Consider the following 110,632-nt stretch of genomic DNA (forward strand, 5'->3'; position numbering starts at 1 on the left):
TCGGGTAGCCTCTGGATACGCAAACCCGTGGGAGCGGCCTTGCCGGGGCGCCGGACCGGCCGCGATGGGCCGCAAAGCGGCCCCATGTAACCAGCTCCACGACAGGCTGCACAAACTGCTGCGGCGCCTCTGCTACGGCCCACCGTCCAACCCTCTGCTTCAGGTCAAACCCGGAACCGGCTGACCAGCATTTGCAACTCACCCCCAAGCCGCGCCAGCTCAACGCTCGACGCCGCCGTCTCGTCGCTGGCCGAGGCCGTCTGCTCCGACACATCGCGCACATTCAGGATGCTGCGGCTGATCTCTTCAGCCACCGCGCTCTGCTGCTCGGCCGCAGCGGCAATCTGCTGGTTCATCGACTGGATGCTCGACACGGTGCCTGTGATGTTCTCCAGCGACTCACCCGCCTTGCGCGCCAGTTCGACGCTGCTGTCGGTCAAGGCGCGGCTGCCCTGCATGGCATTGGCCACCTGCTGGGTGCCATGCTGCAGGCTGGCGATCAGCTCTTCGATTTCCTCGGTCGACTTCTGCGTACGCTGAGCCAGCCCGCGCACTTCGTCTGCCACCACGGCAAAACCGCGCCCGGCTTCACCCGCACGCGCCGCCTCGATGGCCGCGTTGAGGGCCAGCAGGTTGGTCTGCTCGGCCACCGACTTGATCACGTCCATGACGCTGCCGATTTTCTGGCTTTCCTGCTGCAACGCGGTCATGGCCTCGGTGGAGCGGTGCATGTCCTGCGCCAGGCGCTCGATCTGGCAGATTGCCTCGCCCACCACCCGATCCCCGGCCCGCGCTTCGCCATCGGCACCTGTGGCCGCCTGCGAAGCCTGTTCGGCATTGCGCGCCACTTCCTGAACCGTGGCGGCCATCTCGTGCATCGCCGTAGCCACTTGGTCGGTTTCGACTTTCTGGCTGTTGGCACCGGCACTGGTCTGTTCGGTCACGGCTGACAGCTCCTCGGCAGCGCTGGCGATCTGGGTCACGCCATCGCGAATGCCGCCGATCAGCTCGCGCAGGGTCGTGCCCATGCGGGCAATGCCTTGCTGCAGCACCCCCAGCTCGTCGCGGCGGGTGACATGCAACTGCTGGGTCAGGTCACCGCTGGCGATTTTCTCAACCGCGGCCAGGGTGTCCTGCAACGGCCGGGTGATCTGCCGGGTGATCAGGACGGCTGCCACGATGCCCACCAGCAATGCCAGCAGGGTGGCGATGGTCTGCAAGGTGCGCGCCTGGCTGCTTTCGACGTCGCGACGCTCCAGCTGGATCTTGTACAGCGCATCGCTGTGCTTGACGATGTCCGCGCCCTGAACCGTCATCTCGGCGCGCGCACTGGTAATGGTGGCCACGGCATCGCGGAATTGACGCGTAGCTTCACGGTAGTCGGTGACTGCGCGCTCGAGCTGTTGCACCCGCTCGCTTGGGCCGGACAGCTCACGCTTGAGACTATCGACCACCGCAAGCGCCGCATCGAGCTGGCGCAGAGCCGCTTGTTCATTGTCCGCCGTGTTGTCGGCGATGTAGCCGCGTACATCGATACGCACCTGCATCAGTTGCTGGCGGGCCTTGCTGATCAGCTGGTACTGCGCAAGGCGCACGCTGTCGGCCTCTGGGCGAGCCATGACTTCATGGCTCAATGCCTCCATGGCTTGGTCAGCCTGGTTACCGGCGCGGGTCATGGCGGCGCGGGCGGCACGGCTGGCGTCATAGCCCTGGCGCATCTTGGACAGCGATACCTTGTAGGCGCTGATGATGTCGCCCAGTTCGCCCAGCAACTTGACGTTTTCAGGGCTCTTGAACGTGTGCTCCAGGTAAGCCTGCTGCTTGCTGAAGGTGTCGAGCTTGGCCAAGGTGTTGGCAGCAGCGGCGTCATCGCCGTTGGCGATCATGTATTGCAGGCGGGCGATACGCAGGTCGGTAAGGTCCTTGTTCAACTGGCCGATGTCGCTCATCCAGTTGCTGCGGTCGATGAGACCGCCCAGGCTCGTCCAGCCCACCAGGGCCAGCAGGCCGGTCAGGATCAGCACCAGGCCGAAGCCCAGGCCGAGTTTGAGGTTGACGCTGATATTGGCAAACCAGCTGTTCATGCACGCACTCCAGAAGTTGTTTTCGCTCTCTTGATCTCCGATCGCAAGGCGTTGTTATTCTGGATGCCCGCTCAATCGTGCTGGAGTTATCGGCCGTTGGCGAGGAAGCTGAAACGCTTTTTCAGCCGTAAGGGCGATACGGCGCGTTTCAGCGACCACAGGTGCTGTAATAGTCGAATCAATCAGGTGCAACGCTGAACATGTTCAGAGATTACGCGCGCTGAAGGTGTCGCAGCTGTCGACGTCGCCTTGAGCGAACCCGGCCTTGAACCAGCGTACGCGTTGCGCCGAGGTGCCGTGGGTGAACGAGTCGGGCACCACGCGCCCTTGACCTTGTTGCTGCAGCCGGTCGTCACCGATGGCATTGGCGGCATTGAGCGCTTCCTCCACATCGCCAGGTTCCAACCAGTTCAGGCGTTTTTGTGCCTGGTAGGCCCACACGCCAGCAAAACAGTCAGCTTGCAGTTCCTGGCGCACCAGCAGGCCATTGCTGCCTTCCATGCGCTGGCCGCTGCGTCTTGCCGCATCCACCTTGGCCGAGACGCCAAGCAGGGTCTGCACGTGGTGGCCGATTTCATGGGCGATCACGTACGCCTGGGCGAAGTCGCCGGCAGCCGAGAAGCGTGTTTCCATTTCCCGGAAGAACGACATGTCCAGGTACACCTGCTGATCCGCCGGGCAGTAGAACGGCCCGACCGCCGCGGTGGCAAAGCCGCAGGCAGAATTCACCTGACCACTGAACAGCACCAGCTTGGGGTCCCTGTACTGTTTGCCGGACTGGGCGAACAGGGCTTGCCAGGTGTCTTCGGTGTCGCCCAATACGGAGGCGACGAATTCTGCCTGCTGGTCATTGGCCGGTGGCGCCTTGCCATCGGTCACGGCAGGCGCTTGCTGCTGCATCTGGCCAGTCAGTTGACCGAGGATCTGCAAGGGATCCTGGCCCGTCAGCCAGCCGATCCCGACAATCAGCAAGATGGCGCCAAGCCCCAATCCTTTGCCACCGCCAAAGCGCATGCCACCGCCACCTGCGCCCCGTGCATCGACCACATTGTCGCTACGCCGGCCTTTTCGCCATTCCATGAGTGCTCTCCAGAGCGTGAAACAAGAAGACAAATATTAGTTCAACACAGCCTCAGGTGTCAGAGCACCGGCAGCTGTCTAGCGCATTGGAGATTGCCGGGGCGGCTGAATTCAATTTCATCGGCCCCGACCTGCACAGGGTCCAGGCTCAGCGCCGCACCAGCAGCACACCGCTTTCCATGTGGTGGGTGTAGGGGAACTGATCGAACAACGCGCAACGCTCGATCCGGTGGGTATCGTGGAGCTGGGCAATGTTCGCCGCGAGTGTTTCCGGGTTGCACGAAATGTACAGGATCCGCTCGAAGCGCCGGGTCAGCTCGCAGGTGTCCGGGTCCATGCCGGCGCGCGGCGGATCGACGAAGACCGTGCCGAATGCGTAGCTTTTCAGATCGATGCCTTCCAGGCGGCGGAACGGGCGCACCTCGTTCAGCGCCTGGGTCAGTTCTTCAGCCGACAAGCGCACCAGCCGCACGTTATCCACAGCGTTTTCGGCCAGGTTGCTCAGTGCAGCATTGACCGAGGTCTTGCTGATCTCCGTGGCCAGCACCTGGCGCACCCGGGTGGCCAGCGGCAAGGTGAAGTTGCCGTTGCCGCAGTACAGCTCGAGCAGGTCGTCATCGCGCTCGCCAATGGCCTCGAAGGCCCAGCTCAGCATCTTTTGGTTCACGGCGCCGTTAGGCTGGGTGAATGCACCTTCAGGCTGGCGATAGCTGAACACACGGCCGGCCACGTCGAGCTTTTCAACCGCATAGTCACGGCCGATGACCAGGCGCTTGCCCTTGGAGCGGCCGACAAGGCTCACTCCCAGGTCTTCAGCCAGTTGCCGCGCAGCCACTTCCCACGCTTCGTCCAGCGGGCGGTGGTAGCACAGGGTGACCATCGCATCACCGGCCAGGGTGGTGAGGAATTCCACCTGGAACAGGCGATTGCTCAATGCCTCGCTGGCCTGCCAGGCCGCCTTCAGGCGCGGCATCAGGTCGTTGATGCGCTCGCTGGCAATCGGAAAATCGTCGATCAGGATAGCCTTGTGCTTCTCGCCAGGGGCGAACATCGCATAGTGGCGCTGGCCGTCCTCGCGCCACAGGCGGAACTCCGCACGCAGACGATAGTGCGCGCGCGGCGAGTCGAACACGGCAGGCTCTGGCGCACCAAAGGGGGCCAGCAGCGCACGCAAGCGGGCGGCCTTATCCTGCAGTTGCGCGTCGTAGGCGCTAGGGTCGAATGCAGCACTCATGCGTTGAACCAACCCAATTTGATGACGAACAGGATGGAAAGAATCACCAGGGCCGCGTTCAGGTCATGGCGACGCCCGGAAATAAGCTTCACGGCGGTCCAGGCGATGAAGCCGAAGGCAATGCCGTTGGCAATCGAATAGGTCAGCGGCATGGCCAGCGCGGTAACCACCACCGGGGCGGCTTCGGTGACATCGTCCCAGTTGATTTCCGCCAGGCCCGAGGCCATCAGCACGGCAACGAACAGCAACGCTGGCGCAGTGGCGAATGCCGGTACGCTGCCGGCCAGCGGCGCGAAGAACAGGGCCAGCAGGAACAGCACGGCGACCACGATGGCCGTTAGGCCCGTACGGCCCCCGGCGCTTACGCCAGCCGCAGACTCGATGTAGCTGGTGGTGGTCGAGGTGCCCAGCAGCGAGCCGGCCATGGCCGCGGTGCTGTCGGCAATCAGGGCGCGGCCCATCTTCGGCATGTGGCCGTCCTTGCCCATCAGCCCGGCGCGCTTGGCTACGCCAATCAGGGTGCCGGAGTTATCGAACAGGTCGACGAACAGGAAAGCGAAGATGACGCTCACCAGGCCCACATCCAGCGCCCCGGCAATGTCCAGTTGCAGGAAGGTCGGCGCCAGCGAAGGCGGCATGGACACGATGCCCCCGAATGGCGTCACGCCCATGGCAATGGCGGCCACAGTCACGGCCAGAATGCCGATCAACACGGCGCCGCGCACCTTCAGCGCTTCCAGGCCTACGATCAGGAAGAAGCCCAGGGTGGCCAGGATCGGTGCCGGCTGGCGCAGGTCACCCAGGCCAACCAAAGTCGCAGGGTTATCCACGACGATGCCCGCGTTGTGCAGCGCGATCAACGCCAGGAACAACCCGATACCCGCCGCAATGGCCGAGCGCAGGGGCAGGGGAATGCTGTTCACGATCCATTCCCGGATCCGGAAGATCGACAGCAGGAAGAACATCACCGCCGACAGGAATACCGCGCCCAGGGCCACCTGCCAGGTGTGCCCCATGTGCAGCACCACGGTGTAGGTGAAGAATGCGTTCAGGCCCATGCCCGGCGCCAAGGCGATCGGGTAGTTGGCGATCAGGCCCATGGTGGTCGAGCCAATGGCCGCCGCCAGGCAGGTCGCGACGAACAGCGCACCCTTGTCCATGCCCGTCTCGCCGAGGATGCTCGGGTTGACGAAGAGAATGTAGGCCATGGCCAGGAAGGTGGTGACGCCCGCCAGTATCTCGGTGCGCACATTGGTGTTGTGTGCTTTTAGTTGAAACAGCCTTTCCAGCATGCCCGCTCCCCGAGGCGCCCCCGGCGCCATGAATATGTCGACCCCATCAGCAAAGCACAGACCGTACCGGCTGCCGTGATTTCTATGGGGCAGAAAAAAGCCGCGCATCATACCAGCATGCCGTGCAGGGGCCTATGGCCGTCTGGGAATAGGCCGGCCCCGCCCGGTGCGCATGGCATGCAGGGCCGCTGGGGTGGCTTTTCAGCCTTCGTGCAAACGGTCCCGGTTGGCCAAGGTGGGGAACAGTTTTATCCACACCCCCGTCACCACCAGGGTCCCCACCCCACCCATGACGACGGCCGGGACCGTACCAAACCAGTGCGCGGTGACCCCCGATTCGAATTCGCCGAGCTGATTGGAGGCACCGATGAACAGCCCGTTGACCGCGCTGACGCGCCCGCGCATTTCATCCGGGGTATGCAACTGCACGAAGGCGCCTCGAATGACCATGCTGATCATGTCGGCAGCGCCTAGCACCACCAGGACCGCCAGGGAAAACCAGAAGGACGTCGACAGGCCGAACGCAACAGTGGCCACGCCAAAGACGCCCACTGCCGTGAACATGGTTCGGCCCACCTTGCGCTCGAAGGGAAAGCGCGCCAACCACACCGACATCAGCAACGCGCCCACGGCGGGTGCCGAACGTAGTAGCCCGAGGCCCAGCGGGCCTGTCAGCAGGATGTCCTTGGCAAATACCGGCAGCAGCGCCGTGGCCCCGCCCAGCAGCACGGCGAACAGGTCCAGCGAGATGGCGCCCAGAATGTCCGGTCGGCTGCGAATGAAACGAATGCCGGCCAGCAGCGACTCGACGGTGGCACGGCCGCGTTGAACGACCTGTCCTCGCGCGTGCAGGCTCAGGGTCAGCCCACAGGCTATGGCATACAGCACCACGGTCGGGCCGTAGACCCAGCCGCTGCCGAAGGCATACAGGAACCCGCCCACGGCGGGGGCCACGATGGTGGCCGACTGAGTCGCAGAGGCCGAAGCGGCGACCGCCCGTGGAAACAGGCCCGCGGGCACGACGTTGGGCAACAGTGCCTGGGTCGCCGGCATCTCGAACGAACGGGTGGCGCCGAGCAGAAACGCCAGCACGAAAATCAACTCGCGGCTGACCTGGTCCGTGGCGCTGCCCAGCGCCAGGGCCAGTGCGATCAGCCCTTGCAGGCATTGGCACAGGGCGGCGACCTTGCGCCGGTCATAGCGGTCGGCCACATGCCCGGTATGCAGCATGAACAGCACACGGGGTGCAAATTCCACCAGCCCCACAAGCCCCAGGTCCAGCACGTTGCCGGTCAGCTGATACAGGTGCCAGCCAATCGCCACGGTCAACATCTGGAATCCGCTGGCGGTGAAGACCCGTGCCAGCCAGAACGCCAGAAAAGGGCGATGATGACGCAACAGCAGCGGTTCAGTCTCGGACATCGGACACCTGTGACCTCGATGCAAGGGAAGCTCCGCAGCCTATCATCTGTATGTAACAAATAGTTGCTGTTTACCGTGTTCGACACAGTTTCCGTGCCGCTGAACAGGGGGTGGGGCAACCGGTCACGCGGCAAACAACCACACCTCGCACCGGGCTGTTCGGGGCTATGCTTGACTCATATCGTTGACCTGGATCAATCGTTACGTTTGCAACGATCCCCGACGATTTCGGCCTTTGGCCGCAATCCCTGCACATCGAACAGAACAATTCCAACACGCCGTACTCGACTATGTGGGGGCAGTGGGCGAAAGGGCCGAGTGCCCGACCGCCGGATTATCTGATGAGGTAGCACCTATGTTCGGTCTGGAGGCACTGGATCTTGCCCGGATCCAGTTCGCGTTTACCGTATCCTTCCATATCCTGTTTCCTGCCATCACCATCGGCCTGGCCAGTTACCTGGCGGTGCTCGAAGGGCTGTGGCTGAAGACAGACAGGCAGGTCTATCGAGACCTGTACCACTTCTGGTCGAAAATCTTCGCAGTCAACTTCGGCATGGGCGTGGTCTCGGGCCTGGTCATGGCCTATCAGTTCGGCACCAACTGGAGCCGTTTCTCCGAGTTTGCAGGTTCGGTCACCGGGCCCTTGTTGACCTACGAAGTGCTGACCGCCTTCTTCCTCGAAGCAGGTTTCTTGGGAGTGATGCTCTTTGGCTGGAACCGCGTGGGCCGTGGGCTGCATTTCTTCGCTACCTGCATGGTGGCGCTCGGAACGCTGGTTTCCACGTTCTGGATCCTGGCCTCGAACAGCTGGATGCATACCCCGCAAGGTCACGAAATCATCGACGGTCGCGTGATTCCGGTCGACTGGTTCGCTGTCATTTTCAACCCTTCGTTCCCGTTCCGCTTGATGCACATGGCCACGGCGGCGTTCGTCGCCACCGCCTTCTTCGTGGGCGCGTCGGCCGCCTGGCACCTGCTGCGGGGGCGCGACAACCCTTCAGTGCGCAAGATGCTCTCCATGGCCATGTGGATGGCGTTGATCGTCGCGCCGATCCAGGCAGTGATCGGCGACTTCCACGGCCTCAATACCCTCAAGCATCAACCGGCGAAGATCGCCGCTATCGAGGGGCATTGGGAGAACCGCCCCGGCGAGCCTACTCCGTTGATCCTCTTCGGCATCCCGGACATGCAAGCTGAAACGACACGGTTCAAGATCGAGATCCCGGTGCTCGGTAGCCTCATCCTCACCCACAGCCTTGACAAGCAGGTGCCGGCCTTGAAGGAGTTCCCGCCTGAAGACCGGCCCAACTCCACCATCATCTTCTGGTCCTTCCGCATCATGGTGGCGCTGGGCATGCTGATGATCGCCGCTGGCGTGTGGAGCCTTGTATTGCGCAAGGGCGGCAAGCTGTACACCTCGCGGCCGTTCCTGCACTTCGTGACCTGGATGGGGCCTTCCGGGTTGCTGGCAATCCTCGCCGGCTGGTTCACCACCGAAATCGGCCGCCAGCCCTGGGTGGTCTACGGGCTGATGCGCACAGCCGACGGCGTTTCCAACCACAGCTATACCCAGCTGGGGTTCACCCTGGTGGCGTTCGTGGTGGTGTACTTCGCGCTGTTCGGCACCGGGTTCGCCTACATGATGCGCCTGGTGCGCAAGGGCCCGCATACCGGCGAAGGCGATCAGCAGCGTCCGGGCGGTCCTGGCCGCAAACGCACGCCGGCGCGGCCATTGTCCGCCGCCGACGAAGGCAGCGATGCCACCACTGCAGACCTGAGCAAGGGGAACTGAGCCATGGGTATCGATCTTCCACTGATCTGGGCCGTCATTATCATCTTCGGCGTCATGATGTACGTGGTGATGGACGGTTTCGACCTGGGCATCGGCATGCTCTTCCCCTTCGTCAAACAAGAGCGTGACCGGGACGTGATGATGAACACAGTCGCACCGGTCTGGGATGGCAACGAGACCTGGCTCGTGCTGGGTGGCGCGGGGCTGTTCGGCGCGTTCCCGATGGCTTACGCGGTCGTGCTCGAAGCGCTCTATCTACCGCTGATCCTGATGCTGATCGGCCTGATCTTCCGTGGCGTGGCCTTCGAATTTCGCTTCAAGGCCACCGATGCTGGCCGCCATCTATGGGACAAGGCGTTCATCTGGGGTTCTCTGGTGGCGACGTTCTTCCAAGGCGTAGCGCTGGGCGCCTTCATCGAAGGCTTCAAGGTGGTGGATCGGCATTACGCCGGCGGCTCGCTGGACTGGCTGACACCCTTCAGCATGTTCTGCGGCCTGGGGCTGATCGTGGCCTATGCACTGCTGGGGTGTACCTGGCTGATCATGAAGACCGAAGGGCCGCTTCAGGAGCAGATGCACAAGCTGGGGCGGCCGCTGGCGCTCGTGTTGCTGGCCGTCATGGGTGTCGTCAGCCTGTGGACGCCAATCGCCTATCCGCAGATTGCCGACCGCTGGTTCAGCATGCCCAACCTTGTGTGGTTCATGCCGGTGCCGATCCTGGTGCTGTTGACCTTCTACAACCTGTTCAAGGCAGTAGCCCGCAGCGCGAACTACACACCGTTTCTGTTGACGCTGGGGCTGATCTTCCTGGGTTACAGTGGCTTGGGCATCAGTCTGTGGCCCAATATCATCCCGCCATCGATCTCGATCTGGGAGGCTGCCGCGCCACCGCAAAGCCAGGGCTTCATGTTGGTGGGAACGCTGTTCATTCTACCGCTGATCCTGGGTTATACCTTCTGGAGCTACTACGTGTTCCGCGGCAAGGTCACCCATGACCAAGGCTATCACTAGGAGACTGCACCATGACCCGTGATCAGGACGTGGCAAGCAAGAAACCGCTGTGGCAGCGCCTGGGCTGGCTGGTGCTGATCTGGGCGTTGAGTGTGGCCGCGCTGGGTGTGGCGGCATGGTTGATGCGCCTGTTCATGAGCGCAGCCGGCTTGACCACCCACTGAACCCCGGCATCAGCCGGTAGTACGCCGAACGCGCCTGCTCACCCAGGCGCCGTACGCTGTTCCACCTAGTCGACAGTTACTTGCGCGCCTTGAGCACCACGAATTTGGGCGTTGCCGCCACCTGCTCCACGCCCCGGAACAGGCGGGCAAGCTTGCTGTGATAGCCCAGGTGGCGGTTGCCCACGATGTACAAGGCGCCGCCGACCACCAGCGCCTCGCGGGCCTGCTGGAACATACGCCAGGCCAGCACGTCACCCACCACTTGCTGCTGGTGGAAGGGCGGATTGCACAGCACTACATCCAATGACTGTTTTTCGATGCCGGCCAGGCCGTCTGCGGCCAGGAAGTCGGCTGGCCGATCACCCAGCGCACGCTGCCAGTTTTCCCGTGCCGATTGCACGGCCATATACGACTCGTCCACCAAGGTGTACTGGGCGTCTGGATTTTTTAGAGCGCTGGCGATGGCCAGCACGCCATTGCCGCAACCCAGGTCCGCGACCCGGGCGTTGCCCAGGTTATCCGGCAGATGCGGAAGAAATGCCCGTGTGCCAATGTCCAGGCCTTCACGACAGAAGACATTGGCATGGTTGAGCAACTCCAGCGCTGGCGATTCGAGGCGATAGCGGCTGGGGTAGGGCGATGTAAAGGCAGGGCGCGCATCCACCGTGGCGGTCAGTAGCCGGGCTTTTTTACGTGCCAGCGAGGCTTGCACAGGGCCGACATACTTTTCCAGCAAGTCGCCGGCAGCACGGGGAAGATGCTTGATCATGGCCCCGGCAATCACCTGCGCCTGCGGCGCCAGATGCCCTTGCAGCCGAATGAGTTGCTCTTCGAGCAAGGCAAGCGTCTTGGGCACCCTGAGTACTACCCGATCGAAGGGGCCTTGCCAGGTGTGACAGGCAGGCACGAACGAAACGCTGTCGGCAGGCAGGCCGTTACGTGCCAGGTTCTTGGCCAGCGCGAGTTGAGCAAGGTAGGAGTCGCCGCTGCTGGTCACCTGCAGGTGCCTGGCAAGGCTTGCCGCCAGCGCTCCGAAACTGTCGTTGAGCACTAGCACACGGCTGCCGGCTGGCAACGCCTGGGCATGCAATTGTTCGAGCAGGTACTCATCGGCGGCGTCAAAGGCCTGCAAGGGATCGTTGGCCTGGTCCGGCTGGCGGATCAGATCGAGTTCGGCGAAGGGCGTGGTCAACAGGGGCATGGCAATCTGGCTCGGGTACAAAGCTGCCCGCAACCGTTCGCTGCGGGCCTAGTCGAGCGATTCTACAGGGCTTTGGCTGGGCTCGCAGGTCCGGGATCCGATCCAGCCGCGCAACGCGGCGATGGCGACAGCGCCCGCTTTGTTGGCGGCGTTGGTCTTGGCAATCACGCTGCGAATGTGAAAATTCACCGTACTCTGCGACAGTGACAGGATGCAGGCGACATCGGAAGCAGTCTTGCCTGCCGCCGACCACTTCAGCACTTCCAACTCGCGTTCGCTCATTTTGGGCTGGGAGGGGCACAGTGCATCGAGGTGATGCGCGCTCAGCACCGCATGTAAGGTATGGCACAACCACTGGATGGCCCCGGCTTTTTCGAACAGCTCGGCGGTCTCGACGGTGCGCAGCGGCCTGGACACGCTCATCTGGCTTTCGTTGTGCTGCAGATCATGCAAGGTCTGGGTCCAGCCATGACGCAGGCCATGCTCGCAGGCTGCCTCGCGAAAATGCGGTGCCTCGCGGTAGACCTCATCGCTCCATACCACAGGATTGGTCGAGCGGTGGCTGAGCGCAGCCGCTGCGTCCTGCTTGTAGAATTCTTCGCGCTGGTAGCGCTCGATCCATGCGCTGGGGTAATTGCTGTACAAGTAATGCCGTGGTGTCTGGGTAGCAATCTGAATGCGAAGCTTAAGTCCCACATACTCGAAACCCAGATCCTGAACCAGATGCACCGCGATGTCGAACAGCTTCCGAGGATTACGCTCACTCACCAGGGCGTGTAGGTGCTCGGGGTTCCAGTGAAACATGTGAGTCTCCAAGGGCGACACGGCCCAGTCCGTATGGGTTCGAAGGCAGTGTAGATAGCTCCAAATCGGTGTGTCCGTCTTTTTCGCTATAACTGTGCTGTGCTTCTGTATATCTTTGTACAACTTTCGAAGCCGCAAAAACCCAGTGGTTTTTATCGCGGGCGCTTTGCGCGACACTGTAGGGCCCCAAGATATGGAGCCCGACATGACCGCCAGCGACGAAAAATTCACCCGCCAGACCTTGCTCGAGGTTCAGCCGCTCACGCCGAACCTCTTCAGCCTGCGGGTCACCCGTGATGCGGGTTTTCGCTTTCGCTCCGGTCAGTTTGCTCGCCTGGGCGTGACCAAGGCTGATGGCAGTGTGGTTTGGCGCGCCTACTCCATGGTCAGTGCACCCCACGACGAATACCTTGAGTTCTTTTCAATCGTAGTGCCGGGTGGCGAATTCACCAGTGAGCTTAGCCGACTGGGTGAGGGCGATTCGCTCCTGGTGGAGCGGCAAGCCTTTGGCTTTCTCACCCTCGACCGTTTTGTCGACGGACGCGACCTGTGGTTGCTGGCCACGGGTACAGGCATCGCGCCGTTCATGTCGATTTTGCAGGACTTCGAAGCCTGGGAACGCTTCGACAACATCAAGCTGGTGTATTCGGTGCGTGAGGCCAAAGAGTTGGCCTATCTGGACGAGATTGCTGGCTTGGAGCAGCGTGAGTACCTGGCCGAGCATGCCGGCAAGTTGCAGTTCATCCCGGTCGTGACACGTGAGCGACATCCAGGCGCCCTGAATCAGCGCATCACCACCTTGATCGAAAGCGGCGAGTTGGAAAGGGCGGCAGGGCTTGAGCTGTCACCGGAACATTCGCGAATCATGCTGTGCGGCAACCCTGAAATGATCGATGAAACGCGCAAGGTGCTCAAGGCCCGTGATCTGCAATTGAGCCTTAGCAAACGGCCGGGCCAGGTGGCCGTCGAGACGTACTGGTAGCCGGCGTGCCGCTACAGGCTACAGGGGCGCAGCGGTGCATGAAGCTTTGCCGCTTCCTGCAGCCTGTAACGGTGCACTTCAGGGCCGGTTCTGAGCCTTGAGCAGGTCGCGAATCTCGGTAAGCAGGGTCTGCTCGGGGGACGGCGCGGGCGGTACGCTTGGCGCCACGGCCTCTTCGCGCTTGAGCCGGTTGATGGCCTTGACGCCCATGAAGATCGCAAAGGCGATGATCACGAAATCGATTACGGTCTGGATGAACTTGCCATAGGCCAGCACCACGGCCGGGACGTCGCCTTGCGCCGCCTTCAAGGTGATGGCCAGGTCGCTGAAGTCAACGCCGCCGATCAGCAGGCCCAACGGTGGCATGACCACGTCGCCGACGAAGGACGAGACGATCTTGCCGAAGGCCGCGCCGATGATGATACCTACCGCCATGTCGACGACATTGCCTTTGACCGCGAAGGCCTTGAACTCACTGATCATGCCCATGTTTCGATTCCTTTGTAACAAATGGTGAGGTAAACGCAGTGTAAGCCACTTAAACGCTTCATGCGCTGCATTCAGGGGTAGTGACTTCCGTCGCACCGAATAGTTTTGTCGCATGCCAAGGCATTCGGGGCACGGCCAGCCTCGGGTATCATGCAGGTTTTGCCCGGAGGCACCCACCCATGGCCAAGGCCAAGCGCTTGTATGGCTGCACCGAGTGCGGCGCGACTTTTCCGAAATGGGCTGGCCAGTGCGGCGAGTGTGGCGCCTGGAACACGCTGGTCGAAACCATGATCGAGAGCGGCGGCGCCGCAGCACCCAGCACGGGCCGCGCCGGCTGGACGGGGCAACAGGCGCAGATCAAGACCCTGGCTGAGGTCAGCGTCGAGGAGATCCCGCGCTTCACCACCAGCAGCACCGAGCTCGACCGTGTGCTGGGCGGTGGCCTGGTTGATGGCTCTGTGGTGTTGATCGGTGGCGACCCTGGTATCGGCAAATCGACGATCCTGCTGCAGACCCTGTGCAACATCGCCGTCGGCATGCCGGCGCTGTACGTCACCGGCGAGGAATCCCAGCAGCAGGTGGCCATGCGCTCCAGGCGTCTGGGCCTTCCCCAGGACCAGCTCAAGGTGATGACCGAAACCTGCATCGAGACCATCATCGCCACCGCCCGTCAGGAAAAACCACGGGTAATGGTGATCGACTCCATCCAGACCATTTTCACCGAACAGTTGCAATCGGCCCCAGGCGGGGTCGCGCAGGTGCGTGAAAGTACGGCGCTGCTCGTGCGTTATGCCAAGCAAAGTGGCACGGCGATCTTCCTGGTGGGCCACGTGACCAAGGAAGGCTCGCTGGCAGGCCCGCGGGTACTGGAGCACATGGTCGATACCGTGTTGTATTTCGAAGGCGAATCCGACGGTCGCCTGCGGCTGCTGCGGGCGGTGAAGAACCGCTTCGGCGCGGTCAACGAGTTGGGCGTGTTCGGCATGACCGACCGAGGTTTGAAAGAAGTCTCCAACCCCTCGGCGATCTTTCTCAATCGCACCCAGGAAGAAGTCCCCGGCAGTGTCGTGATGGCCACATGGGAAGGCACTCGGCCAATGCTGGTCGAGGTCCAGGCACTGGTCGATGACAGCCACCTGGCCAACCCGCGCCGCGTGACCCTGGGCCTGGATCAGAACCGCCTGGCCATGCTGCTGGCCGTTCTGCACCGGCACGGGGGCATCCCGACCCACGATCAGGATGTGTTCCTGAACGTGGTGGGCGGTGTGAAAGTACTGGAAACGGCTTCGGACCTGGCATTGCTCGCCGCCGTCATGTCCAGCCTGCGCAATCGGCCGCTGGCCCATGGCCTGCTGGTGTTCGGGGAAATCGGCCTGTCGGGTGAGGTGCGGCCTGTGCCCAGTGGCCAGGAGCGGCTCAAGGAGGCTGCCAAGCACGGCTTCAAGCGCGCCATCGTGCCCAAGGGCAATGCACCCAAAGAGGCGCCTGCAGGGTTGGAGGTGATCGCCGTGACGCGTCTAGAGCAGGCGCTGGATGCCTTGTTCGAATAATTCACTGGCAAAAAAAAGGGCCGACGATGCGCATCGGCCCTGTACAACACCCACCTGATGGATCAGTGCTCGGTGACCGCCGCGCGCTTGGCCGGCTCGCTGCCGTGCTCGTCCTGGCCCCTCATCGGCACCTCGTGGCCTTCGGCATCGAACAGCCTGCCATCCTTGAAATAGTCCCCGTCGCGTAGTGCGGAGATATCCGAGTAGCGAATGGTGCGTTCGTAGCCGGCAGCGAACACTGACTGCTGGTCCGAGTTGCCTGCCGTGAAATGGTTGAAGATCAGGTTCAGCAGGATGGCCATGATCGCCGCCGAGCTGATGCCTGAGTGGAAGATGGTTTCGAACCAGTTGGGGAACTGATGGTAGAAGGCCGGTGCGGCGATCGGGATCATGCCAAAGCCCAGGGAAGCGGCGACGATGATCAGGTTGACGTTGTTCTGGTAGCTGACCTTGGACAAGGTGCGAATGCCGCTGGCTGCCACCGTGCCGAACAACACGATGCCCGCGCCGCCCAGCACGGGGGTAGGCACCGCAGCGATGATGCGCCCCATGATCGGTAGCAGGCCCAGTACCACCAGAATCACACCGCCGGTGGCCACCACGTAGCGGCTGCGCACGCCGGTGACCGCCACCAGGCCGACGTTCTGGGCGAATGCACTTTGCGTGAATGAGCCGAACACCGGCGCGAGGATGCTCGAGGCCATGTCGGCACGCAGGCCATTGCCCAGGCGCTTGGAGTCGACCTTGGTACCGATGATCTCACCCACGGCCAGGATGTCGGCCGAGGTTTCGACCAGCGTCACCATGATGACGATACACATCGACAGGATGGCGGCGATGTGGAATTCCGGCATGCCGAAGTGAAAGGGCGTGGGGAAGGCGAAAACAGGGCCTTCGGTAACCTTGCTGAAGTCGGTCATGCCCAGTGCCCAGGCGATCAGCGTACCGACCACCATCGCCAGCAGGATGGACAACCGGGATATAGTCGCGCTGCCCAGTTTGCTCAACAGCAGCACGATGGCGAAAGTGAGGGCGGCCAGGCCAATGTTGGCCATGCTGCCGAAGTCAGGTGAGGCGCTGTTGCCACCCATCACCCAGCGCGCGGCCACCGGCATCAGCGTCAGGCCGATGGTGGTGATCACGATGCCGGTGACCAGCGGTGGGAAGAACTTGGTGATGCGTGAGAATACCGGGGTGATCAGCAGCCCTATCAGCGAGGCGGCCATCACCGCGCCCAGCACCCCCGGCAGCCCGCCCCCACTCTCACTGCTGAGGATGGCGCCCATGGTGGCGACGCCGGCAAACGACACCCCTTGTACCAGGGGTAGTTGGCAGCCGAAGAACGGCAGGCCGAGGGTTTGCAACAAGGTCGCCAAGCCACCTGCAAACAGCGAAGCGGCGATGAGCATACCGATTTCTGCGCCATTGAGGCCTGCGGCCTGCCCCAGGATCAGGGGTACGGCAACGATTCCCCCATACATGGTCAACACGTGCTGCAGGCCATAGGCCAGATTGGCACCCAGGCCGAGGTTTTCGTCCTCTGGCCGCTGGGCGGGAGACGTGTTTGTGGACGTAGTCATGGCGCAGGCTCTCTGTTTATTGTTGTGGAGCTACTGTAGTCAGTTATTGCCTACAGGTACTACACAAATTGTATACAATTTTTTGATCCAAGCGCCGTCATGGGCAGCCTTGGGGCGTACGCGACCTTGTTGCAGGAGGCATACCAACCCAAAGCGCTTGTACGAGAGGGTGTATACAACGGTGCCTGAGACAGGCAGGAAGCTGTCTAGATGGACAGGAAAGGGGCGGTGGTCAGGCAGTTAGCCAGCTAATAGATCCTGTTATTCGATCAATTCACGCAGCTCACGCATCATTTCGGTGCTGTCGGCAATGTTCAGTTCCACAAGACGGTGCAGGTGGCTCATGGAGTCGATGTCGATGTACAGGCAAACGAAGCCCAGCCGCGTGAGTTCTTCATGGCGCAGTTCGACTTGCATCTTCACCCAGGTATCGGCGTCAAGTTGGATGACCGCCTCGTAGTTCTGGGTTGGGTCTGGGTTCCAGTCGGTCGGGCGCTCGACCAGAAGACCTTTTAGGGATAGATCGATGAGCCTGGCAGGCCAGCGCTGCTCGCCTTGGCGAAGTTCGGCAGGTGCGTCGAAATCGATGCGTTGGAAGCGGCGGCGCTCGGAATGTGGCGGGGTCATGGCGAGTCCTCATCTGATGTTCAGACTATAGACCAGCCATATGTACGTCATTGTTTGCCACCCAGGCTATTTGAAGAAGTCCAGGCCCACTGCCTGATGAAAAGCTTTATCGGTTCAAGCAATTTTCCAGAGGCCAAGTAGCACATGGTAGCCTTCGCGCTCCGGCAGTTGCAGGTTATGAACCATAGAATTACCACGCCACATCTCTGCCAGGAGCGCCAGTTGCCAAACCCAGCTGTAGGTTGAAGGGGCGCTGGCACCCGAGGATGAGCCCCGCACTAGAGCGGGTTCTGGCCTGTGGCATCTGGCGTAATTGGAGATGGTAAAGCCGGCAGGCAGGCCCTAGACTCAAAGGGCCATCCATTCCAACCTCTCAGCTGGAAGCCAACTATGAACAATAACAACAGCCTGCTACGCCACCTCCCGTGGCTGGTGCTGGCAGTCCTGGGAGCCTGCGCGCTGGGTGTCGTCGCCCTGCGCCGTGGCGAAGCGATCAATGCCTTGTGGATCGTGGTCGCGGCAGTGGCCATTTATCTGGTCGCCTACCGCTATTACAGTCTGTTCATCGCCACCAAAGTGATGCAACTCGATCCGCGCCGCGCCACCCCTGCGGTGCTCAACAATGACGGTCTGGACTATGTTCCAACCAACAAGCACATCCTCTTCGGCCACCACTTCGCGGCCATCGCTGGCGCAGGCCCCTTGGTCGGCCCGGTACTGGCGGCGCAGATGGGCTATCTGCCCGGCACCCTGTGGCTGATTGCCGGTGTGGTACTGGCCGGTGCCGTCCAGGACTTCATGGTCCTGTTCTTGTCCACACGCCGCAACGGCCGCTCGCTGGGCGACATGGTGCGCGAAGAGATGGGCCGCATTCCGGGCACCATCGCCCTGTTCGGCTGTTTCCTGATCATGATCATCATCCTCGCGGTGCTGGCGCTGATCGTGGTCAAGGCCCTGGCCGAGAGCCCCTGGGGCATGTTCACGGTGATGGCGACCATCCCGATCGCCATGTTCATGGGCGTCTACATGCGCTACATCCGCCCTGGCCGCATTGGTGAGATTTCCCTCATCGGCGTGGTGCTGCTGCTGGCTTCCATCTGGTTGGGTGGTCAGATTGCCGCGGATCCGGTTTGGGGCCCAGCCTTCACCTTCACCGGTGTTCAAATCACTTGGATGCTGGTGGGCTACGGCTTCGTCGCAGCCGTGCTGCCGGTCTGGCTGGTGTTGGCCCCGCGTGACTACCTGTCCACCTTCCTCAAGATCGGCACCATCGTGGGCCTTGCCATCGGCATCCTGATCATCGCCCCTGAGCTCAAGATGCCAGCGCTGACCCAGTTCACTGATGGCACCGGCCCGGTCTGGAAAGGCACGCTGTTCCCGTTCCTGTTCATCACCATCGCCTGTGGCGCGGTCTCTGGGTTCCATGCCCTGATCTCGTCGGGCACCACGCCCAAGCTGCTGGACAACGAAACCAACGCCCGCTACATCGGCTACGGCGGCATGCTGATGGAATCGTTCGTGGCGATCATGGCCATGGTCGCGGCCTCGGTGATCGAGCCGGGCGTGTATTTCGCCATGAACAGCCCGGCTGCCGTGGTCGGTGCAGACGCGGTTTCGGTGGCGCAGACGGTCAGCAGCTGGGGCTTCTTGATCACGCCCGAGCAGCTTGAGGCGGTTGCCCGTGACATCGGCGAGCACACCATTCTGGCCCGCGCCGGCGGTGCGCCGACATTGGCCGTGGGTATCGCGCAGATTCTTCACCAAGTGCTGCCTGGCGAGAACACCATGGCGTTCTGGTATCACTTCGCCATTTTGTTCGAGGCCTTGTTCATCCTCACCGCCGTGGACGCCGGTACCCGTGCCGGGCGCTTCATGCTGCAGGACCTGCTGGGCAGTTTCGTGCCGGCGCTCAAGCGCACCGAATCGTGGGGCGCGAACCTGCTGGCCACCGCAGGTTGCGTCGCCATGTGGGGCTACTTGCTCTACCAAGGCGTGATCGATCCGCTCGGGGGTATCAACACGCTGTGGCCGCTGTTCGGCATCTCCAACCAGATGCTGGCCGGTATTGCGTTGATGCTGGGCACCGTGGTGCTGATCAAGATGAAGCGCCAGCGCTACATCTGGGTCACGCTGCTGCCAGCCACCTGGTTGCTGATCTGCACCACGGCGGCCGGCCTGATCAAGCTGTTCGATCCCAACCCGGCCGTGGGCTTCCTGGCCTTGGCCAAGAAATACAGCACCGCACTGGACGCTGGTCAGGTGCTGGCACCGGCCAAGGACATCGGGCAGATGCAGCACGTGATCTACAACGCCTACACCAACGCCGGGCTGACCATCCTGTTCCTGCTGGTGGTATTCAGCATTCTGTTCTTCGCGATCAAGGTGGGTTACGCCGCCTGGGGTCGCAAAGAGCGGACCGACAAGGAAACCCCGTTCCAGGCTCTGCCTGACGCTTGAGAGGACTGCTGCGATGTTCAATGACCTGGGTCGGCTGGGCAAATACCTGGGGCAGGCTGCACGCCTGATGGTGGGCATGCCTGACTACGACAATTACGTCGAACACATGAACAAGACGCATCCGGACAAACCGGTCATGACGTACGAAGCGTTCTTCCGAGAGCGCCAGGAAGCACGTTATGGTGGCAAGTCCGGGCCAAAGTGCTGTTAAGCCCAAAGCGTTAAGCTGTACCGGCCCCATCGTCGGCAGCCTGTGGTCATCGACAAGCCCGCTCCTCTTGGGGGCAGGTGCTGGTGATGAGCGCAGGCCTGTCGCGGTGGGGCCTGTGTTTTTTCCGAACAGGAGATGTTCTGCGTGCAGACCCCGATTCCCGTAACCGTACTGACCGGCTTTCTCGGTGCCGGCAAGACCACGCTGCTCAAGCACATGCTCAAGGCCGAGCACGGCCTGCGGCTGGCCGTGATCGAAAACGAGTTCAGCGAAGCAGGCATCGACAGCCAGTTGCTCGGCGACGAGCCGGTGCAGGTCATGACCCTGGCCAACGGCTGTGTGTGCTGCAGCATCCATGGCGACCTTACCCGTGCGCTGTTCCTGCTGCTGGAGCGGCTCGATGCTGGCGAAATTGCCTTTGATCGGCTGGTGATCGAGTGCACAGGGCTGGCCGACCCCGCGCCTGTGGCTCAAACGTTCTTCATCGACGAAGAGCTGCGCGAGCGGTACATCCTGGACGGCATCATCACCCTGGTCGACGCCGCTCACGCCGACGTCCACCTGACCCAGACCATCGCCCAGGCCCAGGTGGGCTTTGCCGATCGCCTGCTGCTGAGCAAGACCGACCTGGTGGAACCGGCCACCGTGCAAGCCTTGCGCGAGCGCCTGGCCCGCATCAATGGGCGGGCCGCCATGCATGTGGTCGAACAAGGCCGCATCGACTTGGGTGCACTGCTCGATGTACGCGGCTTCAACCTCAACCCGGACCTGGGCGCCAACCTCAAACCCACCCTGCGTCCAGTACTCAAAGCCGCCACCCCGGACCGTATCGCCACCTTGGTGTTGCGCACCGACAAGGCGCTGGACATCGACCGCCTCAGCGACTTCATGAATGGCCTGTTGGAAACCCATGGCACGCAACTGTTGCGTTACAAGGGCGTGCTCAATATCGCGGGCGAGGATCGCAAGCTGGTGTTTCAGGGCGTGCTCAAGCTCTACGGGTTCGACTGGGACGCTGAATGGGCTGAGGCCGAACCGCGCGAGAGCGTCATGGTGTTCATTGCCGATGATCTTCCCGAGGCTACGATTCGCGCCGGCTTCGAGGCGCTGACGGCCGAGTGACGGGCTGAACCTTTCCACCGAACCAACCCGGCCAGGAGCTTCGATGGCGGTTGTGCTGCTCCACGCAAGGGATCAAGCGCTGGGCCAGCACATCGGTTTGCCGCACCGCCTTGGCCGTGCGGTACTTGGCACTGTGGATGCACTCACGATCGCCAAACTCGCACCGGTTCAAGGTGGTACCGCCGCAGGGGCCGTTCGCCAGGCCCTTGGGGCAGGTCTCGGGGCAGGTGTACAGGGTGTCTTCCAGGCGGCAACGACCGCAGGTGTCGCAGCCAAGCAGTGGTCGCTTCACGGCCCGCTCCACGCTGTGCAGCACCTGGGCGCCCAGGCCTGTCGCCCACATCGGCTGGCGAACCGCCCACCCGAACAACTGACTCACCGGGTTGCGACGACTGAATAACAGGCCATGCATGCCATGCATGGCGTGGTAGCGGGCTTTCTGGGCAAACGAAGCCACGACACGCGACTCTCCCTCGCGCCATGCCGCCTGCGGTGGGTGAAACGTCACTGCCGGTAGGCTAGGCATTTGCCAGCTGGCCTGCCAGGCAGGCGCCCATTGCTCCAGCGTGGCCACTTGCGTCTGCCAGTGCGCAAGGCGTGCCTCCAAGGCAAGCAGCTGGCTGGGCTCATGGATGCCCGACAGATGCACGCCGGCGTAGCCCATCAGCTTAACCCCAATGACCTGCAGGGCCAGGCGGTCGATGCTGCGAGCCTGGGCAAAGGCCTTGGATTGCGCCGCCTCGGCTTCCAGCATTTGCCGCATCGACGGGGTGACGGTCACGCCTGCGACATGATCGAGCATGCCCGCACGGCCTTGGGTAAGGCTCATAAGACAAGCCAGCATAGGTTTAGGTGCGCGCTGGCGGCGCATCCAGTGCATGGCTTCCTGGTGCTTGGCAGCATCGAAACCTAGCTGCAGGATGAAAAAGTCGGCACCGGCTGCCAATTTCTTTTCAGCCTTCAGGTACTGAGCGGCGCCTTCTTCTTCACGGTATTTGAACGGGTTGAGCGCTGCGCCCAGCCACCAGTGCGGATAGGTTTGCCGGGCGATCTGCAGCGCTGCCACCGATTCCAGGTAGCGCACCGGGCGCTTGCCTGGGGTATGGCCTGGCAGGCGGTCCCCTGTCAGCATCAGCAACTGGTGCTGGCCCGCAGCATCCATGCGCCGCATCTGGGCGAGCAGGTGATGGCGCTCCCGGTCCTTGCCGGAAAAGTGGGGCAGGGCAGGTACCGGATGCTCAAAACAGGCCAAGGCATCCAGGGGTGACATGTCCAGCGGGCTGCTCACCCGGTCGCCAATGGCGAGTGTCATCGGCCAGCCACACAGCTGCCTGCGGGCCATTATGGCGTCCATCGCCGCAAAACGCTCTGCTGACGGCTTGGGGACGAACTCCATGACGCAAGCGAATTGCTGTTGTTGCAGGGCAGTTTTGAGCACGCTCATGACGGAACACCGAGTGTGGGCAGGCTGGCATTGTGCGCCAGCCCTGTGAATGGGTCATGCCCGGTTGCGCAGCGCATTGATCTGATCAAGACACGGCTAGGCGTCACGGGTGCGCCAGCGCGAGTAACATGAGGGAAACTTGAGTTGATCTCAAATTTATTGAGTTTGTTTCAAACGCTCATCGATCTGAAAATGCCCCCATCATTTCTGCACATTGGGGACATACACATGGCACTGGCGCATAACCTGGGCTTTCCACGCACTGGCAACGACCATGCGCTTCGCGCACGTCATTGGCAGATGCAGAAAGACGCCGGTATCGAGCTATTGCCTGTAGGCGATGTGGACTGGCAGGGCGGCGCAGCGCGCGACCCTCAGGCACCTGTGACGCGGCATTTCACCCTGCTTGCCGATCAGCTGCTACAGGAAGTGGCCCAGGCCAGCGCGCTGGGCCACACCGTCAAACCTGTTCTCGTCGGCCCCCTGACCTATTTGTGGCAAAGCGCGGCGCAAGACGGGCACAGCCTGGCGCTGGAATGTGTCGACGAACTGCTTCCGCACTATGACGCCGTCCTCAATCGCCTGGCCGAACAAGGCGTGCAGTGGGTGCAGATCGATGAGCCGATCCTTGCCCAGGCGCTGCCGCAGGACTGGAAGAACGCCTACGAGCGGGTTTACAACATCCTGCAGCGCGCTCCGTTGAAGAAGCTGATCGCGACGTGGGCTGGTGGCTTGCAGGGCAACCTTGGCCTGGCCGCGCACCTGCCGGTGGACGGCTTGCACATCGATCTGGTGAGCGACCCTGAGCAGTTGACGACCACCCTGGACCGCCTGCCTGCCTACAAAGTGCTGTCGTTGGGCCTGGTCGACCCAGAAAACGATGCCCAGCATGCCCTGGACAGCAAGTGGCACTGGCTGTGTGAAGCCAATGAGCGTCTGGGGGAGCGACTGTGGATCGGTACGGCGTGCTCACTGCTGCACAGCCCGCTGGGCGTCGCCGTGCAGGCCTGTGAGGAAGTGGTCCGGCTGGTCAGGGCGCTCAATGATCCGATCAAGGCCACGCCACCTGCGTTCCACGCCCTGCAGGTAGCCAACGCCTGATTGTGCATGGCAGATGCCGCCGCTAGGGCGTGCACGGCGGCGTCCAAATGCCCATGGCTCGGTTGATCAGCGCTCGATCGCCAGGGCCACGCCTTGCCCACCCCCGATACACAGCGTTGCCAGGCCTTTCTTGGCATCGCGCTTGATCATCTCGTGCAGCAGGGTGACCAGCACGCGGCACCCGGATGCACCGATGGGATGACCCAACGCAATCGCCCCGCCGTTCACGTTGACCCGCGAAGCATCCCACGCCAGCGCCTTGCCAACGGCCAGCGCCTGGGCCGCGAACGCCTCGTTGGCTTCGATCAGGTCCAGGTCGGCCAGTTGCCAGCCTGCTTTGCCCAGGCAGCGTTCAGTCGCCGAGACAGGGGCGATCCCCATCACGGCGGGGTCGACCCCAGCGCTGGCATAGGCCGCGATCCTGGCCAGCACGGGCAAGCCCAATGCCTGGGCCTTTGCAGCGTTCATCAGCAGCACTGCCGCGGCCCCATCGTTGAGCCCGGAGGCATTGCCTGCCGTCACACTGCCGTCCTTCTTGAAGGCAGGGCGCAGTTTGGCAAGGGATTGAGCCGTGGTGTCCGAACGTGGCTGTTCGTCCTGGGCGAAAACCTTGGGCTCGCCTTTTTTCTGTGGCAGCACGATCGGGGTGATTTCGGCCTCAAAGCGGCCAGCGGCGATGGCTGCCACCGCCTTGCGCTGCGACTCGGCCGCGAAGGCGTCCTGCTGTTCACGGCTCAGCGCGTACTCCTGCACCAGATTTTCAGCCGTGATGCCCATGTGGTAGTCGTTGAACGCGTCCCATAGGCCGTCGCTGATCATGCTGTCGATCAGCTGGCCATGGCCCATGCGCTGGCCGGTGCGGGCAGATGGCATTACATAAGGGGCAAGACTCATGTTTTCCTGACCGCCGGCGATCACCACCTCAGCGTCGCCGCAGCGAATAGCCTGGGCGCCCAGGTGCAGTGCCTTGAGACCGGAGCCGCAGACCTTGTTCAGGGTCAGGGCAGGCACGCTGAACGGCAGGCCTGCCTTGATCGCTGCCTGACGTGCAGGGTTTTGCCCGGCGCCGGCCGTGAGCACCTGGCCCATGATCACCTCGTCGACCTGAGCCGGCTCCAACCCGGTCTGCTCCAATAGACGCTTGATCACGGCTGCCCCCAGGTCGACGGCCGGGACGCCCGCCAGGGCGCCCTGGAAGCTACCGATGGCGGTGCGGGTCGCGGCGACGATCACCACTTCGTTCATGTTGTTGTTCTCCGTCTGAAGGTGAGGGCAACCAGCATCGGCGCATTTTGCTCATTTGTTAAGTTTGTTTTTATTGCCCATTGATAGGAAAACCGAATCAATACCTCGGCGCGGCAAGGGTGCGTCCGGGCCGCGTGCCGTGTCGCCAACCGGCCACCGATTTTGCATCGCTGCGCTCAACCCTTAAGATGTGTCGCCTAACCTGCGGGGTGAGTCTTACCCCTCAGTCCACTCTGAAAGCGCCCTGTGTGGCGTTTTCGTGCATAAACCAGACGAGGTACAGACATTGGCCATCATTCATCCTAAGGTCCGCGGTTTCATCTGCACCACGACTCACCCCAAGGGCTGCGAGCTCAACGTCCGTGACCAGATCGAAGCCACCCGCAAACTGGGCGTGCGCGAGGATGGTCCGAAGAAGGTGTTGGTCATCGGTGCTTCCAGTGGCTACGGCCTGGCCGCGCGCATCACTGCGGCCTTCGGTTTCAAGGCCGACACCCTGGGCGTGTTCTTCGAGAAGCCAGGCACCGAAACCAAGGCCGGCACCGCAGGCTGGTACAACGCGGCGGCGTTCGACAAGTTCGCCAAGGCCGAGGGCCTGTACAGCAAGTCGATCAACGGTGACGCTTTCTCCGACGAAGCGCGGGCCAAGGTTATCGAGCTGATCAAGAACGACATGGGCGGCAAGGTCGACCTGGTCATCTATTCGCTGGCCTCGCCGGTGCGCAAGCTGCCACAGACGGGCGAACTGGTGCGCTCGGCGCTCAAGCCCATCGGCCAGCCGTACAAGTCGACGGCCATCGACACCAACAAGGACGCCATCATCGAGGCCAGCATCGAGCCGGCCACCGAGCAGGAAATCGCCGACACCGTGACCGTCATGGGTGGCCAGGACTGGCAGCTGTGGATCGACGCCCTGGCCGGTGCCGATGTGCTGGCCGAAGGCGCTCGCACCGTCGCCTTCAGCTACATTGGCACCGAAATCACCTGGCCCATCTACTGGCACGGCGCCCTGGGCAAGGCCAAGCAGGACCTGGACGACACTGCCCTGCGCCTGGACCAGAAGCTGGCAGCTGAGGTCAAGGGCGGCGCCAATGTGGCCGTGCTCAAGTCGGTGGTGACCCAGGCCAGTTCGGCCATCCCGGTCATGCCGCTGTACCTGTCGATGGTGTTCAAGATCATGCAGGAGAAGGGTGTCCACGAAGGTACCCAGGATCAGCTCGATCGCATGTTCCGTGACCGTATGTATCGCACCGACGGCGCCCCGGCGCAGGTCGACGAAAAAGGCCGCCTGCGCCTGGACGACTGGGAACTGCGTGATGATGTGCAGGATGCCTGCAAGGCCATGTGGCCACAGGTGACCACCGAGAACCTGTTCGAGCTGACCGACTATGCCGGTTACAAGAAGCAGTTCCTGAACCTGTTCGGCTTCGAGCGCACGGACGTCGACTACGACGAAGATGTGGCGACCGACGTGCAGTTCGATTGCGTGCAGCTGTAACGCTCTGAGGTCAGGTTACTGGGGCTGCCAAGCAGCCCCAGTCTTCATGCTGCCGTGCGCGACTCCAGGGCGCAGACCGCTGGATGGACAACCCCCATCAAGCCTTGCGCGACAGTGGTAATGCCTCGAACTTGACGCCTGCCAGGCCGTACGCGATCAGCGCACGGATATTCCCATGGTCGTGGCCCTCGGGTGTGGCCTGCACATCTCGATAATGCTCGCCAAAGGCCAGCAGCGCCTCACGATCAGTCAATCCCTCTAGCAACGCCAGGCCCAAGGTCTTGCATGAACCTTCGTTCTGCCCGGCCGCGTTTTCGACGCCACCGTTGCTGAAGGCCTGGGGCTGATAGGCATAGTGTTCGGCAATGAATGCCAAGGTGTCGGCGAACACATGTTCACCACTGTCCAGGCTGGCGCGCAGGGTAGTCAGATCAGTCACGGGGTTTTCCTTGTTCGAATGCGGCCTGCTGCTGAGGGCTGGCCTCTTTTTGATACTGGGCCTTCCACTCGCCGTAAGGCATGCCGTAGACGGCTTCGCGGGCGTCATCCAGGCTCAGGTCCACCTGGCGCTCGTCAGCTGCCGCCTTGTACCACTTGGACAGGCAGTTACGGCAGAACCCGGACAGGTTCATCAGGTCGATGTTCTGCACGTCGGTGCGTGAGCGCAGGTGTTCCACGAGCCGGCGGAAAGCGGCGGCTTCCAGTTCGAGCTGTTGCTGTGGGGTCATGGGCTTCTCTCAAATGATGCGGTTTTTCAGGTGGCGGCCACCGTTGATGACCACTTGGCTGCCGGTGCTGTATTGGCTGGCAAGCAGGTACTTGACCGTCTCGATCAGCGGCCCGGCGCCCGGTTCGAATTCCAGCAGTGCCTTCTTCAGCGTCTGCTGGCGATAGGCTTCGTCGCCGCCCTCCTTGAGGATCAGCAGCCCAGGCAGAATACCGTTGACGTGTACCGTGGGTGCGTACTTTTCGGCAAACGACAACACCATGTTCTGCAACGCGGCCTTGGTGGCGGCGTAGCCGATGTGGCTCTTGCTGCCGCGTGAGGACGTTTCGTCGCAGACGTGGATGATGTCGGCCTTGTCGACCTTGGCCAAGAGCTCGCCCAGGGCCAGATTGAGATGATAGGGCGCTTCGACATGAAGGCGGAACATGGTGTCGAGGTTGGCCAGGTCATCGTCGAGCCACAGCGAAGCGTTGTGGATGACGGCGCGCAGGCCATCGTAATGGCTGTAGAGGTAGTCGATCAGTGCCTGGCGATCGGCCGCCTGGCACAAGTCTGCGGTGAACGGAATGATATTGGGGTGTGGCGATTGAGGCTGGACGCTGCGGCTGGCACTAACCACCGTATGGCCGGCCTGGGCCAGTTCCATGGCCAGGGCCAGCCCGACGCGTTGGCTGGCTCCGGTTATCAGGATAGGGCTGTTCATGTTCGGGGCGGTCAACTGTATGAGTCGAAGGTTGTCGCCCAGCATACCCCAACTGCCCAACGCGTGTGTGGCCTGCGCCTACCGGCTACGCCAGGCGTGTTCGCGTGCCGCCGCCCCCTGCAGCCAGCCCGCCAGCAGGTGCGTTGAAAGGGGGATGAACAGGTACACCATCAGGGGGGTGAGCGCCAGGGTGCTGACAAGCACGCGTGGCAACAGGTCCATGCCTGCCAGCCAGTGACCGAACAGCATGTTAAAGGCCAGTGACACCGGAAAGAATGCCAGCCAGATCGCCGTGGCCTGTTTCCAACGGGGTGGTTTACGCACCAAGGCAGTGCCGAACCAGTCATTTATGCCACTGACCCGTGCCTCCCTGGGGCGCTCGAACAGCCCGTTGCCGCGCTTGAGCCAGGCGCGCCGCGAGGCCGAATGTTCCCAGGCATGCAAGGTCGGCTCATCGCTGAAGCGGAAGATGATCTGGAATTCATCGCCGTCGCGCGGCGGTGCGAGAATCCCTGAGCCCAGGTAGCCGGGGAAATCGGTGGCCAGCTGTTCGCCCTCATGGAGCCAGGCCAGCAGTTCTTCATAGCGGCCATCGGCGGCGCGCCGCGACACCATCAAGGTGACGGGGGATCTAGACATCGTGTATCTCCTGACGACGAGGCTGGCGGGTAGCTGGCCCCTTGGCTGTGTCGGCCGGGGTGGTGGTCGACTCAGTTAGGCATGCAAGAAGTGGGCGCGGATTATGGCGTATCGACCGAGCGGGCGTAAGCCACCGCCGTGGGAGAACACGGTGCGTTCGTCGGGTGTCGTCTTCAGCCGGGCATTTGCGTATGCAACTCAGGGTGAGCAAGCCGGTGCTTGTGGAGGATAAAATCGCGCAGGCGTTCGATGTCTTCCTGGGCAGTGCCACTTAGGTCATAGGCGGCCTTGGAGCCGTCGATACGCCGGCCCAGCTTGCCGTGAAGCTCGATGGGGCAGACACCGTCCGGGGCGAATCGGAGCGTGAAGACATCAGGAGCGTCTAGCAGGTCGCGCACATGCACAAGCACACCTTTGACAGAGATATCGCACACCCAGAGCCCGCTCTCCTCACCGTGGGCGTCGAGCAATGCACAGGGCGGATCAAGGGTCAGCCGCCATGGGCGCAGCCTGGGGCCTATCTCGAAGATATCGGGCGCGCCCAGTTGCAATTGCAGCGTATGAAACTCGTCCTCGATCAGCTGAAGCGGAATGCTGATCTGCTGGTTGTCGACATGGGCCTGCAAGGTAACCTGCTCATGAGCGACCAGGCGCGTGAGCAGACCCTGAATGCGGCTGTCCCCATTGACCAGGAGGCTCGTCATGGCTTCGGTCATGTCAAACTGCGGGGAGTGCTGGACATCCTGGATATAGTCCAGCTCATCCTGGGTCAGAAGTGTGTCGGGGGGCATGTTGAAACTCGATGTGGAGGGTTCTACGGCCCGATTGACTCCAAAGCGCATTGGTTCACGCACCATCACCGGCTTTCTGACGAGCGCGCAGCTTAGCCAGTTCGCGTTCCGTTTCCACTTGCCGGGTAACGTCCCTCTGAATGCCGATGTAGCACAGGCGCTGGTCAGCCGCGTGCCTTAGCGGGGTAATGGACAGCTCGTTCCAGAAAGCGGTGCCGTCCTTGCGGTAGTTACGCAGCACTTCACGGCATGCCCGGCCCTCGGTCAGCGCTTTGCGGATGCGCGCGCGGCCCAATTGGTCACGGTCGTCCCCCTGCAGAAAGCGGCAGTCCTGGTACAGGATTTCATCCCGGCTGTAGCCGGTGAGACGCTCGAAAGCCGCGTTCACGTAGATGAGGATGGTGTCGTCGCCTTCCTGTTCAGCGACCACGATACCGTCGTCCGAGGCATCGACCATCGATTGCAGCAACTGCGCATTGATCATGTCTGGGTCATGCAGTGAAGGAATGAGGGCCGCGGGCGTTGCCACGGCCTTGTGCCAGCGCTGGGTGCTAGTATCCTACGATTTCACTCAGTATCGGAATCCTTTTCCCTGATGAAAGTCGTCATTATTTCCGGATCGGTGTACGGCACCGCCGAAGAAGTTGCCCGTCACGCCGAATCGCTGCTCAAGGCCGCTGGCCTGGAAGCCTGGCACGCCAACCGAGCCTCTTTGCAAGACTTGCAGGCGTTCGGCCCGCAGGCCGTACTGGCGGTGACCTCCACCACAGGCATGGGCGAGTTACCCGACAACCTCATGCCCCTCTACAGCGCCCTGCGCGACACCCTGCCGGCCGACTGGCGTGGCCTGCCGGGTGCAGTCATCGCCTTGGGCGACTCCAGTTATGGCGATACCTATTGCGGTGGCGGCGAACAGATGCGCGAACTGTTTGCCGAACTTGGCGTGCAGGAGGTGCTGCCCATGCTGCGGCTTGATGCCAGCGAAACCGTGACACCGGAAACCGATGCCGAGCCGTGGCTGGCTGAACTGGTGCAGGCACTGAGCGCCTGACGTTTTTGCAGGAAGGATACGCAGCCGGCAACCAGTCAGGCTGCGCCTACCGCTGGTGCAGGTGACTCGCTCAGTCATCAAGCTGGCTGGCAACGCAAGTTCAAGCGCCTCGGCCGCTGGCTAGACTGTGTCTCGCACAGAGAGCACATGCAAGTGCCGAGGTGACATGCAATGACAGCAGCCTTGCCTTATCGCGTCCACATCCCTTAACCCGGTGCCTTCCGATGCCCATGGCCGAAATTCCATTGTGCGTCTGGCGTACCCGGGGACAGAGTTTCACATTCCGGGGCCAGAGCATCCGCTACTGGACCGCAGGGCAAGGAACGCCCCTGCTTTTGCTACATGGTTTTCCTACAGGCAGCTGGGACTGGCATTACTTGTGGGGCCCTCTGGCCCAGCGCTATCGGGTGGTGGCCTGCGACATGCTGGGGTTCGGCGATTCGGCCAAGCCAGTTGATCACGCCTATAGCCTGATGGAGCAGGCCGACTTGCAGCAGGCCTTGCTGGCTCACCTGCAGATCGACCAGCCGGTGGATGTGCTGGCTCATGATTACGGAGGTAGCGTGGCCCAGGAGCTGCTGGCTCGGCATCATGAGCAGCGCGCCAATATCGCCAGCTGCGTCTTTCTCAACAGCGGCCTGTTTCCTGAAGGTTGTCGCATGCTGTTACTGCAGAAGCTGCTGCTAAGTCGCCTGGGCTGGCTGGTGGCGCGCTCGTTCAGCCGCGATGACCTGGTGCGTCACCTGACCCGTGTCTATGGGCCATGTACCCACCCGAGCGAAAGCGTGCTCGACGACTTCTGGAGCATGCTGGCTGCCAATCGCGGCACGCGCGTGCTGCACAGGCTTGCCGGCTACGTGCCTGAACGCTTGCAGCACCGTGATCGCTGGACGCAGGCGCTGCAGGGGGCGGTGCCGTTGCGTTTGATCGCCGGCGCAGTCGATCCCCTTTATGGCGCGCACATGGTCGAGCACTACCGTCGACACGTTCCGACCGCCGATGTCGTGCTGTTGCAGGGTATTGGCCACCATCCGCATACCGAGGCGCCGCAACAGGTGTTGCGTCATTACCTGGCGTTCAGGGAACCCGCCCAAGGGTTCGGCTCGCTCAAAGTGGCCAGGTTTTGACCCGATGACATGGCAACCGGGCTCCTGAGGACCAAACGGCAGGCAAAAAAAACCGCTGCCTTTCGCAGCGGTCAATCGAGACGTCAGATCAAGGAGCTTCAAAATCTACGTCGATACACCCGGCTGGCACCGTGAGCGGGGGGAGAGCCCTCGGTGCCAGCCAGTGATCCGATAATAAGCAATTGAATCGACTGGAAAAACCGCATACGGCGACATTCACCGTTACATACCAGGCAACAGTCTGCGGTGCTCAAGAGGCTGGGCAGTACCCCATGCGCCAGCTTGCCTCGCGCGTAGCAGCCAAAAGCCGCTGTGCCGCAGGGCCTTGTTCATCGGCATGAAACATCGACGTGGGCCCCACCACCGTCATCACCGCAGCGATCTGCCCCATGGCGTTGAAGATCGGCGCCGACAGCGCATCCACACCCGGCATCAGCAGCCCGTGGATATGGTGCAGACCGCGTTCACGTATACCTGCCAGCACCGTCTGATAATCCCCAGGCCCTTGCTTGAGCTGGGTCAGCTCGCGCGCCATCAAGTCCACGGTTTCCCGCTCAGGCAAATGGGCCGCGAACACCAGCCCGGTGGACGAGGTCAGCAGCGGCAATACCGAGCCAATCTGCGTCACCACGGTGACGGCGCGTACGGCCGGTTCGATGCTTACCACGGTCGCCCCCTGATTGCCCCACACCGCAATAAAGCAACTCTCGTTCAGTTCATCACGCAGCTGGGAGAGCGGCAGCGCGGCGACTTTCAGCACATCGATGCTGCCCAGCGCGGCCATGCCCACGCGCAAGGCTTCGCGCCCCAGGCCGTAATGATTGGTAGCCGCATTCTGTTCGGCGAACCCGCTGGCAATCAGAGCTTGCAGGTAACGATGCACCTTGCTCGCCGGCATCTGGACATGCTCTGCAAGCCTGGACAGTGACGTGGAGGGTGAGAGTTCGGCCAATGCCTTGAGGATGTCGGTGCCTACCTCGGCTGAGCGGACCTTCTGCTTGCCGTTGTCGGTAGGGGAGCTGGCTTTGGCCATCGGTAGGGTCATCCGCGAGTCATCGAGTCGCGCCTTTATAGCTTGACGCCTGGCGCAGAGCAAATTACGTTATTCGTAATCTGATTACGATAAAAACAATGCAGATGCGCCGCCGTTCCCTCGGGCAGCAGCAACTGCTCCCACAGGCCGCCCCGGCCCGGAGGCATCGATGAATCGCGACCCTGCACCTGACCTTCACTACCTCAGCGGTTTCGGCAACGAATTCACCAGCGAAGCGTTGCCAGGCGCCTTGCCGGTCGGGCAGAACTCGCCACAGAAACCCCCCTATGGGCTCTATGCCGAACTGCTCTCCGGCACGGCGTTCACCATGGCCCGTCATGAGCTGCGCCGCACCTGGATGTACCGCATCCGGCCGTCAGCCGCCCATCCGCGTTTCGAGCGCCTGGCGCGCCAGCCCCTGAACGAGGCGGGGGGCACGATCACGCCCAACCGCCTGCGCTGGAACCCGCAGCCCATCCCGCAAGCGCCAACCGACTTCATCGAGGGTTGGCTGCCCATGGCGGCCAATGGCCCTGCCAACGCGCCTGGCGGTGTGAGCATCTACATCTACAGCGCCAACCGCTCCATGGAGCGCGTGTTCTTCAACGCCGATGGCGAGCTGTTGCTGGTGCCTGAGCAAGGTCGGCTGCGCCTTGCCACCGAGCTGGGTGTGATGCAGGTGGGCCCGCTTGAAATTGCAGTGATTCCCCGCGGCATGAAGTTTCGTGTCGAACTGCTCGATGGCCATGCCCGTGGCTACCTGGCTGAAAACCACGGCGCGCCCCTGCGCCTGCCGGACCTGGGGCCTATTGGCAGCAATGGGCTGGCCAACCCCCGCGATTTCGAAACGCCGGTGGCCGCTTATGAACACACCACTGGGCCGGTGCAGCTGGTACAGAAGTTTCTGGGAGAGCACTGGGCGTGCGAGCTCCAGCATTCCCCATTGGACGTGGTGGCCTGGCACGGTAGCAACGTGCCTTACAAATACGACCTGCGTCGCTTCAATACCTTGGGCACAGTCAGCTTCGACCACCCGGACCCCTCGATTTTCACCGTGCTCACCTCACCGACCAGCGTGCATGGCCTTGCCAACATGGACTTCGTGATCTTCCCCCCGCGCTGGATGGTGGCCGAGAACACCTTCCGTCCTCCATGGTTCCACCGCAACCTGATGAACGAGTTCATGGGGCTGATCGACGGTGCCTACGATGCCAAGGCCGAAGGCTTCGTGCCCGGTGGCGCCTCCCTGCACAGCGTGATGAGTGCCCATGGCCCGGATGCCGAGACCTGTGACAGGGCCATCGCGGCAGAGCTTGCCCCGCACAAGATCGAGAACACCATGGCGTTCATGTTCGAGACCAGCCAGGTGCTGCGCCCGAGCCAGTACGCCATGTCCTGCCCGCAGTTGCAGGCCGACTACGACAGCTGCTGGGCCACCTTGCCCAGCACCTTCAACCCGAACCGGAGATAACCCATGAACCAACCCGCCATTGCCCGCAGCTGGGTGAGCCACGCCAATGGGCACAGTGACTTCCCGCTGCAGAACCTGCCCTTGGGTATCTTCAGTCGTGGCAGCGAAGCCAAACGCTGTGGTGTGGCCATCGGCGATGCCATCCTCGACCTCGAGGCGGTGCTGGCCATGGGTTTGTTCGAAGGCCAGGCCAAGGCGGCGGTACTCGCCACCCAGGGCGGCACCTTGAACGCGTTTTTCGCACGCGGGCGCGGTGCGCGCGTGGCGCTGCGGGAGCGGCTGCTCGAGTTGCTCGGTGAGCAGTCCGAGCACCAGGCAATGCTGGAGGGGGCGCTGTATCCCGCCAGCACCTGCCAGTTGCATGTGCCGGCCCAGATCGGCGATTACACCGACTTCTACGTGGGCATCGAGCATGCCCGCAACATTGGCAAGTTGTTCCGCCCCGACAACCCCTTGCTCCCCAACTACAAGTACGTGCCCATCGGCTATCACGGCCGCGCATCGACCATTCGCCCCTCCGGGACGGATGTTCGCCGGCCCAAGGGCCAGACATTGCCTGCCGGCCAGAGCGAACCAAGCTTCGGCCCCTGTGCGCGGCTGGACTATGAGCTGGAGCTGGGCATCTGGATCGGGCAGGGCAACGCCATCGGCCAGGCCATCCCCATCGGCGATGCCGCCGAGCACATCGCGGGCTTGTGCCTGCTCAACGACTGGTCGGCGCGGGACATCCAGGCGTGGGAGTACCAGCCGCTGGGCCCGTTCCTGTCCAAAAGCTTCGTGACCACGATTTCGCCCTGGGTCGTCACGGCCGAGGCGCTGGCGCCCTTGCGCTGCGCTCAGCCGCCAAGGCCTCAAGGTGACCCCCAGCCGCTGTCCTATCTGCTCGACAAGCGGGATCAGGCAGCGGGTGCATTCGACATCGAACTGGAAGTGTTGCTGCTCACCGAGCGCATGCGCGAGGAGGGGAGTGCGCCGCACCGCCTGGCCCTGAGCAACACCCGCAGCATGTACTGGACGGTGGCCCAGTTGGTGGCGCACCACAGTGTCAACGGTTGCCAGTTGCAACCCGGCGACCTGTTTGGCTCCGGCACCCTGTCAGGTGCCACCCCAGGGTCCTATGGCAGCTTGCTGGAAATCACCGAGGGCGGTAAGCACCCGGTCGAGCTGCCCAATGGCGAAGTGCGCAAGTTTCTGGAGGACGGCGACGAAATCATCCTGCGGGCACGGGGTGTGTGCGACGGTGAGGTGAGCATCGGGTTCGGCGAGTGCCGTGGTCGGGTCATTGCGGCCAACTGAGGAGACGCAGGCATGGAGCTGTATACCTATTACCGTTCCACCTCGTCCTACCGAGTGCGGATTGCCTTGGCCCTCAAAGGGCTGAGCTTCAGGGCACTCCCCGTCAATCTGCTGCAAGGCGAGCATCGGCAAGCCGGTTACCTGGGTATCAATGCCCAGGGCCGGGTGCCCACCCTGCGTACAGACGGTGGCGAGCTGCTCGTGCAATCTCCAGCGATCATCGAGTACCTGGAAGAGGCCTATCCGCTGCCCGCGCTGCTACCGGCAGGGGCGGCGCAGCGCGCCAAGGCGCGTGGGGTGGCGGCGATCATCGGCTGCGACATCCACCCCCTGCACAACGTCAGCGTGCTCAACCGCCTGCGTGAAGCGGGCCAGGATGAAGTGCAGATCAACCAATGGATCGGCCATTGGATAAGCCAGGGGTTGGGGGCTGTCGAACAGGTGATCGGCGAGGGTGGCTACTGCCTGGGCGATGCGCCTGGCCTGGCGGATGTCTACCTGATACCGCAGCTCTATGCCGCCGAGCGATTCGGGGTCGACCTTGGGCGTTACCCGCGCATTTGCAGGGTGGCGGCGTTGGCGCAGCAGCATCCGGCGTTCATACAGGCTCATCCTTCGTGTCAACCCGATACGCCGTAGTGTGCAGCGTTAGATTGCGCGATCAATGAAGGGAGCGGCTTGTCGCGGGCAACTGCTCCAGCCGCTCGCTCAATACCAGCCGCTGCACAGGGTCTTCCGTCAGCAGTAATGCATGTTCCAGGTCGAAGCGCTCGGCGTGTGGGCAATCAAGCTGCCTGTACAGGCTTGCCCGGGCCAGGTAGTCGCCGACCTGGGCAGGCCCCAGTTGCATGACGCGCTCGGCGTCGATCAGCGCCGCGAGTGGGGCATCATTGCTGGTGTGCAACTGGCGCAGGTTGCGTGACAGCCGTTGCAGCATCTGCATGGCGCTGGCCGGGCGCAAGTGCTCGGCGCTCAAGGCGGTGCCCGGACCGTACTGGCGGACCAGCAGCTCCCGGCAATCATTGGGGTAAAGACGCCGACCGCCGCAGGGGTCGAGCAAATGGTCGGCACCCGGCACGCGCAACAGGAAATGCCCAGGGAAGGCGACGCCTTCGAGTGGAATGGACAGTCGCTGCGCAAACTCCAGTGCCAGGATGGCCAAGGCCAGCGGTTGGCCGCGTCGCCTTGTCAGCACATGGTTCATCAAGGCAGCGTGAGGACGCAGCGGCAGGTATTCATCCTGTTGGAAACCCAACGCGTTGAGCTGGCGCAAGAGCGGCTGGGCAAGTTCAGTGACGCCAATCATGGGCAGGTGAATGCTGATGGTGTGCTGCATGTTCTGGAACACGGCCTGGCAGGCATCAGGATCGACGCTTGGGTCATGTTCGGCGGCGATCCACAGCGCAGCTTGCAGCAGGGCGGCAGGCGTGTTTTCAAGGCAGGCCAGGCAGGCTTGACGTGGCTTCATGGGCTTCTCCACTCACCCTTGAGTAATAGCCGGCCAGAGCGGTTTCGTCCAGTTGTCCGGTAGCCCGGCCCGCCCGTTTCAGGTGCCTATACTGGATGCTGCACCTCATGGGGAGCTAGGCCATGTTCGCACTGATGCAATGCACCCGTACTCAGTCACTGCATGTGTTCAACGATCCGCAGACAGGCCTTGAGGCCGTCGTGGTCATTCACAGCGAGCGGTTCGGGCCGGCCATGGGCGGTTGTCGCTACCTTGCCTACACCGATCATGAGAGTGCGATCAACGACGCAGTCACCCTGGCCCAGGGCATGAGCTACAAGGCGGCAATGGCGGGCCTGCCTTTCGGGGGCGGCATGGCGGTCATGCTGCGCAGCCCGCAGGTGAACGACCGCGCTGCCTTGTTCGAAGCATTCGGCCGCTGTATCGATAGCTTGCAAGGGCGGCTACTCATCGCCCTGGACAGCGGCACCTCGACACTGGACATGGATTGCTTGGCGCAAGGCACCCCCCATGTTGTCAGCACGACAGCGCTGGGTGACCCTGCTCCACATGCGGCGATGGGGGTATTCGCGGGCCTGCGCGCCACCGCCCATGCGCGGCTGGGCAGCCACAACCTGGAAGGACTGCGTGTCGCCATCCAGGGGTTGGGAAGTGTAGGGTACGCGCTGGCCGAACACCTGCACGCAGCAGGTGCAGACCTGCTGGTCAGCGACCTGGAGCCTGGCCGAGTGCGACTTGCAGTAGAGCAGTTCGACGCACAACCGATTGCCCACGATGCGCTCCCCAGTACACCGTGCGACATCTTCGCCCCCTGCGGCATAGGCCCGGGATTGAATGGGCAAAGCGTGATGCAGTTGAGGTGCGCGGCAGTGGCGGGTGCTGCAAACAACCAACTGGCATCGTTGCACGTTGCCGACCAGTTGGAAGGGCGGGGGATTCTGTATGCACCTGATTACGTGATCAACGCGGGTGCCCTGATCTACTCAGCGCTGGCCCATAGGGGCGAAAAAGCGGAGGCGATCACCGCCCACATTGCCCGTATACCCACCCGCCTGACCGAAGTGTTCGGCCATGCCCAGGCTGAAAAGCGTTCGCCTGCACGTGTGGCGCAGGCGCTGGCGGAACGTTTGTTGTACGACTGAATACAACGCCCTCAGGCCTCGTCGCTCAAAGGCCCAGCGATCGCTATTGAGCAGCATCGCCCTCGAGCAGTTCACCCAGCGCGTCGGGCTGGCTCTTGAACGCCCTGGCGAACACATCGCGGTTCTTGGCCATGTAGATACCGGCTTCTTCTACCTGCTGTTCGCTCAACGATGGCACAGCCTTGTGCAGGACTTCTGCCAGGCGCTCAGCCAGTTCGAGCATCTTGTCGTGACGGTCTGCTTCGGCCTTATCCATGAACAAGCGCTCCGGGTCGCGGCTGCTGCGATACACCACTTCGACGGCCATTCATCACCTCTATGCCTTTTTGCTGTTAACGATTTACTGTATCGATATACAGTAATGGCATTCCCTGAATCGCGCAACCCTGAATTTCCCAGGGGGTGTGCGTGTCCTGCATCGCTCGACCACCTTCCAAGCCCCTGTGCCTGGCCCTTTAACTGCATGGCACAAGCGTCATACAGGCAGCGGATCATTTTTCAGAGAGCTTCGGGGAGTCATCGATCATGAACATCAAATGGGCAGAAAAACTGCGCAAAGGCCTGCACGGCTCAGCCGATTCGCTGGGCAACCTGTGCGTCGAAGGCTTTCATTACCTGGCTTTGTTCGGCATCGGTGCGATAACGGCCTATGCCGCTGTGGTGACGTTTCTGGACATGCTCGGCAAAGGTGGGATCAGCGTGGACGACATCCTGCTGCTGTTCATCTACCTGGAGTTGGGCGCCATGGTGGGCATCTACTTCAAGACCAACCACATGCCCATCCGCTTTCTGCTGTACGTGGCCATCACCGCGCTCACCCGCCTGTTGATTGGCGACGTGTCGCACCACAAGGCGCCCGATGTGGGGCTGCTGTACGTGTGCGGAGGTATCCTGCTGCTGGCATTCGCCATTCTTGTGGTGCGCTACGCGTCGTATCGCTATCCGTCGACCAAGGCCTTGGACGCCAGCGGCAAGGATGTGGAAGAGGGTAAGTGACCCTCAGTTGGCCACGACGTTGCGTGCTTGATCACCACTGGGGCGCGTAAGGGCGGCGAGTACTTGCATGGGGTTCTGGCTGCGGTCTATCGCCAGGCCCAGGCGGATGCTGTCGATGACCCGTTGCAGGCGGGCAGGGTCATTGCGTTGCGCCTGGCTGATCAAGCGTTTGGCGGCGATGCCCGCCTCGTCAGACAAGGTGAGCATGATGCTCCCGTCGAGCGCCTCGATGCTCAGATTTACCCGGTACTGGGGGCTGAACGCTGCACTGATCTGATCGAATGGGTTGGTCATGATGGCGCTTCTGCAACGTGATGATGCAGAAATTGACTGGTGGGGGTGGGACCGGGTTCCAACCGTTTATCGGTCGCGGCACGGCGGCAGTGGTGCAAGGCTGAGCCCTTGCGCTTGGATAAGGCAAGGGCCGCTGCGCGGCCCCGTTCCGGTCAGGCGATCAAGCCTCCGGGTCGCTCAGCTCCAGCACGCCACGCTTGCTACGCAACTTGCCGTACAGGTGCTCCAGCGCATGGGTCAGCTTGGTGGCCGCGCCTTCCACCGCCTGGTCAAGCGAGTTGGCCGTGTGGGTCACCGAGATCGGCTGATGGCCTTTTGGGCGAGCCTCCATCTGGCAGCGCTTGTCCTGTGGTCCGGGTTTGCCGCCGTTTTCATCGCGCAGGTGCACCTCGATACGGGTGAGGTCTTCCTCGTAGCGCTCCAGCGTGTCTTGCACCGTGTTGCGGACCCACTCGTCGAGCCGGGCATTACCATCGATGTGGTTGCTGCTGTTGACCTGGATTTGCATGATTCAATCCTTATTCAGCTTGCTCGCATGGAGACACCAGGTCCTTGAGACCCTTGGAATTTCTGCGCCTCTTGACTCTAAGGTCAGGCAAGCCAATAGCGAATTCAACCCCCTCGTGAAAATAAATGTCTTGTAGCAAAGCCGATTGCTCACTTTTGCCCAGCATGCTGTCGGCCAGGCTTTGCATATGAGAATCCATATCATTATTATTGCTGGCTTCAACATTTCCGGACTTGGCCATGACCCGTAAACCCGCCAGCCTTACGCCCAGCTATCGCCTGGCCGTGGCTTCACGCAGCCTGGCGGCGTTGCTTGGCGGTTATCTGTTGGCGTCTACGGCCAGTTTCTGCGTGGCTGTGTCGCTGCCCATAGCGCCGGTCGACGCCACGCTGATCGGCCTGATGCTGTCGTTCGTGTTCTACGTGTTGGCCTTCATCGGTTGCTTTGCCTGCCGTGACGCCTGGCGGGCGTGGCTGGGTGTGTTGATACCGAGCCTGGTGCTCGGGCTGCTCGGCGCGCTGGTCCATTGGATGAAATTGTCATGAAAGACGGCTTTCGCCAGGCGATGGCCTGGCTGCATACCTGGACGGGCCTGCTGTTCGGCTGGTTGCTCTTTGCCATCTTCCTCACCGGCACCCTGTCGTATTTCAAGGAAGAAATCACCCACTGGATGCAGCCTGAGATAGGCCACTACGCACCCAACCCGCAAGCCGCGCTGGGCGCGGCGCAGCGCTATCTGCAAGGTCAGGCGCCCGCTTCGCAAAGCTGGTTCATCCGCCTGCCCAATGAGCGTGAAGCAGGGGTGAAGGTCGGGTACCGGGATGCGAGCGGAGGGCCTCGCGGCTTCGTCACCCAGACCCTCGATGCCAAGACGGGCGAGCCCGTCACGGCGCGCGACAGCCGCGGCGGGGAGTTCTTCTACCGGTTCCACTTCCAGCTGCAGATGCCTTATCCGTATGGCCGCTGGCTGTCGACATTCTGCGCTCTGATCATGCTGCTCGGCCTGGTCACCGGCATCATCACCCACAAGAAACTGTTCAAGGAGTTCTTCACCTTCCGCCCTGGCAAGGGCCAGCGCTCCTGGCTGGACGGCCACAACGCCATCGGCGTGCTGGTGCTGCCGTTTCACCTGATGATCAGCTACAGCAGCCTGGTGCTGTTCATGTACCTGGTCATGCCCGCAGGGCTGATGGCGCATTACGGTGATGACACCTCGAAGTACTTCAATGATTTGTTTGGGGCAGGGGAGGCGCCCAAGGCAGCCCAGGTCGCCGCGCCGCTTGCCCCACTGCCGGCGCTCTATGCCCAGGTCCAGGCGCTGCAACCGGGGGCGCGGGTGGGCAACATTCGGGTCGAGAACCCGGGCGACAGCAACGCCCGGGTCACCTTCACCCAGTCTGCCGCCGACCACGTTGCCTATCGGCGCAGTGCCAACTGGACCTTCGACGGCGCCTCAGGCGCGCTGCTCGAACAAGGCAAGCCCGAAAGTGGCGCCATGCTGGCGGCATTCAGTTTCGCCGGGTTGCACATGGGCAATTTTGCCGGCCCTTGGCTGCGGTGGCTGTATTTCTGCTTCGGGCTGGCAGGCACTGCCGTGATCGGGACCGGCCTGGTGATGTGGTTGGACAAGCGCCAGCTCAAGCATGCCAAGGCCCCGCGCGTTCCGCGTGAGCTGCGTCTGGTGGAGGTGCTCAACATCGTCAGCATGAGCGGGCTGCTGTTGGCAGTGGCCAGCTTTTTCTGGGCTAACCGGCTGCTGCCGGCGGTGCTTGAAACCCGTGCCGACTGGGAGGTCAATGCGTTCTTCATGGCATGGGGCCTGGCGCTTGTGCACGCGATGGCGCGTAGCGGTCGCCGGGCCTGGGGCGAGCAGCTGGCGCTCGGGGCGCTGGCCTTCACGCTGTTGCCACTGCTCAATGCGCTGACGACCGCGCACGGGCTCAACCACGCCATCATCGATGGCGATTGGAGCATGGCTGGGTTCGATCTCACCGCATTGGGCTGCGGCCTGTTCCTGGCCTGGCTGGCAAGCAGGAAGCTGCGCCCTGCGCTGGCCTTGGCCAAGCCTTCCCGTTCACGCGCCAGCCAGGTTGGCCATGAAACGGCGCAGGCCCAGTGATGCTCGGTATCGCCCTGATCGCCTTCGCGGGTTTCGCCGCCTTGTGTCTGGCCATGCCCAAGCACTTCGAAGCGCTTTTGGGCCTCACGCCGGTCCCAGGACAACCGCGGCTGTTACGAGCGACCGGCTGGCTCATGCTGCTGGTCTCATTGGCCCTTGGCGTGCAGGCGCGGGGCTGGGCTCACGGTCTTGTGGAGTGGACGGCCGTTGCGATGGCAGGTGTGACCTTGTGGGTGTTCGGGCTGGCGTACCTGCCTCGCTTGCTGGTCGGCATGGCCGCCGTCAGTGCATTGCTGGGGCCGTTGTTGGTCCTGTTAGCCGGATGATGCCATGAGCCCCACGACGCAGAACGACGGCTCAGAGGGTGAATCGAGCGCTCGTGCCCGCTTTATCCAAGTGTTCATGGCCCAGCGCGCGCGCATGGAGGCGCTGGTCAGTCGCCGGGTAGGTTGCCGAGCCACCGCGTCCGACTTGGTCCAGGAGCTGTTCCTGCGCTTCTGGGGGCGTGCGCAAGTGAAGGTCGAAGCCCTGGACACCTACTTGATGCGCTGCGCCGGCAACCTGGCCATCGATCACCTGCGCAGCGAGAGCAGCCGCCAGCGTGCTTTGGCCGATGTTTCACAGGGCAGCGTGCACCTTGTGAGCCAGACGCTGGAGCAGACCCTGGAGGTGGACGACGATCTGCAACGCATCGAAAACGCCTTGCGTGCGTTGCCCGAGCGTACCCGGCAAATCTTTCTGCTCAACCGTGTCCACGGCTGCACGTACAGCGAAATAGCACGCGCCATGCAACTGTCCCAAAGCGCTGTGGAAAAACATATGATGCGTGCCCTGCAAGCGTGCAAGGCCAGTGTCGCCCAGGCCGCGCCCATTCCACGACGACCACGGGGCACGCCGTGACCACCACGTTACTTGCTGTCACTCAGGCACAATCCGATGCCGCCCTGCAGTGGCTTGTACGCATCAACGGGCAGCCCGAGCAAGCCCGCAGTGCGGCGTTCAGGCGTTGGCTGCTGGCCGACCCGCGGCATCCGGTTGCGTACGAGCAGGCGCAGGCGCTGTGGAACTACAGCGCCCCCGCTGCGGCGACCCTGGCCGATGAAGACCGGCTGGCCCTGCAACATTACCTCGACCGGATGAGCCCGCCCGCTGTCAGGCGCCCCGGACGTTGGCGTGCAGGGGCGTTGGCCATGGCCGCTTGCCTGATCATGGCCATCGGCATGCTCGGTGGGTGGCAGCCCGGTCATTGGCTGCTGGACCTGCGTGCCGACTACAGCACGTCGGCCGACCGGCGCGAAGTGACCTTGCCAGACCACTCGGCGGTCACGCTGGACGCCCACAGTTCGATTGCCGTGCAATTCGAAAACGGCCAGCGCCGCGTGCGGTTGCTGCACGGCGCTGCGTTCTTCAAGGTCACCCACACCGGCGAGCCCTTTGTGGTGCAGGCCGCCGATGGGCAGGTGCGAGTGCTGGGCACCGAGTTCGAAGTGCGCGAGCAGGGCGCCGCCACCCAGGTCACCGTCCGCGCCGGTCGCGTGGCGGTCAGCCCGTCCAAGGGGGCCGTGGCACGTGAGTTGATTGCCAATCAGCAGGTGAGCTACGGCGCGGGGCAGGTCAGCCATACGTTGTCGGTCGACAGCGAGCAGCACCTGGCATGGCGCGAGGGTTGGCTGACCTATTCCCAGGCGCCCCTGGCCCAGGTGGTTGAGGATCTGGGTCGCTATTACCCCGGCCACATCGTGCTGCTGAACGAGGCATTGGGGCGGCGTGAAGTCAGTGGCAGCTTCCCCATTGCCGAACCCTTGCAGGCGCTGGACTCACTGGGCGCAGTGCTCGGCTTTTCGCGTCAGACAGTGCTTGGTCGGTTCACGGTTATCCGTTGATTGCTGGTCGTTGACCACCCTATTTCATGCCCTCCAAAAAAACTTCCTACCGCAGGTGAGGTAACAGCACGCCATAACCGTGTAGTGCGTGAAAGTGCGATTCATTCGCACTCAATACCTTCTCTCAGGTCAGCGTCCATGAAGTCTACTTTGCGTTGCGTTCCCCTTTGGCTCGGTCTTGCAGTACTCCCGCCGCTCATCTACACCCAGGCGGCGACTGCAGCGCAACGCGCGCAAGCTTATACCTTCGACCAACCTGCCCAGCCACTGCTCCAGGCCCTCGCCGCCTTCAGCCGCGTCACCGGGCAGAGCGTGGTCCATACCCTGACGCTACCTGCCGTGCAGGCGCCTGCGTTGCACGGGGCCTTGAGCGCCGAGCAGGCGTTGCAGCGCTTGTTGGGTAATGCCGGGCTGACCTGGCAACGGCTCGATGCCCATACCTTCACCCTGCAGGCACTGGACACCGCCGGTGCCTTGAACCTGCAGGCCACCACCGTGACTTCGCAGCTCGACAGCTTGAGCTATCAGCCGCCGACCACCACCTCGATCATGCGCGGCCAGGGCCCCACCCAGGACATCCCCCAGGCGATCAACGTGGTGCCCGCCCAAGTACTGCGCGACCAGGCGCCGCGCAACCTGGACGATGCCCTGGCCAATGTCAGCGGCATTACCCAAGGCAACAATTTCGGCGGTACCTCCGACACCGTCATGAAGCGAGGCTTTGGCGACAACCGCGACGGTTCGATCATGCGCGATGGCATGCCCTTGGTGCAGGGCCGCAGCCTCAGCGCCAGCACCGAGCGGGTCGAGGTGCTCAAGGGGCCGGCTTCGCTGTTGTACGGCATCCAGGATCCAGGCGGGGTGATCAACGTGGTCAGCAAGCGGCCCCAGCTGCAGTCCTACAACGCACTGACTGCACGCGGCTCGACCTACGGCGATGGCAAGAACGGCAGCGGTGGTGGGTTCGACAGCACCGGTGCGCTGGGCGACAGCAACTTGGCCTACCGCCTGATTGCCGACCACACGGACGAAGACTACTGGCGCAACTACGGCGTGCGCCGCGAGACACTGCTGGCCCCCTCGCTGGCCTGGCTGGGCGAGGATACCCAAGTAGTGGTGGCCTACGAGCACCGTGAATTTCTTTACCCGTTCGACCGCGGCACGGCCTTCGGCAACGACGGCCATCCGCTCAACATCCCGGCCACGCGGCGCCTGGATGAGCCGTTCAACGACATGCAGGGCCGCTCCGACCTCTACAGCCTGCAACTGGACCATCAGCTTGCCGACGACTGGAAGCTGCACCTGGGCTACAGCTTCAACCGGGAAACCTATGACGCCAGCCAGGTGCGCGTGACCGGGGTCAACCCGCGCACCGGCACACTGACGCGCAGCATCGATGGCACGCGCGGTGCCATGAGCCGAGACCAGTTCGTCACGGCGAGCCTGGCCGGCACAGTCCAGTTGGCAGGCCTGCAGCATGATCTGCTGGTGGGCCTGGACCATGAAGACCGCAAGGTGTACCGCGCCGACCTGATCCGCCAGACGCCGCGCACCCCCTTCAGCTACCTGAGCCCTGTGTATGGGCGCGAAGTGGAGGGCAGCACAGTGCGCGCCTCCGACAGTGACCAGACCGACGAGCTGCGCACCGACGCCTTGTTCATGCAGGATGCGCTGCACCTGGACGATCACTGGATCCTGGTGGCCGGTGGGCGCTTCCAGCAATATGACCAGTACGCCGGTCGCGGGCGCCCGTTCAAGGCCAACACCGACATCAGTGGGCAAACCTGGGTCCCCCATGCGGGGGTGGTGTACAAGGTCGATGAACAGCTCTCGTTCTACGGCAGCTACAGCGAATCGTTCAAGCCCAACTCGACCATCGCACCACTGGCCGGCAACGTGGTGCTCGACGGCGCCATCGCCCCGGAAGAGAGCAAGTCGTGGGAGCTTGGGGCCAAGCTCGACGTACCAGGGCGCATCACCGGCACCTTGGCCTTGTTCGACATCACCAAGCGCAACGTTCTGGTGTCCAACTTCGATTCGAGCACCCGCGAGACGGTCTACAGCAATGCCGGTGAAGTGAACTCCCGGGGCGTCGAGCTGGACCTGACCGGCCAGTTGAGCGAGCGCTGGAGCCTGATCGGCAGCTACGCCTTCACCGATGCCAAGGTCACCCAGGACCCGGCCCTCAAGGGCAACCGCCTGCAGAACGTGGCGCGGCACGGCGCTTCGTTGTCCGCCGTCTACGATTTCGGCAGCCTGTTCGGTGGCGACAGCCTGCGCGCCGGTGCCGGGGCGCGTTATGTGGGCGAGCGTACCGGCAATGCCACCAACACCTTCGACCTGCCGTCCTACACGGTGGCCGACGCCTTCGCCAGCTACGAGACCCAGCTGGACGCGCACACCGTTCGCCTGCAACTGAACGTCAAGAACCTGTTCGACAAGGTGTACTACAGCTCGTCGGTGAACCAGTACTTCGTGGCGGTGGGCGATGCGCGGCAGGTGAGCGTATCGGGTACCTTCGAATTCTAGCGACCAGCCCTGCGGCCCAGGGCCTGACGATACTCCCCAGGCGTGGCCGCCAGCACCTGGCGAAAGCGATTGCTGAAATGGCTGGCACTGGCGAACCCGCAGGCCAGGGCCACCTCGCCCAAGGGCGCATGGCCCAGCCGCAGCAGCAGGCATGCCCGGTGCAGGCGCCGGGCCAGCAGGTATTGGTGGGGGGGCAAGCCGAAGCTCACGCGAAACATGCGTGCGAAATGATACTCGGACAGGTTGCAGCGCACGGCCAGCTCGCCCAGGGTAAGGGCGTGCTCCAGGTGTGCTTCGATGTAGTCGATCAACTGCCGGCGCTGGCTGGGCGCTAGCCCGCCCTTCAGGCGCAGCCCCTGGCGCAGGCCCACTTGACTGAGCAAGGCATGGTCGACGATCTCGTGGGCCAGGCTGCTGGCCAGCAAACGTTCGGCCGGCTCGTTCCAGTCAAGGCCTGACAGCTGGCGAAAGCGCAGGGCCTGCCTGGGGTCGTCCATGAAGGTCGCCTCCTGCAGTTGCAGCGCCCGCGGCTCCCGGTCGAGCAGGCGTACGCACCCCAGCGCGAACAGCGCCGGGCTCACATACAGGTGGGCCATGCGGATGGCCCCGTTGATCACCCAGTTCGATTCGTGCTCGGCCGGCAATACGCACAGCTTGTCCGGAGCACCCTTGTCGGCCGGGCGTTGGCGCCGAAAGGTGCCGGTACCGTCAGCCAGGTAGCAGGACAGGGTGTGGTGGCTGGGTGCCTGGTAGTCGCGGGCATCGTCGCGGTTGCGCCACAGCGCAGCCGCCAGCCCATCGCCCAGGTGCGCGCTGAGCTCCAGCCGGGCGTTGGGGGATGCATGCATGACATTGAACACTTGCAGCTGCGTGAATGGCGTCATCGGGGCCTACCTCTGCTGCACATGCTACTGCGGCCAAGGGCAGGTGACAGCGCCTTGATGCGCAAAAGCGCAAGTTTATGCAAGCAGGGCAGGGCTACCTGGCGAAACACTGGCGGTGCCCGTTACTCCAGGCATGCCTGCCTTGGCCGGGACACCTGCGGAAGGCCCAAAGGAAACACACCATGAACCTGTCGCTCTACCTGCTCACCGTGCTGATCTGGGGTACGACTTGGATTGCCCTGAAATTCCAGCTGGGTGGGGTCGCCATCCCCGTATCCATCGTCTATCGCTTTGCCTTGGCAGCACTGATCCTGTTTGCCATGCTGTTGCTCACCCGGCGCCTGCAGCCCATGGGTCGGCGCGGCCACCAGATCTGCCTGGCCCAGGGACTATGCCTGTTCTGCATCAACTTCATCTGCTTTCTCAGCGCCAGCCAATGGATCGCCAGCGGCCTCATTGCCGTGGTGTTCTCCACCGCCACCTTGTGGAACGCGATCAATGCCCGGCTGTTTTTTGGCCGGCAGGTGGCCCCGCATGTACTAGGCGGTGGCGCCTTGGGATTGCTGGGCCTGGGCCTGCTGTTCTGGCCGGAGCTGTCGCACCATGCAGCCAGCCGCCAAACCCTGTACGGCCTTGGTCTAGCGCTGCTTGGCACCTTGTGTTTTTCGGCAGGCAACATGCTTTCGAGTGTTCAGCAGGCGGCCGGGCTCAAGCCCATGACCACCAATGCCTGGGGCATGGCTTATGGGGCAGGCATGCTGGCAATTGCCTGCCTGGTGGGTGGGATTCCGTTCGAGATGGAGTGGAGCGCACGCTACGTGGGCTCATTGCTGTACCTGGCGGTGCCGGGCTCGGTGATCGCGTTCACCGCATACCTGACCTTGGTCGGGCGCATGGGGCCGGAGCGTGCGGCCTACTGCACGGTGCTTTTCCCGCTGGTGGCCCTGAACGTGTCGGCGGCCGTCGAAGGCTATCAATGGACGCCCACCGCCTTGCTTGGCCTGGTAGCGGTGATGGCGGGCAATGTGCTGGTGTTTCGCAAACCCAAGGCTGCGCGCGGCCCCGAGGTGCCTCGGCCTGCCTAGGCCTGTTCATGAAACAGGGCCGCATTGATTGCGGCCCGTGTCAGCTACGCCCGTGCTCAGCCTTTCCACACCTGAGGATTGACCAGGTCCCTGGGCCGTTCGCCCAGCAGCGCCGCGCGCAGGTTGTCGATGGCGCGGTTGGCCATGGCCTCACGCGTCTCGGCGGTGGCCGAACCAATGTGGGGCAGGGTCAGGGCATTGGGCAGGCTGAACAGCGGGGAGTCGGCCAGGGGTTCCTTTTCATACACGTCCAGGCCTGCACCGCGGATCGTGCCGTCCTGCAGGGCCTGGATCAGTGCCGCCTCGTCCACCACTGGCCCGCGGGCGATGTTGATCAAAAACGCCGAGGGCTTCATCAGCTTCAATTCGCGGGCGCCGATCAACTGGCGCGTGGCATCGGACAGCGGCACCACGATGCAGACGAAATCGGCTTCGCCCAGCAGTTGCTCGAGGCTACGCATCTGCGCACCCAATTCCTGCTCCAGGGCCGTCTTGCGGCTGTTGCCGCTGTAGATGACCGACATGTTGAAGCCAAGGCGACCCCGCCGGGCGATGGCCGCGCCGATGTTGCCCATGCCGACGATGCCCAGGGTCTTGCCATGCACGTCACTGCCGAAAAGCGCAGGCCCCACGCTGGCCTGCCAATGGCCGGCCTTGGTCCAGGCGTCGAGCTCCGCGGTTCGCCTGGCGCAGCCCATGATCAAGGAAAAGCCCAGGTCAGCCGTACTTTCAGTGAGCACGTCCGGCGTATTGGTCAGGGCGATGCCGCGCTCGTTGAAGTAGTCCAGATCGTAGTTGTCGTAGCCCACCGACACGCTGGACACCACTTCGAGCTTGCCGGCCCCTTCGAGCTGGGTACGCCCCAGCTTGCGGCCCACGCCAATCAGGCCGTGGGCATGCGGCAGGGCTTCGTTGAACTGCGCGTTGACGTCACCGCGTTTGGGATCGGGCATGATCACGGTGAAATCGTGCTGCAAGCGCTCGGCCATGGCCGGGGTGATCCGGCTGAAGGCAAGGACGGTCTTTTTCATCGTTCACCTGAAGGCAAAAGCCTGAAGCTACAGGTTGTGCGCAGCAGGCTGCAACCCTTGGCCCGGTGGTGGCTCAGTGCGCTTTCAAGTCGGCTTCATGGGCCGCGAGGATTTCCGGCAGCGAGTTACGCAGGTACTCCACCCACGTCTTGATCTTCGCGTCCAGGTACTGGCGCGACGGGTAGATGGCATACAGGTTCAGTTCCTGCAGCCGGTATTGCGGCAGGATTCGCACCAGGGTGCCGTTACGCAAGCCTTCGATGGCCGAATAGATCGGCAATACCCCCACCCCCATGCCACTGCGAATGGCTGTGCGCATCGCATCGGCCGTGTTGACCATGAACGGCGAGCTGGTGATGTTGACCATTTCCTGGCCTTCGGGGCCGTCAAACAGCCATTTTTCAAGCGGTATCACCGGGCTAACCATGCGCAGGCAGGCATGCTTGAGCAGATCGGCCGGTTTGTGCGGCACGCCATGACGGGCGATATAGGCCGGCGACGCGCAGACGATGCTGTAGGTGATGCCCAGCCGTTGCGACACGAAGCCTGAATCCGGCAGCTCGGTGGCCAGCACGATGGACACGTCGTAGCCTTCGTCGAGCAGGTCGGGTACACGGTTGGCCATGGTCAGGTCGAAGGTCACGTCCGGGTGCGATTCGCGGTAGCGGGCAATGGCATCGACCACGAAATGCTGGCCCACCCCGGTCATCGAGTGCACCTTCAACTGCCCGGCAGGGCGGGCATGGGCGTCGCTGGCCTCGGCCTCGGCTTCTTCGACGTAGGTCAGAATCTGTTCGCAGCGCATCAGGTAGCGCTTGCCGGCTTCGGTCAGCGCGATGCGGCGCGTGGTGCGGTTGAGCAGGCGTGTTTGCAGATGAGCTTCCAGGTTGGAGACGGCTCGCGAGACGTTCGCGGTGGTGGTATCCAACTGGCCCGCTGCGGCCGTGAAGCTGCCGAGCTGGGCCACGCAACTGAAGGCACGCATGTTTTGCAGGGTGTCCATGGGTCACTCTCGATGTAGAGGACAAAATTGTGTCACGAAGTCGCGCAACCAGGATGAAAAGTTGCCTTCGACCAAAGGCTGATTATCGCCGTTTCAGTAACAAAGATTCGCAGGAATCAGCGCTTATCGCCAGTGTGGCCGCCCCCTAGAATTGCCCAGCCCCTCCACCTCTTCCTCGGGATATCGCAGCTGTGCCGCGTTGCATCATCGGAACGCTTCAAGCGTTCAGTGCCTGTGCCCTTGCCCTCACCTTGAGCGGCTGTATCGGAACCTGGGGCATTGCCCCGCAGACCCAAACGCTGCAAGCCAACACCCTGAGCCCCAGTGCAGCCATCGAACAGGCCGCCACCGATGCCCACTGGCCGGACCAGCAATGGTGGCGCGCCTACCGCGACCCCCAGCTCGATCACTGGATAGCAATGGCGCTGGCCGCCAACCCTAGCCTTGCCATCGCCGCAGCAAGGGTGCGTCAAGCGCGTGCCCTGGCTGGCCTTGCCGAGTCGGCCGAACACCTGCAAGGCAACGGTCAGGCGACGCTCAACCGGCACAACTGGCCTGACGACCCCTTCTATGGCCCTGGCGACTTGTCCGGTGCCACCACCTGGGATAACAACGCAACCCTTGGCTTGAGCTACGCCCTCGATCTCTGGGGGCGCGAGCGCAATGCCAGCGAGCAGGCCGTGGACCAGGCCCATCGACAGGTAGCAGAGGCCAGACAGGCACAGTTGGAGCTGCAGCACACGGTAGTGAGCGTGTACATCGAGCTGAGCCTGCATTACGCCCGGCGCGACATCATCAAGGCTCAACTGGCGCAGCAAGAGCAGATCCTGGACCTGGCCCAGCGTCGCCTGGACGCGGGCATCGGCACCCATCTGGAGGTCAGCCAGGCCCAGGCGCCGCTGCCGGAAACCCATCGCCAGCTCGACAGCCTGGACGAGGCTATCGTCCTGGCCACCCATCAGCTGGCCGCCCTGGCGGGCAAGGGGCCAGGGGAGGGCGCGCAGCTGCAGCGCCCCAGCCTGACCCTTGCCACACCGCTGACGCTGCCCTCCAGGCTACCCGCCGAACTGGTCGGCCAGCGCCCCGATGTGGTCGCCAGCCGCTGGCAGGTCGCTGCCCAGGCGCGTGGGATCGACATGGCCCACGCCGGCTTCTTCCCCAACGTGGACCTGGTCGGCAGCCTGGGTTTCGTCGCCACCGGCGGCGGCCCGCTGGCGTTTCTCACCGGGCGCAAGTTCAACTACACCGTCGGCCCGGCCATCACCCTGCCGATCTTCGATGGCGGGCGTCTGCGCGCACAACTGGGGGCCGCCGCCGCCGACTATGATGTGGCCGTGGCGCGCTACAACCAGACGGTGATCGGCGCGCTCAAGGACATCTCCGATCAGTTGGTGCGTCGCGAGTCGATGCAGGCGCAGGCGCACTTCGCGGCCGAGTCGGTCGCCGCCGCGCAGAAAACCTACGACATCGCCATGGTCGCCTACCAGCGGGGCCTTACCGACTACCTGAACGTGCTCAACGCGCAAACGCTGCTGTTTCGTCAGCAACAGGTTCAGCAGCAGGTGCAGGCCGCGCGCCTGATCGCCCACGCCGCCCTGGTGACGGCGCTGGGCGGCGGTCTGCAAGCCGGCTCGGATGTACCGGACCAAGAGCGCCAGGCGCCGCCAGCCACGCCGGCAACCCTCGCCATTCTCAACGCCAAGCCGAGAGCACGCCCATGAGCACATGGGGTTTACCCCTGCGCTGGTTGCAGAGCTTGCAATGGCGGCGCGGTTTCCATGCCTGGATGCGGACCGATGGGGTCACCTGGGTGTACATCTTCAAGGTGCTGGCTGCAGCCTTCATCACCTTGTGGCTGGCCATGCGCCTGGAGTTGCCGCAGCCGCGTACCGCCATGATCACGGTGTTCATCGTCATGCAGCCGCAAAGCGGGCATGTGTTCGCCAAGAGCTTCTACCGGGTGCTGGGCACCCTGGCCGGCTCTGTGATGATGGTCGCATTGATGGCCGTCTTCCCGCAGAACACCGAACTGTTTCTGCCCAGCCTGGCCGTCTGGGTGGGCCTGTGCTCGGCAGGCGCCATGCGCTACCGCACCTTCCAGGCGTATGGCTTCGTGCTGGCCGGCTACACCGCGGCGATGATCGGCCTGCCGGTGTTGCAGCACCCCGACCAGGCATTCATGGCCGCGGTCTGGCGAGTGCTGGAGATTGCCCTGGGCATCCTGGTGTCCACCTTCGTCAGCGCCGCCATCCTGCCGCAGTCGGCCAGTGCCGCCATGCGCAACGCCCTGTACCAGCGCTTTGGCGCGTTCGCGGCGGTAGTCGTCGAAGCCTTGCGCGGCGACAGTCAGCGTGAGCGTTTCGAAAGCAGCAATGTGCGCTTCGTGGCCGAGGCGGTGGGGCTGGAAAGCCTGCGCAACGTCACTGCCTTCGAGGACCCGCACATGCGTCGGCGCAGTGGCCGGCTGGTGCGCATGAACAGCGAATTCATGGCCATCACCACCCGCTTCAACGCCCTGCACCGTCTGATCGAGCGGCTTCGCGCACGCGGGCCTGTGCAGATCGTCAGCGCCATCGAGCCCGGCCTGCACACCCTCGTCGCCCTGCTCGAACCCTACGTGGGGCGCGCGCTGACCGACGCCGACGCCTTGCGCCTGACCCTAGAGCTCGGTGCCTACCGCGAAGGGTTGCAGGCCCAGGTCCGCAGCTTGCGCGCCGACTACCTGGCCACCGCGCCCGGCGAAGCCGACCTGCTGGACTTCCACACCGCCTTCGAGTTGCTTTACCGCTTCGTGGACGAGATGTACAGCTACGCCGAAACCCACGCCTCCCTGGCCGTGCACAACCACGCGCGGGAGCAGTGGGACGAACCCTACGTGGCACAGACCAGTACGCTGGTATGCCTGGCAGCCGGGCTGCGCTCGGCGGCGGTGCTGTTGCTGCTGGGCAGCTACTGGCTGATCAGCGACTGGCCAAGCGGCGCCATGATGACCTTGATCGCCACGGTCACCGCCGGGCTGTCGGCAGCTTCGCCCAACCCCAAGCGCCTGTCGTTCCAGATGGCCTGCGGCACGGCGATAGGCGCGGTGATCGGTTTCTTCGAAACCTTCTTCGTGTTTCCCTGGATCGACGGCTTCCCTTTGCTGTGCATGGTCCTGGCGCCGGTGTTCGTGCTGGGTGCGTTTCTCTCGTCGCGCCCGGCCTACTCGGGCTACGGCATTGGCCTGCTGGTGTTTTTCGCCATTGGCTCGGTGCCCAACAACCTGACGGTGTATGACCCATACAGCTTCATCAACGACTACATCGCCATGGTCGTCGGCATGTTCGTGTGCGCGGCTGCCGGGGCGATCATCCTGCCACCCAATAGCCGCTGGTTGTGGAGCCGGCTGGAGCAGGCCTTGCGTGAACAAGTGCTGTTTGCCATCAGCGGGCGCCTGCGCGGCATCGGCACGGCTTTCGAAAGCCGCACGCGCGACTTGCTGCACCAGGCCTATGGCCTGGCGGCCGGCAAGCCCCAGGTGCAAAGCCAGTTGATGGGCTGGATGTTCAGCGTGCTGGAAATCGGCCATGCGGTCATCGAGCTGCGCAAGGAGCAGGCGCGGGCCCCCGTGCACCCGGCCTATGCCGAGTCCCAGCCGTGGCGCCAGGCTATCCGGGTCATGGGCCGTGCCCTGGCGCGCCTGTTCCTGCAGCCCAGCGTCGGGAATCATGAGCGTGCCCTGGTGGCGGTGGACCATGCCATTTCCCGGGTCCAGGCCACCGACGAGCCGTTTGCGCGGCACTTCGACACGTCAGTGCTACGCCGTGTGCAGAGCTACCTGCACTTCATCCGCTCGTCCTTGCTCGACCCCCACTCACCGCTTGCGCCACCCAAAGGGTTTCCCCATGCCTCGTGAAATCGCCTTCCACGGCGTGTACATGCCCACCCTGACCCTGATGTTCCTGTTTGCGCTAGGCCTGGCCTGGGGGCTTGACCGGTTCATTGCCAGCGTTGATGGCTACCGTTTCTTCTGGCACCCGGCGCTGCTGCGCCTGAGCCTGTTCGTCTGCCTGTTCGGCGCCCTGGCGCTGTCGCTCTACTGGTGAGAATCCTTCGATGAAAAAGTTCTTCAGCCTTGTCGCCACGTTGCTGGTCCTGACGGCCGCCGTGGTGATCGGTCGTCAGCTGTGGCTGCATTACATGACCACCCCCTGGACCCGGGATGGCCGGGTACGCGCCGACATCATCAACGTGGCGGCCGATGTGCCTGGCTACGTGGTCGATGTGCCGGTCAAGGACAACCAGCGGGTCAGCAAGGGCGACCTGTTGATCCAGATCGACCCGGAACACTACCGCTTGGCGGTCGAACAGGCCAAGGCCCTGGTCGCCGCCCGCAAGGCCACCTGGGAGATGCGCCGGGTCAATGCCAGGCGCCGTGCCGACCTGGACAACCTGGTGATCTCCAAGGAAAACCGCGACGATGCCAGCAACATTGCCAGCGCTGCTCTGGCCGACTACCAGCAGGCCCAGGCGGCCCTGGCGGCCGCCGAATTGAACCTCAAACGTACCCGGATCGTGGCCACGGTCGATGGCTATGTGACCAACCTGAACGTTCACAAGGGCGATTACGCACGCACCGGCGAGGCGGTGATGGCGGTGGTCGATGAGGCGTCATTCTGGGTGTACGGGTTTTTTGAAGAAACCAAGTTGCCCCATGTGAAGGTAGGCGACCCTGCCGAACTGCAGATGATGAGCGGGGAACGCTTGCAGGGCCATGTGGAGAGCATCGCCCGGGGCATTTACGACCGCGACAACCCCCAGAGCCGCGAGCTGATTGCCGATGTGAACCCCACCTTCAACTGGGTGCGCCTGGCCCAGCGGGTGCCTGTGCGCATCCATATCGACCAGGTGCCCGAAGGCTTCTTCCTGGCAGCGGGGACTACCTGTACGGTGGTGGTCGATCCGCAGTGAAGCACTCGGCGGCCTGACACTGCGGCACGTTACCCCTGTAGGAGCGGCCTCGTGCCGCGATGGGCCACAGCACGGCCCCGGCAAGCCTGCTCCTTGGCCCTGTATCGACTGAGATAGCGGGCCCTGGACTTTGCAAAAGCAACTGCCTAGTGCCACCTTTGGAGGCTAGTCGATTTCCGGGTAGGAGCGGTCTCGTGCCGCGATGGGCCGCGCAGCGGCCCCAAGATTTCAGCTTCGCAGCAAATATTCCTGGGGCCGCTGCGCGACCCATCGCGGTACAAGACCGCTCCTACAGGTCCCGCATTTACCTGATGTTCAGCTTCTCAAGCGCTACGTTCAGCCGCCCCGACCAGCACCGGCACCTGGGCCTGATCGATCACCTTGGCACTGATCGAGGGGTCCAGCAGTCGCCCCAGCCGCGACAGATGACGGTGCCCCATGATGATCAGTTCACATTCCAGTGCCTGGGCCCTGGCCACGATGACCTCCACAGGCTGACCGGCCACCATGCAGCCCTGGCAGGCGAAGCCTGCCTGCTGCAAGGCACGGACCGCCTCGCCCAGGGCATGATCGGCCTGTTGCTGTTCCTCGCACGCGGCAGGGTACTGCGCTTGTTCGTCGGCCGTGTAGGGCGCCGGTTGTTCGTGCACGGCAAAGGTGGCATCGATGGCCAGCAGTACATGCAAGGTATGGTCTTCAGGGCGACACCAGCGGCGGGCCAGGGCGAGCAGCGCTTGAGTGGCAGGGGAGGCGTCGATGGCAATGAGCACGGGGCTGGGCATGCGGGATCCTTTATCGTGAGTGGTGGCTCGTCTTCCGGCATGGGGCCGAACCTGCTGCTGCCATTCTCGACCTCACCTGGACTGCGAATAAAGGCCCTGCCACGCACGAGCACATTGCATCGGGCGCAATCGAGCAACCTGCTAACATCGCCGTTTCCCAACGTCGTCTCGGAAAACGGCCATGCAACTCCCTGACATGAACCTGCTGGTCGCCCTCGACGTGCTGCTCGATGAAGGCAGCGTGGTAGGCGCGGCACAACGCATGAACCTCAGCCCAGCCGCCATGAGCCGCACGCTGGGGCGCATACGCGAGGCCATGGGCGACCCCATCCTGGTGCGCGCCGGTCGCGGGCTGGTGCCAACGCCACGGGCCCTGGCCCTGCGCGAGCAGGTGCATGGCCTGGTTGAGCAGGCTGGGCAGGTGTTTCGCAGCCGTGAAGGCGTCGACCTGTCCAAGCTGCACCGTGCCTTCAACGTGCGTACCAACGACCTGTTCATCGCCCTCTACGGGGCCAAGCTGCTGCGCATGATGCTGGCCGATGCGCCCAATACCGTGCTGCGTTTTGTGCCCGAAGGCAGCAGTGACGACGATGCCATGTTGCGCAACGGCCACATCGACCTGATCGTTAGCTCCTCCGTGGAGCTGGGGCCGGAGATCAAGGTGCAGAGTTTGTTCAGCACCTATTTCGTCGGCTTGGCGCGCATGGAACATCCGGTCTTCGACCAGGACATCACCCCACAACGCTTCGCCGCGTTCCCACAGATCAGCGTGTCGCGTCGCGGCCGTGCCAACGGTCCGATCGATGTGGCCCTGGCCAACCATCGGGTGGAGCGCCGGGTGGCGCTGATCACCACCAGCTTTCACTCGGCGATGTTCTCGTTACCCGATTCGGACCTGATCCTGCCGATTCCGGCCAACATCCTGAACAGTGTCCAGCGTCTGAAGCTGCCCCTGCGCGCCTTCGAGATTCCCGTACCGCTTGAAAAAGTGAACGTGATGCAGGCCTGGCACCCACGTTTCGACAACGACCCGGCCCACCAGTGGCTGCGTCAGACGATCAAGGCGTGTACCCGAAGCGATCCCTGAACAGGCCATCGTTGCGTTTGGCGCAATATAAAACTGCCAATAATTCAGTTTTCGTCAGCATTTACCCTGCCTAAAATCGCTCCAGTCGTAAAAGTGTTGCTGGAGATGTCTCTAAATGAATGCCGTTTCTGCCCCTGCTAGCGGGCTGGCTGCCACGTCTGCATCGACCGCCCCTGCACAGGGCGCGTTCGGCCTGCAGGTGGTGGTCGGGCTGTTCGGCGTGTTGCTGGCGGTGCTGTGTGCGGGCCTCAACGAGTCCGTGACCAAGATTTCCCTGGCCGATATCCGCGGGGCCATGGCTATCGGTGCCGATGAGGGGGCCTGGCTGCTGGCGGTGTACAGCGCAGCCTCCGTCTCGGCAATGGCCATCTCGCCCTGGTTGGCGACCACCTTTTCCCTGCGGCGCTTCACCCTGGCAGCCATCGGTGCCTTCGCAGTGCTGGGTCTGCTGCAACCCTTCGCCCCCAACCTGCACAGCCTGATGCTGCTGCGGGTGCTGCAAGGGCTTGCCTCGGGGGCACTGCCGCCGATGCTGATGAGCGTGGCGCTGCGCTTCCTGCCCCCTGGCATCAAGGTCTACGGCCTGGCGTGCTATGCCTTGACTGCCACCTTCGGCCCCAACCTGGGTACACCGTTGGCCGGCTTGTGGACCGAATACGTCGGCTGGCGCTGGGCGTTCTGGCAGATCATCCTGCCGTCGCTGGTGGCCGGTGGCTGCGTGGCGTGGGGGCTGCCGCAGGACCCATTGCGCCTGGAGCGTTTCAGGCAGTTCGACTGGCGTGGTGTGCTGCTTGGGTTACCGGCGATCTGCGGTATCGTGCTGGGGTTGTCTTTGGGTGATCGCTGGGGCTGGTTCGATTCGCCGTTGATCTGCTGGCTGCTGGGCGGTGGGCTGCTGTTGTTGGTGCTGTTCATGTTCAACGAGTGGTCCGAGCCCTTGCCGTTTTTCCAGCTGCGCTTGCTGGGCCGGCGTAACCTGGCCTTTGCCCTGTTGACCGTCGCGGGCGTGCTCATCGTCCTCTCGGGTGTGGGTAGTTTGCCGTCCGCCTACCTGGCACAGCTCCAGGGCTACCGGCCCGCCCAGACCAGCCCGCTGATGCTGCTGGTGGCCATGCCACAATTGATCGCCCTGCCGCTGACCGCCGCGCTTTGCAATATCCGCGCAGTCGACTGTCGCTGGGTGCTGGGCATCGGCCTGGGGATGCTGGCCGCCTCCTGCATCGGCAGCAGCCTGCTCACCAGCCAGTGGATTCGCACCGACTTCTACCCGTTCTACCTGTTGCAGGTGTTCGGCCAGCCGATGGCGGTGCTGCCGTTGCTGATGCTCTCGACCACGGGCATGAGCCCGCAGGAAGGCCCCTTCGCCTCTGCCTGGTTCAACACCGTCAAGGGCTTGTCCGCCGTCGTGGCGGGCGGGCTGCTCGATGCCCTGGGCACGCTGCGCCGGCATTTCCATTCCAATCACCTGGTCGACAGCTTGGGCAATGCCCCGTTGCTGGACGACCACGCTGCCAGCCTTGCCAGGCGCATCCATGACCAGGCGCTGGTACTGACCTCGGCCGACCTCTACCTGGTCCTGGCCGTAATCGCCGTAGCCCTGATCTGCCTGATTCCTGTCATGCCCACCCGGGTTTATCCACCGCGTGCGGTGGCCTGACCCCTGTCTGAATTCGAGAAACGCCAAATGACCACCCACCGTAAAACCCTGTTCATCGGCGCTGTGCTGGCCGTGGCCGTGCTGGCCGCCCTCGTCGGTCCCTGGCTGCTGGGCAGCGACCACCGGCAGAGCACCAACGACGCCTACGTGACCGCCGACTACACCGTGGTCGCGCCCAAGGTCGCCGGCTTCATCACCCAGGTGCTGGTCGAGGACAACCAGCAAGTCAAGGCCGGCCAACTGCTGGCCACCATCGATGCCCGCGACTACCAGGCTGCCCTGGACGCTGCCCAGGCGCAGCTGCTAGTGGCCCAGGCCCAGAGCACCGATGCCCGTGCCACCCTCGACCGCCAGGACGCGCTGATTGCTCAGGCCCAGGCAGCGGTGAAAGCCGCCGAGGCCGAGGCGGCGTTCGCCGATCATGAAGTTCGCCGCTACGGGCGCCTGGCCGAGCAGGGCGCCGGTACCGTGCAAAACGCCCAGCAGGCACGCAGCGCCGTGGATCAGGCCCGTGCTCGCCTGGCCAATGCCCGTGCAGCTTCGGTAGCTGCGCGCAAGCAGGTGGACATCCTCGCCGCTCAGGTCGCCAGCGCCGATGGCCAGCTCAAGCGCGCCGAAGCCGGGGTGGAAAAGGCCCGGCTGGACCTCTCCTATACCCGCATCACGGCGCCGGTGGACGGTATGGTCGGTGAGCGCGCGTTGCGCATCGGGGCCTATGTCAACCCCGGGGCGCGGCTGTTGTCGGTGGTGCCCCTGCAGCAGGCCTATGTGGTAGGCAACTTCCAGGAAACCCAATTGACCCACGTGCAGCCCGGTCAGCCGGTCAGCATCAGCGTCGATACCTTTGCCGATGAACGACTCCATGGCCACGTCGAAAGCATCGCTCCGGCCACGGGGGTGACGTTCGCCGCGGTGAAGCCGGACAACGCCACCGGCAATTTCACCAAGGTGGTGCAGCGCATCCCGGTGAAGATCGTCTTCGATGACGGGCAGCCGTTGTTGACGCGCTTGCGTGTGGGCATGTCGGTCGAAGCGATCATCGACACGACCAGCGACACCCAAGGCGATAAGCTGGCCGGTAGCGAGGTGACGGCCCGATGAACATCGCCTACGCGCAGAGCCCTGCACCCGCCGGCCCACAGGCAGCCCGTTCATCGCGGCCCATCACGCGTTTGGGGGGCAAGGTCCCTGCGGCCATAGTGCTCGCTGCACTGCTCACGGGCTGTACCCTTGGCCCGGACTTCCAGCAGCCCGATACCCACGCGCCCCAGCAGTGGGACCAATTGGAGGGTGAGCACGCGCCCAGCCAACCTGTGGCCGAGCCCATGCAGTTGCGCTGGTGGGACAGCTTTCACGACCCACGGCTCAGCGCACTGATCGAACAGGTCGCCGCGCGCAACCTCGATCTGCAGATCGCCAGTGCCCGCTTGCTGCAAAGCCGTGCGCTGCGCAGCACCGTGGCCGCCGACCAGCAGCCGTCGGTGGACGCCAATGCAGGCTACAGCCGTGCCCGCAACAGCGCCGAAGGGCTGAGCGACCCCTCCGGCAACGCGGGCAAATCGGCTTTCAACCTGTGGCAGGGTGACTTGGTAGCAGGTTGGGAGCTGGATGTCTGGGGCCGTGTGCGGCGTCAGGTCGAAGCGGCCGACGCCAGTGTCGAGGTGGCCGAGAACGACCGAAACGGCGTCCTGCTGGCCCTGCTCGCCGAAACGGCCGGTGATTACATCCAGCTGCGCGCGGTGCAGCATACGTTGCAGGTGACCGAGGACAACCTCAAGGTCGCGCGGCACAGCCTGAAGTTGTCCGAAGACCGTCAGGCCGAAGGCGTGGCCACCCGGCTCGACGTGGCCCAGGCCAACGCCCAGGTCGCCTTGATCGAGTCGCGCCTGCCCACTTTGCAGGCGCGCCGTGACGATCTGATCAATGCCTTGAGCCTGCTGGCGGCCGAGCCCCCACGCAGCCTGCAGGGCAGCTTGCTGCAAGCCGGTGAGCTGCCCGCCCCGCAGCAGACGTTTGCCATCGGCGTGCCGTCGGAGCTGGCCGAGCGTCGTCCGGACATTCGCCAGGCCCAGGCGCGCCTGCATGCTGCCACGGCCAGCATCGGCGTGGCCAAGGCAGATTTTTATCCACGTATCCGGCTGTCTGGCAACGTGGGTTTCCAGGCCATGCAACTGGCTGACTTCGGTGCTTGGGATGCTCGCCGCTTCGCCTTCGGGCCGCAGCTGTCGCTGCCGATTTTCGAAGGCGGTCGCCTCAAGGGCACCTTGGCCCTGCGCCAGGCGCAGCAGCAGGAAGCGGCCCTGAACTACCGCAAGGTGGTGCTGGGGGCCTGGCATGAAATCGATGATGTGCTGCGCCTGTACAACGCCAGCCAGTTGCGTCGCGATCGCCTCGCCGAAGCCGTGCGCCAGAACCGCATCGCCCTGGAAACGGCCCAGCGTCAATACGTGGAAGGCGCGGTGGATTTTCTCAATGTACTGACCGTGCAGTCGGCCTTGCTGGCCAGCGAAGAGCAGTGGATCGACAGCGCTGCCGCGGTATCCCAGGCGCTCGTGGGGCTGTACAAAGCGCTCGGCGGGGGGTGGCAGGCATTCGACAAGGTCTGAACGCGCAGGCTCGTGACCGACCTACAACATTCGTGACAAGCCAAACCGTTTGCGCAGCACCTTGTCCAGTAAACGCTGCGGCACCAGGCGGGCCATCAGCGGCAAGGCCGTGCTGCCATTGCCCAGCCGCACCCGTGCCGGCACTGGCGAACGCTGGGTCGCTTTCAGCACGCCTTGGGCAAAGGTCGCCGCCGGTGTCGGCCTGTCGAGCGAGGCGCGGGCCCGGGCTTGGATGTGTTCACGCAGTGGCCACCACGGCGATTGCGGCGCCAGCACCTGCTGCGCCTGCTGCTGAGCGTGGCTGGCGAACTGCGAGGCGATGGCCCCAGGCTGCACCTCCATCACGCGGATGCCGAACGGCGCCAGTTCCAGGCGCAGGGCGTCGCTCAGGGCCTTCACGGCAGCCTTGGAGGCGCAGTAGGCGCCGGCGAACGGCGTGACCAGCACGCCGGAGACACTGCCGATGTTCACCACCAGGCCTTGGGCGCGACGCAGCTGGGGGAACAGCGCGCGTGTCACGCCGACCAGCGCGAACACGTTTGTCTGGAACTGGCGCTGCAGGGCGTCGACCCCGCCATCGAGCAGCGGCCCCATGGCGCCGTAGCCGGCGTTGTTGATCAGGATGTCCAGTGCCTCGAGTTCCTGCGCGAGCAGGGCCAGGGCGTGTGGGTCGTTGACATCCAGTTGCCGGGCAACGAAGCCCGCAGCGGCCAGGCGCGCCACATCTTCAGCCTGGCGGGCGGTGGCCCAGACCTGATGGCCGGCATCGCGAAACGCATCGGCCAGGGCGCGGCCAATGCCGCTGGAGCAACCGGTGATCAGGACTGTCGACATGCAGAAGGCCTTTGGGTCTGTGTGGAGGGGCAGCGGGTCTGCGCCGAGTCGCCAACGGGTCGCCAGCCGTTGGGCGTCGACAATGAGTCAGTTGGCAAAGCTGCCTTGCAGGTGCTCGGCCCTGAATTCCAACGTCTGTGCACGGTAGCCCGAGCGCAGCGCAGGCAATGGCAGGCAATCGGACCACTGCGCGCCCGGCTGCAATTCGCCAGGCCCGCGGTAGCGCGGTGCATTGTAGGTATTTTCTGCCAGGTTGACTGTGTCGCCTGGCGCATAGGCCGCCACACGCCAGCGCAGCTCGGTGAGCGGCACCTTGTTGCCGTTCTTCAGGGTGACCTGCAAGGGGCGGTCGGCGGGGCATTGGGTGGGGGCATAGGCAAGGCGCATGTCCAAGCGGGCCAGTTGCGAGGTTTCGCGAGTGTCCTGCCAGATGACGAACAAGGCCACCAGGCCCAGACCACCCACGGCGGCCAGCGAAATCGGCAAGGCCTTGGCAGGGTAGCGCAGCAACAGCACCAGCCAGGTGAGGATAAGGAGAGCGCCGATGATCATGAGCCTTGCAGACCTTGGTTGCGCGAGGGTTGAAGCATCGTAGCGTGAAATGGGGGAAGGCTCAAAAGGGCAGGGCTTGGCCGGCTGTGAATCAAGGACGCTGAGGTGGGGCTCAAGTGCCGCAGCGCAGCTGGCTTATCTACGAACTGCGTCACCTGCGCCACACCTTCGCGCAGCAAGGCATCCTGGCTCGGCACGTGTCGGTTTGGGCTCGGTATACACAGGACGCAAATATTTCGGGACGCTCATACGCCAGCATGGGGGCCGGGAGGGGAAAAATGAAGAAAATGCCCCAGGTGATGATGGCAAGCTGAAGTCTTTCGGCCCGGTGTTTATTTCTTGAGGTCGATAAACGGGCTCTCACAGCTGGGTTCCACGTTTTCTCGCTACATCCCGTAACGTTTGAAGGCCCTTCGGTTCCTAAGGTTTTTCAGCGCCGGGCCGCCAACATGGCCAGACGTCGTGATTGGCGGCTGTGAACGAAGGATCGTCGCAGTCAATGCGTGGCCGGCCCAAGCAGGCGTCTGATCCCTAACCACATGGAAGAGACGAGGCTTGAAACGATGAAGAACTGCATGCGAATCCTCTCTGCCACCGCAGTCATGCTGGCAGCGGCCCCAGCCCTTGCGGGGCCGCCCGTTGAAGTGACGTTCAGAAACCTCGGAACCGAGTCGGTGAAGCTCCAGCTGACCAATGCGAACGAGACCAGTACGTATCAGATTGCTAACCCTAAGCCGCACGACGAGGTAAAACCGGGTGAGAGCATCCGGTTCACTGTGCAGCGTTTGGTTAGCCCTGATACCAATGGTGCAATGCTCCGCTACTCGCAAGGGCGCAAGTCATGCGCCTTCAGCACGACGTTCGTCATGATGATGTCGGGAGGTATCAAACAGCCCAAGTGGAACAAGACTGCCACGCCGGCGGGCGGTGCGAATTGCACTGCGGTTAACTCGGGGTTTAGTGCCAACTACGCCTGGAAGGCCGAATTCACCATGAAATAACCCGGCTCTGTAGCCTGCTTTGCTGTTGGACTGGTGCTGGCGGCAAAGGCAGGCACTTTCACCGATTGAGTTCACTGAATTTCAAATCGAGGTGCGGCTATGGAATATATTTCGAGAACGGCAAGTTCTTCCGTAGGGCCTGTCCCTGTAGCGCGGGCAAAGGAGACAACGACCTCTACGAACTCGGGTATCGTCTCGTCCGTGTCTGAAGTACATGAGCCAAGTTCTGATGTTTCGGCGTTGGGCCGTCAACTCGCGGCGGCGGCGGAGCGAGCGGCTGCCCGAGATAGCCAGCTGAGTCGGCAGGAGTTGGCGGAGCTTGCGTCTCGCATTCGGATGGATCTTGGCGGCCAAGGTTATGTATATACAAAGGCGCTGCATGATGCCTTCATTCCGGATACTCAAGATCAGGCGCTCTTAGCCAGGGCGCGGCAAGCGACTGATTTCATCAATGGGAAAGATGCTAATCCCTTCAAGCATCTCACCACGGAGCAATTGGCGCTGATCGGTTACGATGAGGGCGAAGACTTCACCTACAACGAGCGGCTCGCCGCCAGTGCTGAATTAGGTCATCGTTATTCGCAGTGGACGCACTACATCGTTGACAAAGCCAATGCGGAATACGACAGGACAGGCTTCAGGGACGATGCGCTGAGGGAAATGATCGATTATTACAAAAACCTTCCTCCTATCCTGGAAGCGGGTTTTAGAAACTACGAATTCGATTTAACTGCGATGATAGGCAAAACCGACCCCCCTCGCAGCGATGATCCCGATTCTCTGATCGACACCCTCCTGAAAACCGCCCGCAAGCTTGAAGAACAGGCAAAAAAAGATCACCCGCCGCTCGAAGGCCCTGACGAACCAGGCAAGCCCGCATGATGCCCGCCGTACAGCTGTGCAACGTCAGCCGTTTTCAGGGTGACGTGCCGGTGCTTCACGGCATCGACCTGTTGATCCCCAGCGGGCAGACGTGCGCTGTCATCGGCCCGTCCGGTTCGGGCAAGAGCACGTTGCTGAACCTTATTGGGCTGCTGGACCGCCCTTGCGCAGGCCAGGTATGGATCGGTGGTACCGACATGACAGGGGCCAGCGCCGACCAGCGCGCCGTGATGCGTAACCGCCTGATCGGCTTCGTCTTCCAGAGCTTCAACCTGCTGCCGCGGTTATGCGCCCTGGACAACGTGGCGTTGCCGCTGTCGTATCGAGGGCTGCGCTTGCCCGTTGCCCGCCAGCTCGCCGAGGTGCAATTGCGTGCCGTTGGCCTTGCCAGTCAGGCTGGCAAGCGGCCCGCCGAGATGTCCGGTGGTCAGCGCCAACGTGTGGCGATCGCGCGTGCGTTGGTCACCGAGCCGAACCTGCTGGTGGCCGATGAGCCCACCGGGAGCCTTGACGCCCAGACCGGTGAGCAGGTCCTGCAACTGCTGCTGACGCTCAACCGGGAGAGGGGCACGACCTTGCTGGTGGTCACCCATGACGCCAAAGTGGCGCACAGACTGCAGCGGCGTGTGCGCGTCGATCAAGGCAGGCTGACCGATGCATGAGCCCTACGGCCCTGGCTGGCAGCAACGTCTGAGCGAGGCATTGGACAACGTGCGGTTGATGGGGCGTCGTGCCTGGCTGGCCTTGCTGGGTATCGGCGTCGGCTGCGCGTCGGTGGTGGCGTTGCTGAACATGGGGCAAAGCGCAGCGCAGCATGCGCAGCAGCTGTATGAGGGCCTTGGCAGTGAGCTGATGGTCGCTGAACTGCAGCGCGAGGGCACGGCAGGCCCGAAAACCGAACCTGATCTGACCGCCATGCCGGCGTCCGTACGGGCGGCCGTCGCGATCAGCGTGGCTGCGGCCAGCATTCGCCGTGCTGGCCTGCAGCAGGAGGCGATGATAATCGGCAGCGGCGCTGGCCTTGCCAGGTTGTTGAAGCTGGACGTGGACGAAGGTCGCTTGCTGTCGGCGCATGACGACAAGGCACCCCACGTGGTGCTGGGCAGCATCCTGGCCAGGCAGCTGGACGCCAAGACGGGCGATCGGTTGCAGATAGGCGGTTACGTGTATGACGTCGTTGGCTTGTTGGTCTCGACCGGTGACAACCCGCTGTTGCCGGTCATGCTCGACCAGGCCGTGTGGATGCCATTGGCAGGCATGCGCCGATTGACGCCGACGCCGGAGGTGAGCCTGGTGCTGGCACTGGGGCGCGACGTGCAGTCCCTGGCGTTGGCAGCCGATCACCTGTCCGCTTACCTGCAGATGCAGTTGCCGCGCCACCAGGTGCTCGTCAGGTTGCCCAGTCAACTGTTGGCGGGCATGACCGCTCAATCGCAAATGCTCACGTGGCTGTTGGCCGGGTTTGCCGGCATCGCCTTGTTGCTGGGCGGCATCGGGGTGATGAACATCATGCTCATGACGGTGGCCGAACGACGCCGAGAAATCGGTATTCGCCTTGCATTGGGCGCGCGGGCACAGGATATCGGCTGGTCATTTCTGCTCGAAGCCATGTTGCTGTCAGGCACGGGGGCGGTTGGCGGGGCCTTGATCGGCGTACTGGCCGCCTGGATTTTTGCCCTGCTGTCCGGGTGGCCTACTGGGCTGGCCCTGGCCGCGGTGCCGCTTGGCATGGTCAGTTCAGTGACCGTAGGGGTTGCCTGCGGGGTATACCCAGCGGTTGCGGCAGCAAGGTTGCAGCCGGTGGAGGCGCTGCGTGAAGACTAGTTGGCTGGCGCTGGCCTGGGTGTTGTCCATTCCCATCGCAGCCCGGGCAGATGCGGTCAGCGCGTTGGCCCTGGCTCGGATCGATCCAGTGCCGCTTCAACTCGATGAAGCCGTGGCCTTGGCATTGCGTGAAAACCGTGCCATTCGAAGCGCCCACCTCAAGCGTGTGGCGGACAGGTTCGACCTGCGCGTGGCGCGCGACCGATACGCCCCGCAGTTGCTGCTCAAGGCGCGTTACCTGCGTCATCGCGATCAGAACGACCGCCAGCGCGATGTGCAGCTCGTGCCTGCCGCCAGCCTGCTGACCCCCTTCGGTACACGCCTGGACCTTGACTGGTCTTATGACCACATCGAGATTGAGGGCCAACGGCCCCGCCAACGGGACGGGGCGAACCTGACCGTGGTCCAGCCCTTGCTGCGGGGCGCTGGCGTGGACGTCGCCACCGCCCCCTTGCGTCAGGCGCAACTGTCGGAGCAGCTCAACCGATTGGCCTTGCGCGAAACCGTGGGGCAGACCATCAGTCAGGTCATCCTGCTTTATCGAGCCTTGCTCCGTGCCCAGGAGCAGCAAAAGATCGCTGACCAGGCCTTGCAGCGTGCCCGACGTTTGGCCGACGTGAACCGGGCGCTCATCGAAACCGGCCGCATGGCAGCGTTCGACATTGTTCAGACGCAAGCGGAAGTGGCCAACCAGGAGTTGGCCCGGGAGAACAGTCACCGGCAACTGGAAGAAAGTCGCCTGGCACTGGCCCAGACCTTGGCCATTGACTTGAGCACGCCACTGCTGGCCGTGGATGAGATCGAGCCACGGCAGGTCCACCTTGACGCTACCCGTGCGCTCGCCCGGGCCAAGGCTCTGCAACCGGCCTACCTCATGCAGCAGCTCACAGGCGAGCAGCTTGCCGTGGACCTGCTGTTGGCCAAGGACCAGCAGCGCTGGGACCTGTCGCTGGTTGCCGGCGCCGCGCAGGCCCACGAAAGGCCCGGTCTGCAGGCCAGCTGGCGGCATTACGTCGGGCTGGAGCTGGCGATCCCCATCGGTGGCCTTCAGGCACGACAAGCTCAGGTGCGCACGCAGGTTGCGCTGCAAGAACATGCCCTGGGGCAGGCCGAAACCGACCAACAACTGCAACGCGAAATCTTCAACGCCGTGAAGGATATTCAGGGGCGATGGCGGCAGTTGCAGATCGCCGGCCGGGCGCTGGCGTTATCCCGGCGCAAGCTTGCGATCGAGCAGGAGAAACTGTCGCTTGGCCGCTCAAGCAACTTCGAGGTCCTGAGCTTCGAAAGTGACCTTCGCTATGCTCAGCATGCGCGTCTGGATGCGGCTATCGCCTATCTCAATGGTCAGACAAGCCTTGACCAACTGCTGGGCACGACCCTTGAGCGCTGGGGGGTTGTACTCCATGACTAACTGGCGCAACGGTCTGCTGCTGCTAGTGCTGAGCGTCGGATTCGGCGCGTGGTATCAGGGGGGCCGTTCGGTACAGCCTGAGACGGCGCGATGGGTGCGCATCGAGCCGCAAACGCTCGAGCAACGACTGGGCTTGGTCGGTCGCCTCCAGGCTGCGCGTCAGGTGACGGTGAATGCGCCCTTCGAGGGACGGGTGGCAGCGGTTTTGGCACAGCCAGGCCAGCAGGTAGGCGCGGGTGATCCACTGTTCACCCTCGATACCGAACAGCTCGACATCGAATTGCGCCTGGCCCAGACGGCCTGGTTGAAAGCCCGCCGCTACGCGGACGCACTGGAGCACTGGACCACCGGTCCCGAGGTGGCCCGGGCGAAACGGAACCTGAGCAGCGCCCGCAATGCGCTGTCCACAAGTCAGCTGGACCTGGAGGAAAACCGGCGCCTTTTCGAGCGCGGTATCGTCGCGGGTATGGAAGTTCGTAGCCTGATCCAGCTGGTCGACATGCATGCGCAGGCGCTGCTTGAGGCCGAGCAGGCGTTGGAGCAGACCCTTGCACAGGGTCAAGGCGACGCCCTTCAGATTGCCCGTATGGAGCTGCTGAACGCTGAAGCTCAGTACCATGCGCTGCTCGCGCTGCATGGGCAACGCACCGTCAATGCGCCTTTGAGCGGCCTTGTCGTCCCTGCCAAGACCGCAGGCGTCAATCAGGTCGTGCCTTTGCAGGCTGGCCAACACGTCGCGCGCGGCTTGCCAGTGCTCGAGCTCATCGGCCTGGACCGATTGCAGGTGCTGGCAACAGTCGAGGAGCAGGACTTGCCCAACGTACAGCAAGGGCAGCCTGTGCGAGTCACCGTGGCCGGGCAGCACCTGGAAGGCAAACTAGGTCCCATCGCTCAGCAACCCAGGACGCTGGATGGCGCAGGGGCCTGGTATGAAGTGGTGGCCGAACTCGAGCTGCCCGCCGAGCCAGCCCGCTCTAGCTTGCGCCTGGGCATGAGCGCGCAGGTGGACATACGTATCTCGAGCAAGGCCCAGGCGTTGGTCATCCCGCCAGAGGCGCTGCAGCGCAGCAGCGCAGGTGAGCACGTTGTGTGGTTTCGTGAGGACCCTGGCCAAGCGCCGAGCGAGGTGACCGTCAGCGTGGACGGCATAGGGCCGCAGGGGGTTGAGGTGTCAGGGCTGGGGGCAGGGTACGTCAGGTTACCCTGATGCCCCGCCGCGCTCGGCGCCCTATGCTTCGGGCTGATCGCGCAAGAACACCAGGTGATCGACCTTCGACTGCTCGGCGCTGTAGTAATACCCCTGCACGTCGAACTGCTTGAGCTGCGCTGGGTCACTGATGCGCTCTTCGATGACGAAGCGGCTCATCATGCCGCGCGCCTTCTTGGCGTAGAAGCTGATGATCTTGTGCTGGCCGTTCTTCAGGTCCTTGAAGTCCACATTGATCACCCGGGCCTTCAGGGCGCTGCGCTTGACCGCGCTGAAATATTCGTTGCTGGCCAGGTTCAGCAGCAGATCATCGCCCTGTTCGGCCAGGGCCTCGTTGAGCCACTCGCTGATACGCGTGCCCCAGAACGCGTAAAGGTCCTTGCCACGGGCGTTGGCCAGCTTGGTGCCCATTTCCAGGCGGTAGGGCTGCATCAGGTCCAGAGGGCGCAGCAGGCCGTAGAGGCCGGAGAGCATGCGCAGGTGATCCTGGGCGTAGCTGAGGTCGTCCTCACCCAAGGTCTGGGCGTCCAGGCCGGTGTAGACGTCACCTTTGAAGGCCAGCAGGGCCTGCTTGGCGTTCTCTGGCGTGAACGTGGGTGTCCAGCTGCCGAAACGCGCGGCGTTCAGGCCCGCGAGCTTGTCGGACAGGTGCATCAGTTCGCTGATCTGCGCCGGGCTCATTTCTCGCAGCTGCTCGATCAGTTCCTGGGAATGGTCGAGGTGGCGGGGCAGGGTGAAGCGCTCGGTCACCGGTGGGGTGTCGTAGTCGAGGGTCTTGGCGGGGGAAATCACCGTCAGCATCGGATCTGCTCCTGGCATCAAAGAGCGAGATTCTAAGGGTTGGACGAGGCAAGTCCAAACTATGGCGACAATAGTCAACGCCCATGGCCGATGCAGCGGCTATAGTGCCTGTTTTCCTTGAACGGAGCCCTGACCGTGCGCGTCGTTTCAGCCCTGCTGACTGGCCTGTTGAGTCTGGCCGTGCAAGCCGCCCCTTCCACGCCGGCCAGCCTGGACCGTGGCCTGTGGCCCGAGCAACTGGACAGCCCTGCGCTGTTCGATGTGGCGTCGCGGGCCGAAATCCTCTCGTTCGCCCGGGTACTGCACGAGAACGAGCTGCTCGACGAGAACGCCCTGGCAGCCCGATTGGGCCTGCGGCAGGTCAACTTGCAGAAGATCAGGCAGGTGCGGGCGCGGCTGTGGCAGCGTCTTTGGCAGGGTTATCAACAGGCGCAACGCAGTTGCGAGCAAGATGCGTCCTTTTGCTATGCGGTGACGTCGATGGCCGAACTGCGCTTGCAAGCTGCGACCTTCGCCACCGATGTGGGTGAGTTCTACACCGGCTGGATCGAGCCCAGCCGGCAATTTCATGAGCAGTACCTGAACGAGCAACTGCGCAAGGCGGCGTTGTTGCCTCAGACCAGCAGCGAAGTACAGCGGCTGTCTGCAGCCGAGCGCAACGGCGATGAACTCAATGACCGGCTGTTTCTGCTCACCTTTGCCGGTGGGCCGGGCGCGGCGGCAGGCACCACCGACGAGCTGACTGCCTACTTGCGCAAGCAGAAACTCGATGGGACGTTCTTCGTGCTCGGCAGCCGTTTGCAGCAACGTCGCAACGGCGAGTCGCTGGCGGCCCTGCGGCGCTTGTATGCTGGCCAGTGCGTAGGCATTCAGGGGTGGGAATACCGGTCCCATGCGCAGTGGACGGATTGGCAGGCCTCGATCAGCCGCAGCCAGGCACGGGTGCGGGCAGACCTGCCCGAGCAGTATGTGCCGCTGTTTCGCCCACCGTATGGCCAGCGGCGGGCCGACGGCCAGGCATTCATGCAGCGTCAGCAGTTGCAGGTCTCGCTGTGGGACATCGATGCGCAGGACGACTCGGGCTTGAGTGCGCAGGCCTCAGCCGAGCGTGTGTTGACCTTGATGCTGCTATGGCGCAAAGGCGTGATCCAGTTTCACGACGCCTTGCCCAAGGCCAGGCCTGCGGTGCAATGGCTGCTTGAGCACACCGTGCAAAGCGGTATTGGTTGGCAGGATTGTCGCGAATATGGACAGGGCGAGCAGCAACCTGACTTCTGACTGTAGACCTGCTTGGCGCTGGCGCCAAGGCCTGTTCGTCAATCGGAAAAATAAAGTTGGCAATCGTATGAAAATGCTTTTTCCGGTCATGGCTTTTGCGGTATGAAGAAACCAGACAGCCGATTCCTGCAGCACAGGTGGCGTCACATCGGTCCACCTGGCCAGATCGCTTCCCGCCCGTAACAACGCGGATACGGGAAGAACGGCAGTCACCCCGCGGCGTAACAGACCACGCCGTGCCGCTTCGACATAAGGTGACCGAGTATGGATGACCAAGGACGCACCCCTTCCTCCAGCAAGCCAATCCTCTATGTGCTCGATACCAACGTCCTGATTCACGACCCCAACGCATTACTCAACTTCGAGGAGCACCACGTCGCCATTCCCATGACGGTGCTGGAGGAACTCGACAAGCTCAAGGCCGGTAAGCAAAGCATCGCTGCCGAATGCCGCCAGGCCATCCGCCTGATCGACCAGACGCTGGGTGATGCCTCGCCTAGCGTGGTGGAGCAGGGGGTACCCATCCAGCGTGGCAAGAGTGGGCCAAAAGGGTATCTGTCCATCCTGATGACTCCGCGCAACGAGCCGAACAAGCTGTTGCCCGAAACCCTCAACGACAACATCATCATCAATCAGCTGCTCGAAGTCAGGACACGGCGCACCGACCTGGACGTGGTGCTGGTCACCAAGGACATCAACATGCGCCTGAAGGCGCGCGCCTGCGGCATCGCCGCCGAGGACTACAGCACCGACCAACTGGTCGACGACGTGTCGCTGTTGTCCAAGGGCTATCATTCGGTCACCGGCTCGTTCTGGGACCGGGTCAGCAAGGTCGACACGCGTCAGGAACGTGGCCGTACCTGGCACCGGGTGCAACTGGCCGAGCCGCTGCCTGCGGTGCACGTGAACGAGTTCATCATCGATGAGCAAGGGTTCGTCGGCTGGATCAAGGGCACGCGCGAGGGCGAACTGCTGCTGCTCGACCTGCACCAGGAGCCGCTGCTGCATCAGGAAGCCTGGGGCCTGAAACCGCGTGACATTCATCAGAGCCTGGCGCTGTTGGCGCTGCTCGATCCGGATATCCACCTGGTCAACCTGACCGGGGCGGCGGGGTCGGGCAAGACCATCCTGGCACTGGCGGCGGCCATCGAGCAGACCATGGTCAGCAAGCGTTACCGGCGCATCATCGCCACCCGAAGCGTGCAGGGGCTCGACCAGGAGATCGGTTTTCTGCCGGGAACAGAGGCCGAGAAGATGGAGCCCTGGCTGGGCGCCATTACCGATAACCTCGAAGCCTTGCACATGGACGATGAAAGCACCCACGGCAGTGTCGAGTACATCCTCGAACGTGTGCCGCTGCAGTTCAAATCGCTCAACTACATCCGTGGTCGCAGCTTCCAGCAGAGCCTGATCCTCATCGATGAGTGCCAGAACCTCACGCCGCACCAGATGAAAACCATCATCACCCGTGCTGGCGCGGGATCGAAGGTGGTGTGCCTGGGTAACCTGGCGCAGATCGATACACCGTACCTGTCCGCGACCAGTTCGGGCCTGACCTACCTGACCGAACGCTTCAAGGACTTCCCCCATGGCGTGCACATCACCCTGCAAGGGGTGCCTCGGTCGGTGTTGGCCGAGTTCGCCGAGTCACACATGTAGTAGCCCCGCACGCCGGGCGGTTCACCGCCCGGCGGCTTCGGGCCGCAATGCGTCGGCCTGGCCCCTGCTCAAACCTGACCCACCGGTTTACACTCTCAGCTCCCTTCACAGGAGCAGAGCAGTGCTGACACATCTTGATTCCCAAGGGCGGGCCAACATGGTCGACGTCACTGAAAAAGCCGTGACCGAGCGCGAGGCCACGGCCGAAGCGCGCGTGCGCATGTTGCCGCACACCCTGCAGATGATCGTCGACGGTGAGCACCCCAAGGGTGATGTCTTCGCCGTGGCGCGCATCGCCGGCATCCAGGCGGCGAAGAAGACCAGCGACCTGATTCCGTTGTGTCATCCGCTGATGCTGACCAGTGTCAAGGTCGAGCTCAGCGCCGAGGGCAGTGATGCAGTGCGTATCGTCGCCCGGTGCAAGCTGGCCGGGCAGACCGGTGTGGAGATGGAAGCGCTGACGGCGGCCAGCGTAGCCGCGTTGACCCTCTATGACATGTGCAAGGCCGTGGACAAGGGCATGGTCATCGAGCAAGTGCGCCTGCTGGAGAAGCTGGGCGGCAAAAGCGGCCCGTACAAGGTGCAAGGCTGATGAAGATCAAGGTGATGTATTTCGCTCGCTACCGGGAGCGGCTGGAGCGCGGCAGCGAGTCGCTCGAAGGGACGTTCAGAGTAGTGGACGATGTGCGCCTGGCGTTGGTGGGTAGAGGCGAGCCTTACCAGGTGCTGGCCGAGCAAAACCTGATGTGCGCGCGCAACGAGGAATTGTGCAGGCTGGATGAGCCTGTGCAAGACGGCGACGAAGTGGCCTTCTTTCCGCCTGTGACTGGAGGTTGAGCATGGCCGTTCGGGTACAGGAAGGCGCTTTCGATCCGGGCGTTGAGACCAACGCCTTGCATGCGGCCAACGTAGGTGTCGGGGCAGTGGTCAGTTTCATCGGCTACGTGCGGGACTTCAACGACGGCCAGGAGGTGGCGGGCATGGTGCTCGAGCATTATCCCGGCATGACCGAAAAGGCCCTGGCCAAGATCGTGGCCGAGGCACAGCAGCGCTGGCCGTTGTTGAAGGTCGAGGTGCTGCACCGCGTGGGGCATTTGGCGCCCGGCGAGCCGATCGTGTTCGTCGGCGTGGCCAGTGCCCATCGGCAGGCCTCGTTCGAGGCTTGCAACTTCATCATGGATTACCTGAAGACCCGGGCACCGTTCTGGAAGAAGGAAACGACCGGGCAAGGGGAACGATGGGTGGAAGGACGTCAGAGCGATCAGGACGCGGCAGGGCGATGGGGATAGGGGGGAGCGATTGACCTTGGGCGCTGCACGAACGCCCGGGGAGCTGTGATGCCCAGGGCCGCTGCGCGGCCCATCGAGGCCGGTCCGGCGGCCAGGAGCATGGGCAGATCGACCTGACCGACCCAACCCGATCAGGCGTGCTTGCGCGGCACCGGCTTGAGCAACTCCTCAGGCGGCATCTCGCACTTGATCTTGCGCCCCAGCAGCGTCTCGATCGCAGGCAACTGGTACGAATCATCTTCGCCAGCAAAGCTGATCGATACGCCACTGGTGCCTGCCCGGCCGGTACGGCCGATCCGGTGCACGTAGTCGTCAGGGTCTTCCGGCAGGGTGAAATTGATGACATGGCTGATGCCGTCGATATGGATCCCGCGTCCAGCCACATCGGTCGCCACCAGCACCGTGATGCGCCCCTCACGGAAGTTCTCGAGGGTACGGATACGCTTGTGCTGGGGAACATCGCCGGACAACTGCGCGGCATTGACGCCATCGCGTACCAGTTTTTCCTCGATACGGCGTACTTCGTCCTTGCGGTTGGCGAACACCATCACCCGTTCCCACTTGTTCTGGGTCACCAGGTTGTACAGCAGCTTGTACTTGTCGCTGCCAGCCACCGCATAAACGTGCTGCTCGACCGTTTCGCTGGCCACGTTCTCGGGCTCGATCTCGACGATGGCGGGATTGGTCGTCCACTGCTTGGCCAGGTTCATCACGTCATCGGTAAAAGTGGCCGAAAACAGCAGCGTCTGGCGCTCGCTCTTGGGCGGCGTCTGGCGAATGATCTGGCGCACCTGCGGGATGAAGCCCATGTCCAGCATGCGGTCGGCTTCGTCCAGCACCATCACCTCGACCATGTCCAGGTGCACCTCGCCACGCTGGTTGAAATCCAGCAGGCGGCCGGGCGTAGCCACCAGGATGTCGCAGTGCCGTGCTTCCAGGGCCTTGAGCTGCTTGTCGAAGTCCATGCCGCCGACGAAGCTCATCACGTTCAGGCCGGTGTATTTGGTCAAGGCGACCGCGTCCTTGGCGATCTGCACCACCAGTTCGCGGGTGGGGGCGATGATCAGTGCGCGTGGCTCGCCCATGTAGCGTTCCTTGGGCGGGGGCGTCTGTTGCAGCTGGGAAATGATCGAGATCAGGAACGCGGCAGTCTTGCCCGTACCGGTCTGGGCCCTGCCGATCGCATCCTGGCCGCGCAGCGTGAAGCCCAGCACTTGCGCCTGGATCGGCGTGCAGTAGGGGAAACCCAGGTCGTGAATGGCGTGCATTAGCTCGTTGGAAAGTTTGAAATCGTGGAAACGCGTCTTGCCCTCCTGGGGCTCGACCACGAAGTCCTCCGGTTTCCACAGGCTGGCCTGGGGCTTGGGTTTTGGCTTGCGCTCTCGACGCGGTTTGTCGCTGGCAGGCTTGGTAGCGGCAGGTTGTACAACCTGGGCGGCAGGCTGGCTGCGCGCAACGGCAGGGGCCGATGGCGCATGGGCCTGGGGGGCCGCTGGCGCCGGGGCAATGCTGGCAGCGGGCGCAGTGGCCTGGGGGGCAATGTCTCCCTTGCCGAATATTTTCTTGAGTGCCTTGAGCACGGTCATCTCGTCAATTGGTTAAGGAATGTACGCCGGGCAGTGTAATGCAAGATCCCTGCTCGGCGTAGTGCAATGGCCTTGAACGACTCGTGCGCGCGGCTTACTGAAGTTGCGTGGTCAGCCATTGGAGGATGTCGTTCAGCTCTTCGACGACCACTTCATGTTCCATTGGGTACTCGTGCCAGCGGGCAGCGACGCCCCAGGTGTTCAGGTACTCGAAGGCCGTACGTCCCATCGATGGGATCACCACCGGGTCGTGCACGCCATGCAGGCACAGGGCCGGGGTGCGTTGCTGGCACGCGCTCAGCGTGTGCTCGTCAGCGAAGGTGGGGGCATAGGTGGAGAGGGCCAGCACGCCACCCAGGGCTTCCTGCCACTTTATATAGGCCGTGTGCAGCACCACGGCGCCCCCTTGGGAGAACCCGGCCAGGAAGATGCGCGACAGGCTGATGCCCTTGGCCTGCTCGGCCTTGATCAAGGCGATGACCTGCTCGGCCGAGGCATCGAGCTCGGCCTCGTCGATGGCCCTGGCCGGCGTCATGGCCTTGATGTCGTACCAACTGGGCATGGCGTAGCCGCCGTTGATGGTCACCGACCGGGTCGGCGCCTGGGGCATGACGAACCGGGTCGTGAGCAGATGCTGCTGCATGAATTCGGCCACCGGTAGGAAGTCGTAACGGTCCGCGCCCAGGCCGTGCAACCAGATCACACAGGCATCTGCGGCTTTTTGAGGTTCGAGAATGAGTGGGTCAGTCATGGCTGCTCCGAAAACGTGCGTGTGGAAGAGGTCGTGCTTGAAAAGAAGGCGCGCGCCCGGCGAGTCGGAAAAAGAATGTCGCAACGATGCAACTTTCCCTACTTGACTCGTGCTTAAACGCTCAAGCCACGCAATCTGGTACGCGGTTTGCACTTCCATCTGTGATGCAAAGGACAGGCCGAGACGGTAACACCCTTTGCACGCGAAGGCTGTCACAGAACAGCCCATTGCGCCAAGTGACCCAATAACAAGCCAATACGGGTCGGATGCGCCTCAAAAGGGTGCGGTGCAATTCCGGCTCGATACAACAAGAGCGATTTGGAGGTTGTGAATGAAGATGTTGAAAACCACCCTGGCAGTCCTGACCGCTGCCGCTGCCCTGGGCGCTGTGAGTACGGCCCAGGCCGGGGCGACGCTCGATGCGGTTAAGAAGAAGGGCTTCGTCCAGTGTGGCGTGAGTGACGGTCTTCCTGGCTTCTCGGTTCCGGATGCACAAGGCAAGATCGTCGGGATCGACGCCGATGTCTGCCGCGCCGTGGCGGCAGCCGTGTTCGGGGACGCGACCAAGGTCAAGTTCAGCCAGCTCAACGCCAAGGAACGCTTCACCGCGCTGCAATCGGGCGAAGTCGACGTGCTGTCGCGCAACACCACCTGGACCAGTTCGCGCGATGCCGGCATGGGCCTGATGTTCACCGGGGTCACCTATTACGACGGCGTAGGTTTCCTGGTCAACAAGAAGCTTGGCGTATCCAGTGCCAAGGAGCTCGATGGCGCGACCATCTGCATCCAGGCCGGCACCACGACCGAACTGAACGTATCGGACTTCTTCCGCGCCAACGGCCTGAAATACACCCCCATCACCTTCGACACCTCGGATGAAAGCGCCAAGTCCCTGGAGTCTGGCCGTTGCGATGTGCTGACGTCGGACAAATCTCAACTGTTCGCCCAGCGTTCCAAGCTGGCTGCCCCAGCTGACTACGTGGTACTGCCGGAAACCATTTCCAAGGAACCGTTGGGCCCGGTCGTGCGCAAGGGTGACGAGGAGTGGTTCAGCATCGTCAAGTGGACCCTGTTCGCCATGCTCAATGCCGAAGAAGCCGGCATCACCTCCAAGAACGTCGAGGCCGAGGCCAAGGGCACCAAGAACCCGGACGTGGCGCGTCTGCTCGGTGGCGACGGCGAGTACGGCAAGGACCTCAAGCTGCCCAAAGACTGGGTAGTGCAGATCGTCAAGCAAGTGGGCAACTACGGCGAAGTGTTCGAGAAGAACCTTGGCCAGAGCACCGACCTGAAGATCGACCGTGGCATGAATGCCTTGTGGAACAACGGCGGCATCCAGTACGCACCCCCTGTGCGCTGATGGTTGCACCTGCGGCGGCATCCCGCCGCCGCAGGCGGTCCGCTACCCTTTTCTTCGGGGCATTTCATGCAAAATCCAATTGGCGCACGAAAGGGTTTATCCCTGAGCGATCCACGTGTGCGCGCGTGGCTGTTCCAGCTACTGACCATCGTCTTCGTGGTCGGTCTGGGCTGGTACCTGTTTCACAACACGCAAACCAACCTGCAGCACCGGGGCATCACCTCGGGGTTTGACTTTCTTGACCGCAGTGCCGGCTTCGGCATCGCCCAGCACCTGATTCCCTACGTGGAGTCGGACAGCTACGCGCGGGTGTTCGTCATCGGGCTGCTCAACACCTTGCTGGTGACCCTCATCGGCGTGGTGCTGGCCACCCTGCTGGGCTTCATCATCGGCGTCGCCAGGCTGTCACCGAACTGGATGATCAACAAGCTGGCTACCGTGTATGTGGAAACCTTCCGCAACATCCCGCCGCTGTTGCAGATCCTGTTCTGGTACTTCGCCGTGTTCCTGACCCTGCCAGGGCCGCGGGGCAGCATCAACATCGACGACGCGTTCTTCATCAGCAACCGCGGCCTGAACATGCCTGGGGCCTCCATGGCAGAAGGCTTCTGGCCCTTCGTGGCTGCCCTGCTGGTAGCTGTGCTGGCGACCGTGCTGATGGTGCGCCGAGCCAACCGGCGCTTCGAAGAAACCGGCCAGCCGTTTCACAAGTTCTGGGTAGGGCTGGCGCTGATGATCGCCATCCCAAGTGCCTGTGTGCTGTTGTTCGGCAGCCCCGTGCAGTGGGAGGTGCCGCAACTCAAGGGCTTCAACTTTGTCGGCGGCTGGGTACTGATCCCTGAACTGCTGGCGTTGACCCTGGCCTTGACGATCTACACGGCGGCGTTCATCGCCGAAATCGTGCGCTCGGGCATCCGTTCGGTCAGCCACGGCCAGACCGAGGCTGCGCGTTCGCTAGGGCTGCGCGAGGGACCAACCTTGCGCAAGGTGATCATCCCGCAGGCGCTGCGCGTGATCATTCCACCGCTCACCAGCCAGTACCTGAACCTGGCGAAGAACTCCTCGCTGGCCGCAGGCATCGGCTACCCGGAAATGGTTTCGTTGTTCGCCGGCACCGTACTCAACCAGACCGGCCAGGCCATCGAAGTGATCGCCATCACCATGAGCGTCTACCTGGCCATCAGCATCAGCATTTCGCTGTTGATGAATTGGTACAACAAGCGCATCGCGCTGATCGAACGGTGAGGACACGCCTGTGAATGCTCATGTTTTCAAACCTGACATGCCGCCTCCGGTCAAGACCGTCGGTGTGCTCGCCTGGATGCGTGCCAACCTGTTCTCCAGCTGGCTCAACACCCTGCTTACCCTGTTCGCCATCTACCTGGTCTGGCTGATCGTGCCGCCGCTGCTGCAGTGGGCGTTGATCGACGCGAACTGGGTGGGCACCACCCGTGCCGACTGCACCAAGGAAGGCGCCTGCTGGGTGTTCATCCAGCAGCGTTTCGGCCAGTTCATGTATGGCTACTACCCATCCGAGATGCGCTGGCGGGTGGACCTGACGGTATGGCTGGCGGTGCTGGGCGCAGCGCCGCTGTTCATCCGCAGCTTCCCGCGCAAGGCGGTCTACGGCCTGGGGTTCCTGGTGCTGTACCCGTTGGTGGCCTACACCCTGCTGCACGGCGGACTGTTCGGCCTGGAGACGGTACCGACCAGCCAGTGGGGTGGCCTGATGCTGACGCTGGTGATCGCCACCGTGGGCATCGTCGGGGCCTTGCCCCTGGGGATCGTACTGGCACTGGGGCGGCGCTCGCGCATGCCGGCGGTGAAAGTGGTGTGCGTAACCTTCATCGAGTTCTGGCGAGGCGTGCCACTGATCACGGTGTTGTTCATGTCGTCGGTGATGCTGCCGCTGTTTCTGCCCGAGGGCATGAGCTTCGACAAGCTGCTACGGGCCATGATCGGGGTGATCCTGTTCCAGTCGGCGTACATCGCCGAAGTGGTACGTGGGGGCCTGCAAGCCATCCCCAAGGGGCAGTACGAAGCCGCCGCCGCCATGGGGCTGGGCTACTGGCGCTCGATGGGGCTGGTGATCCTGCCCCAGGCGCTCAAGCTGGTTATCCCTGGCATCGTCAACACCTTCATCGCCCTGTTCAAGGACACCAGCCTTGTGATCATCATCGGCCTGTTCGACCTGCTCAACAGCGTCAAGCAAGCTGCCGCCGACCCGGCCTGGCTGGGCATGGCCACCGAAGGCTATGTGTTCGCCGCCTTGGTTTTCTGGATTTTCTGTTTCGGTATGTCCCGCTACTCCATGCACCTGGAGCGCAAGCTGGACACTGGCCACAAGCGTTAGGAGTTTCGAAATGAGTGAAGCGATCAAGCAGCCTGCCGGCCCCGAAGGCATCATCCAGATGCAGGGCGTGAACAAGTGGTATGGCCAGTTCCATGTGCTCAAGGACATCAACCTCAATGTTCGCCAGGGCGAGCGCATCGTGCTGTGCGGGCCCTCGGGCTCGGGCAAGTCCACCACCATCCGCTGCCTGAACCGCCTGGAAGAACACCAGCAAGGGCGAATTGTGGTTGACGGTGTGGAGCTGACCAACGACCTCAAGCAGATCGAGGCCATCCGCCGCGAAGTGGGCATGGTGTTCCAGCACTTCAACCTGTTTCCGCACCTGAGCATCCTGGAAAACTGCACGTTGGCCCCCATGTGGGTGCGCAAGATGCCCAAGCGCAAGGCCGAGGAAATCGCCATGCACTACCTGGAGCGAGTGCGTATCCCGGAGCAGGCGCACAAGTACCCAGGGCAGTTGTCCGGTGGTCAGCAGCAGCGCGTGGCCATCGCCCGGGCGTTGTGCATGAAGCCCAAGATCATGCTGTTCGATGAGCCGACCTCGGCGCTGGATCCGGAAATGGTCAAGGAAGTGCTCGATACCATGGTTGGCCTGGCCGAAGATGGCATGACCATGCTCTGCGTGACCCACGAAATGGGCTTTGCCCGCACTGTGGCGAATCGGGTGATCTTCATGGACAAGGGCGAGATCGTCGAGCAGGCGTCACCGGACGATTTCTTCGACCGGCCACAGAGCGACCGCACGCGCTTGTTCCTCAGCCAGATTCTGCATTGATGCAGTAAAGGGGCGATTGGCCTGCGTGGCACCGCAGGCCAATCCCAAGCGCCCACGTGCGGGGCACTTGCGTTACTTTTCTTCCTGCTTGGCCACCGGCGCTGGCGGTGGCCGCAGGCCTACCTCGGCGATCAGCTTGAGCTGCTGACCGTTGCGCATTACCTCGATGGTGATCTTTTCGTTGGGCTTGATGCGCGCCACCTGGTTCATCGACCGGCGGCCATCGCCCGCCGGCTCGCCGTTGATGCTCAGGATCACATCCCCCAACTGCAGACCGGCCTTGGCTGCCGGGCCTTCGCGGAATATGCCCGCCACCACGATGCCTGGCCGGTCCTTCATGCCGAACGACTCGGCAAGCTCTGCGCTTAGCGGCTGAACTTCGATGCCCAGCCAGCCCCGGATGACCTGGCCGTGCTCGACGATCGACTTCATCACCTCAAGGGCCAGCTTCACTGGAATGGCGAAGCCGATGCCTTGCGAGCCACCTGACTTGGAGAAGATGGCAGTGTTGATGCCGATCAGGTTGCCGTTGGCATCCACCAAAGCGCCGCCCGAATTGCCCGGGTTGATCGCCGCGTCGGTCTGGATGAAATCTTCGTAGTTGTTCAGGCCCAGCTGGTTACGGCCGGTGGCGCTGATGATACCCATGGTCACGGTCTGGCCGACCCCGAACGGGTTGCCGATCGCAAGGGACACGTCGCCGATGCGAATGGTATCGGAGCGCCCGATGGTGATGGCCGGCAGTTTCTTCAGGTCGATCTTGAGCACCGCCAGGTCCGTCTCCGGGTCGCTGCCGATCACCCTGGCCAAGGTTTCCCGGCCATCCTTGAGCGCCACGACGATCTGGTCGGCGCCGCTGGTCACATGGTTGTTGGTCAGCAGATAGCCCTCGGGGCTCATGATCACCGCCGAGCCCAGGCTGGACTCCCAGCGGCGTTGCTTGGGCAGGTTGTCGCCGAAGAACCGGCGGAACTGCGGGTCTTCGAACAGCGGGTGCGAACTCTTGTTCACCACCTTGGTGGTGTACAGGTTGGCCACCGCAGGCGCAGCCAGGGTAACGGCATCGGCATAGGAGACCGGGCCCTGCACCACCTGCGTGGACTGGGGCGCCTGTTGCAGGTTGACATCCTGACTGGGCAAGCCGACCCACTCCGGAAAGCGTTGGATGATCAGGGCGGCGATGAGCACGCCGGTGAGCAGGGGCCAGCCAAAGTAACGCAGAGCCTTGAACATGAACGAATCCTGGAAAGAGCCGCGGCCTGGGGCCGCGCAGTGGAGCGTGGGCGCGCGATCATACACCGGTTCCCCCAGTGCCGACGACGGCCCATAATGGCCGGCATTATACGGACCTTCTCCAGGCCTTGCGCCTGGCAGGCACGCAGTTTTTTCGAGGAGATTTCCCATGGCCGTCGCGCTGAGTACATTGGTCGAAGAAGCCGAGCGCTACCTGGGCAGCAGCAGGATCCAGGACTATTGCCCCAACGGCTTGCAGGTCGAAGGCCGGCCGCAGGTCGGGCGCATCGTCACTGGCGTGACCGCCAGCCAGGCCTTGCTCGATGCAGCCGTTGAGGCTCAAGCCGATCTCGTGCTGGTGCACCATGGTTATTTCTGGAAGGGGGAAAACCCCTGCATCACCGGCATTCGCCAGCGACGCCTGAAAACCCTGCTCAACAACGACATCAGCCTGCTGGCCTTTCACCTGCCGCTCGACGTCCATCCGGAAGTGGGCAACAACGTGCAGCTGGCGCAACAGCTTCAGATCACCGTAGAGGGCCCGCTAGACCCAGACAACCCCAAGGTGGTCGGGCTGGTCGGGTCGCTGGCCCAACCCATGACTGCCCGCGATTTCGCCCGCCGTGTGCAGGATGTGCTGGGGCGTGAGCCGTTGCTGGTCGAAGAAGACAGAGTCGTTCGTCGTGTGGGGTGGTGCACCGGCGGCGGGCAGGGGTACATCGACACGGCGATCGCGGCCGGGGTGGACTTGTACCTGACCGGCGAAGCGTCGGAACAGACCTACCACAGCGCCCGCGAAAACGGCGTGAGCTTCATCGCCGCAGGGCACCATGCGACCGAGCGCTACGGCGTGCAGGCATTGGGCGATTACCTGGCACGGCGTTTTGCCGTGGAGCACCTGTTCATCGATTGCCCAAATCCGATCTGACCGACCTGTCGGCGCAGGCCGCGTGGCAGTGGGTTGGCAGGCTTGAGCGCCGACCCGCAGCCCAAACCCGCAGTCATATGGTTAGACGCTTTCGATCTATCCAGGCGCCTAAATAGAAGCATCTGCTGTGATAGAGTGGCTCGCTCGAACACGGCCCGCTGGCCGTCCATAAGATCGTTTTTCGTGAGTAGCCATGGTCGACAAACTGACGCACTTGAAACAGCTGGAGGCGGAAAGCATCCATATCATCCGCGAGGTGGCCGCCGAGTTCGACAACCCGGTCATGCTGTACTCGATCGGCAAGGATTCCGCCGTGATGCTGCACCTGGCGCGCAAGGCTTTCTTCCCGGGCAAGCTGCCGTTCCCGGTGATGCACGTCGACACCCAGTGGAAATTCCAGGAGATGTACCGCTTCCGCGACAAGATGGTCGAGGAAATGGGGCTCGACCTGATCACCCACGTCAACCCCGAGGGTGTGGCCCAGGGCATCAACCCGTTCACCCATGGCAGCTCCAAGCACACCGACATCATGAAGACCCAGGGCCTCAAGCAGGCGCTGGACAAGCATGGTTTCGATGCCGCTTTCGGTGGCGCGCGCCGCGACGAAGAAAAGTCGCGTGCCAAGGAGCGCGTGTACTCCTTCCGTGACAGCAAGCACCGCTGGGATCCGAAGAACCAGCGCCCTGAGCTGTGGAACGTGTACAACGGCAAGGTCAACAAAGGCGAGTCCATTCGTGTGTTCCCTCTGTCGAACTGGACCGAGCTGGACATCTGGCAGTACATCTACCTCGAAGGCATCCCGATCGTGCCGCTGTACTTCGCCGCCGAGCGCGAAGTCATCGAGAAGAATGGCACCCTGATCATGATCGACGACGCGCGCATCCTCGAGCACCTGTCCGAGGAAGAAAAAGCCCGCATCTTCAAGAAGAAGGTGCGTTTCCGTACCCTGGGCTGCTACCCGTTGACGGGCGCCGTGGAGTCCGAAGCCGAGACGCTCACCGACATCATTCAGGAAATGCTCCTGACCCGCACCTCCGAGCGCCAGGGCCGGGTCATCGACCACGACGGCGCCGGGTCCATGGAAGACAAGAAACGCCAGGGCTATTTCTAAGCTTCAAGCGGCAAGCTGCAAGAGCAATCGAGCGCGCAGCGTTCGAACCTTGTGGATTGCCGCCTGCATGGCCCGCGAGCGCTCCAGAATGCCAAGTGGGTTGATCAACCTAATTTCTAACTAGTTGTACGCCGACAAGCTTGCCGCTTGAAGCTGACAGCTTGGAGCTTGAATGAGATGAGTCACCAATCCGATTTGATCAGCGAAGACATCCTCGCTTATCTGGCTCAGCACGAGCGCAAAGAACTGCTGCGTTTCCTGACCTGCGGCAACGTGGATGACGGCAAGAGCACCTTGATCGGGCGCCTGCTGCATGACTCGAAAATGATCTACGAGGACCACCTCGAAGCCATCACCCGTGATTCGAAGAAGTCCGGCACCACAGGCGAGGAAGTGGACCTGGCGCTGCTGGTCGATGGCCTGCAGGCCGAGCGCGAGCAGGGCATCACCATCGACGTGGCCTACCGTTACTTCTCCACGGCCAAGCGCAAGTTCATCATTGCCGACACCCCGGGCCACGAGCAGTACACACGTAACATGGCGACCGGCGCATCCACCTGCGACCTGGCCATCATCCTGGTCGATGCCCGCTACGGTGTGCAGACCCAGACCCGCCGCCACAGCTACATCGCCTCGTTGCTGGGCATCAAGCACATCGTGGTCGCCGTCAACAAGATGGACCTCAAGGGCTTCGATGAAGGCGTCTTCGAGTCGATCAAGGCCGACTACCTGGCCTTCGCCGAAGCCATCAACCTGACGCCCAGCAGCCTGCACTTCGTGCCGATGTCCGCGCTCAAGGGTGACAACGTGGTCAACCACAGCGAGCAGTCGCCGTGGTACACCGGCCCGACATTGATGGAAATCCTGGAAACCGTGGAAGTGGCGGCCGACCGCAACTTCACTGACCTGCGTTTCCCGGTGCAGTACGTCAACCGCCCCAACCTGAACTTCCGTGGTTTTGCAGGCACCCTGGCCAGCGGCGTGGTGCACAAGGGCGATGAAGTCGTCGTGCTGCCGTCGGGCAAGAGCAGCCGGGTGAAGTCCATCGTCACCTACGAAGGCGAGCTGGAAAGCGCAGGCCCGGGTCAGGCCGTGACCCTGACCATGGAAGACGAAATCGACATCTCCCGTGGCGACCTGCTGGTGCATGCCGACAATGTGCCGCCTGTGACCGACCAGTTCGAAGCCATGCTGGTGTGGATGGCCGAAGAGCCGATGCTGCCGGGCAAGAAGTACGACATCAAGCGTGCGACCAGCTACGTGCCGGGTTCGATTGCCAGCATCACCCACAAGGTGGACGTCAATACCTTGGAAAAAGGCGCTGCCAGCGCCTTGCAACTGAACGAGATCGGTCGCGTCAAGGTGTCCCTGGACAGCGCCATTGCGCTGGACGGCTACGAGAGCAACCGCACCACTGGCGCGTTCATCGTCATCGATCGCCTGACCAACGGCACCGTGGGCGCCGGCATGATCATCGCCCAGCCTGTACTGCCCCATGGCAGTGCCGGGCAGCATGGCAAGTCGGCGCATGTCTCGACCGAAGAGCGTGCCCTGCGCTTTGGCCAGCAGCCGGCGACCGTACTGTTCAGCGGCCTGTCCGGCGCTGGCAAGAGCACTCTGGCCTACGCTGTGGAGCGCAAACTGTTCGACATGGGCCGTGCCGTTTATGTACTCGATGGGCAGAACCTGCGCCATGACCTGAACAAGGGCCTGCCACAGGATCGCGCTGGCCGTACCGAGAACTGGCGCCGCGCCGCCCATGTGGCGCGCCAGTTCAACGAAGCCGGCTTGCTGACCCTGGCCGCCTTCGTGGCCCCAGATGCCGAAGGCCGCGAACAGGCCAAGGCCCTGATCGGCAAGGACCGCCTGGTGACCGTCTACGTTCAGGCCTCGCCACTGGTGTGCCGCGAACGCGATCCGCAGGGCCTGTATGCCGCCGAAGGCGACAACATTCCAGGCGAAAGCTTCCCGTTCGATGTGCCACTGGACGCCGATCTGGTGATCGATACCCAGGCCACCAGCGTGGAAGAAGGGGTCAAGCTCGTGCTGGATGTGTTGAGGCAGCGTGGGGCGATCTAATCGCTGGCTTGCAAAAAAACCCGCTTCGGCGGGTTTTTTGTATACGCGTAATCCGTTGCTTTTGCGGGGTCCGTAAGAGCAACTGTCTTGCTGAGAATCTGAAAGGTTGCGCAACCAGGAGCTATAGCCGCGAACACTGGCAAAACTGGTGCCATTCACCGCCGCGTGCAAAGAGTCTTCCCTAGGCTCTGTGTGAAAAGTCTTGAGACGAAGGTCAGGCAAGGCGAAAACAGCCGAGGAAGCGGAGTTTACGGGTTGTAAATGAGCATTCCGAGGCTGTTTTCAACGCAGCATCACCGAGTATCAAGGCTTTTCACACAGAGCCTAAGCCTCAGAGCTGTATCCATACCCGGAAGGCTAGCGATTTTTAATTCTGAATCCTGCAAGCTCCTCTGACGCTCTCCACTCCAAGAGCCGCGCCATGCCTTGTTCGGAGCATCCTTCTCTTTCGTCGCCGGTGTCGGTTAAGGGTGTTCGCCGTGGCATATATCTTCTATTAGGGAGCAGGCGCTCATGATGTATTCAGACGGATCCTACAAGTTAAAACTTACTCCGTCAGGTAAGCTTCAATTGCTCATTGAAAATATGAGTGTGCTTTTAGGCACAAAAAGCGCCGTTATAAATTCCAGCAGTGGAGGGGCTGTATGGCTTTGCGTAGTGAATTAATGCCACCCAAACTTGATGAGAAACTAGTTTTGAAGCTTACTAGTCTTTCTGAGGAAATAGACTGCGGGGAACGCGACCTGACGGAACACATGGTTCTCGAGTTTAATCAGCTAGCTTCAACTTCCTTTGATTTCCTGGATTTTCAAGGCATCTACGGTGGCCAAGATCATGACACTTGGCTCCGTAAAGTCCTATACGAACCCTATATCAAACCGGTTCCCGACGTTACTACCGATGAGCTGGTTGAGATGATGCGAAGGGTCATGGAGTGTGATGGGGCTGAACATGAGGTTGATTTTTGGTTATTTATGTTGGAGGTGAATGTACCTAATGAGCGACTCGTGGATTTGATTTTTCGCCCCCATGTGTATTTCGCTGTCGCCGATTTTTCTCAGGAGTTATCACCTGAGCAAGCAATTTATTTGGCGCTGAATACAACAGCTGTTGCTGATGGCTAGATTCGGTGATGCAGTAGCAGCCTTGTTTGATGTGATCTATAACTCAGCTGGCACCTAGGTCACCTCAAAGTTGAGGCCCTAGGCTCTGTCTGAAATCCCAAGAAATTGAAATGTGGCCGCGGAACAGCCTGGGTTCGGTACAGTCGCCGACCATCAACGGAAAGGAATTCTGTGATGGCAAAGCGTTATGAGCTCTCTGATGAAGCGTGGGAGGTGGTCGCCGACCTCTTTACGGCAGTCCACGTCAGGGGCAGGCCCCGCAGCAGTGATCGCTTGATGCTCGATGGTGTTCTCTGGGTGCTCTGCTCAGGAGCAGCCTGGCGAGATATGCCCGAGCGTTTCGGGTCTTGGGCGACTGTCTATCACCGCTTCCGAGTCTGGCGAAACCGCGGAACGTTCGATCAGATGCTCAGACGATTGCACCTCAGACTCAATGACAAAGGCTTGATTGATCCCCACACCTGGATGATCGATTCGACCGCTGTTAGAGCAACCCGTGCTTCATCTGGAGCGCGGAAAAAAGGGGGGCTGACGAGCCTGCCGATCACGCTCTAGGCCGAAGTCGTGGCGGCCTGACAACCAAAATCCACATGCTCTGCGACGCCAGCGGGATACCGTTGCGCTTTCTCCTCTCTGGCGGTCAAGCCAGTGACATCAGCTACGCCCAACCACTGCTGGACGAGGTCAGCATTCCATCGAGCCGACGTGGCCGCCCGCGCAAGCGCTGTAAGTGGCTACTTGCCGACAAGGGCTACGACGCCGAAGCGCTACGCCGCTACTGCGACCAATATCGAATGCAGCCCGTCATCCCGTTGCGCTCGATGAAGCGCAAGCCCAAGCCTGGCTTACCCAGACTGTTCGACCGGCCCAAATACCGACAGCGCAACATCATCGAACGCATGTTTGGCTGGTTGAAAGAGAACCGCCGGATCGTCACGCGCTTCGACAAGCTCGCAAAAAGTTACGCCGCGATGGTTTCGCTGGCTTGTGTCCTGCGGTGTATGCGACGGCTTTTTTCAGACAGAGCCTAGGTAGTCAGGGCCTTGCTGCTTTTTACTAGCATTGAAATCTCCTTTTCCGTTCACCTGCCATCACACTTTAACAACTTTTAGAATCTCATATGCCCCAGTGTCGGTCACTGTGCTGAATAGCAAGTAATATCCGGAGGGATGCTGTCACACCTCTGGACGCCAGCGATGAGGATCATCGTCGTGAAGTGCTGCCGGCCTACAGCCTGTTCGACAACTTGGTCAAGCAGGCATTTGGTTAGGCTGGCGGGCGTCTAGAGCGGCTGCGGGCATTGTTTATCGCTCGGAACTTGTCCTAGGCTCTGTATGAAAAGTCTTGAGACGAAGGTCAGGCAAGGCGAAAACAGCCGAGGAACGGTCGGAGTCGCGTTCGACTTTACGGGTTGTAAATGAGCATTCCGACCGGGCTGCGATCCAGGCTATTTCCAACCCAGCATCACCGAGTATCAAGGCTTTTACACAGAGCCTAGATATGCTTCTCCGACACAGGTATCACTCGTTTTTCCTTCACCGCCTTGTAGGAAAAGCTCGAATAAATTTCCTTCACTCCCGGCAGACGCTGAAGCACCTCACGGGCAAATTCTCCGAAGGCCTCTAAGTCCTTGGCCACGATTTCCAGCAGAAAATCGTACCGCCCGGAAATGTTATGGCAGGCCACAATCTCGGGTATCTCCATCAGCCGCTGCTCGAACGCCAGCGCCATGGGCTTGGTGTGGGAGTCCATCATGATGCTGACGAAGGCAGTTACTCCGAACCCTAGCGACTTGGGTGAAAGTGTGGCCCGGTAGCCAGTGATATAACCGTTCTCTTCCAGCAGCTTGACCCTGCGCCAGCAGGGCGAAGTGGTCAGCGATACCAGGTCCGCAAGCTCGGCGACGGTGAGGCGGGCATTATTCTGCAAGGCCGCGAGCAGTGCGCGGTCGATGCGGTCCAAGGGTGCAGGCATGCTTTGCCCTCAAGTATTCACGGTTCTTGTTTTTGTTCCAAAGCAGCGCTGATGGGCTGGTCATTTTGGAAAAATTCTCGGGTTGCAGTGGCATAAGCTTAGATCAAACCAACAAGAGGCTGTTGCCATGCGCGACTCCCGTCACGACAACGGTTTTTCAACGCGTGCCATCCATCACGGCTACGACCCGCTCGCGCACGGCGGCGCACTGGTACCACCGATCTACCAAACCGCTACCTATGCCTTTCCCACCGTCGAATACGGCGCGGCGTGCTTTGCCGGTGAACAGGCCGGACATTTCTACAGCCGTATCTCCAACCCCACGCTGAGTTTGCTCGAAGCGCGCATGGCTTCGCTTGAAGGCGGGGAGGCGGGCCTTGCGCTGGCATCGGGGATGGGCGCCATCACGTCCACGCTCTGGACCTTGCTGCGCCCGGGCGATGAGTTGATCGTCGGGCAGACCGTGTATGGGTGCACCTTTGCCTTCATGCACCATGGCATCGGGGCGTTTGGCGTGACCATCCGCCACGTCGACCTCAACGATGCCGATGCGCTGCGCGCTGCGCTCAGTGACAAGACGCGCATGATCTACTTCGAGACCCCCGCCAACCCGACCATGCGGCTGGTCGACATCGCCGCTGTGGCAGAAGCGGTACGCGGCCGCGATGTGCTGGTGGTAGTCGACAACACCTACTGCACGCCTTACCTGCAACGGCCGCTGGAACTGGGCGCTGATCTGGTCGTGCATTCGGCCACCAAGTACCTCAGCGGCCATGGCGATATCACCGCCGGCCTGGTGGTGGGCCGCCAGGCACTGGTCGATCGCATTCGTCTGCAAGGGCTCAAGGACATGACCGGGGCGGTGTTGTCACCCCAGGACGCCATGCTGCTGATGCGTGGCATCAAGACCCTTGCCCTGCGCATGGACCGGCATTGCGCGAACGCCCAACAGGTTGCCGACTACCTGTCGCGTCAGCCGCAGGTGGAGTTGATTCACTACCCAGGCTTGCCGTCGTTTGCGCAGCACGACTTGGCCAAGCGGCAAATGCGCCTGCCCGGCGGCATGATCGCCTTCGAACTCAAGGGCGGCCTTGGCGCCGGACGCCGCTTCATGAATGCGCTGGGCCTGTTCGCGCGCGCTGTGAGCCTGGGTGATGCCGAGTCGTTGGCCCAGCACCCGGCAAGCATGACCCACTCAAGCTATACGCCCGAAGAGCGGGCGCAGCACGGTATCTCCGAGGGGCTTGTGCGTCTATCGGTAGGGCTTGAGGATGTCGAGGACTTGCTGGCAGACGTACGCCAGGCGTTGCGCGCTGGCGCATGAGATGGGGTCGAGCAATCGCTACTGCGGGGAGCGCCTGGATTGATGTTGATCGTGCATTGAAAAAGGCCTCTTCCGAGGCCTTTTTCAATGTCAGTGCTTCAGACCATAGCTCTCGTCGAGCATGCCCGGTGAGTTGGGCGTTTTCGGTGCATAGTCGCGCGGCACTTCGGCGGTGTCTCTGGGCGGCGTCAGGCGACTGTGCGGACCGTGGGAGCTTTCCGAGTGCAGCGCTGCCAGCAGGCGTTGACGCGTCACTTCGTCCAGGGCCAGGTTGTTGGCGCCGTCGGCCAGATGATCCTGGACATCCTGATAGCTCTGGTTGAGCTTTTTGACCAGTACGGCGGTGCTGTTGAAGTGCGTCACCACCTGGTTCTGGTAGCTGTCGAAACGCTGTTGGATGTCATCGAGCTGGCGCTGGCTGCTGCTGGGCGCAGCGTTGGGCAACAGGCGCGCCACGACGAAACCGACGACCACACCGATGACCAGGGCCAGGGTAGGCAACAACCAAACAAGGAGCGAGAGTTCCACGAGTCCTTCCTCTATAAACGGCTTTGCTTTACGTTAACGGCTCAGACCTGCGCTGTATACCGCGAGCGATCGCAAATCAGAACAGAATTCCTCACCTAGACGAATCGACCTCCCCCAAGGTCACGGAGTAGTGCCTTGCTTGTCCGCGAAACCCCTCTGTTCATCGACGGCCCCAGTGGCCCGCTCGAAGCCCTCTACCTGGACGTGGCAGACGCCCGTGGCGCCGTGCTGATCTGTCACCCCAACCCGGTCCAGGGCGGCACCATGCTCAACAAGGTGGTTTCGACATTGCAACGCACGGCCCGGGATACCGGGTATGTGACCCTGCGTTTCAACTACCGCGGCGTCGGGCAGAGTGCCGGCAGCCATGACATGGGACAAGGCGAGGTGGCTGATGCTCAAGCCGCTGCCGCCTGGCTGCGGGCGGCGCATCCCGGGCTGCCCTTGGTGCTGATGGGCTTTTCCTTCGGCGGCTTCGTGGCGACCGCCCTGGCTGGCCGCCTGGAAGTCGAAGGCGTTGCCTTGCAGCATCTGTTCATGATCGCCCCGGCCGTCATGCGCCTGACCGAGCAATTTCCCGTGCCGCAACGGTGCCCGGTGACCCTGGTGCAACCCGATGCCGACGAAGTCGTTTCACCGACGCTGGTTTACGAGTGGTCCGACAGCCTGTCGCGCCCCCATGAGCTGCTGAAAGTGGCAGAATGCGGACACTTCTTCCATGGCAAGCTGACCGACCTCAAGGATCTGCTGCTGCCACGCCTTTCGAACTGAGCCAAGCCTGAATAAGCGAACACCCATGACCACGCGTATCCTTACCGGTATCACGACCACCGGCACTCCGCACCTGGGCAACTACGCCGGTGCCATCCGCCCGGCCATCCGAGCCAGCCAGCAGCCTGGCGTGGACTCGTTCTACTTCCTGGCCGACTACCACGCCCTGATCAAGTGCGACGACCCGCTGCGCATCCAGCGCTCGCGCCTGGAAATCGCCGCCACCTGGCTAGCCGGTGGCCTGGATCCGGACAAGGTGACCTTCTACCGCCAGTCCGACATTCCGGAAATCCCCGAGCTGACCTGGCTGCTGACCTGCGTTGCGGCCAAGGGCTTGCTCAACCGGGCCCATGCCTACAAGGCATCGGTGGACAAGAACGTCGAAAACGGCGAAGACCCGGACGCCGGCGTCACCATGGGCCTGTTCAGCTACCCGGTGCTGATGGCGGCGGACATCCTGATGTTCAACGCCAACAAGGTGCCGGTTGGCCGTGACCAGATCCAGCACGTGGAAATGGCCCGCGATATCGGCCAGCGCTTCAACCACCTGTTCGGCCAGGGCAATGAGTTCTTCGCACTGCCGGAAGCGGTCATCGAGGAAAGCGTGGCTACCTTGCCCGGCCTGGATGGGCGCAAGATGTCCAAGAGCTATGACAACACCATCCCGTTGTTCACCAGCGCCAAGGACATGAAGGATGCCATTTCGCGCATCGTGACGGACTCGCGCGCGCCGGGTGAAGCCAAGAACCCGGACGACGCGCACCTGTTCACGCTGTTCCAGGCCTTCTCCACGCCTGCACAGTGCGCCGAGTTCCGAGCCGAGCTGGAGCAGGGCCTGGGTTGGGGCGAAGCCAAGCAGCGCCTGTTCCAGCTGCTCGATGGCCAGTTGGCGGAAAAGCGCGAGTATTACCATCAGCTGATCGCGCGGCCTGCGGATCTGGAGGACATCCTCCTGGCAGGCGCGGCCAAGGCGCGCACCATCGCCACGCCGTTCCTGGAACAGTTGCGCGAGGCCGTTGGCCTGCGCTCGTTCCGCAGCAGCGTGCAGACCACGGCGAACGTCAAGAAGAAGGTCGCCAAGAGCGCGCGCTTCGTCAGCTTCCGGGACGAAGACGGCAGCTTCCGCTTCCGCTTGTTGGCTGCCGATGGCGAGCAACTGCTGTTGTCCCGCAGCTTTGCCGATGGCAAGAGCGCCGGTGCCGCAAGCAAGCTGTTGCAGCAAGGCGATGGGGTCGATATCCGCGCCGAGGGGCTGGGCTTTGGTGTGTGGCTCAAGGGTGAGCCGGTTGCCGACGGTGCCTCGTTCGACAGCGAACAAGCCCGTGATGCAGCCATCGAGCGTCTTCGTGCAGCGCTTGAGCCGCAACAGGACTGATCGACGGACGGAATGTGCCCGCCCTCTGGCCTGATGATCAGGGCACTATCATCGGGCTCTGGTTACCGGTATGGGGCATATTGACGCAAGTCGCATTGCCATTAGGCGGGCCGCTCGCTACAGTGACGGCCCGTTTTTTGTTGCCTCGCTAACGAATCATGACTCCCCTAGAACGCTATCAAGCAGATCTGAAACGTCCCGATTTCTTTCATGACGCGGCGCAGGAAACTGCGGTGCGTCACCTGCAGCGCCTGTACGACGACCTGGTGCAGGCCCAGAACAACAAGCCGGGTGTATTCGGCAAGTTGTTCGGCAAGAAGGAGCAGACCCCGGTCAAGGGCCTGTACTTCTGGGGCGGGGTAGGGCGAGGCAAGACTTACCTGGTCGACACCTTCTTCGAAGCGCTGCCGTTCAAGCAGAAGATGCGCACGCACTTCCACCGCTTCATGAAGCGTGTCCACGAAGAGATGAAAACCCTCAAGGGCGAGAAGAACCCCCTGACCATCATTGCCAAGCGCTTCAGCGATGAGGCCAAGGTGATCTGCTTCGACGAATTCTTCGTCTCGGACATCACCGACGCCATGATCCTGGGCACCCTGATGGAGGAGCTGTTCAAGAACGGTGTTTCCCTGGTGGCCACTTCCAACATCGTGCCGGACGGCCTCTACAAGGATGGCCTGCAACGTGCACGCTTCCTGCCGGCCATCGCGATGATCAAGCAGTACACCGATGTGGTGAACGTCGACAGCGGTGTCGATTATCGCCTGCGCCACCTTGAGCAGGCCGAACTGTTCCATCACCCGCTCGACGAGGCGGCGCAGCAGAGCATGCGTGCCAGCTTCAAGGCGCTGACGCCCGAGTGCACCGCAGCGGTCGAGAACGACGTGCTGATGATCGAGAACCGTCCCATTCAGGCGCTGCGCACTTGCGACGATGTGGCCTGGTTCGACTTCCGCGCCTTGTGCGATGGGCCGCGAAGCCAGAACGACTACATCGAACTGGGCAAGATCTTCCATGCGGTCCTGCTGAGCAACGTCGAGCAGATGGGGGTGGCAAGCGATGACATCGCGCGTCGCTTCATCAACATGGTCGACGAGTTCTATGACCGTAACGTCAAGCTGATCATCTCGGCCGAGGTGGAACTCAAGGACCTGTATACCGGTGGGCGCCTGAGCTTCGAGTTTCAGCGCACGCTGAGCCGACTGCTGGAAATGCAGTCTCACGAATTCCTGTCCCGCGCGCACAAGCCTTGAGACCCTGGGGCTGCCTGGCAGTCCACCGCCTGATTGCCGGCGGTGGGCTGTCAGGCAGCCCGATTGCGCTCAGGCTTCTTGCATAAACTGCTGGCGATACTGGTTCGGCGACAGGTCGGTGTGCTGGCGAAACAGCCGGGCAAAGAAGCTGGCATCGTCATAGCCCACCTCGTAACTGATGGTCTTGATGCTCTTGCGCGTGCTCGACAACAGTCCCTTGGCCGTCTCGATGCGCAAGCGTTGCAGGTAATGCAACGGCTTGTCCCCGGTCGCGCCCTGGAAGCGGCGCATGAAGTTGCGAATGCTCATGCCGTGGTTACGGGCCACGTCCTCGAAGCGGAACTTGTCGGCGAAGTGCTCTTCGAGCCAGTGCTGGATCTGCAAGATGATCAGGTCCTGGTGCAGCTTCTGGCCGCCAAAGCCCATGCGTCCCGGCGTGTAGTTGCGCTGCACTTCGTACAGAATGTCGCGCGAGACGGCCCGCGCCACATTGGCCCCGCAAAAGCGCTCGATCAGGTAGATGTACAGGTCGCAGGCCGATGTAGTGCCGCCGGCGCAGTACAGGTTGTCGGCGTCGGTAAGGTGTTTGTCCTGGGTCAGGCGTACTTGCGGGAAGCGCTCGGCAAAACTGTCGAAGAAACGCCAGTACGTGGTCGCTTCCTTGCCGTCGAGCAGACCCGACTCGGCCAGCCAGAACACGCCACTGGCCTCTGCACACAGCACGGCGCCCCGGGCATGCTGTGCTTGCAGCCAGGGCAGCACCTGCGGATAACGTTGCAACAGGTTGTCAAAATCGTCCCAGAACGCCGGAAGAATAATCACGTCGGCATCATCCAGGCCGCCGTCCACCGGCAGCTGCACGTTGCTGAAGCTCTCGACCGGCAACCCGTCAGGGCTGACCAGGTGGATCTCGAACATGGGCTGCAAGCCCAGGCCTAACTGTTTGCCGTAGCGCAAGCTGGCCAGGTGAAAGAAGTCCTTGGCCTGCATCAAGGTCGAAGCGAATACCTTGTCAATGGCCAGGATGCTGACGCGCCGCAACGACGCGGAGGGTTGGGTAAACATCATTGTCATTGTTCTTATAGGATGGAGTGGTCAATCACTGGCTGGATCGTCTTATTTTTTACGGGTCGTGTCTAGCCTGGTAGATCGCGCCGCCCGCTGCACGGGTAAGCCGTGAAGCAAGCGGCGTTGGGTGCGTGCTCAGGGCGCGGGATTGGGCTGGTCCTGATGAACGGCCTCGATGGCTGCCAGCAGCTCGTCATCGAGGGTGAGTTCGAGGCTGGCCAGGTTGCTGTCCAGTTGCTCGAGGCTGGTAGCGCCGATGATGTTGCTGGTCACGAATGGCTGACGGGTAACGAAGGCCAGGGCCATCTGCGCCGGATCGACACCGTGGTCCCGGGCCAGCTGTACATAACGTTCGCAAGCGGCCACCGTCTGTGGGTTGGAATAGCGGGCAAAGCGGCTGAACAGGGTCAGCCGCGCCTTCTCCGGGCGGGCGCCGCCTTCGTATTTGCCCGAGAGCATGCCAAAGGCCAAGGGCGAGTAAGCCAGCAGGCCGCACTGCTCCCGGATGGCGATTTCGGCAAGCCCCACCTCGAAGGTGCGATTGAGCAGGTTGTAGGGGTTCTGGATAGAGACGGCCCGAGGCCAGCCACGGCTTTCGGCCAGCTGCAGGAATTTCATGGTGCCCCAGGGGGTTTCGTTGGACAGCCCGATGTGGCGGATCTTGCCCGCGCGCACCTGCTCGTCGAGCACCTCCAGGGTTTCTTCCAGTGGCGTGAAATGGTCCTGGGCCAGGTGCTGGTAGCCCAGCTTGCCGAAGAAGTTGGTGCTGCGTTCAGGCCAGTGCAGCTGGTAGAGGTCGATGCGATCGGTCTGCAGGCGCCGCAGGCTCTCTTCCAGTGCCGCGACGATGTGTTGCCGGTTGTGCCTGAGTTGACCGTCGCGGATATGGCTGATGCCATTGCCGGGGCCGGCCACCTTGCTGGCCAGTACCCAGTCGTCCCGATCGCCCTGGCGGGCGAACCAGTTACCGATGATGCGCTCGGTAGCGGCATAGGTTTCCGGCCGCGGGGGTACCGGATACATCTCGGCGGTATCGATGAAGTTGATGCCCGCGGCCTTGGCCCGGGCAATCTGTTCGAATGCCTGGGTCTGATCGTTCTGCTCGCCCCAGGTCATGGTGCCCAGACACAGCGCGCTGACTTGGAGGTCGGTGCGACCCAGCTGACGGTAGTCCATCGGTTGCTTGCTCCTTGGCTATGGTCATTCATCAAAGCAGGTTGATATTTTTCCCGCAATCTGGATAATTCAGCCCCTCTCCGCGTGGCGGAAGTGATGCACCATCACGCAGGAAGAACCCCGTCGAACATTGGCGTGCCTGACCCGAGCCCCCAAAAGCGTCAGCGTTCGGCTGCGCGCTTGCCCTTGGCAAGCTGTGCACTATCCAGTAAGATTCGCCGTCTATTTTTCGCTGGGCGGCCTCTGAGGCTTTAGAGAATGAAAACTTTTACTGCTAAACCGGAAACAGTAAAGCGCGAGTGGTTCGTAGTCGACGCCGCTGGCCAGACCCTGGGTCGTCTGGCTACCGAAATCGCTAGCCGTCTGCGTGGCAAACACAAGCCAGAATACACCCCTCACGTTGATACCGGCGACTACATCGTCGTCATCAACGCCGAGCAGGTTCGTGTGACGGGTGCCAAGTCTTCCGACAAAATGTACTACTCCCACTCCGGTTTCCCAGGTGGTATCAAGGAAATCAACTTCGAGAAGTTGATCGCCAAGGCCCCTGAGCGTGTTATCGAAACTGCGGTCAAAGGCATGCTGCCGAAGAACCCGCTGGGTCGCGACATGTACCGTAAGCTGAAAGTGTACGCGGGTGCTGCTCACCCACACACTGCTCAGCAGCCTCAAGAACTGAAGATCTAACGGGATAGTTCATTATGTCGGCGACTCAAAATTACGGCACTGGCCGTCGCAAGACCGCAACCGCTCGCGTATTCCTGCGTCCGGGTACTGGTAACATCTCCATCAACAACCGTTCTCTGGACGTGTTCTTCGGTCGCGAAACCGCTCGCATGGTTGTTCGCCAGCCACTCGAGCTGACCGAAAGCGTTGAGAAATTCGACATCTACGTCACCGTTTCCGGTGGTGGTGTCAGCGGTCAGGCCGGTGCGATCCGTCACGGTATCACCCGCGCCCTGATGGAATACGACGAAACCCTGCGTGGCGCTCTGCGTCGTGCTGGCTACGTCACCCGCGACGCTCGTGAAGTCGAGCGTAAGAAAGTGGGTCTGCGTAAAGCGCGTAAGCGTCCTCAGTACTCTAAGCGTTAATACCGCTTCGGCAGTCGAAAAAAGCCCGGTTCCTTGGAACCGGGCTTTTTTTTGCCTTAAATAATTTACCCGCTCGTCGGTGAGCGCCTTTCCCATAGACGTAGATCAAGCAAAGCGTGGGTAGTGGCCGTGCAGCCCGGTAATCACCTTGTCAGTGTGTGGTTTTGTTACTTACCATGGCGACCAATTTTTAGCGCCACAGACACAACGTAGGTACGAGCCTGGTTCAACAGGCCAAGCAAGCTGATGGGAGAGGACTGAATGAGCAATGACGGCGTCAACGCAGGCCGGCGCCGCTTCCTCGTAGCCGCGACATCCGTGGTCGGGGCAGCGGGAGCAGTGGGGGCTGCGGTACCGTTCGTGGGGTCATGGTTCCCCAGTGCCAAGGCGAAAGCTGCAGGCGCACCGGTAAAGGTCAACATCGCTAAGGTCGAGCCAGGGCAGCAGATGGTCGCAGAATGGCGAGGGCAGCCTGTGTTCATCGTGCGGCGAACGGCTGAGATCCTCGGCAACCTCAAGAAAATCACCGGCGAATTGTCAGACCCTGATTCCCAGGCATCGGACCAGCCGACCTACGTCGATCCGCAAGTACGCTCCATCAAGCCGGAGATCCTCGTGCTGGTTGGTCTGTGCACGCACCTGGGGTGCTCGCCCACCTTCCGCCCGGAAGTGGCCCCCGTCGACCTCGGTCCCAAATGGGTCGGAGGCTATTTCTGCCCGTGCCATGGTTCCCACTACGACATGGCAGGGCGAGTGTACAAGTCGCAGCCGGCACCGCTGAACCTGCCGGTGCCGCCCCATGCCTACGAGTCCGACGAGATCATCGTCATCGGTATCGACCAGGAGAACGCATGATGAGCAAGTTCATGGACTGGATCGACGCGCGTTTCCCTGCCACCAAGATGTGGGAAGACCACCTCAGCAAGTACTACGCGCCCAAGAACTTCAATTTCCTGTACTTCTTCGGCTCCCTGGCCTTGCTGGTGTTGGTCAACCAGATCGTCACCGGGGTCTGGCTGACGATGAGTTTCACGCCTTCGGCCGAAGAGGCCTTCGCCTCAGTCGAATACATCATGCGTGACGTGGAATACGGCTGGATCCTGCGCTACTTGCATTCGACGGGTGCGTCGGCCTTCTTCATCGTGGTCTACCTGCACATGTTCCGCGGCCTGTTGTATGGCTCCTACCAAAAGCCCAGGGAGCTGGTATGGCTGTTTGGCATGCTGATCTACCTGGCGCTGATGGCTGAAGCGTTCATGGGCTACCTGCTGCCATGGGGGCAGATGTCGTATTGGGGTGCCCAGGTGATCATCTCGTTGTTCGGGGCCATTCCCGTCATTGGTGATGACATCACCCAGTGGATTCGCGGCGACTACCTGATCTCGGGCATCACGCTCAACCGCTTCTTCGCCCTGCATGTAGTGGCATTGCCGATCGTCATCCTGGGCCTGGTGGTGCTGCATATCCTGGCCCTGCACGAAGTCGGCTCTAACAACCCCGATGGCATCGACATCAAGAAGCACAAGGACGAAAACGGTATCCCGCTGGACGGTATTCCGTTCCACCCGTACTACACCGTCAAGGATATCGTCGGGGTGGTCGTGTTCCTGTTCGTGTTCTGCGCCGTGGTGTTCTTCTTCCCGGAAATGGGCGGGTACTTCCTGGAAAAACCCAACTTCGAACAGGCCAACGCCTTCAAGACCCCCGAGCACATCGCGCCGGTGTGGTACTTCACGCCGTTCTACGCCATCTTGCGCGCCGTACCGGACAAGCTGATGGGCGTGATCGCCATGGGCGCAGCCATTGCCGTGCTGTTCGTGCTGCCCTGGCTGGACCGCAGCCCGGTTCGCTCCATGCGCTACAAGGGCTGGATAAGCAAACTCTTCCTGCTGGTGTTCTGCGTCGCCTTCATCGTCCTCGGCGTGCTGGGGGTACTGGCGCCAACGCCTGGGCGTACCTTGCTGTCGCAGGTGTGCACGTTCCTGTACTTCGCCTACTTCCTGCTGATGCCGTTCTACACAAGGCTCGAGAAGACCAAACCGGTTCCGGAAAGGGTGACTGGCTGATGAAAAAGTTGATTGCTGTATTTCTCCTGGCAGTGATGCCTGCATTCGCCCTTGCTGCAGAGCATGGCGTGGAACTGGACAAGGTCGATATCGACCTGAGCGACAAGGCAGCGATGCAGGACGGTGCGCGCACGTTCGCCAACTACTGCATGGGGTGCCACAGTGCCAAGTTCCAGCGCTATGAGCGGGTGGCTGATGACCTGGGCATTCCCCACGACGTGATGCTTGAAAACCTGGTGTTCACCGGGGCCAAGATTGGCGACCACATGCAGATTGGCATGAAACCCAGCGATGCCAAGACCTGGTTCGGTGCCGCGCCACCCGACCTTACCCTGGTGGCACGGGTCAGAGGCGCCGACTGGCTGTACAGCTATCTGCGCAGTTTCTATGAAGACCCATCGCGGCCCTACGGCGTGAACAACAAGGTCTTCCCGAACGTCGGCATGCCGAACGTGCTGGTTGGCCTGCAGGGAAACCAGGTGATCGGCTGCAAGCAGGTGCAGACGGTGGTGGACGGCAAGAAACAATTTGACCCCTTGACCGGCACGCCGTTGACCCATGAAGCCTGCGATCAGCTGACCATCACGCCGAATTCCGGTACCCTGACCACCGAGCAGTTCGACGAGAAGGTCAAGAACCTGGTGACCTTCCTGGCCTATTCGGCCAACCCGGTCAAACTGGAAAGCCAGCGCATTGGTACCTATGTATTGCTGTACCTGGCTTTCTTCTTCGTATTCGCCTACTTGCTCAAGCGTGAATACTGGAAGGACGTGCACTGATCACGCAGTAACCTCTGGTTGTTGAACGCGCCTGTGGCGCACTGGTTGTTATGCCAGTGCGCCACAGGCGCGTTTTCATTTACAGTTTTACAAGCATCCCTCGAGAGGAGGCGCTACATGGGCGTAACCAATGGGTTAGCCTGCTATTCCGACCCTGCCGATCAATACTCGCATCGGGTTCGCCTTGTGTTGGCCGAAAAGGCCGTTGACGCGCACATCACCGACGTCGATACCGACAAGATTCCGCCGCGGCTCGCCGAACTGAACCCGTATGGCAGCGTGCCGACCTTGGTTGATCGGGATTTGGTCCTGTATGAGTCGTCGGTGATCATGGAGTACCTGGAGGAGCGCTATCCGCATCCTCCGCTGATGCCGGTCTATCCGGTGGGGCGTGGCAATAGCCGGTTACTGATGCACCGTATCCAGCGTGACTGGTGCAGCCTGGCTGATCAGATTCTCGACCCACGCACCGGTGAGGCTGCCCGTGCAGAGGCTCGCAAGGCGCTGCGCGAGAGCCTGACCGGTGTCTCGCCGCTGTTTGGCGAGTTCGCCTGTTTCATGAGCGATGAGCAAAGCCTGGTCGATTGCTGTCTACTGCCCATACTCTGGCGTCTGCCGATGATGGGTATCGAATTGCCGCGGCAAGCCAAGCCGCTGCTGGATTACATGGAGCGACAGTTCGCCCGGGAGTCATTCCAGGCAAGCCTGTCGTCCGTTGAACGCGAAATGCGCACGCTTTGAGGAGCTGTTGATGAACTCCAGTCGCCCCTATCTGGTTCGAGCACTGTACGAGTGGATCGTCGACAACGATTGCACACCCCATATGTTGGTCAATGCCGAGTACCCGAAAGTACAGGTGCCGGAAGGTTTTGCCAGTGATGGCCAGATCGTCCTGAATGTGTCGCCCAGCGCTGTGCGCAGTTTGCACATGGACAATGACGCCGTCAGCTTCGAAGGCCGTTTTGGCGGCGTGCCCCATTCGTTGTTCGTGCCCATTGGCGCGGTACTGGGTATTTATGCCCGCGAAAATGGTCAGGGCATGGTTTTCGAGTTGGAGTCTTCGATGATGGAGGACGAGGAAATCGAGGACGATCAGGAGCAGCCTGATGATGATGGGCCGCCAGAAGGCGGCGGGCAGCCACCGCGCCCGAGCGGTCGGCCAAGTTTGAAAGTGGTGAAATAAGAAAAGGCGATCCGCAAGGATCGCCTTTTTAGTACTGGCAATAGGCTAGGTGCGCGAGGGCCTGCGCGGCCTGGCGTGCTCAAGTGTTCAGTCGATGTACTCGAACAGTTTCACGATTTTTTGCACACCAGACACGCTTTGCACGACGGCAGTGGCGGCATTGGCCTCCTGCTGGGTGACGAGCCCCAACAAATACACGATGCCATTCTCGGTGATCACTTTGATCCGCGAGCTGGGTACTGCTGTATCGGCCAGCATCTGAGTCTTGATCTTGGTGGTCAACCACGCATCGTTGTTGCGCGCCAGGATGGAGGAGGGCTGCATGACCTGCAGTTCGTTATGCACCTTCTTGACGCGCTGGACTTGGCTGGCCGTCTGTTCGGCAAGGCTCTTGAGGTCGGCGCGTGGCGTCTGGCCAGCCAACAGAACGATGCCGTTGTAGCTGCTGACGACGATGTGCGAGCCCTTGTCGAGGTCCGGGCTTGCCTTGGCGATGTTCACCGATGCCTTGGTCTCGATCAGTGAATCGTCGATCTTGCTGCCAATGGTGCGAGTGCCTCGGTCGTCCTCGATGGGCGAATTACGAGCAGAGTTGAGTACCGAACTGCAGCCGGTGACGCTCAGGCACAAGGTCAAGGCCATGAGGCCAATGCGCATAGGGGTCATTCTTCACTCCCGAACAGTTGGCTGTCGATCAGATCGCACAGGCAATGGATCGCCAGCAGGTGGACTTCCTGGATGCGAGCGGTCACCGTCGAGAGTACCCGAATCTCGACGTCCTCTGGCAGCAATAGCGAGGCCATGCCCCCGCCGTCGCGGCCCGTCAATGCTACGACAATCATTTCGCGGTCATGTGCGGCCTGGATGGCCTGGATGACGTTGGCGGAATTGCCGCTGGTGGAGATGGCCAGCAGAACATCCCCGGGTTGGCCCAAGGCGCGGATCTGCTTGGAAAACACCTCGTTGTAACTGTAGTCGTTGGCAATCGAGGTCAGGGTCGAGCTGTCAGTGGTCAGCGCGATTGCTGGCAGGCTGGGGCGTTCGCGTTCGAAGCGGTTGAGCAGCTCCGAAGAGAAATGTTGCGCATCGCCGGCCGAGCCGCCGTTGCCGCACGCGAGCATCTTGCCCTCGTTGAGCAGTGCGTTGACCATGACCAGGCTGGCCTGCTCGATGTGCGGTGCCAGGATGTCCATTGCCTGTTGCTTGGTATCGATGCTGGCCTGGAACAGCCGGCGGATTCGGGATTGCATGTCCATCTGGTGACCTTAAATGGGGCGGAGGCCGTCGCGGCACGCGACGGTAATCAGCCCGCGAAACATAGAGCAAAAAGAACGAAGTGGGTTCAGCATTCGAAGGCGTTTTTCAACCATTCGAGCGGCTTGCCAGCATGATGGCTGCCTTGAAGGGCGACCACGTCGAAGCGGCAAGGACAGTCGCCCCATTGAGGTTTCTGATGCAGGAACAGGCTGGCGGCAAGCACCAGCCGCTTCTGCTTGCGCTGATCGATACTGCCGAGGGCGCCACCGAAGTGCGCGTGCAACCGATAGCGGACTTCGACGAATACTACTGTATCGGCGTCGAGCATGACCAGATCAAGCTCGCCTCCTTTGCATCGCCAGTTGCGGTCAATCAGCTTCAGGCCATGCCCTTGAAGGTACTCAAGGGCATGGTTTTCCGCCGCTTGCCCAGCATGGCTTGGCGGGGCAGCGGTCATCAGCGGGGCGTGTCAGGGAGGCGCTTGACCTGGCCGCCGGCGAACTCTGCCCACGGCAACTGACGCTCAACGCGCTGGCTGGCATTGATGCCGAGGTTGCCAGACAGGCCCTGGATACGGCTGTCCGGCAGGGCCTTGAGCTGACCGAGGCGCGGGGCCAGGCTGTAGGCGTCTACACCCATGGCATACAGGCGGCCCAGGCTGCCCGCCGCTTGCGGCCATTGCTGTACCACCTGCTGGCGGAGGCTGTTGCTGCTGTCGAGCAACCATGGGGTTTCACAGAAACGGATGCCGTTCATGTCGTTGTACTGGTTCACATCGCCGCTGGCGCTGTACAGGTTGGAAGTGGCATAGACTGGCACGTCACCTGCGTACTGGAAGTTCAGCGTCGGCTTGATCTGCTGCGCCTGCTGTGGGGTGGCTGCCAGGAACAGGAAGTCGATGTCCTGGCGACGTGCCGGCTGGGCAGCGATGCTGCCGCCCACGGTGCTTTGCACGCTCTTGGCGCGCCCTTCGCTTTGGCGCAGCTGGAACAGGTCGGCAATCTGCTGGGCCAGTGCCACGGGCTGGGCAATACGCTCTGCAGCCAGCAGTGTACCGCCGTTGCTCTCCCAATCCTGACGGAACGCGGCCAGGACACGATCGCCCCATTCACCGCTCGGCACCATGGCAACGGCGCGGACCATGCCGTCTGCGCGGGCCCTGCGGGACACCTCGCGGGCCTCGTCCTCGGCGGCAAGGCCGAACTGGAACAGTTGAGGCGGCGCCTTTTGACCCGCGTCGGCATAGTTCAGTGCCAGGGTGGTGATCGGAAGCTGCGGCTTGGCAGCCAATTGCTTGACCAGGGGTTTCTCCAATGGGCCAATGACAAGCTGCACGCCGTCGGCCTGCGCCTGTCGGTAGAAGTCGTCCAGCGACCCGATGCGGGAGCTGTCGACCATCTGCACGGACGGGGCGGGTTGCCCGGATTGCTGGGCCTGGAAGTGGGCGGCCATGAACCCGTCACGCAGCGCGCGCGCCACACCGGCCAATGGGCCTTCCTGGGGAAGTAGCAGGGCGATACGCGTCAGAGGCTGGCTAGCCAGCTCCTTGAGCTTGGTGAGGGCAGTGGGCAACTGTTTCGCGGCAGGATGATCCGGGTGCTGTTTGACCCAGTCGTCGATGGCTGCCTGTTGCTGCTCCAGGGTGCCGGCGCCCTTGACGGCCAGGGCGAGGCTGGACCAGCCCGCCAGGACCGGATCGTTGGCGGGCTGTTGCAGCTGCTCGGTCGACAGCGAGGCGACAAGTGACCAGATGGCATCGTGGTTGGCGCTGGCGGCTTGCCCGCTGAGCAGCGGTGCCAACAGCACACGCTGCTGGGCAGCGGCCATGGCCTGCCCGTCGGCCTCCAGAGCGGCGGCATGTACCGAATAGGTGCGCACCTGCTGTTGCGCAGGCAATTCGGGCACGTGCTGCAGGCTGGGATGCTGCAGCGCGCTCAAGGCAGCCTTGGGTTGGTTGCGGCTCATGGCAAGTTCGGCGGTCAGCGTGACGGCGAACACCTGCTGGGCGGGCTTGAGCGTGTCTACCTGGACTTGTTCGAGAATGCGTGCGGCGCGCGGGAAGTCCTTCTGCTGGTAGGCCATGTCTGCGGCGCTCAGGCGCAGCAGTGCGGCATCTTCGGCAGACTTGCTGGAGGTCGCCCGTTCGAGCAGTTGCTCGATGCTGGCATCCGGCGTACGGGGCAGCTCGCCAAGGCTGGATGAGGGCGAACTGGCGCAGGCTGCCAGCAGGGCAGCGAGACAGAAGGCTGTGAGCAGCCGCAGGCAGGCGATCATGTAATTGTCCTGTTACTCGATCAAGTTGGCTGGCGATTGTACCCAAGCGCTGGCCCGGGCGCGATGTCGCCGTGTGGAAGCTTCACTATAGGCCTGCTGTGGCGCAGCGGCGTTCAACTTCTTTGCGCGCTGTTGCGGGTGCTCGGGCTACAATGCCTGCTTTGATTTCAATGGCAGGTGCGTGCAGTGACTGATGTGGCCGGGGCTTCGACCGCCCCAGTGGGAACGCTTTATGTGGTGGCAACGCCTATCGGCAATCTTGATGACATGAGTGCCAGGGCGCTGAAGGTGCTGGCAAGCGTGTCACTGATCGCTGCCGAGGACACGCGCCATTCGATCCGCCTGCTGCAACACTTCGGCATCGACACACCACTGGCCGCCTGCCATGAACATAACGAGCGGGATGAGGGGGGGCGCTTTCTGACCCGGCTATTGGCCGGCGACGATGTGGCGCTGGTGTCTGACGCAGGCACACCGCTGATTTCGGACCCCGGTTATCACCTGGTGCGACAGGCTCGCGCTGCAGGTGTGCCCGTGGTGCCGGTGCCTGGCGCCTGTGCCTTGATCGCCGCACTGTCAGCGGCAGGCTTGCCTTCGGATCGCTTCATCTTCGAAGGTTTCCTGCCCGCCAAGACAGCGGGGCGCCGCGCCCGTCTGGAGCAGGTCAAGGAGGAGCCGCGTACCTTGATCTTCTATGAGGCGCCGCATCGCATCCTGGAGTGCCTGGACGACATGCAGGCGGTGTTTGGCGCAGACCGTCCAGCGGTGCTGGCGCGCGAAATCACCAAAACGTTTGAAACCCTCAAGGGCCTGCCTTTGTCCGAGCTACATGCGTTCGTTGCCGGCGACAGCAATCAGCAGCGCGGCGAATGTGTGGTACTGGTAGGCGGCTGGAGCGCGCCGGAAGGCGAACAGGGTATCGGCACAGAAGCGCAGCGCGTACTTGACCTTCTGCTGGCCGAGCTTCCGCTCAAGCGGGCAGCGGCGCTGGCGTCGGAAATAACGGGCGTACGCAAGAACCTGCTGTATCAAGTTGCACTGGAAAAACAGAAAGCGCAGTAGTGGCTAGTTGATATAAAAGGCGGTAACGCTTGTTCTTGGCAGCATCTGCCGGTACTCTTTGCGCCGGAGAGTCGATCGGACAGTCGCTGCCCGTTTAAGTTCCACCGCATTGCGGTGTCGCTGGCGGGGGGAGGAAAGTCCGGGCTCCGCAGGGCAGAGTGCCAGGTAACGCCTGGGAGGCGCGAGCCTACGGAAAGTGCCACAGAAAACAACCGCCTAAGCACTTCGGTGCCGGTAAGGGTGAAAAGGTGCGGTAAGAGCGCACCGCACGGCTGGCAACAGCCCGTGGCTAGGTAAACCCCACTCGGAGCAAGACCAAATAGGGTTCCATCAGGCGTGGCCCGCGTCGGAACCGGGTAGGTTGCTAGAGGCGTCCAGTGATGGCCGTCGTAGAGGAATGACTGTCCTCGACAAAACCCGGCTTACAGATCGACTCTCCACCTCTTCCCTCCTGCTTGAATCGATAGCAGATCTCATCTTGTAATGCCGAAAAAATCTTACTCTTGATAAATCACTTTAAGTTCGGCCCGCATCGGGTTGTGCGCATTTGATTTCTCAAGTCTTTTTATTCCCCAGATAGTCTTTCCACATTCCTTTAACGCGCTAAATCTCGGTCATGTAAGGCTTTTCCTTCCGAACGTGCCTTGACGGTGCTGCGGGCGGATTCCTATAGTGTGCGCAGGTGGCAGGAAGTGGGATGAAGTGGGTTTTCTGACACAAAAAAGCTAATATTGTGGGGAATCGCAGCCGTGTTTCGCGGAGCCAATGCCGTCAGTCTCGATGCCAAGGGCCGTCTCGCCATGCCGAGCCGGTACCGTGACGAGCTCGATTCGCGTTGCAACGGCCAGCTGATCGTGACCATCGACGCTGTCGATCCCTGCTTGTGCGTCTACCCGCTCGATGAGTGGGAGCAAATTGAAGCCAAGTTGCGAGCCTTGCCATCGCTTCGTGAGGAAAACCGCCGCCTGCAGCGCTTGCTGATTGGTAATGCGGTCGACCTAGAGCTTGATGGCAGTGGTCGCTTCCTGGTGCCGCCCCGCTTGCGTGAGTACGCCCGGCTGGACAAGAAGGCGATGCTGGTGGGGCAACTGAACAAATTCCAGCTGTGGGATGAGGAAGCCTGGAACACGGTTTCGGCAGCCGACCTCGCAGCTATCCAACAACCGGGCGCCATGCCCGACGAATTGCGTGACCTGATCCTGTGACCATAGATAGCGGCTTCAACCACATTACCGTCCTGCTCGACGAAGCTGTCGAGGCACTGGCCTTGCGCGCCGACGGTTGCTATCTGGACGGCACCTTTGGCCGTGGCGGACACAGTCGGCTGATCCTCAGCAAGCTCGGCCCAGAAGGGCGGCTGTTGGGATTTGACAAAGACCCACAAGCGATTGCCACAGGGCAAGCGCTGGCGGCCGAAGACGGCCGCTTTGTCATTGTGCAGCGCAGCTTTGCCGAGCTGGGTGCAGAAGTGGCCGAGCGTGGCCTGCACGGTAAGGTGAGCGGGATACTGATGGACCTGGGCGTGTCTTCACCACAGCTTGATGACCCGGAGCGTGGCTTCAGCTTCCTTAATGACGGGCCGCTGGACATGCGCATGAACCCCGACCAGGGCATCAGCGCCGCCGAATTCATTGCCACCGCGCCGGTCGAGGAAATCGCCCGCGTATTCAAGGAGTATGGCGAGGAGCGCTTCGCCGGCCGTATGGCCCGTGCAGTCGTCGAGCGCCGTGAAAAGCAGCCGTTCACCCGCACAGGCGACCTTGCCGAGGTTCTCAAGGTGGCCAACCCTGCATGGGAAAAGGGCAAGAACCCAGCCACCCGCGCGTTCCAGGGCCTGCGTATCCACGTCAACAACGAACTCGGCGACCTGGAAACCGGCCTGCAAGCGGCCATCGACGCACTGGAGGTTGGCGGTCGCCTGGCCGTGATCAGCTTCCACTCGCTCGAAGACCGCATCGTCAAGCTGTTCATGCGCAAACTGGCCAAGGGCGAAGCTGACAACCTGCCGCGCAACCTGCCCGTGCAGCACAAGGTGTTCGAGCCCACCATCAAGCTGATCGGTAAAGCCCAGTTCGCCTCCGATGCAGAGCTCAAGGCCAACCCCCGCTCACGCAGTGCGGTGATGCGTGTTGCGGAGAAATTGCGGTGAGCAAGTTGTTCGCCAAACCTCTGCCTGGCGGCAGCTTCCTCATGCTCATGCTGTTCGTCGGCGTGCTGGGCTCGGCCATTGCCGTGTCGTACAGCGCGCACTGGAACCGACAATTGCTCAATACCCTGTACGGGGAGCTCAACGAGCGGGACAAGGCCCAGGCTGAATGGGGCCGGTTGATCCTGGAGCAAAGCACTTGGACAGCGGCCAGTCGCATCGAAAACCTGGCTACCGAGCAGCTCAAGATGCGCGTGCCAGCCGCTGACGAAGTGCGGATGGTGGCGCCATGATGAAGCTCGAAGGCGCACTCTATCCCTGGCGGTTCCGTGTGGTCGTCGGCCTGTTGGCGCTGATGGTCGGTGCCATTTGCTGGCGCATCATCGACCTGCAGGTCGTCGACCGCGATTTCCTCAAGGGGCAGGGCGATGCACGCAGCCTGCGCCACATTCCCATCCCTGCGCACCGTGGCTTGATCACTGACCGCAACGGTGAGCCGCTGGCGGTCAGCACGCCGGTCACCACGCTGTGGGCCAACCCCAAGGAAATGCAGGCTTCGCGCGACCGCTGGCCGCAGTTGGCAGCTGCTCTGGGGCAAAACCCCCAGCAGCTCACCGAGCGCCTGACCCAGCAAGCCAACAAGGAATTCATCTACCTGGTCCGCGGCCTGACCCCGGAGCAGGGGCAGCATGTGCTGGACCTGAAGGTACCAGGCGTCTATGGGCTGGAAGAGTTCCGCCGCTTCTACCCTGCCGGCGACGTGACCGCCCACATGGTCGGCTTTACCGACCTGGACGATCACGGTCGCGAAGGCGTCGAGCTGGCCTATGACGAGTGGCTGGCCGGTGTACCGGGCAAGCGGCAGGTGATCAAGGACCGGCGCGGCCGCCTGATCAAGGACATCCAGGTCACCAAGAACGCCAAGGCAGGGAAGACCTTGGCGTTGTCGATTGACCTGCGCCTTCAATACCTGGCTACCCGCGAACTGCGCAACGCCATCGCCGAGCAGGACGCCAAGGCCGGCAGCCTGGTGATCATGGACGTCAAGACCGGTGAGGTTTTGGCGATGGTCAACCAGCCTACCTACAACCCCAACAACCGCCGCAGCATGTTCCCGGCGGCCATGCGCAACCGGGCCATCATCGACGTGTTCGAGCCTGGCTCCACGGTCAAGCCGATCTCGATGAGTGCCGCACTGGAAAGCGGCCGCTGGAAGCCTACCGACAAGGTCGAGGTTTACCCGGGCAGTCTGCAGATCGGTCGCTATACCATCAAGGACGTGTCCCGAAGCGAGGGTCCGATCCTCGACCTGACCGGCATTCTGATCAACTCCAGTAACGTGGGCATGAGCAAGATCGCCTTCGATATCGGCGGCGAAGCCATCTACCGTGTCATGTCCCAGGTCGGGCTGGGCCAGTACACCGGCCTGGGTTTCCCGGGCGAGCGTGTCGGCAACCTGCCCAACCACCGGGAGTGGCGCAAGGCCGAAACGGCCACGCTGTCGTACGGCTACGGCGTTTCGGTCACCGCTCTGCAGCTGGTGCACGCTTATGCAGCCTTGGCCAACGACGGCAAGATGGTGCCGCTGTCGATCCTCAAGGTGGACAAGGCGCCCGAAGCCGTCCAGGCGATTCCCAAGGAAACCGCAGAAACCGTGCAGGGCATGCTCCAGCAAGTGATCGAGGCGCCGCGCGGCGTGTTCCGTGCCCAGGTGCCGTTCTACCACGTGGCCGGCAAGTCCGGTACCGCGCGTAAAGCCACGGTGGGTTCCAAGGGCTACACCGAAAATGCCTATCGCTCGCTGTTCGCAGGCTTCGGCCCGATGAGCGACCCGCGCTATGCGATCGTCGTGGTAATCGACGAACCCGGCAAAGGCGGCTACTTCGGCGGTCTGGTATCGGCACCTGTGTTCAGCAAGGTCATGTCCGGCACGCTTCGGTTGATGAACGTGCCGCCAGACAACCTGCCGCCACCTGCGCCGGCAGCGCCGGCAAGCCAATCGCAAGTCA

Annotated in this window: 110 protein-coding genes, 1 other RNA gene and 1 pseudogene (1 of these 112 cut by a window edge); 69 read left to right on the forward strand and 43 right to left on the reverse strand. The window is 62.3% G+C overall.

Annotated features, from left to right (window positions below; genetic code table 11):
• Positions 1-164 precede the first annotated feature (164 nt).
• The 6 genes and pseudogenes from ACF8E5_RS19255 to ACF8E5_RS19280 form a co-directional block, all read right to left on the reverse strand.
• Complete coding sequence (locus ACF8E5_RS19255; protein WP_392475719.1) at positions 165-1,028, reverse strand: methyl-accepting chemotaxis protein; 864 nt, start codon at positions 1,026-1,028, stop codon at positions 165-167.
• Positions 1,020-2,084 (reverse strand): annotated as a pseudogene (locus tag ACF8E5_RS19260) (methyl-accepting chemotaxis protein); the annotation flags it as partial. The gene ACF8E5_RS19255 and the pseudogene ACF8E5_RS19260, both read right to left, overlap by 9 nt.
• Before the next feature lie 204 nt (positions 2,085-2,288).
• Complete coding sequence (locus tag ACF8E5_RS19265) at positions 2,289-3,164, reverse strand: neutral zinc metallopeptidase (RefSeq protein WP_058604860.1); 876 nt, start codon at positions 3,162-3,164, stop codon at positions 2,289-2,291.
• A 148-nt stretch (positions 3,165-3,312) separates the two neighbouring features.
• On the reverse strand, positions 3,313-4,398 hold the full coding sequence (gene trmA / locus ACF8E5_RS19270; protein WP_058604861.1) for a tRNA (uridine(54)-C5)-methyltransferase TrmA: 1,086 nt from the start codon (positions 4,396-4,398) through the stop codon (positions 3,313-3,315).
• Positions 4,395-5,690 carry an NCS2 family permease gene (locus ACF8E5_RS19275; protein WP_023534351.1) on the reverse strand — a complete coding sequence of 432 codons (1,296 nt, stop codon included), beginning with the start codon at positions 5,688-5,690 and terminating at the stop codon, positions 4,395-4,397. Before ACF8E5_RS19275 ends, trmA begins: the two co-directional genes overlap by 4 nt.
• A gap of 201 nt (positions 5,691-5,891) precedes the next feature.
• Positions 5,892-7,112: an MFS transporter gene (locus ACF8E5_RS19280; protein ID WP_058604862.1), complete on the reverse strand. Its 1,221-nt coding sequence runs from the start codon at positions 7,110-7,112 to the stop codon at positions 5,892-5,894.
• A gap of 355 nt (positions 7,113-7,467) precedes the next feature.
• Here ACF8E5_RS19280 and ACF8E5_RS19285 point away from each other — a divergent pair, with 355 nt between their 5' ends.
• The 3 genes from ACF8E5_RS19285 to ACF8E5_RS19295 are packed head-to-tail and all read left to right on the forward strand — an operon-like array spanning position 7,468 to position 10,079.
• Positions 7,468-8,904, forward strand: coding sequence for a cytochrome ubiquinol oxidase subunit I (locus ACF8E5_RS19285; protein WP_078478006.1), 1,437 nt, complete (start codon positions 7,468-7,470; stop codon positions 8,902-8,904).
• 3 nt (positions 8,905-8,907) lie between these two features.
• On the forward strand, positions 8,908-9,915 hold the full coding sequence (gene cydB, locus ACF8E5_RS19290; protein WP_058604864.1) for a cytochrome d ubiquinol oxidase subunit II: 1,008 nt from the start codon (positions 8,908-8,910) through the stop codon (positions 9,913-9,915).
• An 11-nt stretch (positions 9,916-9,926) separates the two neighbouring features.
• Positions 9,927-10,079 (forward strand): DUF2474 domain-containing protein, encoded by a 153-nt coding sequence (locus ACF8E5_RS19295; RefSeq protein ID WP_058637221.1) that lies wholly within the window; start codon positions 9,927-9,929, stop codon positions 10,077-10,079.
• A 76-nt stretch (positions 10,080-10,155) separates the two neighbouring features.
• On the opposite strand, the gene ACF8E5_RS19300 is transcribed toward ACF8E5_RS19295, so the two are convergent.
• Both ACF8E5_RS19300 and ACF8E5_RS19305 read right to left on the reverse strand, forming a co-directional pair.
• Complete coding sequence (locus ACF8E5_RS19300) at positions 10,156-11,280, reverse strand: methyltransferase (protein ID WP_196186423.1); 1,125 nt, start codon at positions 11,278-11,280, stop codon at positions 10,156-10,158.
• A 48-nt stretch (positions 11,281-11,328) separates the two neighbouring features.
• Positions 11,329-12,084, reverse strand: a complete 756-nt coding sequence (locus ACF8E5_RS19305; protein ID WP_392475675.1) for an autoinducer binding domain-containing protein — start codon at positions 12,082-12,084, stop codon at positions 11,329-11,331.
• A 205-nt stretch (positions 12,085-12,289) separates the two neighbouring features.
• Here ACF8E5_RS19305 and ACF8E5_RS19310 point away from each other — a divergent pair, with 205 nt between their 5' ends.
• Positions 12,290-13,066, forward strand: a complete 777-nt coding sequence (locus ACF8E5_RS19310) for a ferredoxin--NADP reductase (protein WP_058637218.1) — start codon at positions 12,290-12,292, stop codon at positions 13,064-13,066.
• 78 nt (positions 13,067-13,144) lie between these two features.
• Here the strand turns inward: ACF8E5_RS19310 and mscL are convergent, their stop codons facing one another.
• Complete coding sequence (gene mscL / locus ACF8E5_RS19315; RefSeq protein WP_023534347.1) at positions 13,145-13,555, reverse strand: large-conductance mechanosensitive channel protein MscL; 411 nt, start codon at positions 13,553-13,555, stop codon at positions 13,145-13,147.
• 179 nt (positions 13,556-13,734) lie between these two features.
• On the opposite strand from mscL, the gene radA reads away from it, so the two are divergent.
• Complete coding sequence (gene radA / locus ACF8E5_RS19320) at positions 13,735-15,105, forward strand: DNA repair protein RadA (protein ID WP_197843722.1); 1,371 nt, start codon at positions 13,735-13,737, stop codon at positions 15,103-15,105.
• A gap of 62 nt (positions 15,106-15,167) precedes the next feature.
• On the opposite strand, the gene ACF8E5_RS19325 is transcribed toward radA, so the two are convergent.
• Both ACF8E5_RS19325 and ACF8E5_RS19330 read right to left on the reverse strand, forming a co-directional pair.
• Positions 15,168-16,685 carry a nucleobase:cation symporter-2 family protein gene (locus tag ACF8E5_RS19325; protein ID WP_392475676.1) on the reverse strand — a complete coding sequence of 506 codons (1,518 nt, stop codon included), beginning with the start codon at positions 16,683-16,685 and terminating at the stop codon, positions 15,168-15,170.
• 261 nt (positions 16,686-16,946) lie between these two features.
• The gene (locus ACF8E5_RS19330; RefSeq protein WP_058637215.1) at positions 16,947-17,312 is read right to left on the reverse strand and encodes a PilZ domain-containing protein; all 366 of its coding nucleotides are present in this window, start codon (positions 17,310-17,312) and stop codon (positions 16,947-16,949) included.
• Between the two features lie 390 nt (positions 17,313-17,702).
• Here ACF8E5_RS19330 and ACF8E5_RS19335 point away from each other — a divergent pair, with 390 nt between their 5' ends.
• The 3 genes from ACF8E5_RS19335 to yjiA all read left to right on the forward strand — a co-directional run bounded on the left by ACF8E5_RS19335 (position 17,703) and on the right by yjiA (position 21,102).
• A complete protein-coding gene (locus ACF8E5_RS19335) occupies positions 17,703-19,769 on the forward strand; it encodes a carbon starvation CstA family protein (RefSeq protein ID WP_058637213.1) in 2,067 nt (688 codons plus the stop codon).
• A 13-nt stretch (positions 19,770-19,782) separates the two neighbouring features.
• On the forward strand, positions 19,783-19,980 hold the full coding sequence (locus ACF8E5_RS19340; protein WP_023534469.1) for a YbdD/YjiX family protein: 198 nt from the start codon (positions 19,783-19,785) through the stop codon (positions 19,978-19,980).
• 144 nt (positions 19,981-20,124) lie between these two features.
• Positions 20,125-21,102 (forward strand): GTPase, encoded by a 978-nt coding sequence (gene yjiA, locus ACF8E5_RS19345; RefSeq protein ID WP_058637236.1) that lies wholly within the window; start codon positions 20,125-20,127, stop codon positions 21,100-21,102.
• On the opposite strand, the gene ACF8E5_RS19350 is transcribed toward yjiA, so the two are convergent.
• Positions 21,062-22,546, reverse strand: coding sequence for a methylenetetrahydrofolate reductase C-terminal domain-containing protein (locus ACF8E5_RS19350; RefSeq protein ID WP_058637212.1), 1,485 nt, complete (start codon positions 22,544-22,546; stop codon positions 21,062-21,064). The genes yjiA and ACF8E5_RS19350 overlap by 41 nt on opposite strands.
• Before the next feature lie 228 nt (positions 22,547-22,774).
• Here ACF8E5_RS19350 and ACF8E5_RS19355 point away from each other — a divergent pair, with 228 nt between their 5' ends.
• Entirely contained in the window at positions 22,775-23,647 is an 873-nt protein-coding gene (locus ACF8E5_RS19355; protein ID WP_392475720.1) for a 5-methyltetrahydropteroyltriglutamate--homocysteine methyltransferase, read from the forward strand.
• Between the two features lie 66 nt (positions 23,648-23,713).
• On the opposite strand, the gene ACF8E5_RS19360 is transcribed toward ACF8E5_RS19355, so the two are convergent.
• Positions 23,714-24,892 (reverse strand): acetyl-CoA C-acetyltransferase, encoded by a 1,179-nt coding sequence (locus tag ACF8E5_RS19360; protein ID WP_197843719.1) that lies wholly within the window; start codon positions 24,890-24,892, stop codon positions 23,714-23,716.
• A 286-nt stretch (positions 24,893-25,178) separates the two neighbouring features.
• On the opposite strand from ACF8E5_RS19360, the gene fabV reads away from it, so the two are divergent.
• Positions 25,179-26,390, forward strand: coding sequence for an enoyl-ACP reductase FabV (gene fabV, locus ACF8E5_RS19365; RefSeq protein ID WP_058604875.1), 1,212 nt, complete (start codon positions 25,179-25,181; stop codon positions 26,388-26,390).
• Between the two features lie 97 nt (positions 26,391-26,487).
• Here fabV and ACF8E5_RS19370 read toward each other — a convergent pair whose 3' ends face one another.
• The 6 genes from ACF8E5_RS19370 to ACF8E5_RS19395 all read right to left on the reverse strand — a co-directional run bounded on the left by ACF8E5_RS19370 (position 26,488) and on the right by ACF8E5_RS19395 (position 29,734).
• Positions 26,488-26,829: a HopJ type III effector protein gene (locus tag ACF8E5_RS19370; RefSeq protein WP_058637210.1), complete on the reverse strand. Its 342-nt coding sequence runs from the start codon at positions 26,827-26,829 to the stop codon at positions 26,488-26,490.
• Positions 26,822-27,118, reverse strand: coding sequence for a DUF1244 domain-containing protein (locus tag ACF8E5_RS19375; RefSeq protein ID WP_058637209.1), 297 nt, complete (start codon positions 27,116-27,118; stop codon positions 26,822-26,824). The genes ACF8E5_RS19370 and ACF8E5_RS19375 overlap by 8 nt, the downstream gene beginning before the upstream one ends.
• A 9-nt stretch (positions 27,119-27,127) precedes the next feature.
• Positions 27,128-27,865, reverse strand: a complete 738-nt coding sequence (gene folM / locus ACF8E5_RS19380) for a dihydromonapterin reductase (protein ID WP_058637208.1) — start codon at positions 27,863-27,865, stop codon at positions 27,128-27,130.
• Positions 27,866-27,898: 33 nt separating this feature from the next.
• Positions 27,899-28,459 (reverse strand): antibiotic biosynthesis monooxygenase, encoded by a 561-nt coding sequence (locus ACF8E5_RS19385; protein WP_078478012.1) that lies wholly within the window; start codon positions 28,457-28,459, stop codon positions 27,899-27,901.
• 173 nt (positions 28,460-28,632) lie between these two features.
• Positions 28,633-29,250 carry a PilZ domain-containing protein gene (locus ACF8E5_RS19390; RefSeq protein ID WP_058637206.1) on the reverse strand — a complete coding sequence of 206 codons (618 nt, stop codon included), beginning with the start codon at positions 29,248-29,250 and terminating at the stop codon, positions 28,633-28,635.
• Positions 29,251-29,305: 55 nt separating this feature from the next.
• The gene (locus tag ACF8E5_RS19395) at positions 29,306-29,734 is read right to left on the reverse strand and encodes a PAS domain S-box protein (RefSeq protein ID WP_197843717.1); all 429 of its coding nucleotides are present in this window, start codon (positions 29,732-29,734) and stop codon (positions 29,306-29,308) included.
• Between the two features lie 111 nt (positions 29,735-29,845).
• Here ACF8E5_RS19395 and ACF8E5_RS19400 point away from each other — a divergent pair, with 111 nt between their 5' ends.
• Both ACF8E5_RS19400 and ACF8E5_RS19405 read left to right on the forward strand, forming a co-directional pair.
• Positions 29,846-30,301: a flavodoxin gene (locus ACF8E5_RS19400; protein WP_058637204.1), complete on the forward strand. Its 456-nt coding sequence runs from the start codon at positions 29,846-29,848 to the stop codon at positions 30,299-30,301.
• Positions 30,302-30,525: 224 nt separating this feature from the next.
• Positions 30,526-31,428, forward strand: coding sequence for an alpha/beta fold hydrolase (locus ACF8E5_RS19405; RefSeq protein WP_058604882.1), 903 nt, complete (start codon positions 30,526-30,528; stop codon positions 31,426-31,428).
• Between the two features lie 250 nt (positions 31,429-31,678).
• Here the strand turns inward: ACF8E5_RS19405 and ACF8E5_RS19410 are convergent, their stop codons facing one another.
• Positions 31,679-32,461 carry an IclR family transcriptional regulator gene (locus ACF8E5_RS19410; RefSeq protein WP_392475677.1) on the reverse strand — a complete coding sequence of 261 codons (783 nt, stop codon included), beginning with the start codon at positions 32,459-32,461 and terminating at the stop codon, positions 31,679-31,681.
• A 169-nt stretch (positions 32,462-32,630) separates the two neighbouring features.
• Here ACF8E5_RS19410 and hmgA point away from each other — a divergent pair, with 169 nt between their 5' ends.
• The 3 genes from hmgA to maiA are packed head-to-tail and all read left to right on the forward strand — an operon-like array spanning position 32,631 to position 35,867.
• On the forward strand, positions 32,631-33,932 hold the full coding sequence (hmgA, locus tag ACF8E5_RS19415; RefSeq protein WP_392475678.1) for a homogentisate 1,2-dioxygenase: 1,302 nt from the start codon (positions 32,631-32,633) through the stop codon (positions 33,930-33,932).
• Between the two features lie 3 nt (positions 33,933-33,935).
• A complete protein-coding gene (fahA, locus tag ACF8E5_RS19420; RefSeq protein ID WP_392475679.1) occupies positions 33,936-35,228 on the forward strand; it encodes a fumarylacetoacetase in 1,293 nt (430 codons plus the stop codon).
• A gap of 12 nt (positions 35,229-35,240) precedes the next feature.
• Positions 35,241-35,867 (forward strand): maleylacetoacetate isomerase, encoded by a 627-nt coding sequence (gene maiA / locus ACF8E5_RS19425; RefSeq protein WP_392475680.1) that lies wholly within the window; start codon positions 35,241-35,243, stop codon positions 35,865-35,867.
• Positions 35,868-35,889: 22 nt separating this feature from the next.
• Here maiA and ACF8E5_RS19430 read toward each other — a convergent pair whose 3' ends face one another.
• A complete protein-coding gene (locus tag ACF8E5_RS19430; RefSeq protein WP_058604887.1) occupies positions 35,890-36,696 on the reverse strand; it encodes a SirB1 family protein in 807 nt (268 codons plus the stop codon).
• A gap of 122 nt (positions 36,697-36,818) precedes the next feature.
• Between ACF8E5_RS19430 and ACF8E5_RS19435 the strand changes: the two genes are divergently transcribed.
• The gene (locus ACF8E5_RS19435; RefSeq protein ID WP_196186412.1) at positions 36,819-37,838 is read left to right on the forward strand and encodes a Glu/Leu/Phe/Val dehydrogenase; all 1,020 of its coding nucleotides are present in this window, start codon (positions 36,819-36,821) and stop codon (positions 37,836-37,838) included.
• Positions 37,839-37,881: 43 nt separating this feature from the next.
• Here ACF8E5_RS19435 and ACF8E5_RS19440 read toward each other — a convergent pair whose 3' ends face one another.
• The gene (locus ACF8E5_RS19440; RefSeq protein ID WP_058604888.1) at positions 37,882-38,145 is read right to left on the reverse strand and encodes a YebG family protein; all 264 of its coding nucleotides are present in this window, start codon (positions 38,143-38,145) and stop codon (positions 37,882-37,884) included.
• A 218-nt stretch (positions 38,146-38,363) separates the two neighbouring features.
• Between ACF8E5_RS19440 and ACF8E5_RS19445 the strand changes: the two genes are divergently transcribed.
• Positions 38,364-38,834 (forward strand): phosphate-starvation-inducible protein PsiE, encoded by a 471-nt coding sequence (locus tag ACF8E5_RS19445; protein WP_392475681.1) that lies wholly within the window; start codon positions 38,364-38,366, stop codon positions 38,832-38,834.
• A gap of 3 nt (positions 38,835-38,837) precedes the next feature.
• On the opposite strand, the gene ACF8E5_RS19450 is transcribed toward ACF8E5_RS19445, so the two are convergent.
• From ACF8E5_RS19450 to ACF8E5_RS19460, 3 genes are all read right to left on the reverse strand, one after another.
• Positions 38,838-39,128: a DUF3509 domain-containing protein gene (locus ACF8E5_RS19450; protein WP_197843712.1), complete on the reverse strand. Its 291-nt coding sequence runs from the start codon at positions 39,126-39,128 to the stop codon at positions 38,838-38,840.
• 160 nt (positions 39,129-39,288) lie between these two features.
• Positions 39,289-39,636, reverse strand: coding sequence for an HPF/RaiA family ribosome-associated protein (locus tag ACF8E5_RS19455; RefSeq protein ID WP_058604891.1), 348 nt, complete (start codon positions 39,634-39,636; stop codon positions 39,289-39,291).
• A 10-nt stretch (positions 39,637-39,646) separates the two neighbouring features.
• Positions 39,647-39,877, reverse strand: coding sequence for a hypothetical protein (locus tag ACF8E5_RS19460; protein WP_392475682.1), 231 nt, complete (start codon positions 39,875-39,877; stop codon positions 39,647-39,649).
• Between ACF8E5_RS19460 and ACF8E5_RS19465 the strand changes: the two genes are divergently transcribed.
• The 6 genes from ACF8E5_RS19465 (at position 39,876) to ACF8E5_RS19490 (ending at position 46,167) form a co-directional block, all read left to right on the forward strand.
• Entirely contained in the window at positions 39,876-40,181 is a 306-nt protein-coding gene (locus ACF8E5_RS19465) for a DUF3649 domain-containing protein (RefSeq protein ID WP_058604892.1), read from the forward strand. The genes ACF8E5_RS19460 and ACF8E5_RS19465 overlap by 2 nt on opposite strands.
• Positions 40,178-41,755 (forward strand): PepSY-associated TM helix domain-containing protein, encoded by a 1,578-nt coding sequence (locus ACF8E5_RS19470; RefSeq protein WP_392475683.1) that lies wholly within the window; start codon positions 40,178-40,180, stop codon positions 41,753-41,755. Before ACF8E5_RS19465 ends, ACF8E5_RS19470 begins: the two co-directional genes overlap by 4 nt.
• Positions 41,755-42,081: a DUF3325 domain-containing protein gene (locus ACF8E5_RS19475; RefSeq protein WP_058637194.1), complete on the forward strand. Its 327-nt coding sequence runs from the start codon at positions 41,755-41,757 to the stop codon at positions 42,079-42,081. The genes ACF8E5_RS19470 and ACF8E5_RS19475 overlap by 1 nt, the downstream gene beginning before the upstream one ends.
• Positions 42,082-42,085: 4 nt before the next feature.
• A complete protein-coding gene (locus ACF8E5_RS19480; protein WP_196186409.1) occupies positions 42,086-42,655 on the forward strand; it encodes an RNA polymerase sigma factor in 570 nt (189 codons plus the stop codon).
• Positions 42,652-43,638 carry a FecR family protein gene (locus ACF8E5_RS19485; RefSeq protein ID WP_392475684.1) on the forward strand — a complete coding sequence of 329 codons (987 nt, stop codon included), beginning with the start codon at positions 42,652-42,654 and terminating at the stop codon, positions 43,636-43,638. The genes ACF8E5_RS19480 and ACF8E5_RS19485 overlap by 4 nt, the downstream gene beginning before the upstream one ends.
• A 138-nt stretch (positions 43,639-43,776) precedes the next feature.
• Positions 43,777-46,167 carry a TonB-dependent siderophore receptor gene (locus ACF8E5_RS19490; RefSeq protein WP_392475685.1) on the forward strand — a complete coding sequence of 797 codons (2,391 nt, stop codon included), beginning with the start codon at positions 43,777-43,779 and terminating at the stop codon, positions 46,165-46,167.
• Here ACF8E5_RS19490 and ACF8E5_RS19495 read toward each other — a convergent pair.
• On the reverse strand, positions 46,164-47,051 hold the full coding sequence (locus ACF8E5_RS19495; RefSeq protein WP_392475687.1) for a helix-turn-helix domain-containing protein: 888 nt from the start codon (positions 47,049-47,051) through the stop codon (positions 46,164-46,166). The genes ACF8E5_RS19490 and ACF8E5_RS19495 overlap by 4 nt on opposite strands.
• Before the next feature lie 182 nt (positions 47,052-47,233).
• Here ACF8E5_RS19495 and ACF8E5_RS19500 point away from each other — a divergent pair, with 182 nt between their 5' ends.
• Positions 47,234-48,136 (forward strand): DMT family transporter, encoded by a 903-nt coding sequence (locus tag ACF8E5_RS19500; protein ID WP_058637189.1) that lies wholly within the window; start codon positions 47,234-47,236, stop codon positions 48,134-48,136.
• Between the two features lie 56 nt (positions 48,137-48,192).
• On the opposite strand, the gene ACF8E5_RS19505 is transcribed toward ACF8E5_RS19500, so the two are convergent.
• Together ACF8E5_RS19505 and ACF8E5_RS19510 are read right to left on the reverse strand one after the other, a co-directional pair.
• Positions 48,193-49,167, reverse strand: a complete 975-nt coding sequence (locus ACF8E5_RS19505) for a D-glycerate dehydrogenase (protein ID WP_058637188.1) — start codon at positions 49,165-49,167, stop codon at positions 48,193-48,195.
• Positions 49,168-49,240: 73 nt separating this feature from the next.
• Complete coding sequence (locus tag ACF8E5_RS19510; RefSeq protein WP_058604901.1) at positions 49,241-50,170, reverse strand: LysR family transcriptional regulator; 930 nt, start codon at positions 50,168-50,170, stop codon at positions 49,241-49,243.
• A 191-nt stretch (positions 50,171-50,361) separates the two neighbouring features.
• Between ACF8E5_RS19510 and ACF8E5_RS19515 the strand changes: the two genes are divergently transcribed.
• Genes ACF8E5_RS19515 through ACF8E5_RS19530 form a run of 4 tightly spaced genes read left to right on the forward strand, consistent with a single transcriptional unit; the run spans position 50,362 to position 55,120 of the window.
• A complete protein-coding gene (locus ACF8E5_RS19515; protein ID WP_326383621.1) occupies positions 50,362-51,891 on the forward strand; it encodes an efflux transporter outer membrane subunit in 1,530 nt (509 codons plus the stop codon).
• Positions 51,888-54,065: an FUSC family protein gene (locus ACF8E5_RS19520; protein WP_392475688.1), complete on the forward strand. Its 2,178-nt coding sequence runs from the start codon at positions 51,888-51,890 to the stop codon at positions 54,063-54,065. The genes ACF8E5_RS19515 and ACF8E5_RS19520 overlap by 4 nt, the downstream gene beginning before the upstream one ends.
• The gene (locus ACF8E5_RS19525; protein WP_023534307.1) at positions 54,055-54,255 is read left to right on the forward strand and encodes a DUF1656 domain-containing protein; all 201 of its coding nucleotides are present in this window, start codon (positions 54,055-54,057) and stop codon (positions 54,253-54,255) included. The genes ACF8E5_RS19520 and ACF8E5_RS19525 overlap by 11 nt, the downstream gene beginning before the upstream one ends.
• Before the next feature lie 10 nt (positions 54,256-54,265).
• Entirely contained in the window at positions 54,266-55,120 is an 855-nt protein-coding gene (locus tag ACF8E5_RS19530) for an HlyD family secretion protein (RefSeq protein WP_058604904.1), read from the forward strand.
• Positions 55,121-55,443: 323 nt separating this feature from the next.
• Here ACF8E5_RS19530 and ACF8E5_RS19535 read toward each other — a convergent pair whose 3' ends face one another.
• Positions 55,444-55,902, reverse strand: a complete 459-nt coding sequence (locus ACF8E5_RS19535; RefSeq protein WP_078478025.1) for a universal stress protein — start codon at positions 55,900-55,902, stop codon at positions 55,444-55,446.
• 181 nt (positions 55,903-56,083) lie between these two features.
• On the opposite strand from ACF8E5_RS19535, the gene ACF8E5_RS19540 reads away from it, so the two are divergent.
• The 4 genes from ACF8E5_RS19540 (at position 56,084) to ACF8E5_RS19555 (ending at position 61,252) form a co-directional block, all read left to right on the forward strand.
• Positions 56,084-56,989, forward strand: coding sequence for a LysR family transcriptional regulator (locus tag ACF8E5_RS19540; protein WP_058604906.1), 906 nt, complete (start codon positions 56,084-56,086; stop codon positions 56,987-56,989).
• Between the two features lie 115 nt (positions 56,990-57,104).
• Positions 57,105-58,646, forward strand: coding sequence for an MFS transporter (locus ACF8E5_RS19545; protein ID WP_392475689.1), 1,542 nt, complete (start codon positions 57,105-57,107; stop codon positions 58,644-58,646).
• A 27-nt stretch (positions 58,647-58,673) separates the two neighbouring features.
• Complete coding sequence (locus tag ACF8E5_RS19550; RefSeq protein ID WP_058604908.1) at positions 58,674-59,747, forward strand: HlyD family secretion protein; 1,074 nt, start codon at positions 58,674-58,676, stop codon at positions 59,745-59,747.
• Positions 59,744-61,252 carry an efflux transporter outer membrane subunit gene (locus ACF8E5_RS19555; protein ID WP_196185150.1) on the forward strand — a complete coding sequence of 503 codons (1,509 nt, stop codon included), beginning with the start codon at positions 59,744-59,746 and terminating at the stop codon, positions 61,250-61,252. The genes ACF8E5_RS19550 and ACF8E5_RS19555 overlap by 4 nt, the downstream gene beginning before the upstream one ends.
• Before the next feature lie 21 nt (positions 61,253-61,273).
• Here the strand turns inward: ACF8E5_RS19555 and ACF8E5_RS19560 are convergent, their stop codons facing one another.
• Positions 61,274-62,086, reverse strand: a complete 813-nt coding sequence (locus tag ACF8E5_RS19560; RefSeq protein ID WP_196185151.1) for an SDR family oxidoreductase — start codon at positions 62,084-62,086, stop codon at positions 61,274-61,276.
• Positions 62,087-62,173: 87 nt separating this feature from the next.
• The gene (locus ACF8E5_RS19565) at positions 62,174-62,638 is read right to left on the reverse strand and encodes a hypothetical protein (protein WP_058604910.1); all 465 of its coding nucleotides are present in this window, start codon (positions 62,636-62,638) and stop codon (positions 62,174-62,176) included.
• Between the two features lie 563 nt (positions 62,639-63,201).
• Between ACF8E5_RS19565 and ACF8E5_RS19570 the strand changes: the two genes are divergently transcribed.
• The 6 genes from ACF8E5_RS19570 to ACF8E5_RS19595 all read left to right on the forward strand — a co-directional run bounded on the left by ACF8E5_RS19570 (position 63,202) and on the right by ACF8E5_RS19595 (position 68,966).
• Positions 63,202-63,639 carry a hypothetical protein gene (locus ACF8E5_RS19570; protein ID WP_392475691.1) on the forward strand — a complete coding sequence of 146 codons (438 nt, stop codon included), beginning with the start codon at positions 63,202-63,204 and terminating at the stop codon, positions 63,637-63,639.
• A 201-nt stretch (positions 63,640-63,840) separates the two neighbouring features.
• Positions 63,841-64,521, forward strand: coding sequence for a hypothetical protein (locus tag ACF8E5_RS19575; protein WP_138031807.1), 681 nt, complete (start codon positions 63,841-63,843; stop codon positions 64,519-64,521).
• Entirely contained in the window at positions 64,518-65,183 is a 666-nt protein-coding gene (locus tag ACF8E5_RS19580; RefSeq protein ID WP_182139254.1) for an ABC transporter ATP-binding protein, read from the forward strand. The genes ACF8E5_RS19575 and ACF8E5_RS19580 overlap by 4 nt, the downstream gene beginning before the upstream one ends.
• The gene (locus ACF8E5_RS19585; protein WP_392475692.1) at positions 65,176-66,345 is read left to right on the forward strand and encodes an ABC transporter permease; all 1,170 of its coding nucleotides are present in this window, start codon (positions 65,176-65,178) and stop codon (positions 66,343-66,345) included. Before ACF8E5_RS19580 ends, ACF8E5_RS19585 begins: the two co-directional genes overlap by 8 nt.
• Positions 66,335-67,759 (forward strand): TolC family protein, encoded by a 1,425-nt coding sequence (locus tag ACF8E5_RS19590; protein ID WP_392475693.1) that lies wholly within the window; start codon positions 66,335-66,337, stop codon positions 67,757-67,759. The genes ACF8E5_RS19585 and ACF8E5_RS19590 overlap by 11 nt, the downstream gene beginning before the upstream one ends.
• Positions 67,752-68,966: an efflux RND transporter periplasmic adaptor subunit gene (locus ACF8E5_RS19595; protein WP_392475694.1), complete on the forward strand. Its 1,215-nt coding sequence runs from the start codon at positions 67,752-67,754 to the stop codon at positions 68,964-68,966. Before ACF8E5_RS19590 ends, ACF8E5_RS19595 begins: the two co-directional genes overlap by 8 nt.
• A 21-nt stretch (positions 68,967-68,987) precedes the next feature.
• On the opposite strand, the gene yaaA is transcribed toward ACF8E5_RS19595, so the two are convergent.
• Entirely contained in the window at positions 68,988-69,767 is a 780-nt protein-coding gene (yaaA, locus tag ACF8E5_RS19600) for a peroxide stress protein YaaA (RefSeq protein WP_144964889.1), read from the reverse strand.
• A 135-nt stretch (positions 69,768-69,902) separates the two neighbouring features.
• Here yaaA and ACF8E5_RS19605 point away from each other — a divergent pair, with 135 nt between their 5' ends.
• The 5 genes from ACF8E5_RS19605 to moaE all read left to right on the forward strand — a co-directional run bounded on the left by ACF8E5_RS19605 (position 69,903) and on the right by moaE (position 73,993).
• The gene (locus ACF8E5_RS19605) at positions 69,903-71,045 is read left to right on the forward strand and encodes a polysaccharide deacetylase family protein (protein ID WP_392475695.1); all 1,143 of its coding nucleotides are present in this window, start codon (positions 69,903-69,905) and stop codon (positions 71,043-71,045) included.
• Between the two features lie 264 nt (positions 71,046-71,309).
• Positions 71,310-72,704: a PhoH family protein gene (locus ACF8E5_RS19610; protein WP_196126396.1), complete on the forward strand. Its 1,395-nt coding sequence runs from the start codon at positions 71,310-71,312 to the stop codon at positions 72,702-72,704.
• A gap of 121 nt (positions 72,705-72,825) precedes the next feature.
• Entirely contained in the window at positions 72,826-73,296 is a 471-nt protein-coding gene (gene moaC / locus ACF8E5_RS19615) for a cyclic pyranopterin monophosphate synthase MoaC (protein ID WP_023534451.1), read from the forward strand.
• A complete protein-coding gene (locus ACF8E5_RS19620) occupies positions 73,296-73,541 on the forward strand; it encodes a MoaD/ThiS family protein (RefSeq protein ID WP_058637177.1) in 246 nt (81 codons plus the stop codon). The genes moaC and ACF8E5_RS19620 overlap by 1 nt, the downstream gene beginning before the upstream one ends.
• 2 nt (positions 73,542-73,543) lie before the next feature.
• Positions 73,544-73,993 carry a molybdopterin synthase catalytic subunit MoaE gene (gene moaE / locus ACF8E5_RS19625; protein ID WP_058604929.1) on the forward strand — a complete coding sequence of 150 codons (450 nt, stop codon included), beginning with the start codon at positions 73,544-73,546 and terminating at the stop codon, positions 73,991-73,993.
• A gap of 131 nt (positions 73,994-74,124) precedes the next feature.
• Here moaE and rhlB read toward each other — a convergent pair whose 3' ends face one another.
• Together rhlB and ACF8E5_RS19635 are read right to left on the reverse strand one after the other, a co-directional pair.
• The gene (gene rhlB, locus ACF8E5_RS19630) at positions 74,125-75,573 is read right to left on the reverse strand and encodes an ATP-dependent RNA helicase RhlB (RefSeq protein ID WP_058637232.1); all 1,449 of its coding nucleotides are present in this window, start codon (positions 75,571-75,573) and stop codon (positions 74,125-74,127) included.
• A 100-nt stretch (positions 75,574-75,673) separates the two neighbouring features.
• Positions 75,674-76,330 (reverse strand): alpha/beta hydrolase, encoded by a 657-nt coding sequence (locus ACF8E5_RS19635; protein ID WP_058637175.1) that lies wholly within the window; start codon positions 76,328-76,330, stop codon positions 75,674-75,676.
• A 331-nt stretch (positions 76,331-76,661) separates the two neighbouring features.
• Between ACF8E5_RS19635 and ACF8E5_RS19640 the strand changes: the two genes are divergently transcribed.
• From ACF8E5_RS19640 to ACF8E5_RS19655, 4 genes are all read left to right on the forward strand, one after another.
• The gene (locus ACF8E5_RS19640; RefSeq protein WP_058604931.1) at positions 76,662-77,690 is read left to right on the forward strand and encodes an amino acid ABC transporter substrate-binding protein; all 1,029 of its coding nucleotides are present in this window, start codon (positions 76,662-76,664) and stop codon (positions 77,688-77,690) included.
• A 66-nt stretch (positions 77,691-77,756) separates the two neighbouring features.
• Positions 77,757-78,935: an amino acid ABC transporter permease gene (locus ACF8E5_RS19645; RefSeq protein ID WP_196135112.1), complete on the forward strand. Its 1,179-nt coding sequence runs from the start codon at positions 77,757-77,759 to the stop codon at positions 78,933-78,935.
• A 10-nt stretch (positions 78,936-78,945) separates the two neighbouring features.
• Positions 78,946-80,043 (forward strand): amino acid ABC transporter permease, encoded by a 1,098-nt coding sequence (locus tag ACF8E5_RS19650; protein WP_058604933.1) that lies wholly within the window; start codon positions 78,946-78,948, stop codon positions 80,041-80,043.
• Positions 80,044-80,053: 10 nt separating this feature from the next.
• Complete coding sequence (locus tag ACF8E5_RS19655; protein ID WP_058637173.1) at positions 80,054-80,818, forward strand: amino acid ABC transporter ATP-binding protein; 765 nt, start codon at positions 80,054-80,056, stop codon at positions 80,816-80,818.
• 72 nt (positions 80,819-80,890) lie between these two features.
• Here ACF8E5_RS19655 and algW read toward each other — a convergent pair whose 3' ends face one another.
• Positions 80,891-82,051 carry a Do family serine endopeptidase AlgW gene (gene algW, locus ACF8E5_RS19660; protein WP_023534328.1) on the reverse strand — a complete coding sequence of 387 codons (1,161 nt, stop codon included), beginning with the start codon at positions 82,049-82,051 and terminating at the stop codon, positions 80,891-80,893.
• Between the two features lie 169 nt (positions 82,052-82,220).
• Between algW and ACF8E5_RS19665 the strand changes: the two genes are divergently transcribed.
• The 5 genes from ACF8E5_RS19665 (at position 82,221) to ACF8E5_RS19685 (ending at position 88,324) form a co-directional block, all read left to right on the forward strand.
• Positions 82,221-82,979 (forward strand): Nif3-like dinuclear metal center hexameric protein, encoded by a 759-nt coding sequence (locus ACF8E5_RS19665; protein ID WP_049696503.1) that lies wholly within the window; start codon positions 82,221-82,223, stop codon positions 82,977-82,979.
• 193 nt (positions 82,980-83,172) lie between these two features.
• Entirely contained in the window at positions 83,173-84,090 is a 918-nt protein-coding gene (gene cysD, locus ACF8E5_RS19670; protein WP_392475696.1) for a sulfate adenylyltransferase subunit CysD, read from the forward strand.
• Positions 84,091-84,267: 177 nt separating this feature from the next.
• Positions 84,268-86,169, forward strand: a complete 1,902-nt coding sequence (cysN, locus tag ACF8E5_RS19675) for a sulfate adenylyltransferase subunit CysN (RefSeq protein WP_027914462.1) — start codon at positions 84,268-84,270, stop codon at positions 86,167-86,169.
• 644 nt (positions 86,170-86,813) lie between these two features.
• Entirely contained in the window at positions 86,814-87,293 is a 480-nt protein-coding gene (locus ACF8E5_RS19680) for a hypothetical protein (RefSeq protein WP_392475697.1), read from the forward strand.
• Positions 87,294-87,467: 174 nt separating this feature from the next.
• A protein-coding gene (locus ACF8E5_RS19685) for an IS5 family transposase (RefSeq protein ID WP_392475698.1) occupies positions 87,468-88,324 on the forward strand; the annotation gives its coding sequence in 2 pieces (ribosomal slippage) (positions 87,468-87,822 and positions 87,822-88,324; 858 coding nt in all).
• Between the two features lie 463 nt (positions 88,325-88,787).
• Here ACF8E5_RS19685 and ACF8E5_RS19690 read toward each other — a convergent pair.
• Positions 88,788-89,267 carry an Lrp/AsnC family transcriptional regulator gene (locus ACF8E5_RS19690; protein ID WP_058637171.1) on the reverse strand — a complete coding sequence of 160 codons (480 nt, stop codon included), beginning with the start codon at positions 89,265-89,267 and terminating at the stop codon, positions 88,788-88,790.
• 127 nt (positions 89,268-89,394) lie between these two features.
• On the opposite strand from ACF8E5_RS19690, the gene ACF8E5_RS19695 reads away from it, so the two are divergent.
• Positions 89,395-90,591: a methionine gamma-lyase gene (locus ACF8E5_RS19695; protein WP_196185162.1), complete on the forward strand. Its 1,197-nt coding sequence runs from the start codon at positions 89,395-89,397 to the stop codon at positions 90,589-90,591.
• A 90-nt stretch (positions 90,592-90,681) separates the two neighbouring features.
• On the opposite strand, the gene ACF8E5_RS19700 is transcribed toward ACF8E5_RS19695, so the two are convergent.
• On the reverse strand, positions 90,682-91,119 hold the full coding sequence (locus tag ACF8E5_RS19700) for a YhcB family protein (protein WP_023534478.1): 438 nt from the start codon (positions 91,117-91,119) through the stop codon (positions 90,682-90,684).
• A gap of 135 nt (positions 91,120-91,254) precedes the next feature.
• Here ACF8E5_RS19700 and ACF8E5_RS19705 point away from each other — a divergent pair, with 135 nt between their 5' ends.
• The 3 genes from ACF8E5_RS19705 (at position 91,255) to zapE (ending at position 94,518) form a co-directional block, all read left to right on the forward strand.
• Positions 91,255-91,890, forward strand: coding sequence for an alpha/beta fold hydrolase (locus ACF8E5_RS19705; protein WP_326383629.1), 636 nt, complete (start codon positions 91,255-91,257; stop codon positions 91,888-91,890).
• Positions 91,891-91,915: 25 nt separating this feature from the next.
• On the forward strand, positions 91,916-93,265 hold the full coding sequence (locus ACF8E5_RS19710) for a tryptophan--tRNA ligase (protein ID WP_196121593.1): 1,350 nt from the start codon (positions 91,916-91,918) through the stop codon (positions 93,263-93,265).
• A 158-nt stretch (positions 93,266-93,423) separates the two neighbouring features.
• The gene (gene zapE, locus ACF8E5_RS19715) at positions 93,424-94,518 is read left to right on the forward strand and encodes a cell division protein ZapE (protein ID WP_058637167.1); all 1,095 of its coding nucleotides are present in this window, start codon (positions 93,424-93,426) and stop codon (positions 94,516-94,518) included.
• Between the two features lie 69 nt (positions 94,519-94,587).
• On the opposite strand, the gene ACF8E5_RS19720 is transcribed toward zapE, so the two are convergent.
• A complete protein-coding gene (locus ACF8E5_RS19720; protein ID WP_167338593.1) occupies positions 94,588-95,484 on the reverse strand; it encodes a GlxA family transcriptional regulator in 897 nt (298 codons plus the stop codon).
• A 237-nt stretch (positions 95,485-95,721) separates the two neighbouring features.
• Positions 95,722-96,762, reverse strand: coding sequence for an NADP(H)-dependent aldo-keto reductase (locus ACF8E5_RS19725; protein WP_392475699.1), 1,041 nt, complete (start codon positions 96,760-96,762; stop codon positions 95,722-95,724).
• Positions 96,763-97,020: 258 nt separating this feature from the next.
• Here ACF8E5_RS19725 and rplM point away from each other — a divergent pair, with 258 nt between their 5' ends.
• From rplM to ACF8E5_RS19760, 7 genes are all read left to right on the forward strand, one after another.
• Entirely contained in the window at positions 97,021-97,449 is a 429-nt protein-coding gene (gene rplM, locus ACF8E5_RS19730; RefSeq protein WP_003260798.1) for a 50S ribosomal protein L13, read from the forward strand.
• Positions 97,450-97,463: 14 nt separating this feature from the next.
• Positions 97,464-97,856, forward strand: coding sequence for a 30S ribosomal protein S9 (gene rpsI / locus ACF8E5_RS19735; protein WP_003251821.1), 393 nt, complete (start codon positions 97,464-97,466; stop codon positions 97,854-97,856).
• A gap of 261 nt (positions 97,857-98,117) precedes the next feature.
• Positions 98,118-98,711, forward strand: coding sequence for a ubiquinol-cytochrome c reductase iron-sulfur subunit (gene petA, locus ACF8E5_RS19740; RefSeq protein ID WP_023534417.1), 594 nt, complete (start codon positions 98,118-98,120; stop codon positions 98,709-98,711).
• Positions 98,711-99,922 (forward strand): cytochrome bc complex cytochrome b subunit, encoded by a 1,212-nt coding sequence (locus ACF8E5_RS19745; RefSeq protein WP_028687198.1) that lies wholly within the window; start codon positions 98,711-98,713, stop codon positions 99,920-99,922. The genes petA and ACF8E5_RS19745 overlap by 1 nt, the downstream gene beginning before the upstream one ends.
• Positions 99,922-100,701 carry a cytochrome c1 gene (locus ACF8E5_RS19750; RefSeq protein WP_058604943.1) on the forward strand — a complete coding sequence of 260 codons (780 nt, stop codon included), beginning with the start codon at positions 99,922-99,924 and terminating at the stop codon, positions 100,699-100,701. Before ACF8E5_RS19745 ends, ACF8E5_RS19750 begins: the two co-directional genes overlap by 1 nt.
• Before the next feature lie 117 nt (positions 100,702-100,818).
• A complete protein-coding gene (locus ACF8E5_RS19755; protein ID WP_144964874.1) occupies positions 100,819-101,442 on the forward strand; it encodes a glutathione S-transferase N-terminal domain-containing protein in 624 nt (207 codons plus the stop codon).
• Between the two features lie 10 nt (positions 101,443-101,452).
• Complete coding sequence (locus ACF8E5_RS19760; RefSeq protein ID WP_058604945.1) at positions 101,453-101,884, forward strand: ClpXP protease specificity-enhancing factor; 432 nt, start codon at positions 101,453-101,455, stop codon at positions 101,882-101,884.
• 87 nt (positions 101,885-101,971) lie between these two features.
• Here the strand turns inward: ACF8E5_RS19760 and ACF8E5_RS19765 are convergent, their stop codons facing one another.
• From ACF8E5_RS19765 to ACF8E5_RS19780, 4 genes are all read right to left on the reverse strand, one after another.
• Positions 101,972-102,550 carry a BON domain-containing protein gene (locus tag ACF8E5_RS19765; RefSeq protein ID WP_058604946.1) on the reverse strand — a complete coding sequence of 193 codons (579 nt, stop codon included), beginning with the start codon at positions 102,548-102,550 and terminating at the stop codon, positions 101,972-101,974.
• Positions 102,547-103,140, reverse strand: coding sequence for a phosphoheptose isomerase (locus ACF8E5_RS19770; RefSeq protein WP_197843689.1), 594 nt, complete (start codon positions 103,138-103,140; stop codon positions 102,547-102,549). The genes ACF8E5_RS19765 and ACF8E5_RS19770 overlap by 4 nt, the downstream gene beginning before the upstream one ends.
• Positions 103,141-103,226: 86 nt before the next feature.
• Positions 103,227-103,598: a YraN family protein gene (locus ACF8E5_RS19775; RefSeq protein ID WP_196185166.1), complete on the reverse strand. Its 372-nt coding sequence runs from the start codon at positions 103,596-103,598 to the stop codon at positions 103,227-103,229.
• Positions 103,598-105,415 carry a penicillin-binding protein activator gene (locus tag ACF8E5_RS19780; RefSeq protein WP_144964872.1) on the reverse strand — a complete coding sequence of 606 codons (1,818 nt, stop codon included), beginning with the start codon at positions 105,413-105,415 and terminating at the stop codon, positions 103,598-103,600. Before ACF8E5_RS19780 ends, ACF8E5_RS19775 begins: the two co-directional genes overlap by 1 nt.
• A gap of 186 nt (positions 105,416-105,601) precedes the next feature.
• Here ACF8E5_RS19780 and rsmI point away from each other — a divergent pair, with 186 nt between their 5' ends.
• The 6 genes from rsmI to ACF8E5_RS19810 all read left to right on the forward strand — a co-directional run.
• Positions 105,602-106,477 (forward strand): 16S rRNA (cytidine(1402)-2'-O)-methyltransferase, encoded by an 876-nt coding sequence (gene rsmI, locus ACF8E5_RS19785; RefSeq protein WP_196135101.1) that lies wholly within the window; start codon positions 105,602-105,604, stop codon positions 106,475-106,477.
• Positions 106,478-106,544: 67 nt separating this feature from the next.
• Positions 106,545-106,918: RNase P RNA component class A (gene rnpB, locus ACF8E5_RS19790), an RNA gene on the forward strand.
• A gap of 308 nt (positions 106,919-107,226) precedes the next feature.
• On the forward strand, positions 107,227-107,682 hold the full coding sequence (gene mraZ / locus ACF8E5_RS19795) for a division/cell wall cluster transcriptional repressor MraZ (protein WP_023534344.1): 456 nt from the start codon (positions 107,227-107,229) through the stop codon (positions 107,680-107,682).
• Positions 107,679-108,626 carry a 16S rRNA (cytosine(1402)-N(4))-methyltransferase RsmH gene (gene rsmH / locus ACF8E5_RS19800; RefSeq protein WP_058604950.1) on the forward strand — a complete coding sequence of 316 codons (948 nt, stop codon included), beginning with the start codon at positions 107,679-107,681 and terminating at the stop codon, positions 108,624-108,626. Before mraZ ends, rsmH begins: the two co-directional genes overlap by 4 nt.
• Positions 108,623-108,916: a cell division protein FtsL gene (ftsL, locus tag ACF8E5_RS19805; protein ID WP_023534348.1), complete on the forward strand. Its 294-nt coding sequence runs from the start codon at positions 108,623-108,625 to the stop codon at positions 108,914-108,916. The genes rsmH and ftsL overlap by 4 nt, the downstream gene beginning before the upstream one ends.
• On the forward strand, positions 108,916-110,632 hold the 5' portion of the coding sequence (locus ACF8E5_RS19810) for a penicillin-binding protein 2 (RefSeq protein WP_178091272.1). The gene runs 32 nt beyond the window's last position; the window shows 1,717 of its 1,749 coding nt (coding positions 1-1,717); its start codon is at positions 108,916-108,918; its stop codon lies beyond the right edge, outside the window. The genes ftsL and ACF8E5_RS19810 overlap by 1 nt, the downstream gene beginning before the upstream one ends.

Origin of the sequence: Pseudomonas sp. WSY_20, assembly GCF_043104335.1 — a bacterium.
Lineage (GTDB): Bacteria > Pseudomonadota > Gammaproteobacteria > Pseudomonadales > Pseudomonadaceae > Aquipseudomonas > Aquipseudomonas parafulva_B.

What these genes read in the sequence shown, in the direction of transcription:
- ACF8E5_RS19255 (WP_392475719.1), bottom strand. Translation starts at nt 1,028, where the DNA reads ATGGGCACGACCCTGCGCGAGCTGATCGGCGGCATTCGCGATGGCGTG.
- ACF8E5_RS19265 (WP_058604860.1), bottom strand. Translation starts at nt 3,164, where the DNA reads ATGGAATGGCGAAAAGGCCGGCGTAGCGACAATGTGGTCGATGCACGG.
- trmA (WP_058604861.1), bottom strand. Translation starts at nt 4,398, where the DNA reads ATGAGTGCTGCATTCGACCCTAGCGCCTACGACGCGCAACTGCAGGAT.
- ACF8E5_RS19275 (WP_023534351.1), bottom strand. Translation starts at nt 5,690, where the DNA reads ATGCTGGAAAGGCTGTTTCAACTAAAAGCACACAACACCAATGTGCGC.
- ACF8E5_RS19280 (WP_058604862.1), bottom strand. Translation starts at nt 7,112, where the DNA reads ATGTCCGAGACTGAACCGCTGCTGTTGCGTCATCATCGCCCTTTTCTG.
- ACF8E5_RS19285 (WP_078478006.1), top strand. Translation starts at nt 7,468, where the DNA reads ATGTTCGGTCTGGAGGCACTGGATCTTGCCCGGATCCAGTTCGCGTTT.
- cydB (WP_058604864.1), top strand. Translation starts at nt 8,908, where the DNA reads ATGGGTATCGATCTTCCACTGATCTGGGCCGTCATTATCATCTTCGGC.
- ACF8E5_RS19295 (WP_058637221.1), top strand. Translation starts at nt 9,927, where the DNA reads ATGACCCGTGATCAGGACGTGGCAAGCAAGAAACCGCTGTGGCAGCGC.
- ACF8E5_RS19300 (WP_196186423.1), bottom strand. Translation starts at nt 11,280, where the DNA reads ATGCCCCTGTTGACCACGCCCTTCGCCGAACTCGATCTGATCCGCCAG.
- ACF8E5_RS19305 (WP_392475675.1), bottom strand. Translation starts at nt 12,084, where the DNA reads ATGTTTCACTGGAACCCCGAGCACCTACACGCCCTGGTGAGTGAGCGT.
- ACF8E5_RS19310 (WP_058637218.1), top strand. Translation starts at nt 12,290, where the DNA reads ATGACCGCCAGCGACGAAAAATTCACCCGCCAGACCTTGCTCGAGGTT.
- mscL (WP_023534347.1), bottom strand. Translation starts at nt 13,555, where the DNA reads ATGGGCATGATCAGTGAGTTCAAGGCCTTCGCGGTCAAAGGCAATGTC.
- radA (WP_197843722.1), top strand. Translation starts at nt 13,735, where the DNA reads ATGGCCAAGGCCAAGCGCTTGTATGGCTGCACCGAGTGCGGCGCGACT.
- ACF8E5_RS19325 (WP_392475676.1), bottom strand. Translation starts at nt 16,685, where the DNA reads ATGACTACGTCCACAAACACGTCTCCCGCCCAGCGGCCAGAGGACGAA.
- ACF8E5_RS19330 (WP_058637215.1), bottom strand. Translation starts at nt 17,312, where the DNA reads ATGACCCCGCCACATTCCGAGCGCCGCCGCTTCCAACGCATCGATTTC.
- ACF8E5_RS19335 (WP_058637213.1), top strand. Translation starts at nt 17,703, where the DNA reads ATGAACAATAACAACAGCCTGCTACGCCACCTCCCGTGGCTGGTGCTG.
- ACF8E5_RS19340 (WP_023534469.1), top strand. Translation starts at nt 19,783, where the DNA reads ATGTTCAATGACCTGGGTCGGCTGGGCAAATACCTGGGGCAGGCTGCA.
- ACF8E5_RS19350 (WP_058637212.1), bottom strand. Translation starts at nt 22,546, where the DNA reads ATGAGCGTGCTCAAAACTGCCCTGCAACAACAGCAATTCGCTTGCGTC.
- ACF8E5_RS19355 (WP_392475720.1), top strand. Translation starts at nt 22,775, where the DNA reads ATGGCACTGGCGCATAACCTGGGCTTTCCACGCACTGGCAACGACCAT.
- ACF8E5_RS19360 (WP_197843719.1), bottom strand. Translation starts at nt 24,892, where the DNA reads ATGAACGAAGTGGTGATCGTCGCCGCGACCCGCACCGCCATCGGTAGC.
- ACF8E5_RS19375 (WP_058637209.1), bottom strand. Translation starts at nt 27,118, where the DNA reads ATGACCCCACAGCAACAGCTCGAACTGGAAGCCGCCGCTTTCCGCCGG.
- folM (WP_058637208.1), bottom strand. Translation starts at nt 27,865, where the DNA reads ATGCTGGGCGACAACCTTCGACTCATACAGTTGACCGCCCCGAACATG.
- ACF8E5_RS19385 (WP_078478012.1), bottom strand. Translation starts at nt 28,459, where the DNA reads ATGTCTAGATCCCCCGTCACCTTGATGGTGTCGCGGCGCGCCGCCGAT.
- ACF8E5_RS19390 (WP_058637206.1), bottom strand. Translation starts at nt 29,250, where the DNA reads ATGCCCCCCGACACACTTCTGACCCAGGATGAGCTGGACTATATCCAG.
- ACF8E5_RS19395 (WP_197843717.1), bottom strand. Translation starts at nt 29,734, where the DNA reads ATGATCAATGCGCAGTTGCTGCAATCGATGGTCGATGCCTCGGACGAC.
- ACF8E5_RS19400 (WP_058637204.1), top strand. Translation starts at nt 29,846, where the DNA reads ATGAAAGTCGTCATTATTTCCGGATCGGTGTACGGCACCGCCGAAGAA.
- ACF8E5_RS19405 (WP_058604882.1), top strand. Translation starts at nt 30,526, where the DNA reads ATGCCCATGGCCGAAATTCCATTGTGCGTCTGGCGTACCCGGGGACAG.
- ACF8E5_RS19410 (WP_392475677.1), bottom strand. Translation starts at nt 32,461, where the DNA reads ATGGCCAAAGCCAGCTCCCCTACCGACAACGGCAAGCAGAAGGTCCGC.
- hmgA (WP_392475678.1), top strand. Translation starts at nt 32,631, where the DNA reads ATGAATCGCGACCCTGCACCTGACCTTCACTACCTCAGCGGTTTCGGC.
- fahA (WP_392475679.1), top strand. Translation starts at nt 33,936, where the DNA reads ATGAACCAACCCGCCATTGCCCGCAGCTGGGTGAGCCACGCCAATGGG.
- maiA (WP_392475680.1), top strand. Translation starts at nt 35,241, where the DNA reads ATGGAGCTGTATACCTATTACCGTTCCACCTCGTCCTACCGAGTGCGG.
- ACF8E5_RS19430 (WP_058604887.1), bottom strand. Translation starts at nt 36,696, where the DNA reads ATGAAGCCACGTCAAGCCTGCCTGGCCTGCCTTGAAAACACGCCTGCC.
- ACF8E5_RS19435 (WP_196186412.1), top strand. Translation starts at nt 36,819, where the DNA reads ATGTTCGCACTGATGCAATGCACCCGTACTCAGTCACTGCATGTGTTC.
- ACF8E5_RS19440 (WP_058604888.1), bottom strand. Translation starts at nt 38,145, where the DNA reads ATGGCCGTCGAAGTGGTGTATCGCAGCAGCCGCGACCCGGAGCGCTTG.
- ACF8E5_RS19445 (WP_392475681.1), top strand. Translation starts at nt 38,364, where the DNA reads ATGAACATCAAATGGGCAGAAAAACTGCGCAAAGGCCTGCACGGCTCA.
- ACF8E5_RS19450 (WP_197843712.1), bottom strand. Translation starts at nt 39,128, where the DNA reads ATGACCAACCCATTCGATCAGATCAGTGCAGCGTTCAGCCCCCAGTAC.
- ACF8E5_RS19455 (WP_058604891.1), bottom strand. Translation starts at nt 39,636, where the DNA reads ATGCAAATCCAGGTCAACAGCAGCAACCACATCGATGGTAATGCCCGG.
- ACF8E5_RS19465 (WP_058604892.1), top strand. Translation starts at nt 39,876, where the DNA reads ATGACCCGTAAACCCGCCAGCCTTACGCCCAGCTATCGCCTGGCCGTG.
- ACF8E5_RS19460 (WP_392475682.1), bottom strand. Translation starts at nt 39,877, where the DNA reads ATGGCCAAGTCCGGAAATGTTGAAGCCAGCAATAATAATGATATGGAT.
- ACF8E5_RS19470 (WP_392475683.1), top strand. Translation starts at nt 40,178, where the DNA reads ATGAAAGACGGCTTTCGCCAGGCGATGGCCTGGCTGCATACCTGGACG.
- ACF8E5_RS19475 (WP_058637194.1), top strand. Translation starts at nt 41,755, where the DNA reads ATGCTCGGTATCGCCCTGATCGCCTTCGCGGGTTTCGCCGCCTTGTGT.
- ACF8E5_RS19480 (WP_196186409.1), top strand. Translation starts at nt 42,086, where the DNA reads ATGAGCCCCACGACGCAGAACGACGGCTCAGAGGGTGAATCGAGCGCT.
- ACF8E5_RS19490 (WP_392475685.1), top strand. Translation starts at nt 43,777, where the DNA reads ATGAAGTCTACTTTGCGTTGCGTTCCCCTTTGGCTCGGTCTTGCAGTA.
- ACF8E5_RS19495 (WP_392475687.1), bottom strand. Translation starts at nt 47,051, where the DNA reads ATGACGCCATTCACGCAGCTGCAAGTGTTCAATGTCATGCATGCATCC.
- ACF8E5_RS19500 (WP_058637189.1), top strand. Translation starts at nt 47,234, where the DNA reads ATGAACCTGTCGCTCTACCTGCTCACCGTGCTGATCTGGGGTACGACT.
- ACF8E5_RS19505 (WP_058637188.1), bottom strand. Translation starts at nt 49,167, where the DNA reads ATGAAAAAGACCGTCCTTGCCTTCAGCCGGATCACCCCGGCCATGGCC.
- ACF8E5_RS19510 (WP_058604901.1), bottom strand. Translation starts at nt 50,170, where the DNA reads ATGGACACCCTGCAAAACATGCGTGCCTTCAGTTGCGTGGCCCAGCTC.
- ACF8E5_RS19520 (WP_392475688.1), top strand. Translation starts at nt 51,888, where the DNA reads ATGAGCACATGGGGTTTACCCCTGCGCTGGTTGCAGAGCTTGCAATGG.
- ACF8E5_RS19525 (WP_023534307.1), top strand. Translation starts at nt 54,055, where the DNA reads ATGCCTCGTGAAATCGCCTTCCACGGCGTGTACATGCCCACCCTGACC.
- ACF8E5_RS19530 (WP_058604904.1), top strand. Translation starts at nt 54,266, where the DNA reads ATGAAAAAGTTCTTCAGCCTTGTCGCCACGTTGCTGGTCCTGACGGCC.
- ACF8E5_RS19535 (WP_078478025.1), bottom strand. Translation starts at nt 55,902, where the DNA reads ATGCCCAGCCCCGTGCTCATTGCCATCGACGCCTCCCCTGCCACTCAA.
- ACF8E5_RS19540 (WP_058604906.1), top strand. Translation starts at nt 56,084, where the DNA reads ATGCAACTCCCTGACATGAACCTGCTGGTCGCCCTCGACGTGCTGCTC.
- ACF8E5_RS19545 (WP_392475689.1), top strand. Translation starts at nt 57,105, where the DNA reads ATGAATGCCGTTTCTGCCCCTGCTAGCGGGCTGGCTGCCACGTCTGCA.
- ACF8E5_RS19550 (WP_058604908.1), top strand. Translation starts at nt 58,674, where the DNA reads ATGACCACCCACCGTAAAACCCTGTTCATCGGCGCTGTGCTGGCCGTG.
- ACF8E5_RS19555 (WP_196185150.1), top strand. Translation starts at nt 59,744, where the DNA reads ATGAACATCGCCTACGCGCAGAGCCCTGCACCCGCCGGCCCACAGGCA.
- ACF8E5_RS19560 (WP_196185151.1), bottom strand. Translation starts at nt 62,086, where the DNA reads ATGTCGACAGTCCTGATCACCGGTTGCTCCAGCGGCATTGGCCGCGCC.
- ACF8E5_RS19565 (WP_058604910.1), bottom strand. Translation starts at nt 62,638, where the DNA reads ATGATCATCGGCGCTCTCCTTATCCTCACCTGGCTGGTGCTGTTGCTG.
- ACF8E5_RS19570 (WP_392475691.1), top strand. Translation starts at nt 63,202, where the DNA reads ATGAAGAACTGCATGCGAATCCTCTCTGCCACCGCAGTCATGCTGGCA.
- ACF8E5_RS19580 (WP_182139254.1), top strand. Translation starts at nt 64,518, where the DNA reads ATGATGCCCGCCGTACAGCTGTGCAACGTCAGCCGTTTTCAGGGTGAC.
- ACF8E5_RS19585 (WP_392475692.1), top strand. Translation starts at nt 65,176, where the DNA reads ATGCATGAGCCCTACGGCCCTGGCTGGCAGCAACGTCTGAGCGAGGCA.
- ACF8E5_RS19595 (WP_392475694.1), top strand. Translation starts at nt 67,752, where the DNA reads ATGACTAACTGGCGCAACGGTCTGCTGCTGCTAGTGCTGAGCGTCGGA.
- yaaA (WP_144964889.1), bottom strand. Translation starts at nt 69,767, where the DNA reads ATGCTGACGGTGATTTCCCCCGCCAAGACCCTCGACTACGACACCCCA.
- ACF8E5_RS19610 (WP_196126396.1), top strand. Translation starts at nt 71,310, where the DNA reads ATGGATGACCAAGGACGCACCCCTTCCTCCAGCAAGCCAATCCTCTAT.
- ACF8E5_RS19620 (WP_058637177.1), top strand. Translation starts at nt 73,296, where the DNA reads ATGAAGATCAAGGTGATGTATTTCGCTCGCTACCGGGAGCGGCTGGAG.
- moaE (WP_058604929.1), top strand. Translation starts at nt 73,544, where the DNA reads ATGGCCGTTCGGGTACAGGAAGGCGCTTTCGATCCGGGCGTTGAGACC.
- ACF8E5_RS19635 (WP_058637175.1), bottom strand. Translation starts at nt 76,330, where the DNA reads ATGACTGACCCACTCATTCTCGAACCTCAAAAAGCCGCAGATGCCTGT.
- ACF8E5_RS19640 (WP_058604931.1), top strand. Translation starts at nt 76,662, where the DNA reads ATGAAGATGTTGAAAACCACCCTGGCAGTCCTGACCGCTGCCGCTGCC.
- ACF8E5_RS19645 (WP_196135112.1), top strand. Translation starts at nt 77,757, where the DNA reads ATGCAAAATCCAATTGGCGCACGAAAGGGTTTATCCCTGAGCGATCCA.
- ACF8E5_RS19655 (WP_058637173.1), top strand. Translation starts at nt 80,054, where the DNA reads ATGAGTGAAGCGATCAAGCAGCCTGCCGGCCCCGAAGGCATCATCCAG.
- algW (WP_023534328.1), bottom strand. Translation starts at nt 82,051, where the DNA reads ATGTTCAAGGCTCTGCGTTACTTTGGCTGGCCCCTGCTCACCGGCGTG.
- ACF8E5_RS19665 (WP_049696503.1), top strand. Translation starts at nt 82,221, where the DNA reads ATGGCCGTCGCGCTGAGTACATTGGTCGAAGAAGCCGAGCGCTACCTG.
- cysD (WP_392475696.1), top strand. Translation starts at nt 83,173, where the DNA reads ATGGTCGACAAACTGACGCACTTGAAACAGCTGGAGGCGGAAAGCATC.
- cysN (WP_027914462.1), top strand. Translation starts at nt 84,268, where the DNA reads ATGAGTCACCAATCCGATTTGATCAGCGAAGACATCCTCGCTTATCTG.
- ACF8E5_RS19680 (WP_392475697.1), top strand. Translation starts at nt 86,814, where the DNA reads ATGGCTTTGCGTAGTGAATTAATGCCACCCAAACTTGATGAGAAACTA.
- ACF8E5_RS19690 (WP_058637171.1), bottom strand. Translation starts at nt 89,267, where the DNA reads ATGCCTGCACCCTTGGACCGCATCGACCGCGCACTGCTCGCGGCCTTG.
- ACF8E5_RS19695 (WP_196185162.1), top strand. Translation starts at nt 89,395, where the DNA reads ATGCGCGACTCCCGTCACGACAACGGTTTTTCAACGCGTGCCATCCAT.
- ACF8E5_RS19710 (WP_196121593.1), top strand. Translation starts at nt 91,916, where the DNA reads ATGACCACGCGTATCCTTACCGGTATCACGACCACCGGCACTCCGCAC.
- zapE (WP_058637167.1), top strand. Translation starts at nt 93,424, where the DNA reads ATGACTCCCCTAGAACGCTATCAAGCAGATCTGAAACGTCCCGATTTC.
- ACF8E5_RS19725 (WP_392475699.1), bottom strand. Translation starts at nt 96,762, where the DNA reads ATGGACTACCGTCAGCTGGGTCGCACCGACCTCCAAGTCAGCGCGCTG.
- rplM (WP_003260798.1), top strand. Translation starts at nt 97,021, where the DNA reads ATGAAAACTTTTACTGCTAAACCGGAAACAGTAAAGCGCGAGTGGTTC.
- rpsI (WP_003251821.1), top strand. Translation starts at nt 97,464, where the DNA reads ATGTCGGCGACTCAAAATTACGGCACTGGCCGTCGCAAGACCGCAACC.
- petA (WP_023534417.1), top strand. Translation starts at nt 98,118, where the DNA reads ATGAGCAATGACGGCGTCAACGCAGGCCGGCGCCGCTTCCTCGTAGCC.
- ACF8E5_RS19745 (WP_028687198.1), top strand. Translation starts at nt 98,711, where the DNA reads ATGAGCAAGTTCATGGACTGGATCGACGCGCGTTTCCCTGCCACCAAG.
- ACF8E5_RS19750 (WP_058604943.1), top strand. Translation starts at nt 99,922, where the DNA reads ATGAAAAAGTTGATTGCTGTATTTCTCCTGGCAGTGATGCCTGCATTC.
- ACF8E5_RS19755 (WP_144964874.1), top strand. Translation starts at nt 100,819, where the DNA reads ATGGGCGTAACCAATGGGTTAGCCTGCTATTCCGACCCTGCCGATCAA.
- ACF8E5_RS19760 (WP_058604945.1), top strand. Translation starts at nt 101,453, where the DNA reads ATGAACTCCAGTCGCCCCTATCTGGTTCGAGCACTGTACGAGTGGATC.
- ACF8E5_RS19765 (WP_058604946.1), bottom strand. Translation starts at nt 102,550, where the DNA reads ATGACCCCTATGCGCATTGGCCTCATGGCCTTGACCTTGTGCCTGAGC.
- ACF8E5_RS19770 (WP_197843689.1), bottom strand. Translation starts at nt 103,140, where the DNA reads ATGGACATGCAATCCCGAATCCGCCGGCTGTTCCAGGCCAGCATCGAT.
- ACF8E5_RS19775 (WP_196185166.1), bottom strand. Translation starts at nt 103,598, where the DNA reads ATGACCGCTGCCCCGCCAAGCCATGCTGGGCAAGCGGCGGAAAACCAT.
- ACF8E5_RS19780 (WP_144964872.1), bottom strand. Translation starts at nt 105,415, where the DNA reads ATGATCGCCTGCCTGCGGCTGCTCACAGCCTTCTGTCTCGCTGCCCTG.